109 protein-coding genes (2 of these 109 cut by a window edge) are annotated in these 113955 nt (G+C 68.0%); 38 read left to right on the forward strand and 71 right to left on the reverse strand.

Annotated elements, in window-relative coordinates:
* Together PE061_RS16190 and lipA are read right to left on the reverse strand one after the other, a co-directional pair.
* A protein-coding gene (locus PE061_RS16190) for a type II toxin-antitoxin system RatA family toxin (RefSeq protein ID WP_271256259.1) crosses the window boundary here: on the reverse strand, positions 1 to 307 show its 5' portion. It extends 173 nt beyond the left edge of the window; 307 of the gene's 480 nt are visible here — the first part of the coding sequence; its start codon is at positions 305 to 307; its stop codon lies off the left edge, out of view.
* On the reverse strand, positions 300 to 1229 hold the full coding sequence (gene lipA / locus PE061_RS16195) for a lipoyl synthase (protein WP_271256260.1): 930 nt from the start codon (positions 1227 to 1229) through the stop codon (positions 300 to 302). Before lipA ends, PE061_RS16190 begins: the two co-directional genes overlap by 8 nt.
* 81 nt (positions 1230 to 1310) lie before the next feature.
* Between lipA and PE061_RS16200 the strand changes: the two genes are divergently transcribed.
* Together PE061_RS16200 and gdhA are read left to right on the forward strand one after the other, a co-directional pair.
* Entirely contained in the window at positions 1311 to 1952 is a 642-nt protein-coding gene (locus PE061_RS16200) for a carbonic anhydrase (RefSeq protein WP_271256261.1), read from the forward strand.
* A 144-nt stretch (positions 1953 to 2096) separates the two neighbouring features.
* Positions 2097 to 3446 (forward strand): NADP-specific glutamate dehydrogenase, encoded by a 1350-nt coding sequence (gene gdhA / locus PE061_RS16205; protein WP_271256262.1) that lies wholly within the window; start codon positions 2097 to 2099, stop codon positions 3444 to 3446.
* A gap of 19 nt (positions 3447 to 3465) precedes the next feature.
* Here the strand turns inward: gdhA and lpdA are convergent, their stop codons facing one another.
* The 6 genes from lpdA to eno form a co-directional block, all read right to left on the reverse strand.
* Positions 3466 to 4863 carry a dihydrolipoyl dehydrogenase gene (gene lpdA, locus PE061_RS16210; RefSeq protein ID WP_271256263.1) on the reverse strand — a complete coding sequence of 466 codons (1398 nt, stop codon included), beginning with the start codon at positions 4861 to 4863 and terminating at the stop codon, positions 3466 to 3468.
* A 9-nt stretch (positions 4864 to 4872) separates the two neighbouring features.
* Positions 4873 to 6159, reverse strand: a complete 1287-nt coding sequence (locus PE061_RS16215) for a pyruvate dehydrogenase complex dihydrolipoamide acetyltransferase (protein WP_271256264.1) — start codon at positions 6157 to 6159, stop codon at positions 4873 to 4875.
* A 2-nt stretch (positions 6160 to 6161) separates the two neighbouring features.
* Positions 6162 to 7547, reverse strand: a complete 1386-nt coding sequence (locus PE061_RS16220) for a pyruvate dehydrogenase complex E1 component subunit beta (RefSeq protein ID WP_271256265.1) — start codon at positions 7545 to 7547, stop codon at positions 6162 to 6164.
* The gene (gene pdhA / locus PE061_RS16225) at positions 7547 to 8554 is read right to left on the reverse strand and encodes a pyruvate dehydrogenase (acetyl-transferring) E1 component subunit alpha (RefSeq protein ID WP_271256266.1); all 1008 of its coding nucleotides are present in this window, start codon (positions 8552 to 8554) and stop codon (positions 7547 to 7549) included. The genes PE061_RS16220 and pdhA overlap by 1 nt, the downstream gene beginning before the upstream one ends.
* Positions 8555 to 8750: 196 nt before the next feature.
* Complete coding sequence (locus tag PE061_RS16230; protein WP_271256267.1) at positions 8751 to 9065, reverse strand: FtsB family cell division protein; 315 nt, start codon at positions 9063 to 9065, stop codon at positions 8751 to 8753.
* 39 nt (positions 9066 to 9104) lie between these two features.
* Positions 9105 to 10385, reverse strand: coding sequence for a phosphopyruvate hydratase (gene eno / locus PE061_RS16235; RefSeq protein ID WP_271256268.1), 1281 nt, complete (start codon positions 10383 to 10385; stop codon positions 9105 to 9107).
* Positions 10386 to 10562: 177 nt separating this feature from the next.
* On the opposite strand from eno, the gene PE061_RS16240 reads away from it, so the two are divergent.
* Genes PE061_RS16240 through PE061_RS16250 form a run of 3 tightly spaced genes read left to right on the forward strand, consistent with a single transcriptional unit; the run spans position 10563 to position 12228 of the window.
* A complete protein-coding gene (locus PE061_RS16240; protein ID WP_271256269.1) occupies positions 10563 to 10991 on the forward strand; it encodes a hypothetical protein in 429 nt (142 codons plus the stop codon).
* A gap of 14 nt (positions 10992 to 11005) precedes the next feature.
* Positions 11006 to 11362 carry a phage holin family protein gene (locus PE061_RS16245; RefSeq protein ID WP_271256270.1) on the forward strand — a complete coding sequence of 119 codons (357 nt, stop codon included), beginning with the start codon at positions 11006 to 11008 and terminating at the stop codon, positions 11360 to 11362.
* Complete coding sequence (locus tag PE061_RS16250) at positions 11359 to 12228, forward strand: hypothetical protein (RefSeq protein ID WP_271256271.1); 870 nt, start codon at positions 11359 to 11361, stop codon at positions 12226 to 12228. The genes PE061_RS16245 and PE061_RS16250 overlap by 4 nt, the downstream gene beginning before the upstream one ends.
* 7 nt (positions 12229 to 12235) lie before the next feature.
* On the opposite strand, the gene PE061_RS16255 is transcribed toward PE061_RS16250, so the two are convergent.
* Positions 12236 to 13186, reverse strand: a complete 951-nt coding sequence (locus PE061_RS16255) for a DUF2336 domain-containing protein (protein WP_271256272.1) — start codon at positions 13184 to 13186, stop codon at positions 12236 to 12238.
* A 91-nt stretch (positions 13187 to 13277) separates the two neighbouring features.
* On the opposite strand from PE061_RS16255, the gene PE061_RS16260 reads away from it, so the two are divergent.
* From PE061_RS16260 to PE061_RS16275, 4 genes are read left to right on the forward strand one after another with little or no spacing between them, the layout of a single operon-like run.
* A complete protein-coding gene (locus PE061_RS16260; protein WP_271256273.1) occupies positions 13278 to 13661 on the forward strand; it encodes a c-type cytochrome in 384 nt (127 codons plus the stop codon).
* A 28-nt stretch (positions 13662 to 13689) separates the two neighbouring features.
* Positions 13690 to 14319, forward strand: a complete 630-nt coding sequence (locus PE061_RS16265) for an MlaC/ttg2D family ABC transporter substrate-binding protein (protein WP_271256274.1) — start codon at positions 13690 to 13692, stop codon at positions 14317 to 14319.
* Entirely contained in the window at positions 14316 to 14885 is a 570-nt protein-coding gene (locus PE061_RS16270; RefSeq protein WP_271256275.1) for a gamma carbonic anhydrase family protein, read from the forward strand. Before PE061_RS16265 ends, PE061_RS16270 begins: the two co-directional genes overlap by 4 nt.
* A 9-nt stretch (positions 14886 to 14894) precedes the next feature.
* Positions 14895 to 15134 carry a DUF4170 domain-containing protein gene (locus PE061_RS16275; protein ID WP_271256276.1) on the forward strand — a complete coding sequence of 80 codons (240 nt, stop codon included), beginning with the start codon at positions 14895 to 14897 and terminating at the stop codon, positions 15132 to 15134.
* On the opposite strand, the gene PE061_RS16280 is transcribed toward PE061_RS16275, so the two are convergent.
* The 4 genes from PE061_RS16280 to carA form a co-directional block, all read right to left on the reverse strand.
* Positions 15131 to 15742: a rhomboid family intramembrane serine protease gene (locus PE061_RS16280; protein WP_271256277.1), complete on the reverse strand. Its 612-nt coding sequence runs from the start codon at positions 15740 to 15742 to the stop codon at positions 15131 to 15133. The genes PE061_RS16275 and PE061_RS16280 overlap by 4 nt on opposite strands.
* 29 nt (positions 15743 to 15771) lie before the next feature.
* The gene (gene greA / locus PE061_RS16285; protein WP_271256278.1) at positions 15772 to 16251 is read right to left on the reverse strand and encodes a transcription elongation factor GreA; all 480 of its coding nucleotides are present in this window, start codon (positions 16249 to 16251) and stop codon (positions 15772 to 15774) included.
* An 87-nt stretch (positions 16252 to 16338) separates the two neighbouring features.
* The gene (gene carB, locus PE061_RS16290; RefSeq protein WP_271256279.1) at positions 16339 to 19584 is read right to left on the reverse strand and encodes a carbamoyl-phosphate synthase large subunit; all 3246 of its coding nucleotides are present in this window, start codon (positions 19582 to 19584) and stop codon (positions 16339 to 16341) included.
* Positions 19585 to 19589: 5 nt separating this feature from the next.
* Entirely contained in the window at positions 19590 to 20750 is a 1161-nt protein-coding gene (gene carA / locus PE061_RS16295; protein WP_271256280.1) for a glutamine-hydrolyzing carbamoyl-phosphate synthase small subunit, read from the reverse strand.
* A gap of 138 nt (positions 20751 to 20888) precedes the next feature.
* Here carA and PE061_RS16300 point away from each other — a divergent pair, with 138 nt between their 5' ends.
* From PE061_RS16300 to PE061_RS16360, 13 genes are all read left to right on the forward strand, one after another.
* Positions 20889 to 21344: a GatB/YqeY domain-containing protein gene (locus tag PE061_RS16300; protein ID WP_271256281.1), complete on the forward strand. Its 456-nt coding sequence runs from the start codon at positions 20889 to 20891 to the stop codon at positions 21342 to 21344.
* Between the two features lie 10 nt (positions 21345 to 21354).
* Positions 21355 to 23226, forward strand: a complete 1872-nt coding sequence (dnaG, locus tag PE061_RS16305; RefSeq protein ID WP_271256282.1) for a DNA primase — start codon at positions 21355 to 21357, stop codon at positions 23224 to 23226.
* Positions 23192 to 25222: an RNA polymerase sigma factor RpoD gene (gene rpoD, locus PE061_RS16310; RefSeq protein ID WP_271256283.1), complete on the forward strand. Its 2031-nt coding sequence runs from the start codon at positions 23192 to 23194 to the stop codon at positions 25220 to 25222. The genes dnaG and rpoD overlap by 35 nt, the downstream gene beginning before the upstream one ends.
* A 183-nt stretch (positions 25223 to 25405) precedes the next feature.
* Positions 25406 to 26170 carry a collagen-binding domain-containing protein gene (locus PE061_RS16315; RefSeq protein ID WP_271256284.1) on the forward strand — a complete coding sequence of 255 codons (765 nt, stop codon included), beginning with the start codon at positions 25406 to 25408 and terminating at the stop codon, positions 26168 to 26170.
* Between the two features lie 112 nt (positions 26171 to 26282).
* The gene (istA, locus tag PE061_RS16320; RefSeq protein ID WP_021238707.1) at positions 26283 to 27797 is read left to right on the forward strand and encodes an IS21 family transposase; all 1515 of its coding nucleotides are present in this window, start codon (positions 26283 to 26285) and stop codon (positions 27795 to 27797) included.
* Complete coding sequence (istB, locus tag PE061_RS16325; RefSeq protein ID WP_031304487.1) at positions 27784 to 28512, forward strand: IS21-like element helper ATPase IstB; 729 nt, start codon at positions 27784 to 27786, stop codon at positions 28510 to 28512. The genes istA (PE061_RS16320) and istB (PE061_RS16325) overlap by 14 nt, the downstream gene beginning before the upstream one ends.
* Positions 28513 to 28758: 246 nt before the next feature.
* On the forward strand, positions 28759 to 28878 hold the full coding sequence (locus PE061_RS16330; RefSeq protein ID WP_271256285.1) for a PEP-CTERM sorting domain-containing protein: 120 nt from the start codon (positions 28759 to 28761) through the stop codon (positions 28876 to 28878).
* 79 nt (positions 28879 to 28957) lie between these two features.
* Positions 28958 to 29674, forward strand: coding sequence for a DUF6975 family protein (locus PE061_RS16335; protein WP_271256286.1), 717 nt, complete (start codon positions 28958 to 28960; stop codon positions 29672 to 29674).
* Between the two features lie 108 nt (positions 29675 to 29782).
* A complete protein-coding gene (locus PE061_RS16340) occupies positions 29783 to 30634 on the forward strand; it encodes an AAA family ATPase (RefSeq protein WP_271256287.1) in 852 nt (283 codons plus the stop codon).
* A 10-nt stretch (positions 30635 to 30644) separates the two neighbouring features.
* Positions 30645 to 31331 (forward strand): hypothetical protein, encoded by a 687-nt coding sequence (locus PE061_RS16345; protein ID WP_271256288.1) that lies wholly within the window; start codon positions 30645 to 30647, stop codon positions 31329 to 31331.
* Positions 31332 to 31365: 34 nt separating this feature from the next.
* Positions 31366 to 31674, forward strand: a complete 309-nt coding sequence (locus tag PE061_RS16350; protein WP_271256289.1) for a hypothetical protein — start codon at positions 31366 to 31368, stop codon at positions 31672 to 31674.
* An 87-nt stretch (positions 31675 to 31761) separates the two neighbouring features.
* The gene (locus PE061_RS16355) at positions 31762 to 32943 is read left to right on the forward strand and encodes a vWA domain-containing protein (RefSeq protein ID WP_271256290.1); all 1182 of its coding nucleotides are present in this window, start codon (positions 31762 to 31764) and stop codon (positions 32941 to 32943) included.
* Entirely contained in the window at positions 32940 to 33434 is a 495-nt protein-coding gene (locus PE061_RS16360) for a GNAT family N-acetyltransferase (RefSeq protein WP_271256291.1), read from the forward strand. Before PE061_RS16355 ends, PE061_RS16360 begins: the two co-directional genes overlap by 4 nt.
* On the opposite strand, the gene PE061_RS16365 is transcribed toward PE061_RS16360, so the two are convergent.
* The 3 genes from PE061_RS16365 to glpK form a co-directional block, all read right to left on the reverse strand.
* Positions 33431 to 35533 carry a PQQ-dependent dehydrogenase, methanol/ethanol family gene (locus PE061_RS16365; RefSeq protein WP_271256292.1) on the reverse strand — a complete coding sequence of 701 codons (2103 nt, stop codon included), beginning with the start codon at positions 35531 to 35533 and terminating at the stop codon, positions 33431 to 33433. The genes PE061_RS16360 and PE061_RS16365 overlap by 4 nt on opposite strands.
* Positions 35534 to 35603: 70 nt before the next feature.
* Complete coding sequence (locus PE061_RS16370; RefSeq protein ID WP_271256293.1) at positions 35604 to 35783, reverse strand: hypothetical protein; 180 nt, start codon at positions 35781 to 35783, stop codon at positions 35604 to 35606.
* Complete coding sequence (gene glpK / locus PE061_RS16375) at positions 35780 to 37255, reverse strand: glycerol kinase GlpK (RefSeq protein WP_271256294.1); 1476 nt, start codon at positions 37253 to 37255, stop codon at positions 35780 to 35782. The genes PE061_RS16370 and glpK overlap by 4 nt, the downstream gene beginning before the upstream one ends.
* Before the next feature lie 42 nt (positions 37256 to 37297).
* On the opposite strand from glpK, the gene glpD reads away from it, so the two are divergent.
* Together glpD and PE061_RS16385 are read left to right on the forward strand one after the other, a co-directional pair.
* Entirely contained in the window at positions 37298 to 38770 is a 1473-nt protein-coding gene (glpD, locus tag PE061_RS16380; RefSeq protein ID WP_271256295.1) for a glycerol-3-phosphate dehydrogenase, read from the forward strand.
* A 45-nt stretch (positions 38771 to 38815) separates the two neighbouring features.
* Positions 38816 to 39055, forward strand: a complete 240-nt coding sequence (locus PE061_RS16385) for a hypothetical protein (RefSeq protein WP_271256296.1) — start codon at positions 38816 to 38818, stop codon at positions 39053 to 39055.
* Here the strand turns inward: PE061_RS16385 and PE061_RS16390 are convergent.
* A complete protein-coding gene (locus PE061_RS16390) occupies positions 39052 to 40002 on the reverse strand; it encodes a threonine ammonia-lyase (RefSeq protein WP_271256297.1) in 951 nt (316 codons plus the stop codon). The genes PE061_RS16385 and PE061_RS16390 overlap by 4 nt on opposite strands.
* Positions 40003 to 40163: 161 nt before the next feature.
* Here PE061_RS16390 and PE061_RS16395 point away from each other — a divergent pair, with 161 nt between their 5' ends.
* Positions 40164 to 41345 carry a type III PLP-dependent enzyme gene (locus PE061_RS16395; protein ID WP_271256298.1) on the forward strand — a complete coding sequence of 394 codons (1182 nt, stop codon included), beginning with the start codon at positions 40164 to 40166 and terminating at the stop codon, positions 41343 to 41345.
* Positions 41346 to 41470: 125 nt separating this feature from the next.
* On the forward strand, positions 41471 to 42523 hold the full coding sequence (locus PE061_RS16400) for a 1,9-bis(guanidino)-5-aza-nonane synthase (protein ID WP_271256299.1): 1053 nt from the start codon (positions 41471 to 41473) through the stop codon (positions 42521 to 42523).
* On the opposite strand, the gene PE061_RS16405 is transcribed toward PE061_RS16400, so the two are convergent.
* From PE061_RS16405 to tpiA, 15 genes are all read right to left on the reverse strand, one after another.
* Positions 42520 to 43704, reverse strand: coding sequence for a class I SAM-dependent RNA methyltransferase (locus tag PE061_RS16405; protein ID WP_271256300.1), 1185 nt, complete (start codon positions 43702 to 43704; stop codon positions 42520 to 42522). The two genes, PE061_RS16400 and PE061_RS16405, sit on opposite strands and share 4 nt — an antisense overlap.
* 2 nt (positions 43705 to 43706) lie before the next feature.
* Positions 43707 to 45077 carry an NAD(P)H-hydrate dehydratase gene (locus tag PE061_RS16410; RefSeq protein ID WP_271256301.1) on the reverse strand — a complete coding sequence of 457 codons (1371 nt, stop codon included), beginning with the start codon at positions 45075 to 45077 and terminating at the stop codon, positions 43707 to 43709.
* 314 nt (positions 45078 to 45391) lie between these two features.
* Complete coding sequence (gene ilvD, locus PE061_RS16415; RefSeq protein WP_271256302.1) at positions 45392 to 47110, reverse strand: dihydroxy-acid dehydratase; 1719 nt, start codon at positions 47108 to 47110, stop codon at positions 45392 to 45394.
* Entirely contained in the window at positions 47107 to 47841 is a 735-nt protein-coding gene (locus PE061_RS16420) for an N-formylglutamate amidohydrolase (protein WP_271256303.1), read from the reverse strand. The genes ilvD and PE061_RS16420 overlap by 4 nt, the downstream gene beginning before the upstream one ends.
* Positions 47838 to 48620 (reverse strand): enoyl-CoA hydratase-related protein, encoded by a 783-nt coding sequence (locus tag PE061_RS16425; protein WP_271256304.1) that lies wholly within the window; start codon positions 48618 to 48620, stop codon positions 47838 to 47840. Before PE061_RS16425 ends, PE061_RS16420 begins: the two co-directional genes overlap by 4 nt.
* 150 nt (positions 48621 to 48770) lie before the next feature.
* Positions 48771 to 49064, reverse strand: a complete 294-nt coding sequence (locus PE061_RS16430; protein ID WP_271256305.1) for a hypothetical protein — start codon at positions 49062 to 49064, stop codon at positions 48771 to 48773.
* A 195-nt stretch (positions 49065 to 49259) separates the two neighbouring features.
* Positions 49260 to 52703: a DNA polymerase III subunit alpha gene (gene dnaE / locus PE061_RS16435; protein WP_271256306.1), complete on the reverse strand. Its 3444-nt coding sequence runs from the start codon at positions 52701 to 52703 to the stop codon at positions 49260 to 49262.
* Positions 52704 to 52706: 3 nt separating this feature from the next.
* The gene (locus tag PE061_RS16440) at positions 52707 to 53312 is read right to left on the reverse strand and encodes a GNAT family N-acetyltransferase (RefSeq protein WP_271256307.1); all 606 of its coding nucleotides are present in this window, start codon (positions 53310 to 53312) and stop codon (positions 52707 to 52709) included.
* Entirely contained in the window at positions 53309 to 53989 is a 681-nt protein-coding gene (locus tag PE061_RS16445; protein WP_271256308.1) for an ABC transporter ATP-binding protein, read from the reverse strand. The genes PE061_RS16440 and PE061_RS16445 overlap by 4 nt, the downstream gene beginning before the upstream one ends.
* The gene (locus PE061_RS16450) at positions 53982 to 55229 is read right to left on the reverse strand and encodes a lipoprotein-releasing ABC transporter permease subunit (RefSeq protein ID WP_271256309.1); all 1248 of its coding nucleotides are present in this window, start codon (positions 55227 to 55229) and stop codon (positions 53982 to 53984) included. The genes PE061_RS16445 and PE061_RS16450 overlap by 8 nt, the downstream gene beginning before the upstream one ends.
* The gene (gene proS, locus PE061_RS16455) at positions 55226 to 56515 is read right to left on the reverse strand and encodes a proline--tRNA ligase (RefSeq protein ID WP_271256310.1); all 1290 of its coding nucleotides are present in this window, start codon (positions 56513 to 56515) and stop codon (positions 55226 to 55228) included. Before proS ends, PE061_RS16450 begins: the two co-directional genes overlap by 4 nt.
* A 471-nt stretch (positions 56516 to 56986) precedes the next feature.
* Positions 56987 to 58618, reverse strand: coding sequence for a CTP synthase (locus PE061_RS16460; protein WP_271256311.1), 1632 nt, complete (start codon positions 58616 to 58618; stop codon positions 56987 to 56989).
* A gap of 81 nt (positions 58619 to 58699) precedes the next feature.
* Positions 58700 to 59101, reverse strand: coding sequence for a preprotein translocase subunit SecG (gene secG / locus PE061_RS16465; protein WP_271256312.1), 402 nt, complete (start codon positions 59099 to 59101; stop codon positions 58700 to 58702).
* 86 nt (positions 59102 to 59187) lie between these two features.
* On the reverse strand, positions 59188 to 60243 hold the full coding sequence (locus tag PE061_RS16470; RefSeq protein WP_271256313.1) for a phospholipase A: 1056 nt from the start codon (positions 60241 to 60243) through the stop codon (positions 59188 to 59190).
* Between the two features lie 3 nt (positions 60244 to 60246).
* Positions 60247 to 60990: a triose-phosphate isomerase gene (gene tpiA, locus PE061_RS16475; protein ID WP_271256314.1), complete on the reverse strand. Its 744-nt coding sequence runs from the start codon at positions 60988 to 60990 to the stop codon at positions 60247 to 60249.
* A gap of 144 nt (positions 60991 to 61134) precedes the next feature.
* Between tpiA and PE061_RS16480 the strand changes: the two genes are divergently transcribed.
* The 8 genes from PE061_RS16480 to lexA all read left to right on the forward strand — a co-directional run bounded on the left by PE061_RS16480 (position 61135) and on the right by lexA (position 69411).
* A complete protein-coding gene (locus PE061_RS16480; protein ID WP_271256315.1) occupies positions 61135 to 63063 on the forward strand; it encodes a peptidyl-prolyl cis-trans isomerase in 1929 nt (642 codons plus the stop codon).
* 22 nt (positions 63064 to 63085) lie between these two features.
* On the forward strand, positions 63086 to 64594 hold the full coding sequence (gene trpE, locus PE061_RS16485) for an anthranilate synthase component I (RefSeq protein ID WP_271256316.1): 1509 nt from the start codon (positions 63086 to 63088) through the stop codon (positions 64592 to 64594).
* Positions 64595 to 64633: 39 nt separating this feature from the next.
* The gene (locus PE061_RS16490) at positions 64634 to 65227 is read left to right on the forward strand and encodes an anthranilate synthase component II (protein ID WP_271256317.1); all 594 of its coding nucleotides are present in this window, start codon (positions 64634 to 64636) and stop codon (positions 65225 to 65227) included.
* On the forward strand, positions 65224 to 66213 hold the full coding sequence (gene trpD / locus PE061_RS16495; protein WP_271256318.1) for an anthranilate phosphoribosyltransferase: 990 nt from the start codon (positions 65224 to 65226) through the stop codon (positions 66211 to 66213). Before PE061_RS16490 ends, trpD begins: the two co-directional genes overlap by 4 nt.
* The gene (gene trpC / locus PE061_RS16500; protein WP_271256319.1) at positions 66210 to 67004 is read left to right on the forward strand and encodes an indole-3-glycerol phosphate synthase TrpC; all 795 of its coding nucleotides are present in this window, start codon (positions 66210 to 66212) and stop codon (positions 67002 to 67004) included. Before trpD ends, trpC begins: the two co-directional genes overlap by 4 nt.
* 2 nt (positions 67005 to 67006) lie before the next feature.
* Positions 67007 to 67486, forward strand: coding sequence for a cyclic pyranopterin monophosphate synthase MoaC (moaC, locus tag PE061_RS16505; protein ID WP_271256320.1), 480 nt, complete (start codon positions 67007 to 67009; stop codon positions 67484 to 67486).
* Positions 67473 to 68663: a gephyrin-like molybdotransferase Glp gene (gene glp, locus PE061_RS16510; protein ID WP_271256321.1), complete on the forward strand. Its 1191-nt coding sequence runs from the start codon at positions 67473 to 67475 to the stop codon at positions 68661 to 68663. Before moaC ends, glp begins: the two co-directional genes overlap by 14 nt.
* Before the next feature lie 88 nt (positions 68664 to 68751).
* On the forward strand, positions 68752 to 69411 hold the full coding sequence (gene lexA / locus PE061_RS16515) for a transcriptional repressor LexA (RefSeq protein ID WP_271256322.1): 660 nt from the start codon (positions 68752 to 68754) through the stop codon (positions 69409 to 69411).
* A gap of 695 nt (positions 69412 to 70106) precedes the next feature.
* On the opposite strand, the gene istB (PE061_RS16520) is transcribed toward lexA, so the two are convergent.
* The 5 genes from istB (PE061_RS16520) to PE061_RS16540 form a co-directional block, all read right to left on the reverse strand.
* Positions 70107 to 70835 (reverse strand): IS21-like element helper ATPase IstB, encoded by a 729-nt coding sequence (gene istB, locus PE061_RS16520; RefSeq protein WP_031304487.1) that lies wholly within the window; start codon positions 70833 to 70835, stop codon positions 70107 to 70109.
* Entirely contained in the window at positions 70822 to 72336 is a 1515-nt protein-coding gene (gene istA, locus PE061_RS16525) for an IS21 family transposase (protein WP_021238707.1), read from the reverse strand. The genes istB (PE061_RS16520) and istA (PE061_RS16525) overlap by 14 nt, the downstream gene beginning before the upstream one ends.
* Before the next feature lie 452 nt (positions 72337 to 72788).
* Positions 72789 to 73709 (reverse strand): CDF family Co(II)/Ni(II) efflux transporter DmeF, encoded by a 921-nt coding sequence (gene dmeF, locus PE061_RS16530; RefSeq protein WP_271256323.1) that lies wholly within the window; start codon positions 73707 to 73709, stop codon positions 72789 to 72791.
* 14 nt (positions 73710 to 73723) lie between these two features.
* Positions 73724 to 74005, reverse strand: a complete 282-nt coding sequence (locus PE061_RS16535; RefSeq protein WP_271256324.1) for a metal/formaldehyde-sensitive transcriptional repressor — start codon at positions 74003 to 74005, stop codon at positions 73724 to 73726.
* A gap of 29 nt (positions 74006 to 74034) precedes the next feature.
* Complete coding sequence (locus PE061_RS16540; RefSeq protein ID WP_271256325.1) at positions 74035 to 76269, reverse strand: ComEC/Rec2 family competence protein; 2235 nt, start codon at positions 76267 to 76269, stop codon at positions 74035 to 74037.
* An 84-nt stretch (positions 76270 to 76353) separates the two neighbouring features.
* On the opposite strand from PE061_RS16540, the gene gltX reads away from it, so the two are divergent.
* Together gltX and PE061_RS16550 are read left to right on the forward strand one after the other, a co-directional pair.
* Positions 76354 to 77781, forward strand: coding sequence for a glutamate--tRNA ligase (gltX, locus tag PE061_RS16545; protein ID WP_271256326.1), 1428 nt, complete (start codon positions 76354 to 76356; stop codon positions 77779 to 77781).
* 38 nt (positions 77782 to 77819) lie between these two features.
* On the forward strand, positions 77820 to 79106 hold the full coding sequence (locus tag PE061_RS16550) for a citrate synthase (protein ID WP_271256327.1): 1287 nt from the start codon (positions 77820 to 77822) through the stop codon (positions 79104 to 79106).
* Positions 79107 to 79178: 72 nt separating this feature from the next.
* Here the strand turns inward: PE061_RS16550 and PE061_RS16555 are convergent, their stop codons facing one another.
* The 6 genes from PE061_RS16555 to PE061_RS16580 form a co-directional block, all read right to left on the reverse strand.
* Entirely contained in the window at positions 79179 to 80639 is a 1461-nt protein-coding gene (locus PE061_RS16555) for a sensor histidine kinase (RefSeq protein WP_271256328.1), read from the reverse strand.
* Positions 80640 to 80644: 5 nt separating this feature from the next.
* Complete coding sequence (locus PE061_RS16560; protein ID WP_271256329.1) at positions 80645 to 81787, reverse strand: DUF2336 domain-containing protein; 1143 nt, start codon at positions 81785 to 81787, stop codon at positions 80645 to 80647.
* Between the two features lie 89 nt (positions 81788 to 81876).
* On the reverse strand, positions 81877 to 83340 hold the full coding sequence (locus PE061_RS16565) for a capsule assembly Wzi family protein (protein WP_271256330.1): 1464 nt from the start codon (positions 83338 to 83340) through the stop codon (positions 81877 to 81879).
* A complete protein-coding gene (locus tag PE061_RS16570; RefSeq protein WP_271256331.1) occupies positions 83337 to 84047 on the reverse strand; it encodes an NTP transferase domain-containing protein in 711 nt (236 codons plus the stop codon). The genes PE061_RS16565 and PE061_RS16570 overlap by 4 nt, the downstream gene beginning before the upstream one ends.
* Before the next feature lie 115 nt (positions 84048 to 84162).
* Complete coding sequence (locus PE061_RS16575) at positions 84163 to 85269, reverse strand: inositol-3-phosphate synthase (RefSeq protein WP_271256332.1); 1107 nt, start codon at positions 85267 to 85269, stop codon at positions 84163 to 84165.
* A 42-nt stretch (positions 85270 to 85311) separates the two neighbouring features.
* Positions 85312 to 86670, reverse strand: coding sequence for a CDP-alcohol phosphatidyltransferase family protein (locus PE061_RS16580; RefSeq protein ID WP_271256333.1), 1359 nt, complete (start codon positions 86668 to 86670; stop codon positions 85312 to 85314).
* 89 nt (positions 86671 to 86759) lie between these two features.
* Between PE061_RS16580 and PE061_RS16585 the strand changes: the two genes are divergently transcribed.
* The gene (locus PE061_RS16585) at positions 86760 to 87584 is read left to right on the forward strand and encodes a CDP-alcohol phosphatidyltransferase family protein (RefSeq protein WP_271256334.1); all 825 of its coding nucleotides are present in this window, start codon (positions 86760 to 86762) and stop codon (positions 87582 to 87584) included.
* On the opposite strand, the gene PE061_RS16590 is transcribed toward PE061_RS16585, so the two are convergent.
* The gene (locus PE061_RS16590) at positions 87573 to 87881 is read right to left on the reverse strand and encodes an Hpt domain-containing protein (protein ID WP_271256335.1); all 309 of its coding nucleotides are present in this window, start codon (positions 87879 to 87881) and stop codon (positions 87573 to 87575) included. The genes PE061_RS16585 and PE061_RS16590 overlap by 12 nt on opposite strands.
* 133 nt (positions 87882 to 88014) lie before the next feature.
* Between PE061_RS16590 and PE061_RS16595 the strand changes: the two genes are divergently transcribed.
* The gene (locus PE061_RS16595) at positions 88015 to 90369 is read left to right on the forward strand and encodes a hypothetical protein (protein WP_271256336.1); all 2355 of its coding nucleotides are present in this window, start codon (positions 88015 to 88017) and stop codon (positions 90367 to 90369) included.
* A 4-nt stretch (positions 90370 to 90373) separates the two neighbouring features.
* Here the strand turns inward: PE061_RS16595 and PE061_RS16600 are convergent, their stop codons facing one another.
* The 27 genes from PE061_RS16600 to PE061_RS16730 form a co-directional block, all read right to left on the reverse strand.
* Positions 90374 to 90814: a hypothetical protein gene (locus PE061_RS16600; protein ID WP_271256337.1), complete on the reverse strand. Its 441-nt coding sequence runs from the start codon at positions 90812 to 90814 to the stop codon at positions 90374 to 90376.
* A gap of 71 nt (positions 90815 to 90885) precedes the next feature.
* Positions 90886 to 91134, reverse strand: coding sequence for a DUF1467 family protein (locus tag PE061_RS16605; protein WP_271256338.1), 249 nt, complete (start codon positions 91132 to 91134; stop codon positions 90886 to 90888).
* Positions 91134 to 92783, reverse strand: a complete 1650-nt coding sequence (locus PE061_RS16610) for a ribonuclease J (protein ID WP_271256339.1) — start codon at positions 92781 to 92783, stop codon at positions 91134 to 91136. The genes PE061_RS16605 and PE061_RS16610 overlap by 1 nt, the downstream gene beginning before the upstream one ends.
* Positions 92780 to 93550 (reverse strand): type III pantothenate kinase, encoded by a 771-nt coding sequence (locus PE061_RS16615; RefSeq protein WP_271256340.1) that lies wholly within the window; start codon positions 93548 to 93550, stop codon positions 92780 to 92782. Before PE061_RS16615 ends, PE061_RS16610 begins: the two co-directional genes overlap by 4 nt.
* Positions 93550 to 94260, reverse strand: coding sequence for a biotin--[acetyl-CoA-carboxylase] ligase (locus PE061_RS16620; RefSeq protein WP_271256341.1), 711 nt, complete (start codon positions 94258 to 94260; stop codon positions 93550 to 93552). The genes PE061_RS16615 and PE061_RS16620 overlap by 1 nt, the downstream gene beginning before the upstream one ends.
* A complete protein-coding gene (gene nuoN, locus PE061_RS16625) occupies positions 94257 to 95702 on the reverse strand; it encodes an NADH-quinone oxidoreductase subunit NuoN (RefSeq protein WP_271256342.1) in 1446 nt (481 codons plus the stop codon). The genes PE061_RS16620 and nuoN overlap by 4 nt, the downstream gene beginning before the upstream one ends.
* Positions 95702 to 97255 (reverse strand): NADH-quinone oxidoreductase subunit M, encoded by a 1554-nt coding sequence (locus PE061_RS16630; protein WP_271256343.1) that lies wholly within the window; start codon positions 97253 to 97255, stop codon positions 95702 to 95704. The genes nuoN and PE061_RS16630 overlap by 1 nt, the downstream gene beginning before the upstream one ends.
* The gene (gene nuoL, locus PE061_RS16635; protein WP_271256344.1) at positions 97255 to 99285 is read right to left on the reverse strand and encodes an NADH-quinone oxidoreductase subunit L; all 2031 of its coding nucleotides are present in this window, start codon (positions 99283 to 99285) and stop codon (positions 97255 to 97257) included. The genes PE061_RS16630 and nuoL overlap by 1 nt, the downstream gene beginning before the upstream one ends.
* 10 nt (positions 99286 to 99295) lie before the next feature.
* Positions 99296 to 99601: an NADH-quinone oxidoreductase subunit NuoK gene (nuoK, locus tag PE061_RS16640; RefSeq protein ID WP_271256345.1), complete on the reverse strand. Its 306-nt coding sequence runs from the start codon at positions 99599 to 99601 to the stop codon at positions 99296 to 99298.
* Positions 99598 to 100218: an NADH-quinone oxidoreductase subunit J gene (locus PE061_RS16645; protein ID WP_271256346.1), complete on the reverse strand. Its 621-nt coding sequence runs from the start codon at positions 100216 to 100218 to the stop codon at positions 99598 to 99600. The genes nuoK and PE061_RS16645 overlap by 4 nt, the downstream gene beginning before the upstream one ends.
* A 34-nt stretch (positions 100219 to 100252) precedes the next feature.
* Positions 100253 to 100741 (reverse strand): NADH-quinone oxidoreductase subunit NuoI, encoded by a 489-nt coding sequence (gene nuoI, locus PE061_RS16650; protein ID WP_271256347.1) that lies wholly within the window; start codon positions 100739 to 100741, stop codon positions 100253 to 100255.
* Positions 100738 to 101784: an NADH-quinone oxidoreductase subunit NuoH gene (gene nuoH / locus PE061_RS16655; RefSeq protein WP_271256348.1), complete on the reverse strand. Its 1047-nt coding sequence runs from the start codon at positions 101782 to 101784 to the stop codon at positions 100738 to 100740. The genes nuoI and nuoH overlap by 4 nt, the downstream gene beginning before the upstream one ends.
* Positions 101784 to 103817: an NADH-quinone oxidoreductase subunit NuoG gene (nuoG, locus tag PE061_RS16660; RefSeq protein ID WP_271256349.1), complete on the reverse strand. Its 2034-nt coding sequence runs from the start codon at positions 103815 to 103817 to the stop codon at positions 101784 to 101786. The genes nuoH and nuoG overlap by 1 nt, the downstream gene beginning before the upstream one ends.
* Positions 103818 to 103826: 9 nt before the next feature.
* Complete coding sequence (nuoF, locus tag PE061_RS16665) at positions 103827 to 105134, reverse strand: NADH-quinone oxidoreductase subunit NuoF (RefSeq protein ID WP_271256350.1); 1308 nt, start codon at positions 105132 to 105134, stop codon at positions 103827 to 103829.
* Positions 105131 to 105763 (reverse strand): NADH-quinone oxidoreductase subunit NuoE, encoded by a 633-nt coding sequence (nuoE, locus tag PE061_RS16670; protein ID WP_271256351.1) that lies wholly within the window; start codon positions 105761 to 105763, stop codon positions 105131 to 105133. The genes nuoF and nuoE overlap by 4 nt, the downstream gene beginning before the upstream one ends.
* The gene (locus PE061_RS16675; protein ID WP_271256352.1) at positions 105760 to 106968 is read right to left on the reverse strand and encodes an NADH-quinone oxidoreductase subunit D; all 1209 of its coding nucleotides are present in this window, start codon (positions 106966 to 106968) and stop codon (positions 105760 to 105762) included. The genes nuoE and PE061_RS16675 overlap by 4 nt, the downstream gene beginning before the upstream one ends.
* Positions 106968 to 107609, reverse strand: coding sequence for an NADH-quinone oxidoreductase subunit C (locus PE061_RS16680; protein WP_271256353.1), 642 nt, complete (start codon positions 107607 to 107609; stop codon positions 106968 to 106970). The genes PE061_RS16675 and PE061_RS16680 overlap by 1 nt, the downstream gene beginning before the upstream one ends.
* Positions 107606 to 108151 (reverse strand): NuoB/complex I 20 kDa subunit family protein, encoded by a 546-nt coding sequence (locus PE061_RS16685; protein WP_271256354.1) that lies wholly within the window; start codon positions 108149 to 108151, stop codon positions 107606 to 107608. The genes PE061_RS16680 and PE061_RS16685 overlap by 4 nt, the downstream gene beginning before the upstream one ends.
* A complete protein-coding gene (locus tag PE061_RS16690; RefSeq protein ID WP_271256355.1) occupies positions 108142 to 108519 on the reverse strand; it encodes an NADH-quinone oxidoreductase subunit A in 378 nt (125 codons plus the stop codon). The genes PE061_RS16685 and PE061_RS16690 overlap by 10 nt, the downstream gene beginning before the upstream one ends.
* 77 nt (positions 108520 to 108596) lie before the next feature.
* On the reverse strand, positions 108597 to 109406 hold the full coding sequence (locus PE061_RS16695) for an inositol monophosphatase family protein (RefSeq protein WP_271256356.1): 810 nt from the start codon (positions 109404 to 109406) through the stop codon (positions 108597 to 108599).
* Positions 109407 to 109417: 11 nt separating this feature from the next.
* Entirely contained in the window at positions 109418 to 109981 is a 564-nt protein-coding gene (gene efp, locus PE061_RS16700) for an elongation factor P (protein ID WP_121048563.1), read from the reverse strand.
* 38 nt (positions 109982 to 110019) lie between these two features.
* Positions 110020 to 110715: a thiamine phosphate synthase gene (thiE, locus tag PE061_RS16705; RefSeq protein ID WP_271256357.1), complete on the reverse strand. Its 696-nt coding sequence runs from the start codon at positions 110713 to 110715 to the stop codon at positions 110020 to 110022.
* On the reverse strand, positions 110712 to 111092 hold the full coding sequence (locus PE061_RS16710) for a putative quinol monooxygenase (protein ID WP_420794316.1): 381 nt from the start codon (positions 111090 to 111092) through the stop codon (positions 110712 to 110714). The genes thiE and PE061_RS16710 overlap by 4 nt, the downstream gene beginning before the upstream one ends.
* Positions 111089 to 111757, reverse strand: coding sequence for an O-methyltransferase (locus PE061_RS16715; RefSeq protein ID WP_271256358.1), 669 nt, complete (start codon positions 111755 to 111757; stop codon positions 111089 to 111091). Before PE061_RS16715 ends, PE061_RS16710 begins: the two co-directional genes overlap by 4 nt.
* Before the next feature lie 5 nt (positions 111758 to 111762).
* A complete protein-coding gene (locus PE061_RS16720; RefSeq protein WP_336297002.1) occupies positions 111763 to 112677 on the reverse strand; it encodes a class I fructose-bisphosphate aldolase in 915 nt (304 codons plus the stop codon).
* Between the two features lie 96 nt (positions 112678 to 112773).
* Positions 112774 to 113292 carry a CAP domain-containing protein gene (locus PE061_RS16725; protein ID WP_271256359.1) on the reverse strand — a complete coding sequence of 173 codons (519 nt, stop codon included), beginning with the start codon at positions 113290 to 113292 and terminating at the stop codon, positions 112774 to 112776.
* Between the two features lie 72 nt (positions 113293 to 113364).
* Positions 113365 to 113955, reverse strand: the 3' end of a protein-coding gene (locus tag PE061_RS16730; protein ID WP_271256360.1) for a hypothetical protein. The gene runs 780 nt beyond the window's last position; 591 of the gene's 1371 nt are visible here — the last part of the coding sequence; its start codon lies off the right edge, out of view — the gene reads right to left on this strand; the stop codon is at positions 113365 to 113367.

The raw sequence follows: 113955 nt of genomic DNA on the forward strand, positions 1-113955 counted from the left end.
AGTCCACCTCCGTCCCCGCGCCGACCGCCTTGAAGCGCCAGTCGTTGTAGAGGAACTTCAGCGGCCCCGAGATATAGTCGATATGGATATGGCGCGGCCTGTCCAGCACCACGCGGCTCGTGAAGGTTTCCCGGAACACCTTGAAGCCGACGATCATGTCGGCGACCATCTCGGTATCGCTCCGCGACTTCACCCGCGTCGCGATCACCCACGGCAGGAACTCGCCGTAGCGGCCGACATCGGCGACGAGATCGAAGAGCTGCTCCGGCGTGTACGGAAGAACCCGGACCTCGCGGTGTTCAGGCATCGGCGCGTTGGTGCTTCGCCAGCCGCGCGGCCTTCAGCTTCGCGAAGTCGGCGCCCGCGTGGTACGACGAGCGCGTCAGCGGCGATGCCGCGACGAGCGCGAAGCCCTTGGCGCGGCCGAGCGAGGCATACGACTTGAACGTGTCCGGCGTCACGAATTCGATGACCTTCGCGTGGCGCGGCGTCGGCTGAAGATATTGGCCGATGGTGAGGAAGTCGATGTCGGCGGAGCGCATGTCGTCCATCACCTGATGAATCTCCAGCCGCTCCTCGCCGAGGCCGACCATGAGGCCGGACTTGGTGAAGATCGTCGGATCGAGCGTCTTCACCCGCTCCAGCAGGCGCAGCGAGTGGAAGTAGCGCGCGCCGGGCCGGATCGTGGGATAGAGCCTCGGCACGGTTTCGAGGTTGTGGTTGTAGACGTCGGGCCGCGCATCGACGATGCGCTTCACCGCCTCGTCCGCCTTGTTGCGGAAGTCCGGCGTCAGGATTTCGATCGTCGTCTCCGGCGCGCGGCGGCGCATCGCCTCGATCACGCGCACGAACTGGGTGGCGCCGCCGTCCGGCAGGTCGTCGCGGTCGACGCTGGTGATGACGATGTGTTCGAGGCCAAGCTCGGCGGCGGCGGTCGCCACGTGCTCGGGCTCCAGCGGATCGACCGGGTTCGGCATCCCCGTCTTCACGTTGCAGAAGGCGCAGGCGCGCGTGCACGTGTCGCCGAGGATCATCACGGTCGCGTGCTTCTGCGTCCAGCACTCGCCGATGTTCGGGCACGCCGCCTCTTCGCAGACCGTGTTGAGGCCGAGGTCCCGCATCAGCCGCCGCGTCTGCGAGAAACCGACGCTCGTCGGCGCCTTCACGCGCAGCCAGTCCGGCTTGCGGGTGCGGATCGGGGAAACGGGTGCGGGATCAGCGTCTGCCATGCGCGCCTAGATAGCGGCCGCGACAATATAATCCAACCGTGAGTTCTTGCATGGCAGGCATGAACGGTTTAGCCCGTTTTCATGTCCGGCTTCGATGAGTTGATCGACGGCTACCGCCGGTTTCGCGGCGGCGCCTATATCGCCCAGAAGGCGCGCTATGATGCGCTGAGGTCGAGCCAGAGCCCCAAGACGATGATCATTTCCTGCTCGGACAGCCGCGTCGATCCGACGCTGATCTTCGATGTGGGCCCGGGCGAGATTTTCGCGGTGCGGAACATCGCCAACCTGGTGCCGCCGTTCGAGATCGGCGGCGGGCGCCACGGCGTTTCGGCCGCATTGGAGTTCGCCGTGACGCAGCTCGAGGTCGAGAGCGTCGTGGTGATGGGCCATGGCGGCTGCGGCGGCGTGCAGGCCGCGCTGACCCGCAAGTTCGAGGGCGCGCCGGCGGGCGCGGGCGGCTTCATCGCGAACTGGATCGACCTGCTGGACGAGGCGCGCGACCGCATCCTCCACGAGCATGACGGCCATCTGGGCCGGGAGGTCGAGTATGCGCTGGAGCTGGAGGCGGTGAAGGTTTCCCTGCGAAACCTCCGCACCTTCCCCTGCATCCCCGAGCGCGAGGCCGCGGGCAAGCTGAAGTTGATCGGCGCCTACTTCGCGATCCGGGACGGCGTGCTGCACGTCCTCGACGAGGCGACCGGCATCTTTACCCCGGCGGGATGATTTCCTGAAGAACCCAAAGTTTTCGGGTTCATATTCGATTTTATGGGATTGAATCCGAAAATTTCACGACGTTTCAAAGTTTTCTTGCAAGATTATTGAATCTTCCGTTTCCCCGCGCCGACGTGCTCAGGGGAAGGATCACTCGTGTCGACCATTGATGAAAAGCTGGAACCGATCTACGCGGAGGTTCTGCGGCGCAACCCTGCCGAGGTGGAGTTCCACCAGGCCGTCAGGGAGGTCCTGGACAGTCTCGGCACCGTGGTCGCCAAGCACCCGGACTATGCCGACGGTGCGCTCATCGAGCGGATTTGCGAGCCTGAACGCCAGATCATCTTCCGCGTGCCGTGGGTGGACGACAGGGGGCGGGTCCAGATCAACCGGGGCTTCCGGGTCGAGTTCAACTCGGCGCTCGGCCCCTACAAGGGCGGTCTCCGCTTCCACCCGAGCGTCCTGCTCGGAACCGTCAAGTTCCTCGGCTTCGAGCAGGTCTTCAAGAACGCGCTGACCGGGCTACCGATCGGCGGCGGCAAGGGCGGGTCCGACTTCGACCCCAAGGGCCGCTCCGAGGGCGAGATCATGCGCTTCTGCCAGTCCTTCATGACCGAGCTTTACCGCCACATCGGCGAGCATACCGACGTGCCCGCGGGCGACATCGGCGTCGGCCAGCGCGAGCTCGGCTACATGTTCGGCCAGTACAAGCGCATCACCAACCGCTACGAATCGGGCGTGCTGACCGGCAAGGGGCTGACATGGGGCGGCTCCAAGGTCCGCACCGAGGCGACGGGCTACGGCGCGGTCTATTTCGTCTCGGAGATGCTGAAGGCGCGCGGCCTCGATTTCGACGGCCGCACGGTCGTCGTCTCCGGCTCGGGCAATGTCGCGGTCTACACCATCGAGAAGATCCTCAGCCTCGGCGGCAAGGTCGTCGCCTGCTCCGACTCCGCGGGCTATGTCGTCGACAAGCGCGGTATCGACCTCGACCTCCTGAAGGAGATCAAGGAAACCCGCCGCGCCCGCATTGCCGACTATGCGGAAATCCGGCGCGACGGCGCCCTGTTCGTGCCGAACGGTACGATCTGGGACGTGCCGTGCGACGTCGCCATGCCCTGCGCGACGCAGAACGAGCTCACCGGGTCGGATGCCCGCACGCTGGTGAAGAACGGCGTCGTCGCCGTCGGCGAAGGCGCGAACATGCCCTGCACGCCCGAAGCCGTCCGCGCGTTTCAGGAGGCGGGCGTGCTGTTCGGCCCCGGCAAGGCCACGAACGCGGGCGGCGTCGCCACCAGCGCGCTCGAAATGCAGCAGAACGCCTCGCGCGACAGCTGGTCTTTCGAGGACACGGAGGCCCGCCTCGCGAACATCATGCGCGGCATCCACGAGCGCTGCGCCGAAACCGCCGAGGAGTACGGCGCGCCGGGCAACTACGTCGCGGGCGCGAACATCGCGGGCTTCATCCGCGTGGCGGAGGCGATGCGGGCGCTCGGCGTGATCTGACGGCGGCGCCCGTATCCCATCAGATGTGCAGGGGCCGTCCGTAGGCGGCGAGCACGCTTTCGTGCATCATTTCCGAAAGCGTCGGGTGCGGGAAGGTCGTGCCGATCAGTTCGGCCTCAGTCGTCTCGAGCTCGCGCGCGACGACATAGCCCTGAATGAGTTCCGTGACCTCTGCGCCGACCATGTGCGCGCCGAGGAGCTCGCCGGTCGCCTCGTCGAACACGGTCTTCACGAATCCCTCGGTTTCGCCGAGCGCGATCGCCTTGCCGTTGCCGATGAAGGGGAACTTGCCGACCTTCACCTTGTAGCCCGCCTCCTTCGCCTTCGCCTCGGTGAGGCCCACGGAGGCGACCTGCGGGCGTGAGTAGGTGCAGCCGGGGATGTTCGCCGTGCTGAGCGCGTGAACGTCCTTCACCCCCGCCATCTTCTCCACGCAGACGACGGCCTCGTGCATCGCCTTGTGCGCGAGCCACGGCCCGCTCGTCACGTCGCCGATGGCCCAGATGCCGTCGACATTGGTGCGGCCATAGCCGTCCGTCTCGATATGCCTGTTCGGAAGCTGCTTCACGCCCAGCGTTTCGAGGCCGATGTCCTCGACGTTCGGCACGATACCGATGGCGACGATGGCGTGGCTGAAGTCCTGCGTCTCCACCTTGCCGTCGGCGAACTTGATCTCGGCCTTCACGCCCTTGGCGCCCGCCTCCAGCTTCTGGACGCCGGTTTTCGTGTGGATCGTCATGCCCTGCTTGGTGAGTTGCTTCTCCATGAACGCGCTCACCTCGGCGTCCTCGACGGGCAGGATACGCTCCAGCATCTCGACGACCGTCACCTTGGCGCCGAGGTCCGAATAGAAGCTCGCGAACTCGATGCCGATGGCGCCCGAGCCGATCACCAGCAGCGTTTCCGGCACCGCCTCCGGCACCAGCGCGTGGCGATACGTCCAGATACGCTTGCCGTCCGCCTTCGCGAACGGAAGCTCACGGGCGCGGGCACCGGTCGCGACGATGATGTTCTTCGCCGAAAGCGCGGTCGTCTTGCCGTCCTTGGAAACGGAGAGCTTCCCTTTCCCCGTCAGCGTGCCGACGCCCTCGTGGACGTCGATCTTGTGCTTCTTCATCAAGCCCTTGACGCCGCCGTTCAACTGATCGGCGACCTTGCGGCTGCGCTCGACCACCTTCTTGATGTCGAAGGACGGCTTCTCGGCGCTCAGACCGTAAGCCGAGGCGTGCATCAGGTAGTGGAAGATCTCCGACGAGCGCAGCAGCGCCTTCGTCGGGATGCACCCCCAGTTGAGGCAGATGCCGCCGAGCCGCTCGCGCTCGACGATGGCGGTCTTCATGCCGAGTTGCGCCGCCCGGATCGCCGCGACATAGCCCCCCGGCCCGGAGCCGAGGACGATGAGATCATAGCTGGACATGGGCGATCCTTACGCGACGAGGGTAAGCGGGTTCTCGACGAGGCGCTTGAACGCCTGCATCAGGCGCGCGCCGTCCGCGCCGTCGATGGCGCGGTGGTCGAAGCTGCCGGTCGCCGACATCACCGTGGCGATGGCGAGCGCGTCGTTCACCACGAACGGCCGCTTCTCGCCCGCGCCGATCGCCATGATCATCCCCTGCGGTGGGTTGATGACGGCCTCGAACTGCTTGATGCTGTACATGCCCATGTTGGAGATGGAGGCCGTGCCGCCCTGATATTCATGCGGCTGGAGCTTGCCCTCCTTGGCGCGGGCGGCGAGTTCCTTCATCTCGGTCGCGATGGCGGACAGGCTCTTGCCGTTCGCGCCGACGATGATCGGCGTGATGAGGCCGTTCGGGATCGACACCGCCACCGAGATGTCGGCGCGGCTGTACTTGAAGAGCTGGTCGCCTGAGATCGAGACGTTGCACTCCGGCACCTCGATCAGCGCGGCGGCGAGCGCCTTGATCAGCAGGTCGTTGACGCTGAGCTTCACTCCGCGCGGCTCCAGCGCCGCGTTCAGCTCGCTGCGCAGCTTGAGGAGCGCGTCGAGCTCGATGTCCACGGTGAGGTAGATGTGCGGAATCGTCTGCTTGGCCTCGGTGAGACGGCGCGCGATGGTCTTGCGCATGTTCGAGAGCTTCACCGCCTCGTGCGGAATGTCGGTCTCGAACGTGGCCGGAGCCGTGACCGGCAAAGGCGCGGCAGCGGCCTTTGCCGCAGGCGCGGCGGCAGCCGGTTTGCCGCCGTCGAGGTCCGCCTTGACGACACGCCCGCCGGGGCCGCTGCCCTGAACGCCGCCGAGGTCGATGCCCTTCGCCTCTGCGATGCGGCGCGCGAGCGGGCTCACCTTGACGCGGTCGCCTGCATCCGCCGCCGCCGGAGCAGGAGCCGCAGGCTTCGGCGTTTCCGCCTTCGCCGGTTCCGGCGCGGGCTGCGGCTTCTCTTCGGCCTTGGGGGCAGGCGCTGCCGCTTTCGGTTCGGCTTTCGCGGCCTTCGGCGCGGAGACCGCCTCACCCTCTTCCGCGAGCACGGCGATCAGCTGGCCGACCGGCACGTCCTCCGTTCCCGCCGCGACGACGATCTTCGCGACGACGCCCTCGTCGATGGCTTCAACCTCCATCGTCGCCTTGTCGGTCTCGATCTCGGCGATGACGTCGCCCGGCGACACCTTGTCGCCTTCCTTCACCAGCCACTTCGCGAGCGTCCCCGTCTCCATCGTCGGCGACAGCGCGGGCATCGTAATGTCAATCGGCATGTTCAGTCCTTGTAGGTGACGCGCTTGGCGGCGGCGACAACGTCGGCAGCCTTCACGAGTGCGGCTTTTTCGAGGTTCGCGGCGTAGGGCAGCGGAACGTCGGCATTGGTGACGCGGAGGACGGGCGCATCGAGATCGTCGAAGCCCTCTTCCATCACGATCGCCATGATTTCCGAGGCGATCGCGCACTGCGGCCAGCCTTCCTCGACGACGACCATGCGGTTCGTCTTCCTGAGGCTGGCGAGCACCGTCGCACGGTCGAGCGGGCGCAGCGTGCGCAGATCGACGACCTCGGCCTCGATCCCCTCCTCCGCCAGCGTCTTCGCCGCTTCGAGCGCGACCCCGACGCCGATCGAGTAGGAGACGAGGGTGACGTCGATGCCCTCGCGCGCGATCCGCGCCTTGCCGATCGGAAGCACGTAGTCGTCGATCTCGGGCACGTCGAAGCTCTGGCCGTAGAGCAGCTCGTTTTCGAGGAACACGACCGGATCGGGCGAGCGGATCGCCGCCTTCAGCAGCCCCTTCGCGTCCGCCGCGCTGTACGGCGCGATGACGATGAGGCCGGGCACGCTCGCGTACCACGGGGCGTAGTTCTGGCTGTGCTGCGCCGCGACGCGCGCCGCCGCCCCGTTCGGCCCGCGGAACACCATCGGGCAGCGCATCTGGCCGCCCGACATGTAGTTGGTCTTGGCGGCCGAGTTCACGATGTGGTCGATCGCCTGCATGGCGAAGTTGAAGGTCATGAACTCGACGATCGGCCTCAGGCCGCCCATCGCCGCACCGGTGCCGACGCCCGCGAACCCGTATTCGGTGATCGGCGTGTCGATGACGCGCGTGGGGCCGAACTCCTCGAGCAGGCCCTGCGTCACCTTGTAGGCGCCCTGATATTCGGCGACCTCCTCGCCCATCACGAACACGCGGCCGTCGGCGCGCATCTCCTCGGCCATCGCGTCGCGCAGCGCCTCGCGCACCGTCATGCGGCGCAGGTTGGTGCCCGCCGGGATTTCAGGATCGTTCGCGACTTCCGGCTGCGGAGTCGGGATGGCCCTGGCGCCGGAGGGGGCTTCGACCTTCTGCTCCGGGTGCTTCGCGGGAGACTCTTGCTTCGCTTCGGGCGGTTCGGCCTTGGCGGGGGCAGCCTCGCCCTCGCCGTCGTCGATCACCGCGATCAGCGTGCCGACGGCAACGCCGTCCGAGCCCGCGGGCACGAGGATCTTCGAGAGGACGCCGCCCTCGTCGGTCTCCAGCTCCATCGTCGCCTTGTCGGTCTCGATCTCGGCGATGACGTCGCCGGGCTTCACCGCGTCGCCTTCCTTCACCAGCCACTTGGCCAGCGTCCCCTCCTCCATCGTCGGGGACATGGCGGGCAGCTTGATCTCGATCGCCATCAGTAGCTCCCCACCAGAACGTCGGTATAAAGCTCGGACAGTTCCGGCTCGGGCGTCTGCTCGGCGAAGTCGGCGGAATCGTTGACGATGGCCCGTACCTCCTTCTCGATGTCCTTGAGCTTCGCCTCGTCCACCCCGGCGGCGAGCAGGTGCTTCTTCGCGGCCTCGATCGGGTCGGACTTCTCGCGCATTTCCTGCACTTCTTCGCGCGAGCGGTACTTCGCGGGGTCGGACATGGAGTGGCCGCGATAGCGGTAGGTCTTCAGCTCCAGCAGCAGCGGCCCCTTCCCCGCGCGCACCCAGTCGATCGCCATCTCGGCGGCGCCGCGCACTTCGAGCACGTCCATGCCGTTCACCTGCACGCCCTCGATGCGGAAGCTTTCGCCGCGGCGGTAAAGCTGGTCCTCGGCGCTGGCGCGGTTGACGCTGGTGCCCATTGCGTACTGGTTGTTCTCGACGATGTAGACCACGGGCAGCTTCCACAACTCCGCCATGTTGAAGCTCTCGTAGACCTGCCCCTGGTTGGCGGCGCCGTCGCCGAAGTAGGTGAGGCAGACGTTGCCGTCGCCCTTGTACTTGTGCGCGAACGCAAGGCCGGTGCCGAGCGGCACCTGCGCGGCGACGATGCCGTGGCCGCCGTAGAAGCCGTGCTCGACGCTGAACATGTGCATCGAGCCGCCCTTGCCCTTGGAGATGCCGGCGGCGCGGCCGGTCAGCTCCGCCATCACCGCCCGCGATTCGATGCCGCAGGCGAGCATGTGGCCGTGGTCGCGGTAGCCGGTGATGACGCTGTCCCCGGCTTTCAGCGCGGACTGGAGGCCGACGACGACGGCCTCCTGCCCGATGTAGAGATGGCAGAAGCCGCCGATCAGCCCCATGCCGTAAAGCTGGCCCGCCTTTTCCTCGAAACGGCGGATGAGCAGCATCTGGCGGTAGAAATCGAGGAGTTCGTCGACGCTCGCCTTGTAGGGCGAATAATCGGGCAGCCGGTCCAGCCCCTCGCGCACCTCCGATTTCCGGTGCGTCGCCGTCGCGGTCTTGCTCTTGCATGCGGCAGGTTTGGGCTTGGGCGCGGTTTTCGCCTCTTTGGTTCGCGGAGCGATGATCCCCTCCTCTGTTTCGCAGGGTAAAGTTTTTTACTTCACCGCCGCTATACGTGCGACCGCGTGTAAAGTTCAAGCACGGGCCGCAACCCGCGCCGCTTTATTTGTCGAGACGGATGACGAATTCGTCCTCGCGGACGAGGCCCAGATTTTCGCGCACGAGTTCGTCGGCGAGGTCGGGATCGACCTTGGCGGGATCGAGGAGCGCGACCTTGCGCTCGAGGTCGGCCTTGCGCTTGGCGACGGCCTCGGCCTCACGGGCGAGACGCGTCTGCTCGGCCTTGTAGCCGCCGAGCGCGAGGATGCCCGTGTCGCCCGCCACGGCGTGCCATCCGAAGAACGCGACGAGCCCGATGCACAGCGCCGGGAGCCACGCGGAACGGATGTAGGAGACAAGGCGGACGGGTTCGCTCACGCCCGCCTTTGAATCACGCGAATCCCGATGATTCAAGCGTTATTTTGCACGCAGAATCGATCGGCCCGCATATATGGCCGCATCGCCCAGCTCCTCGGCGATGCGGATGAGCTGGTTGTACTTCGCGAGCCGGTCCGAACGCGCCATGCTACCGGTCTTGATCTGGCCGCAGTTGGTCGCGACGGCGAGGTCGGCGATCGTCGCGTCCTCGGTCTCGCCGGAGCGGTGCGACATCACCGCGGTGTACCGTGCCCGCTGCGCCATGTTCACCGCTTCGAGCGTCTCGGAGAGTGTACCGATCTGGTTAACTTTCACCAGAATGGAGTTCGCGGTGCCCTTCGCGATGCCGTCGGCGAGGCGCGCGGGGTTGGTCACGAACAGGTCGTCGCCGACGAGCTGGACGCGCTCGCCGAGCCGGTCGGTGAGCAGCTTCCAGCCGTCCCAGTCGTCCTCGCCTATGCCGTCCTCGATCGAGAGGATCGGGTAGCGGTCGCAAAGGCCGGCGAGGAAATCGACCATCGCGGCCGACGACAGCGACTTGCCCTCCCCCGTCATCTCGTACTTGCCGTCCTTGTGGAACTCGGTCGCCGCGCAGTCGAGCGCCAGCATCACCTCGTCGCCCGGCCTGAACCCGGCCTTCTCGACCGCGCCCATGATGAAGTCGAGCGCGGCTTCGGCGCTGGCGAGGTTCGGCGCGAAGCCGCCCTCGTCGCCGACCGCGGTCGCAAGGCCCTTGTCGTGCAGCGCCGTCTTCAGCGTGTGGAAGATCTCCGCGCCCCAGCGCAGCCCCTCGCCGAAGCTGTCCGCGCCGACCGGCATGATCATGAATTCCTGGAAGTCGATCGGGTTGTCGGCGTGGGCGCCGCCGTTCAGGATGTTCATCATCGGCACCGGCAGCACGCTCGCCGAGACGCCGCCGACGTAGCGGTAGAGCGGCAGCCCGCGCGAGTCCGCCGCCGCCTTCGCCGCCGCGAGGCTGACGCCGAGGATGGCGTTCGCGCCGAGCCGCGCCTTGTTCGGCGTGCCGTCGAGCGCGATCAGCGTGCTGTCGAGGTCGAGCTGGTCCTCGGCGTCCATGCCGAGCAGCGCGTCCTGAATCTCACCGTCGACGGCGGCCACGGCCTTCTCGACGCCCTTGCCGAGCCAGCGGCTCTTGTCGCCGTCGCGCAGCTCGACCGCCTCGTAGGCGCCCGTCGAGGCGCCCGAGGGCACGGCGGCGCGGCCGAAGGCGCCATCCTCCAGCGTCACCTCGACCTCCACGGTCGGGTTGCCGCGGCTGTCGAGAATCTGTCTGGCATGGATGTCGATGATCGCGGTCATGGCGTCGCTCCGGCTGATGGAAATGTCTTGCGTGCGCGCTCTTAATCAGCCTCGGCGTGCGGGGCAACGCCGCTTGTTCGGCCCTTGCCGCGAAGCCGCCTTGTTTTTGCCCGCGACGGAACCAACATCCGGTCCTATTGTTGTACTACAGCCCCTGTAAGCCCGAAAGGAACTGGCATGTCCGACACTCTTCCCGCGCCTGCTGCCGACGATCCTGCGCCCCCGAAGACGGACCGGCTGGCCACCATCAAGGCCGAAGCCGGCAAGCTGAAAACCGAAGCCTCGACGAAGGCGCGCAGCGCTGCCGAGGAAGGCAAGGCCAAGGCCGCCGAAACGCTGGGCAGCGTCTCGCACGTCACGCGCGAGGCCGCCGACAAGCTGAAGGGCACGCAGGCCGAGCCGCTTGCGAACATCATCAATTCGGCCGCCGATTCAGTGGAATCCTTCGCGCATCGGATGCGCGAGAAGTCGGTCGACGACATCATCGACGACACGCGCGAACTGGTGCGCCGCTCGCCCGTGCTGGTGATCGCCGTGGCCGCCGCGGCGGGCTTCATCGTCTCGCGGTTCCTGAAGGCCAGTCGCGGCAGCGACACAGAGGCCTGAGAGGACCAACAGGGGTGGCCGATCAGAACGTAAAGATCTCCGACCTCTTCGAGCGCCTCGTCGACGAGGGTGGCGACCTGTTGCAGGCGGAGGTCCGCATCGCCGAGGCGAAGATCGCGCGGCGGTTGCAGCTTGCGCGCTTGCCGCTCGGCCTGCTCAGCGCCTCGGTCGCGCTGGCGTTCGTGGCGCTGATGGGGCTGGCGACGGCGCTCGTCGTGCTGCTCGGGCCCCATGTCGGCTTCTTCCTCGCGGTGGTGATCGTCACGCTGATTGCCGCCGGGGCGTCGTGGCTGTTGTTCGTTGAAGGACGCAGACGTCTCGAAATCGTGGTCGAGCCCCCGTCCCTGCTGCGCAACCGGAGCGAAAAGTGAACGACAAGACCGTCGATACGGCACTCTACGAAGCGGACGCCGCCGAGGCGCGGCGACGCATCGCGCTCACCCTCGGCGAGATCCGGCACCGGCTCGATCCCCGCACGATCGCCAACGAGGCGATCGACGCGGCAACCGAACGCGGGGCGGAAATCATCGCGCGCGGCCGTCAGGCGGCGCGCAACAATCTCGGCGCGATCTCCATCGCCGGTGCGCTTGCCGGCATGATGGCCGGCGCGCGGCATTATCGGAAAGACAGAAAGGCACCCGCCATGACCCAGTACGACGACGAACTCGGTAACGAAGCGCCGGGCAAGGACCGGCTGGAGAGCGTGAAGCAGACCGCGCAGCACGTTCGCGAAACCGTGACGCACAAGGCGCAGGCCGCGCGCGAGGTGGCGGGCGAAACGCTCGCCTCGGCGCGGCAACACGCGGGCGACGCGTGGGAAACGGCGCGCGAGCGCGCGGCGGACTATTCGGAGCGTGCGAAGGCGCAAGCCGCGAAGGCGCGCGAGCGCACCGTGGAAAGCGTCGACCAGAACCCGCTCACCGCCGTGCTCGCGGGCGCGGCGCTCGGCGCGATCATCGGCGCGCTGCTGCCGCGCAGCGACCGCGAGAACCGCACCATCGGCCCGGTCCGCGACAAGCTCGCGTCGACGGCGCGCGGCGCGGCCAGGGCGGCGCGCACCGCCGGCGAGGCGAAGCTTGCCGAGCTCGGCATCAAGGAAGCCGCCAAGCTGCGCTTCAGCGAGATCAAGGAAGGCGCGGCCGAGGTCGCAAAGTCGGCGACCTCCGCGGTCCGCGGGAAGAGCAAGGCGGTCAACGGCAGCAAGGCCGAGGACGACAGCCCGGCCGAACTCGCCTGAACTGTAGCTAGGCGGCGGCGGGCACCACCTCGTCGATTTCCGACGGCACGAGGCCGACCTCGCGCAGCATCCGCCGCGCGGAGTCGGGATGTTCGAACGCTTCGACGACGAGGCCGTAGCGTATCCCGGTGAGCCGCGACACCACCGCCTGCATCAGCTCGCGGTCGCCGAGCCGCCCAGCGCGGATGACGAGCGAGGGCTGGAGCTTCCCCGCGGCGTGGAGCTGGTCGACCATGGCGATGAGGTCGAGCACGTCCGTCTCGCCCCCGCCGAGAATGAACGCCGCGCCTTCCGAAACCTGCGAAAGCCCTTCGGCGAACTGCCGGAAGCGGTCCCCCTCGCCCGTCATGCGCGCCCGGAGGCGGCTGGAGACCAGCGCGACGAGCCGCTCCGCGATGGCAAGCGGCAGCGACGGGCGGTCGGCGAGCGGCAGCGCCACCGCCTCCTCGTCGCCGAAGCGCTCGACGGCGCGCGCCATCGCGGGTTCCGCGATGTCCGCGCCGGCGTTGGCGGCAAGCGTCGACACCGCCCGCACCTCGGCGTGTTCGACGATCGCGGCCGAGACCGGCTCGCGCACCACGGGCCGCGCGGCGATCGCCACGCGGTGCTCCTCGCTGCGCGATTTCACGATCTCGACGAGCATGTCGTCGTCGAGAAGGTCGCTCGCCTTCAGGATCGGCTCGGCGACCTCGATGACGTCGTGCGCCATGCGCAGCGCGACGTCCTGCGGGATGTCGTTGCTGGAGGCGATGGTCTGCGCCAGCGCCTTGCGCACCTCCACCTCGACGTCGTGGGCGATCGCGCGCACGATGTCGTCCGCGATGCCGCGCTCGCGGTCGCCCAGCAGGCGCCGTGTGTAGCTGTGCCCAAGCTTGCGCGCGAGCACGCGCCGGGCATCCGCGTCCGGATTCTCCTGCAGCCGCTCGACGTCGGCAAGGGAGGGCAGAAGCGGGTCCATCCCTTTACAATAGCCCGAAAAACATTACCGATTAATCGCCGATTCACGGGGGATCGCGCATTCCATCCGCATGGAAAAGAAAGTTACGCACATGAAGACGCACGCTGTTGGACTGGTTGCCCTTTCAGCTTTTGCCGTGCTGGTTTCCGGCCCGGCTGCCGCTGCTGACGGAGCGCAACTGTTCAAGAGCCGCTGCGGCATCTGCCATTGGGACCCGGCGCAGGCGGACGAAAAACCGCGCCAGGGGCCGACGCTCAAGAAGCTGATCGGCCGCACCGCGGGCACGGAAAAGAGCTTCCCGCGCTATTCGCCGGCCATGAAGAAGGCCGGTTTCGCGTGGACGGCGGACAAGCTCGACTCCTATCTCGAAAACCCGCGCACGACGGTTCCGGGAACCACGATGGCCTTTGTCGGGTTGAAGAAGCCTGACGAGCGCAAGGCGGTCGTCGACTATCTCTTGAAGGCGGCGCGCTGAGCGGCGCCGGGTTTACGGAGTTTCATCTATGGTCATTCGCGCTATCGCGATCCTTCTCGCCTCGGCGGCCGTCGCCACATCCGCGCCGGGCCTTGCGGCAGCGGCGGCGCCGACGGCGCCGGCCGACAACGGCAAGGCCGCCGGTGCCTTCATTTCCGACCTCGCCCAGCGCGCCTACGGCGTGCTTCGCGACAAGTCGAACGACCGCAATGCCGTGCGGAGCCAGTTCCGGGCGCTGCTGAAGGAGAACTTCGCGATCACCGACATCGGCAACCGCCTGATCCGCCGCCACGTGCGGACGATCAGCAAGCAGCAGTACCAGGCCTATCAGGCGGCGTTCCCGGACTATGTGGTCGACACCTACACCGACAACCTGTTCGAGTTCGCCGACAGCGAGCTCAGGATCGTGCGCACCGTGCCGCGCGGCACGCGCGGGACCATCGACGTCTATGCCCGCGTCACCCGCAAGAACGGCGCGCAGCCGATCGATTCGATCTGGACGGTGAAGAAGACCGAAAGCGGCAAGTATCTCGTCGACAACCTCACCGTCGCCGGCGTGAACCTGTCGCTCACGCAGGAGGCCGACTTCACCGCCTATATCCAGAAGAACGGCTTCGACGCGCTCCTCCAGTTCATGAAAGACCGCAAGTCCGCATGACATCCGTCGTCGACCGCGAAGCTGCGGCGTTCATCCACCCGTCGGCGCAGCTTTACGGCCGCATCCGTTTCGAGGAGGGTGCCTCGGTCTGGTGCAACGCGGTCATGCGGTCGGAAGCGGAGCATATCCGCATCGGGCGCTTCACGAACATCCAGGACTTCGTGATGGTCCACGCCGAGCCGGGCCGCGCGGTGGAGATCGGCGATTATTGCTCGATCACGCACCACGCGACGATCCACGGCTGCAAGCTCGGCAACAACGTCCTCGTCGGCGTAAACGCCACGATCTTCAACGATGCCGTGATCGGCGACAACAGCATCGTCGGCCAGCACGCCTTCGTGCGCGACGGCACCGAGGTACCGCCGAACAGCATCGTCGTCGGTTCGCCCGCAAGGGTGATCCGCACCCAGAACAGCTGGATCGCGAACCGCGTGAACGCCCTCATCTACCACCGCAACGCGGTCGCCTACGCGAAGGGCGACCACAGGGCCTGGGACGGCCCGGACTTCGAACGCTGGCTCGGCGCGACGCTGGAACGCTTGCAGCGCGAGTTCGAGGCGCTATAGCGCACTCTCATGGACCAGACCGAAAAACAGAAATTGCACCTCGTGTTCGGCGGACGCGTGAAAGACCCGCGCGGGCTCGACTTCGAAAACCTGTCCGCGCTCGACATCGTCGGCATCTTTCCGGACTTCAAGAGCGCGGAAAACGCGTGGCGCGCCAACGCGCAGCGGACCGTGGACGACGCGGAGATGAAGTACGTCGTCGTGCACCTGCACCGGCTGCTGGAGCCGGACGCGGATCCTTCCGCCTAGCGAAACCGCCGCGCGATCGCGGCACGGGCCAGCGGCAGCGCGACGATCAGGCCCGCCACGAAGCCGCCGACATGCGCGCCGATGGCAATGCCGCCGCCGTCCGTATTGAAAACGAGGCCGGTTGCGATCTGGAGGCCGATCCAGAGCGCGGCAAGCTGCATCGCGCGCGCGAACTCGCCCTTCCCGCCCGAGCGGCCGAAGATCATGGCGTGCGCGGCGAACACGCCCGAGATCGCACCGCTCGCGCCGACGACCGGGATCGGCGAGCCGGGATCGAGCGCGACCTGCACCAGCCCGCCCGCGATCCCCGAGACGAAGAACAGCAGCAGGTAGCGCCAGCGGCCGAGCACCGCCTCGACAAACCGGCCGATCCACGCGAGGAACAGCATGTTGAAGGCGAGGTGCGCCCAGCTCGCGTGCAGGAAGATCGAGGACACGAGCGTCGCCGGGGCGGGAAGCGCGTGGTCATAGACGAGGCTGCCGCTGATCCGCGCCGGGATCAGCCCGCCGCCCATGCTGACCGCCGTCTCGAAACCCGGCCCGCCGAGCGTCACCGCGAGGTGGATCAGCACGCAGGCGATGACGATCGCGCGGGTCGCGAGATCCACGCGTTCAGTCTCCACCGCGATCAGGCCTTTCAGATGAAGCTGAGCTTGGCGATCTCGTAGTACCTGTCGCCGGACGGGGTCGAGACCTCGACCTCTTCGCCGACGCGGCGCCCGATGAGCGCGCGGCCGAGCGGCGACGTGTACGAGATGCGGCCCTGCTTGGCATCGGCCTCGTAAGGGCCGACGATCTGGTAGACGACCTTCTTGTCGTCCTCGTCGAGCAGGTCGACGGTGGCGCCGAACACGACCTTGTCGCCCGAAAGCGTCGTCGGGTCGATCACCTGCGCGCGGGCGAGCTGGTCTTCCAGCTCGATGATCTGCGCCTCGATCTGGCCCTGGCGTTCCTTCGCCGCGTGATACTCGGCGTTCTCGGAAAGGTCGCCGTGCGCGCGCGCCTCCTCGATGGCCTGCACCACCTCGGGACGGTCGACCGTCTTCAGCTTTTGCAGTTCGGCCTGCATCTTCGCATGACCGGACGGCAGGATCGGAAGCTTTTCAAGCGTCGCCATGTTCGTAACCCACTCCTCAGCCCACTCCCCCGGCAAACCGGCCCCTCGGCGGAAAATCCGCCGTCTCTTCGCCAGAACTGTCGGGGATCAGGTATCGAGGTCTGAATAGTAAGATTGCAGCGAGCGGACTGCAAGGGGTTGTTGTCGCATCGCCCGGATGGCCATGACCGCCGCCAGCGATTCCGCCGCCGTCGTATAGTAAGGAACCTTGCCGTACAGCGCCGAGGCGCGGATCGACTGCGAGTCCTTCAGGCTCTGCGCGCCCTCGGTGGTGTTGAAGATGAGGTCGATGTCGCCGTCCTTGATGCGGTCGACGATGTGCGGCCGCCCCTCCAGCACCTTGTTGACCTGCTCGACCTCCAGCCCCTCGTCCGCCAGAAAGCGTGCCGTTCCGGACGTGGCGACGATGCGGAACCCGAGCTCCACGAGCCCGCGCGCGGCCGTCAGCGCCGCGGGCTTGTCGCTGTCCTTCACCGAGACGAACACCGTGCCGCCATCGGGAAGCACCACGCCGGCGGCAAGCTGGCTCTTGGCGAAAGCAGTGGCGAAATCGGCGTCGATGCCCATCACCTCGCCCGTGGACTTCATCTCCGGCCCGAGGATCGGGTCCACGCCGGGGAAGCGCGCGAACGGGAACACGGCCTCCTTCACGGCGATATAGGGGATGTTGCGGTTGATCGGGCCGAACGAGGCCAGCGCCTCGCCCGCCATCACGCGCGCCGCGATCTTGGCGATCGGCCGCCCGATCGCCTTGGCGACGAACGGCACCGTGCGGCTGGCGCGCGGGTTCACCTCGATGAGGTACACGGTGCCGTCCTTGACGGCATATTGCACGTTCATCAGGCCCTTGACGCTGAGCGCCTTGGCGAGCGCGACCGTCTGCCGTTCGATCTCGGCGACGACCTCTTCGGAAAGGCTGTAGGGCGGCAGCGAGCAGGCGCTGTCGCCGGAATGGACGCCGGCTTCCTCGATGTGCTGGAGCACGCCCGCGACGACGACATCCGTGCCGTCCGAAAGCGCATCGACGTCGACCTCGACCGCGTCGCGCAGGTACTGGTCCACGAGAACCGGCGAACTGCCGGACACCTTCACCGCCGTCGCGATGTAGGTTTCGAGCTGCGCCTGGTTCTCCACGACCTCCATCGCGCGGCCGCCGAGCACGTAGGACGGGCGCAGCAGCACCGGGTAGCCGATGCGGTCGGCCTCGCGGATCGCTTCTTCGAGGCTGCGCGCAAGACCGTTCGAGGGCTGCCTGAGGCCGAGGTCGCCGACGAGCTTCGCGAAGCGCTCGCGGTCCTCGGCGAGGTCGATGGCGTCGGGCGAGGTGCCGAGAATCGGGATGCCCGCGTCCTCCAGCCCCTGCGCGAGCTTGAGCGGCGTCTGCCCGCCGAACTGCACGATGACGCCTACAAGCGTGCCGTTCGACATCTCGACGTTCAGGATTTCGAGCACGTCCTCGGTGGTCAGCGGCTCGAAATAGAGGCGGTCCGACGTGTCGTAGTCGGTGGAGACCGTCTCCGGGTTGCAGTTGATCATGATGGTTTCGTAGCCCGCCTCGTCGAGCGCGAAGCAGGCGTGGCAGCAGCAGTAGTCGAACTCGATGCCCTGCCCGATGCGGTTCGGGCCGCCGCCGAGAATCACGACCTTCTTCGCGTCCGTCGGGTGGCTTTCGTCCTCCGGCACGCCGAAGCTCGGCGCCTCGTAGGTCGAATACATGTAGGGCGTCTTCGCCTCGAACTCCGCGGCGCAGGTGTCGATGCGCTTGAACACCGGGCGGACGCCGAGCCCGCGGCGCTGCTCCGCGACCGCAGCCTCGTGCCAGCCGACGAGCGTCGCCAGCCGCGCATCCGAAAAGCCCATCGCCTTCAGCGCGCGGAAACCGTCCGCGTCCTTGGGGAGGCCGTTTTCGCGAACCTTTTCCTCGGCTTCCACGATCTCGCGGATACGCGCGATGAACCACGGGTCGTAGGCGGACAGGCGGTGGATGTCCGCGTCCGAAATGCCGCGCCGGACCGCCTCGGCGACGACGAGCAGCCGGTCCGGCGTCGCGAGCGCAAGCGCCGCTTCCACCTCGTCGTTGCCCGCGCCCGCCAGCGCCTCGACCTCGTCGAAGCCGGTCAGCCCGGTTTCAAGGCCGCGCAGCGCTTTCTGCATACTCTCGTGGATCGAGCGGCCGATCGCCATCACCTCGCCCACCGACTTCATCGCCGTGGTGAGTGTGTTCGGCGTGCCCTTGAACTTCTCGAACGCGAAGCGCGGGATCTTGGTGACGACGTAGTCGATCGTCGGCTCGAAGCTCGCGGGCGTCGCGCCGGTGATGTCGTTCTCGATCTCGTCGAGCGTATAGCCGACCGCGAGCTTCGCCGCGACCTTGGCGATCGGGAAGCCGGTCGCCTTCGAGGCAAGCGCCGAGGAACGCGACACGCGCGGGTTCATCTCGATGACGACGAGGCGGCCATCCTTCGGGTTGACTGCGAACTGGACGTTCGAACCACCTGTTTCCACGCCGATTTCACGCAGGACCGCGATGCTCGCGTTCCGCATGATCTGGTATTCCTTGTCGGTCAGCGTCAGCGCCGGGGCGACGGTGATGCTGTCGCCCGTGTGGACGCCCATCGGGTCAACGTTCTCGATCGAACAGATGATGATGGCGTTGTCGTTCCGGTCGCGGACGACCTCCATCTCATACTCTTTCCAGCCGAGCAGCGATTCCTCGATCAGCACCTCGGTGGTCGGGCTGGCGTCGAGCCCCTTGCGGACGATCTCCTCGAACTCCTCGCGGTTGTAGGCGACGCCGCCGCCGGTGCCGCCGAGCGTGAAGGACGGGCGGATGATCGCGGGCAGGCCCACCTTCTCCAGCCCTTCGAGCGCCTCGTCGAGCGTATGCGCGATGGCGGAGCGCGCGGATTCGAGGCCGATCTTGTCCATCGCCTCGCGGAACTTCAGCCGGTCCTCGGCCTTGTCGATGGCCTCGGCGTCGGCGCCGATCAGCTTCACGCCGTATTTTTCGAGCGTGCCGTCGCGCGCCAGCGCCAGCGCCGTGTTGAGCGCCGTCTGCCCGCCCATCGTCGGCAGCACGGCGTCGGGCCGCTCCTTCTCGATCACCTTGGCGACGATCTCGGGCGTGATCGGCTCCACGTAGGTCGCGTCGGCGAGGTCTGGATCGGTCATGATCGTCGCCGGGTTCGAGTTGACGAGAATGATCCGGTAGCCCTCTTCCTTCAGCGCCTTGCAGGCCTGCGTGCCCGAATAGTCGAACTCGCACGCCTGCCCGATGACGATGGGTCCCGCGCCGATGATGAGGATGGAGGAGATGTCCGTGCGTTTGGGCATGGTTGTTACTTCAGTCCCTTCACGAACTTCTGAAACAGGTAGAAACTGTCCTGCGGACCGGGGCTGGCCTCGGGGTGGTACTGGACGGAAAACGCCGCCTTGTCGGTGAGTTCGAGGCCGCAGTTGGAGCCGTCGAACAGCGAGACGTGCGTCGCGCGCGCGTTCGCGGGGAGCGTGGCGGCGTCCACCGCGAAGCCGTGGTTCATGCTGGTGATCTCGACGAGTCCGTCCGACAGGCGCTTCACCGGGTGGTTCGCGCCGCGGTGGCCCTGGTGCATCTTCGCGGTCTTCGCGCCCACGGCGAGGCCGAGGAGCTGGTGGCCGAGGCAGATGCCGAAGATCGGCACATTCGCGTCGAGCAGCTTCCGGATCACCGGCACGGCATACTCGCCGGTCGCGGCCGGGTCGCCGGGGCCGTTCGAGAGGAACACGCCGTCCGGGCGCAGCGCCATCACCTCCTCGAAGGTCGCCGTCGCCGGCACGACCGTGACGCTCGCGCCCGCCGCCGTGAGGTTCCTGAGGATGTTGTTCTTGGCGCCGTAGTCGATGGCGACGACGTGCGGCCTGCCCTCTCCCGTGCTTTTGCCGTAGCCCTGCCCCAGATGCCACGGCCCGCCGGACCAGTCCTCGCGGCCGCCCCGCGTCACGTCCTTCGCAAGGTCCATGCCTTCGAGGCCCGGCCATGCCTTCGCTTCGGCCAGCAGCGCGTCGAGATCGAACGTGCCGGAGGGGCTGTGCGCGATCACTGCGTTCGGCGCGCCGGCCAAGCGGATGCGGCGCGTCAGCGCGCGCGTGTCGACACCCGACAGGCCGACCCGCCCCTTGCGCTTCATCCACGCATCGAAGCCCTCGACGCTGCGGAAGTTGCTGGGCGCGGTCACGTCCTGCCGCACCACGCAGCCGACGGCGGCGGGCGTGTCGGCCTCGACGTCCTCGGCGTTGGTGCCGACATTGCCGATGTGCGGGAAGGTGAAGGTGACGATCTGCCCGGCGTAGGAGGGATCGGTCATCACCTCCTGATAGCCGGTCATCGCGGTGTTGAAGCAGACCTCGCCGACGGCATGGCCCTCGGCACCGAAACCGCGCCCCCGGATCACCGTGCCGTCCGCGAGAATCAAGACCCCCGTGGCTCCTTTGGGTGCGCGCGCGGGTTTGGCGTCGGACACGTGGTCTGGCCCCTTCGAATCTGGTTTGGTGCTTTATGGCTAAGGCGCCTAGCTATTGGGGCGGTCCCGGAGCGTCAATCTATTCTTTTGCCTTTTTGGCGGCTAGACGGACCCCTTGCTCTTAAAGGGAAGAAAAGCATGATTCGCGACGACATCAAGGCGGCGCAGGTGGCGGCCATGAAGGCAGGCGAGAAGGACCGGCTGGCTGCCGTGCGCCTGATCCTCGCGAAGCTGAAGGACCGCGACATCGAGCTTCGCACCGCGAAATCCGTGCCCGACGATGACGTCATCGTCGTCGACGTGCTCCAGAAGATGGCGAAGCAGCGCCGCGAATCCATCACCATGTTCGAGCAGGGCGGCCGCACCGAGCTTGCCGCGCAGGAAAAGGCCGAGCTTGCCGTCATCGAATCCTTCCTCCCCGCCATGATGGGCCCGGACGAGGTGAAGGCCGCCGTCGCCGCCATCGTCGGCGAGATCGGTGCAGCCGGCCCCAAGGACATGGGCCGCGTCATGGCCGAAGTGAAGGCGCGCCACGCCGGGCAGATCGACATGAGCACGGTCAGCGGAGTCGTCAAAGCCGCGCTGGCGGGATAGCCCCGCCCTCATGTCCATCCCCCCGCAATTCCTCGACGAGATCAGGAGTCGGGTGAGCCTGTCGTCCGTAGTGGGGCGGCGGGTGAAGCTGCTGCGCGCCGGGCGGGAGATGAAGGGGTGCTGCCCCTTCCACAACGAGAAGACGCCGAGCTTCTACGTCAACGACGACAAGGCCTTCTACCATTGCTTCGGCTGCGGCGCGCACGGCGACGTCATCCGCTTCGTGGTCGAGCAGGAGGGGCTGAGCTTCCGGGACGCCGTGGCGGGGCTGGCGGCGGAAGCCGGGCTGGAGATGCCCGAGGAGAACCCGGAGGCGCGCGCGAAGGCGAAGGCCGCCGCCGGACTTCATGACGTCACCGCCGCCGCGAACGACTGGTTCCGCCAGCAGCTCATGGGCCTCGGCGGCGCGGACGCGCGCGCCTATATCGAGAAGCGCGGCCTGAAACCGGCGACCGTCGAGGCGTTCGGCCTCGGCTACGCGCCCGACAGCCGCGGCGCGCTCAAGGCCGCGCTCGGCGACATCGACATCCGAAAGCTGATCGAGGTCGGCCTCGTCATCGAGGCGGAGGGGCGCGAGCCCTACGACCGTTTCCGCGGGCGGCTGATGTTCCCGATCCGCGACCCACGCGGGCGCATCGTCGGCTTCGGCGGGCGCATCATCGGCGCGGGCGAGCCCAAGTACCTGAACTCCCCCGACACGCCGCTCTTCGACAAGGGCCGCCTGCTCTACAACCTCGACAAGGCCGGTCCCGCCGCGCGCAAGTCGGGACGCATCGTGGTCGTCGAAGGCTATATGGACGTGATCGGCCTCGCGCAGGTCGGCTTCGCGGAGGCGGTGGCGCCGATGGGCACCGCGCTCACCGAGGACCAGATGAAGCTGCTCTGGCGCGTCGCGCCGGAGCCGGTGCTGTGCTTCGACGGCGACGCCGCCGGACGCCGCGCGGCGCTCAGGGCCGCGATGCGCGCCCTCCCCCTGCTGGAGCCGGGAAAGTCGCTGCGCTTCGTCACCATGCCGCAGGGGCAGGACCCCGACGATTTCGCGAAGGCGCGCGGGCTTTCTGCATTCATGGACCTCGTGAACGGCGCCGCGAGCCTCATCGACACGCTCTGGAAGGCCGAGACCGAGGGCGTGGATACGAATACGCCCGAACGCCGCGCGGCGGTGCGTCAGCGCCTGTTCGAGCACGCCCGCGCCATCGAGAACCAGACCGTCGCCTCGCTCTACCAGAGCGAGTTCCGCGACCGCTTCGACGCGATCTTCCGGGCGCGGCGGCAGGACCGGTTCATGCCCGCCATGCGCGGCGCGTCGCGGGAAGCGAAGGCGCGCGTCGTGCTCACCCCCGTCGAGCTCGAAACGCGCGCGGTTTTCGTCGGCCTGCTCACCCACCCGCAGCTTGCCGACGTCCACGGCGAGGCCGTTTCCCACCTCCACATCGCCGACCCGGACCTCGCCCGCCTGAGATCGGCGATTTTCTCCGCGATTTCGCGCAATCATGATCTTGACAAAGACGGGCTGGCACACGACCTAGCGACACAAGGGCTCGGTCAGTACGCGGACGACCTGAGGCGTATGAATCGCCTCGATTTCAGCTTCACGCGACCCCGGACGCCCGCCGCGATTGCGGATCAGGACTTGGCATGTGTTGTGGGCCACCTTATGGCGCTGCAACGCATTGACGAGGATTTGGCGGATCTGCGCGCGCGCTACGATTCCCTTGTCCAGTCGGAATTCGAGGAACAACAACGACTTCGCGCCGAAAAGGCGCGTGTCGAGCGGGAACTTATAGATCTGGCCGAGGCGCGTCGGGGCGACGAGACGCCGACGCCCATGGAGGAACGGAACCTGGATGGCGACCAAAGCACCGGCGAAGCCCAAGGGTAAAGACGAGAACGGCGAGGCCGACGGCGCGCCGCTCATCGACATGAACGACGCGTCGATCAAGAAGCTGGTCGCGAAGGCGAAGAAGCGCGGCTGGCTGACCTATGACGAGCTGAACGCGGCGCTGCCGCAGGACCAGATGTCGTCCGAGCAGATCGAGGACGTGATGTCCGCGCTGTCCGAGATGGGCATCAACCTCACCGAGAGCGAGGACGCCGGCGACGACGAGCCGGAGGCCGAGGCCGAAGCGGATGACGACGCCGACGAGCTGGACGGCGACGAGAAGCCGACGCTGCACGTCATCGAGAAGAAGAAGGAAGTGCTGGACCGCACCGACGACCCGGTGCGCATGTACCTGCGCGAGATGGGCGCGGTCGAGCTGCTCTCCCGCGAGGGCGAGATCGCCATCGCCAAGCGCATCGAGGCCGGCCGCAACACGATGATCGAGGGGCTTTGCGAAAGCCCCCTCACCTTCACCTCGATGATCGCGTGGTCCGAGGCGCTGAACGCGGGCGAGATGCAGCTTCGCGAGATCCTCGACCTCGACGCCATGCTGAACAGCGGGCCTTCGGATGAGCAGGTCGAGAACGACAGCGATTCCGACCTGCCGAGCGGCGTCGAGCTGAAGGACGACGACGAGCCGGAATCGGAGCCCGAGAAGAACGCCGACGACGAGGACGAGTACACCGAGAAGCGCGCTGCGCCGCAGCAGGAAGACGACGACGAGGAGAACACGCTCTCCCTCGCGCAGATGGAAGAGCAGCTGAAGCCGCAGGCGCTCGAGCAGTTCGCCGAGATCACCTCGCTCTACAAGCGCTTCCTGAAGCTTCAGGAAGGCCGCCTCGAAGCCCTGAACGCGGGCGAGGAGTTTCCGGCGGCGCAGGAGAAGAAGTATCACGGCCTGCGCGAGGAGCTGACCGTGAAGGTCGCGGGCGTGCACTTCCACAACGCCAAGATCGAGTTCCTCGTCGACCAGCTCTACAGCTACAACCGCCAGCTGATGACGCTGGGCGGCAACATGCTGCGCCTCGCCGAGCGCTACCGCATCAACCGCAAGGCGTTCCTCGACGAGTACATGGGCAGCGAGCTCGACGAGAGCTGGCTCGACCGTGTCGCGGCGCACGACGACAAGTGGGCGAACTTCGCCAAGAGCGAGCGTCAGACGGTGGAGAAGATCCGCTCCGAGATCGCCGACATCGCGCAGCAGACGGGCGTGGAGCTCGGCGAGTTCCGCCGCATCGTCAACATGGTGCAGAAGGGCGAGCGCGAGGCGCGCATCGCCAAGAAGGAAATGGTGGAGGCGAACCTGCGCCTCGTCATCTCCATCGCCAAGAAGTACACGAACCGCGGCCTGCAGTTCCTTGATCTTATTCAGGAAGGCAACATCGGCCTGATGAAGGCGGTGGACAAGTTCGAGTACCGGCGCGGCTACAAGTTCTCCACCTACGCGACGTGGTGGATCCGGCAGGCGATCACCCGCTCGATCGCGGATCAGGCGCGCACGATCCGCATCCCGGTGCACATGATCGAGACGATCAACAAGCTCGTCCGCACCAGCCGCCAGATCCTGCACGAGATCGGCCGCGAGCCGACGCCGGAGGAGCTCGCCGAGCGTCTCTCGATGCCGCTCGACAAGGTCCGCAAGGTCATGAAGATCGCGAAGGAGCCGATCTCCCTCGAAACGCCGATCGGCGACGAGGAAGACAGCCACCTCGGCGACTTCATCGAGGACAAGAACGCCGTGATCCCGGTGGACGCGGCGATCCACGCCAACCTCAAGGAGACGGTGACGCGCGTTCTCGCCTCGCTGACCCCGCGCGAGGAGCGCGTGCTCCGGATGCGTTTCGGCATCGGCATGAACACCGACCATACGCTCGAGGAGGTCGGCCAGCAGTTCTCGGTCACGCGCGAGCGCATCCGCCAGATCGAGGCGAAGGCATTGAGGAAGCTCAAGCACCCGACGCGCAGCCGCAAGATGCGGAGCTTCCTCGACACCTGAGCGATCGGCCCCCGCTCTGTTCGTCGCAAATCGGCCCGGATCGGCGGTCAGCGCGGTTTATGGTTCACATTTGGGTAAGCTTGTTTGGACTAGATGGCGGCACGCAGGCAGCGGGCCGCCATTTTTCCGCTGCGCAGGAACCATAAGGTCGTTGAAATCATGTCCATGTTGCTTCGTGGCGCAATGTCCGCCGTGGTTCTGCTTGCCGCTTCCGCGCCCGCCCTTGCAGGGCCGATCCAGGCGCTGAAGGATTACAATCTCATCGTGTTCAGCGATACGACCCTGCAGTCGCAGGTGGAGGGCGCCGTCTATGTGGACGGCAACTACAATGCCGGTTCCGTGCAGGTCGCGAGCAAGGGCACCAACGCGCAGGGCGCAAGCCTCGTCGTGACGGGCGACGTCACCAACAATCCCAAGGTGAAGACCGGCAACGCCTATGTGGGCGGAACGTCGCAGCGTATTGATTTTCAGGGCGGCGGCGGAACCCAGAAGGCGCTGGCCGATGTGCCCGGCGGGCTTCTGAACCACGCGGATTTCGTCAGACTCTCGTCAGACCTTTCCCTGCTCGACGCCGGCATCTCCTACGACCGCTACAGCCCGGGCGACCATATGAACGGTTTCGTCATCGCGCCGGGGCTTCCGGACGAGAACGGCGTTTCGGTGATCGCCTTGTCTGCGGACTTTTTCCCCAACACGGGCAAGATCCGTTTCGCGGCCGGTGCCGACACGCTCGACACGATCATCATCAACGTCGCCGGCGCCACCATAAATTTCCGCGGCTGGCAGGCCGCGGGCGTGGAGCTTGCCGACAATATCATCTGGAACTTCTTCGAGGCCACCGAGGTCAATTTCCTCGAACAGAGCTGGGGCACCGTCCTTGCGCCCAATGCGCGCGTGCAGACGAATTCGCAGATGAGCGGCAGCATCGTGGCCCTGTCCTCCGCCTGAGGATCAGCGTGCAATAGGCACCCCCTTCGTGGGGTGATCGGCGTGCAAAAAGGACCCCTTCATCCCGGGGATTTAGTCGGCCGACTGGTTTTGATCAGTTGGCGAGAACGGGATGTTGATCGTGGAGACAGTGGTTCGGATTCGGCGTGAGCATGCAGCGGGTAAGGCGATCAAGGCGATCGCTCGTGACCTTCGTTTGTCGCGGAAGGTCGTCCGCAAAGCGATCCGGTCGCCGGAGGCGGCGTTCAACTATCAGCGCAAAGTCCAGCCGCTGCCGCGGATCGGTCCTTATCAGGATCGTCTCGATGCGCTGCTTGAGGAGAACGAAGGTCGCGGCCGCCGCGATCGGCTACGGATGACGCGTATCCATGACCTGCTGGTGCGCGAGGGGTTCGATGGATCCTATGATGCGGTGCGCCGCTATGCGGCGCGCTGGCGTGCTGCGCGGCGGAAGGATGCTGGCGAAGGCGCACCGGCGTTCATCCCGATGACCTTCCAGCCGGGTGAGGCCTACCAGTTCGACTGGAGCCACGAGGATGTGGAGATCGCCGGCAAGCCGATGCGGGTGAAGGTGGCGCATATGCGTCTCTGCGACTCGCGCGCACCCTATGTCCGAGCCTATCCGCGCGAGGGCCAGGAGATGCTGTTCGATGCCCATGCCCGGGCGTTCGCGTTCTTCGGCGGTGTGCCGCGACGCGGTATCTACGATAATATGAAGACGGCGGTGACGGCCGTGTTCACCGGCAAGGAGCGTGTGTTCAACCGCCGCTTCCTGATCATGACCGATCATTACATGGTCGAGCCGACCGCCTGCTCGCCGGCGGCGGGATGGGAGAAGGGCCAGGTCGAGCAGCAGGTCCAGACGATCCGAGGCCGCTTCTTCCAGCCGCGACTCCGGTTCGCCAGCCTGGCCGAGCTCAACGGGTGGCTGGAGGCCGAGTGCCGGCGCTGGGCCGAGCATCATGCCCATCCCGAACGCGGGGATATTACCGTCGCCGAGGCGCTGGATATGGAGCGACCGGCCCTGCAGCCGATCCTGGCACCGTTCGACGGCTTCCATGAGAGCGAGCATGCCGTCACCGGCACCTGCCTCATCAGCTTCGATCGCAACCGCTACTCGGTCATGTCGACGGCCGCACGCCGGACCGTTCAGGTGCGCTCCTATGCCGATCGCATCGTCATACGCTGCGGCGATGCGATCGTCGGGGAGCATGAGCGCCACTTCGGTCGGAACCGCACGATATACGATCCCTGGCATTATCTGCCGGTCCTCGCGCACAAGCCCGGCGCGCTGCGTAACGGCGCACCGTTCCAGGACTGGGATCTGCCGCCCGCCCTGCACCGATTACGGCGAAGGCTCGGCACCGGGGACGAGGCCGATCGCAGGTTCGTGCGGGTCCTCTCGGCGGTGCTCACCGATGGCCTGGAGCCGGTAGAGGCTGCCGTGCGCGAAGCGTTGGCGAACGGAACGGCCAGCGACGAGCTGATCCTCAACATCCTCTCCCGGCGCCGCGAGCCGGCGACACCCCACAGCATCGTCACTTCGGAAGACCGGATGCTGCAGCATCCTCCGCTCGCCGACTGTGCCCGCTATGATCTGCTGCGAGGCTATGATGCAGCGGCATGATATGATCGACACGATGCGCGGCCTCGGACTCAAGGGCATGGCGGCGGCGTTCGACGAGGCGGTCACCACCGGCCTCCAGCGCAAGCGCACCACCATGGAGATACTGACCGACCTGCTCCGTGCTGAGGCGACCCACCGGGATGCAGCCTCCATCCGCTATCGGATGACGGCTGCGAGGCTGCCCGTGGTGAAGGACCTGGAGCGGTTCAGCTTCGAGGGCACACCGATCAATGAGGAGATGATCCGCTCCCTTCACGATGGCTCCTTCCTCCCGCCTCGCCGCAATATCGTGCTGGTCGGCGGCACGGGGACAGGCAAGACCCACCTCGCCATCGCGATCACCGCCAATGTCGTGCGAAGGGGCGCTCGCGCCCGCTACTTCAACACCGTCGATCTGGTGACACGCCTCGAAGAGGAGACCCGGATCGGCAAAGGCGGGACCCTGGCGGCGCAGCTGTCGCGGCTCGACCTGATCGTGCTCGACGAGCTCGGTTATCTGCCGTTCGCCCGCTCGGGAGGGCAGTTGCTGTTCCACCTCATCAGCAAGCTTTATGAGCGGACCAGCGTCATCATCACCACGAACCTCGCCTTCGGCGAATGGCCGACCGTGTTCGGCGATCCCAAGATGACCACGGCGCTGCTCGACCGCGTCACCCACCACTGCGATATCGTCGAGACGGGCAACGACAGCTGGCGCTTCAAAAACCGCAGCTGACAGCCACCTTCGGCGCCTTCAAAAATCTATCTTGCGCTGCGCGCGCCTCCGGTCGGGCTACGCCCGCCCTCCGCCGCACGCAGCGCAAGGCCATCTTCAACAAACCAGCATCATATTATCCGAAAAGGGGGTCCCTCTTCGACGCCGATCGGGGGTCCCTTTTGAACGCCGTTTGACACCTCCGCCATTCGCGGGCAGCTGCGCGCGCCGACCTATGCAGGCAATTTCGCCTTCCCCGAACCGGTCTTGCCTGAGCCCGGACCGGGCACCGACATTCCCGAGCCCGCGACGCTCGGCCTTGTCGCCGCGGGCCTCGTCCTCCTCGCGTGGCGCCGCCGCGCCGTGAAAAACGGCGGCGCGGATTAAGCCTCCCTTTACGTCGATCGCTCTAGGCTGCACGCCAGCGGCGAAAGCCGTGGAGCAGCGGATGCGGAGACGACGGCAAATGGCGCCAGCGGTGGTCCCCACCTTCATGGACCAGCTTCAGAAGAGCCTGCGCGCGGCAGGCGGTGCGGCCGCTTCGCGCAGCTTCGCGGCGGCGGTGATCGGCGCGCTGCGCGACGGCGGGGCCGGCGGCAGCCGCCACCTGCGCGCGCTTTCCGAAGGCTCGGTGGCGCGCCCGTTGCAAGCCGTTGCCGACGCGGCGCATTTCCTCGTCATCCTGCACGGTCAGCTTCCGAGCGTGCTCGAAATCGCGCGGCTCAATGCGGACGAACCTGCGGCCTCGTGGCTGCGCAGCGCCGGCGCGGCGTTCGATCAGGACCGCCGCTGGATGGCGGGCCTTGCCGCGATGACCGGCGGCGCGCTCGATCTCCACGGCATCAGCACGGCCGAGCAGGTGGTGCGCGACCAGCGCGACGCCATGCTGACGCTCGCCAAATCGAATCGCATCGGCTGCGCCATCGGCGCGGCGGTGACGCTGATGCTCGACTGGCAGGCCGTGCGCGCCCGCCTGCCGCGCGCCGCGCAGCACCTCGGCTACGACCGCCACGAGCGGCTTTCGGACCCGTGGCCCGTGGACGGCGCCCTAGGGGCGCTCGCCTGCCATGCGGACGACGTGCGCGTGCGCCGCGCCATCGAGTTCGGCGCGCTCCAGCTCGCCAGCCTCCACGCCCAGCTTTTCGACCTTCTCGAAGCCCGCCACGCCCAGCGCCTCGCCTGACCGGATCGCCTGAGCGGACGGCCTGATCGGGCCTATCGCAAACGGGCGGTTGCCCGTTTCGCTTTCACGCTTTAGGCCCGGACGCGAAGGGTATCAGCGGAGAAGTTCATGCGTTTCGAAGGCACCAGCGGCTATGTCGCGACCGACGACCTCAAGGTTGCCGTGAATGCGGCGGCGACGCTCCGGCGTCCGCTGCTGGTGAAGGGCGAGCCCGGCACCGGCAAGACCGTGCTGGCGGCGGAAGTCGCGGAGGCGATGGGCGCGCCGCTCATCGAGTGGCACGTCAAGTCCACCACCAAGGCGCAGCAGGGCCTCTACGAGTACGACGCCGTCAGCCGCCTGCGCGACAGCCAGCTCGGCGACGCGCGCGTCCACGACATCCGCAACTATATCCGCAAGGGCAAGCTGTGGGAGGCGTTCACCTCGCCGCGGCTGCCCGTGCTGCTGATCGACGAGATCGACAAGGCCGACATCGAGTTCCCGAACGACCTGCTTCAGGAACTCGACCGCATGGAGTTCCATGTCTACGAGACCGGCGAGACGGTGAAGGCCGCCGAGCGCCCCATCGTCATCATCACCTCCAACAACGAGAAGGAACTGCCGGACGCCTTCCTGCGCCGCTGCTTCTTCCACTACATCAAGTTCCCGGACCGCGAGACGATGCAGGCGATCGTCGACGTGCACTTCCCCGGCATCCAGAAGGAGCTGGTGCGCGAGGCGCTCACCGTCTTCTACGACATCCGCGACGTGCCCGGCCTCAAGAAGAAGCCGTCGACCTCCGAGTTGCTCGACTGGCTGAAGCTCCTCATGCACGAGGACCTGCCGCTCGACGTGCTGCGCTCACGCGACCCGAAGAAGCTGATCCCGCCGCTCCACGGCGCCCTCCTCAAGAACGAGCAGGACGTGATGCTGTTCGAACGCCTCGCCTTCATCGCGCGGCGCGACGGCAAGCCGGGATAGGACCGGCCGCGTGAACCGGCTCGCCGACAGACGCACGACCGTGCTGCTGTTCGGGCTCGTGATCCTGATGTTCGCCGTCATGCAGGCGGTATTCCCGAGGACGCTCGCCGCGCCGCTCCCGGACGCGCGCGTGCAGAGCCCGGTGCTGCTGTTCGAGTTCGCGCGAACGCCCGAGCATCTGGACCACGTCTTCGGTGCCCCCGGCGACCCTGAACGCCCGGCCCGCATCGCCGCGATGGACCGCGGCAACCGGCTCGATTTCCTGTTCATGCCGCTCTACGGCTTTTTCGTGTTCAGCGTGTTCGCGGGTATCGCGCGGGAGAGGAAACGCCGCGTCTGGCTCGCCGTCGGCGCGCTCGGGCTCGTCGCGGCGGCAAGCGACGCGGTCGAAAACGTGCTGCTTCTGGAGATCACTGCGGACCTCCCCTCCCCCGGAGACGCGCTTGCGTGCCTGCCTTGGCCGGTCTGGATCAAGTTCGGGCTGCTCGCGCTGACGTGCGGCGCTGCCGCTGTCGCGCTGTTCCGGTCGGGACGGCGAGTGCTCGGGGCGCTTTGTCTCCCGGCGCCGCTCGCGATTCTCCCCGGCATCGCGATGCCCCTCCAGTTCGGCAGCCTCGCGGTCGCGATGATCGGGCTCGGCTGGCTCGCGATGGGCCTCGATGCGGTCACGCGCCTGCGGCGGAAGACAACCGGTTAGCCATCGAAACCGCCCACCGCTGCCGGTGGCGGCAATGGCTGTCCCAGTTTACCTCAATGCCGCATCGGGCATCACGGTTTCGCTCGGCAGCAGCCACGACGCGGCCGTGCTCGCCAACCCGACCAACGGTCCGTTCGCGAACCTGAACATCACCGCGTCGCTCGCAAACGTGATCAATGCGCCCACGGCCACGTCGACGGAATTTCACGTCTCGGCATGGCGCGTCGCCGCCGCTGACCGCGCGGCATTGACTGAAACACGAACGGGAGCGGGTGCTGCGGCGCCCGTTCCTTTTTCGTCGAGGCGGGCGATACTGAAATCGCGCGAGGCCCAGCGAATGTGACAGGCTCGGTGGAACCGGGTAATGCCTCTGCGCGCGGATTGCTTTATGTATTCCGACGACCGTCAGCGCCGAAAGACCCCGTAGCGTATGTTTCTCGACTTCCTCGATGCCCTCCGCGCCGCGAAGATCCCCGCGAGTCTCAAGGAGCACCTGACGCTTCTGGAGGCGCTGAAGGCGGGCGTGATCGAGCGGAACGTCGAGAGCTTCTACTACCTGTCCCGCGCCGCCTACGTGAAGGACGAGGCGCTGCTCGACCGCTTCGATCAGGTGTTCGGCAAGGTCTTCCACGGGCTGGAGACGAGCTTCGAGGCGGAAACCGCCGAAATCCCCGAGGAATGGCTGCGGAAGCTTGCCGAGCTTTACCTCACCGAGGAGGAGAAGGCCGAGATCGAGAAGCTCGGTTCGTGGGAAGAGATCATGGAGACGCTGAAGAAGCGCCTCGAGGAGCAGAAGGAGCGCCACGAGGGCGGCAACAAGTGGATCGGAACGGCGGGCAAGTCGCCGTTCGGCGCCTACGGCTACAACCCGGAGGGCGTCCGCATCGGCCAGAAGGAAGGCCGGCAGGGCCGCGCCGTCAAGGTGTGGGACAAGCGCGAGTTCAGGAACCTCGACAACAGCGTGGAACTCGGCACGCGCAACATCAAGGTCGCGCTCCGCCGCCTGCGCCGCTTCGCGCGCACGGGCGCGGCGGACGAGCTCGACCTCGACGCCACGATCAAGGGCACCGCGCGCAAGGCCTACCTCGACATCGTGATGCGCCCCGAGCGGCACAATGCCGTGAAGGTGCTGCTGTTCCTCGACATCGGCGGCTCGATGGACCCGCACGTCAAGCTCTGCGAGGAGCTGTTCTCCGCCGCGAGCAGCGAGTTCAAGCACCTCGAGTTCTTCTATTTCCACAACTTCGTCTACGAAGGCGTGTGGAAGGACAACCGCCGCCGCTTCACCGAGCGCACGCCGACGCTCGACGTGCTCCACAAGTTCCCGGCGGACTACAAGCTGATCTTCGTCGGCGACGCCTCGATGAGCCCCTACGAGATCAACTATCCGGGCGGCTCGGTCGAGCACTGGAACGAGGAAGCCGGCGAGGTCTGGCTGCGGCGCATGACGGACGTCTACCACAGCGCCGTGTGGCTGAACCCGATCCCGGAGAAGAACTGGCAGTACGGCCAATCCATCCAGATGGTGAAGACGCTGATGGAGGGCCGCATGTTCCCGCTGACGCTGGAGGGGCTCGACGACGCGATGCGCGAGCTCACGCGAACGCATTGATCGTCCGCTACGGAAGCGAGACCGACATAGCGGCGCTGACGGTCGTCGAGCTGTCCGCCGGCACGGTGTTCGAAGGCACGCACATGGCCTGGGCGGTGGGCCAGACGTCCGCGCCGGAGTACTTCCGCGCGGCGCTCGCGCAGAAAGCGCTTTGGGTGGCCGACGACGGCGGGATGCCCGTGGGCTTCCTTCGCGCCGAACGGCTGGCGGGCAGCTTCTACATCGACGAGATGTCCGTCGCCGTCTCGCACCAGCGGCGGGGCATCGGGCGACGGCTGATGGAGGTGGCGCTCGCCGAGGCGGTGCAGCGGGGTTTCGGCGCCGCCAGCCTCATCACCGACCGCACGATCCCGTGGAATGCGCCGCTCTACGCGCAGTTCGGCTTTCAGGTGCTGTCGGCCGAGGAAACGCCGCCCGCGCTCGCAAGGCGGCTGGCCGTGCAGACGAACCCCGCCCGGCGCTGCGTGATGTGGTGCGCGCTCGACGGCTAGTGCTCCTTCGCTTCCGCCGCCGCCAGCAGGTTCGCCTTGCCCGCCACATAGGCGCGGATCGCCTCGGCGTCGTCCGCCGACATCCATTTCGCGAAGCTCACCATGCCGCGATCCTTGAGCGTGCCGCCGATGACGACCGCGTTCCAGCTGTTCTTGTCCGCAAGCACGCCGGAGCGGCGCAGGTCCGGCAGCACGCCGGACGAGATGCCTGCCGGGCCGTGGCAGACGCCGCACGTGCTCTCGTACAGCGCCGCGCCCTGCTTCACGGTCTCGGCGCTCCATGCCGCCTCGACGACCGTCGCCGACGGATTCTCGATGCGCTCGATGCTGTAGGGTGCCTTGCCGCCGAGCTTGAAGACGAGCAGGCGTCCGTTCGGCATGGGACGCGGGTTGTCGACGAACGAGGAGGACAGCGGATAGGCCCCGCCGTAGCCCGCCATCACCGCCACGTACTGCTCGCCGTTCACCGCGTAGCTGACCGGCGCGGCGATGACGCCGGTGCCCGCGTCGAAGCTCCACAGCTCCTTGCCGCTGTCCGCCGCGAACGCCGCGAACGCGCCGTGCGCGTTGCCCTGAAACACGAGATTGCCCGCAGTGGCGAGCACGCCGCCGTTCCACGGCCCGTCGTACTGGACGCGCCAGACCTCCTTCTGCTGCACGGGGTCCCACGCCACGAGCTGGCCCTTCAGCATGGCGCGGAGCGCGCGGAACTGCGCCGGGTCGTCAGGCACGGCGTTGGCGAGGAAGTCGACGGCGACATTCCAGCCGCCGTCCCGTCCCTTGAAGCCCGCGTCGGCGAGATAGGCGAAGGGCACCTCCTGCGCGGGCAGGTAGACGAGGCCGGTCTCGGGGCTGAACGCCATCGGGTGCCAGTTGTGCGCGCCGAGCGCGGAGGGCAGCGCGACGAACGTTCCCCTGGTGAAGCGGGCGTTCTCGGCCTCGATCGGGCGGCCCGTCGCCATGTCGATGCCCGTCGTCCACGTCTGCGGCACGAAGCCCTTCGCCGAGACGAGCGTCCCGTCCTTGCGGTCGATCACGTAGAAATAGCCGTTCTTCGGCGCCTGCATCATCACCTTGCGCGGCGCGCCGTCCAACGAAAGGTCGGCAAGGATGATCGGCTGCGTCTGCGTGAAGTCCCACGTCTCGCCCGGCGTGCCCTGATAGTGCCATTTGTAGGCGCCGGTGTCGGCATCGAGCGCGACGACCGACGAGACGAAGAGGTTGTCGCCCTTCCCCCCCGAGCGGACCTTGTGGTTCCACGGGCTGCCGTTGCCGACGCCGATCAGGACCTGGTTGAAGTCCCGGTCGTAGACGATGGCGTCCCACACCGTGCCGCCGCCGCCGAATTTCGACCAGTCGCCGTTCCACGTGGCGCGCATCGTCTCGATCATCGGGTCCGAAACCGCGCCGTCGGCGGGCGCGCCGGGGCCGGGCGGCACGGTGTAGAAGCGCCACGCCAGCTTGCCGGTCTTCGCATCATAGGCGGAGACGTAGCCGCGCACGCCGTATTCGGCGCCGCCGTTGCCGATCAGCACCCTGCCCTTCACGATGCGCGGCGCGCCGGTGATCGTGTAGGGCTTCGACGGGTCGACCGTGACCTCGCTCCAGACGAGCGCACCCGTCTTCGCGTCGAGCGCGATGAGGCGGCCGTCGAGCGTTCCCGAATAGACCTTGCCGTCGTAGAGCGCGACGCCGCGGTTCACGACGTCGCAGCACGCCTTGAAGCCCGTCTCGCCCGGCACCTCGGGGTCGTGTTCCCAAAGGAGCGCGCCGGTCTTCGCGTCGAACGCGTAGACCTTGGACCACGCCGAGGTCGTGTAGAGCACGCCGTCCGCCACGATCGGCGTCGCTTCCTGCCCCCGGTTGGTGTCGAACGTGTGGCTCCACGCGAGGCCGAGCTTGCCGACGTTCCCGTCGTTGATCGCGTCGAGGCGGCTGTAGCGCTGCTCCTCGTAGGTGCCGCCGTGCGTCAGCCAGCTTACCGGCTCGTCCGCCGCCGCCGCCAGCCGCGCATCGTCCACCGGCGCCGGCACCTTTTTGCCCGCACCGCCACAGGCGGCCGCCAGCAGGCAGGCCGCGATCACTCCCCATCGGCGCACGCGCGTCTCCCGTCGCTGTTGCGGCGGCAATTCTAGCCGGGGCCGCGCGCCTCGCAACTGAAGCAAAATGTCAGGGTACGGGGGCGGCGAGCAGCCAGACGTTGACGAGCGTGACGATGGCGACGCCCACCATCAGCAGGCCCTTCTTGCGCTCGCCGGGGCGCTTCAGCGCGATCCACATGCCGCCGCCGCCGATGACGAAGGCGGCGATCACCGCGAACGACAGGATGATCGCGAGCATGTTGGTCATTGCGGAAGCCCCGCCATCACCTGCCGCACCGCCGTCGCCCAGTTCGTCTTGCGCACGCTGCGCGCCTCCTCGTCCAGTGCCGGCTCGAACCTGCGCTCGGCGTGCCACATCACGCTCGCCGACTCGAGATCGGCGAACAGGCCGCACCCGACCGCCGCCAGCATGGCCGCGCCGAGCGCCGTCGTTTCCACGACCTTCGGGCGCTCGACGGTGATGCCGAGCACGTCGGCAAGGTCCTGGCACAGCCAGTCGTTCGCCACCATGCCGCCGTCGACGCGCACAAGGGAAGGTGACACGCCGTCGCGGCGCATGGCGTCGAGCAGGTCGGACGTTTGCAGGCTCATGGCTTCGAGGCAGGCGCGGACGATGTGGGCGCGCGTCGTGCCGCCGCTGATCCCGGTGATCATGCCGCGCGCCTCCGGCTCCCACCACGGCGCGCCGAGGCCGTTGAAGGCGGGCACGAAGCTGACGCCGCCGCTGTCCGGCACCGAGGCGGCAAGCCCCGCGGTTTCGGACGCGCTGGCGATGATGCCGATCTGGTCGCGCAGCCATTTGACCGCGCTGCCCGCGACGAAGATGCTGCCTTCAAGCGCATAGGCCGCCCGTCCGCCGAGCCGCCACGCCACGGTGGAAAGCAGCCGGTTCGACGACACCGGCGCGGTTCCCCCGGCGTGCGCGAGCAGGAACGCGCCCGTGCCGTAAGTCGATTTGACCGCGCCGGGGTCGAGGCACACCTGCCCGATCGCGGCCGCCTGCTGGTCCCCCGCGCACCCCGAGATCGGGATCGTGCGCCCGCCGATAAGCCGCGTCTCGCCGATGCGCCCGGCGCAGTCGACGATCTCGGGCAGCGCGTCCGGCGGCACGTCGAACAGCGCGGCGAGGCCCGCGTCCCACGCGCAGCGTTCGAGGTCCATCAGCAGCGTGCGCGCCGCATTGGTCGCGTCGGTCACGTGCAGCCCGCCGGTCAGCCGCCAGATCAGCCACGAATCGATCGTGCCGATGGCAAGCCGCTTCGCCTTCGCGGCGTCGCGCACCTCCGGCCAGTTCTCCAGCGCCCAGCGGATCTTGCTCGCCGAGAAATACGGGTCCAGCAGAAGCCCGGTGCGGCCCTGCACGTCGTCCTCCAGCCCCCGCGCCTTCAGCTCCGCGCAGATCGCCGCGCCGCGCCGGTCCTGCCAGACGATGGCGGGCGCCAGCGGATCGCCCGTCTTCCGGTCCCAGAACATGATCGTCTCGCGCTGGTTGGTGATGCCGATCGCCGCGATGGACGCCGCCCCCACGTCCTCGACGACCCGATTCGCGGCGCGCAGCGTCTTCTCCCAGATCTCGGCGGGATCGTGCTCGACCCAGCCGCTCTGCGGGAAATGCTGGACGATCTCCTCGCCGTGCGCGGCGCCGATGCGCCCTTCCGGCGTGAAGGCCACCGCGCGCGTCGAGGTCGTGCCCTCGTCGATGCTGAGGATGTGCGTCATTGCCGCTTTCCTAGCGCGCGCGGCGGCTCTAGGTAAACGCCCGTGAACAGGGGCCATTTCGATCTTCTCGTCATCGGCGCGGGCGTCAACGGCGCGGGGCTCGCGCGCGACGCCTCCGGGCGCGGCCTCAAGGTCGCGCTCGTCGATGCCGCGGACATCGGCGGCGCCACGTCCTCGGCGTCCACGAAGCTGATCCACGGCGGGCTGCGCTACCTCGAGTTCTACGAGTTCCGGCTGGTCCGCAAGGCGCTCGCCGAGCGCGAGGTGCTGCTCGACATCGCCGCGCACCTGACGCGCCCGATGCCCTTCATCCTGCCGCTGGGCCCCGATACGCGCCCCGGCTGGATGATCCGCGCCGGGCTATTCCTCTACGACAACCTCGCGCACCGCGAGCAGGTGCCCGGGTCCTCGAAGGTCGTGCTGCGCGACGACCACGCCGGCCAGCCGCTCGACAAGCGCTTTACGAAGGCGTTCCGCTACTGGGACGGCTGGGTGGACGACGCCCGCCTCGTCATCGCGAACGCGCAGGACGCCGCGGCGCGCGGCGCGCTGGTCCTGCCCCGCACGGCCGTGACAGCGGCGAGCCGGACCGCCGCGGGCTGGGAGGCCACGCTCGGCGACGGCACCAGCCTCTCCGCCGCGCACGTCGTCAACTGCGCCGGGCCGTGGGCGGGCGAGGTCGCCGCCGATGTCCTCGGCCTCCCCGACGCCCCGCGCCTGCGTCTCGTGCAGGGCGCGCACCTGATCACGCGCCGCATCGGCCGCGGGCAGGACAGCTACATCCTCCAGCAGCCGGACGGCCGCATCGTCTTCATCATCCCCTACGAGGCCGACTTCTCGCTGATCGGCACCACCGAGACGGCGATCCCCTCACCGGACACGCCGCGGATCACCGAGGGGGAAACCGACTATCTGCTCGCCGCCGCGAACTGCTACCTGTCGCGGCCGCTGGAGCGCGCCGACATCATCTCCACCTATGCCGGCATCCGCCCGCTGGTGCTGGAGGAAGGCAAGGGCGCGCGCGAGACGACGCGCGACTGGAAGCTCGTCGCGCACGAAGGCGGCGGCGCCGTCACCGTGGTCGGCGGCAAGATCACCACCTACCGCCTGCTCGCCGAGGACGTGCTCGGCCGCCTGTTCCCGGAGAGCGGGCGCTGGACGGCGGAGCAGCCGCTGCCGGGCAGCGATTTCCCGCGTCTTCCGGGCTTCACCGGCCAGCAGGCATGGACGAAGTGGCGCGAGGATCTGCGGCTGAAGCACGGCGACTACGATCCGCAGATCGTCGACCGGCTGGCGCGGCTCTACGGCACGCGCGCCGACACGATGCTGGAGCGGGGCCTCGGCGAGAACCTCGGCGGCGTGTTCACGGCGGAGCTTGAACACATGGTCGCCGAGGAGTGGGCGCAGACCGCGGACGACGCGCTCTGGCGCCGCAGCAAGCTCGGCCTGCATCTCTCCGATGACGCCAAAGCGGCGGTCGCTGAGTGGTTCGCCGCGCGGTTTACCAAGAGTTAGGAAGCCGGGCGTAGCTTCCCTTGCAACGCACAAGGAAAACGCCCGATGGTCGCACACAATCACAACTTCGCCGCCGACTACGCCACCAGCACGTCCGTCAGCCTGCTCGACGCGCTGATCGACGCCATGACGCTGGCGCGTCCCGGCAAGGACGCGAGCGTCTTCGCGACCGACATCAAGCGCCTCGGCGACGGCGCCGCGCGCGCGGCCTACGAGCTGGGGGGCCTTCTCGACGAGCCGGTCCCGGCAAAGACTCCGACCGTTCGCAAGACGGGCGTCGCCTAGGCGCCGAGACAGGCCCGGTAGGTTTCCGCGTCGACGTTGCCGCCCGACAGGGTCAGCGCGACGGTCTTGCCCCTGAGATCGAGCTTTCCGGAGAGCGCCGCCGCGAGCGCGGCCGCGCCGCCGGGTTCCACCACCAGCTTCAGCTCGCGGAACGCGAACGCGACGGCAGCCTTCACCTCGGCCTCCGAAACCGCGACGCCGCGCGCACCCCGCCCCTGCAATATGCCGAACGTCAGCGGCGCGGTGACGAGCGTCTGGAGCGCGTCGCACAGCGTCGGCCCCGGATCGCGCACCGGCTCGATGGCGCCGCCCGCGAGCGACCGCGTGACGTCGTCATAGCCCTCGGGTTCGACGACCACGATCTCGCTCTCGGGCAGCGCCAGCGCGATCCCGCTCGCCAGCCCGCCACCGCCGCAGCACACGAGCATGACGTCGGGCTGGCCGATGTCTTCGGCGATTTCGAGCCCCGCCGTCCCCTGCCCCGCGACGACGTAAGGATCGTCGAACGACGGTACGACCACGCCGCCGCGCTCTTCGGCGATCTTCGCGGCGATCACCTCGCGGCGTTCAGCCAGCCGGTCATAGCTCACGATCTCCGCGCCGTAGCCGCGCGTCGCGTCCGCCTTGATGCGCGGTGCGTCGGACGGCATCACGATCGTGGCGCGGATGCCGAGCAGTCTTGCCGCCAGCGCCACGCCCTGCGCGTGATTCCCCGACGAGAAGGCCACCACCCCCTCGCGGCGCTGCTCCGGGCTGAGCGCCGACAGGCGATTCCACGCGCCGCGGAACTTGAACGAGCCGGTGCGCTGCAGGCATTCGGCCTTCAGCCACACCTTCGCCCCGGTCGCGCTGTCGAGCGTATCCGACCGCAAGAGCGGGGTTCGGACGGTGACACCGGCGATGCGCGCGGCCGCGGCTTTCACCTCTTCGAGCGTGGGCGTGTTCATTTTCAGTTAACTCGCTGATTTCACATGGGGAAACAATAGGAACGCTTCAGCGATTTTTTCTTTACATCGCGCCGCCCCGACCCTACATAGCGCGTCCGCTGCCCCATGGGACTTCCACCGCAAGGCAGTGCATGTCAACTGTCCACTGGAGGTCCCTTGAGTTGCGAGAATTCCATAGCGCGCTGGGGGTAGCGTCGGTCCTTCGACCCGACGCGCCTGTCACCCTCATTCGTCCTCACGCTGCACACCGTGCGGCCCGGTTCTTCGTCGAGAGGTTTCCGGGGCTGTCGATGTATGCCGTGAAGGCCAATCCCTCGCCCGAGATCATCAGGACGCTTTGGGACGGCGGCATCACGCATTTCGATGTGGCCTCGATCAACGAGGTGCGTCTGGTGCGCGGCCTGCTGCCCGACGCCACCTTGTGTTTCATGCACCCGGTGAAGTCGCCCGAGGCGATCACCGAGGCGTATTTCGAGCACGGCGTCCGCACCTTCTCGCTCGACAGCCGCGAGGAGCTGGCGAAGATCGTCGAGGTGACCGGCGGCGCGAGCGACCTGACGCTCTGCGTCCGGCTGCGCGTTTCCTCGGCGCACTCGAAGCTCAGCCTCGCCTCCAAGTTCGGCGCCTCCATCGAGGAGGCTCCGGCGCTGCTGCTCGCCGCGCGGCAGGCGGCGGATGCGCTCGGCGTCTGCTTCCACGTCGGCAGCCAGGCGATGAGCCCGCAGGCCTATGTCGAGGCGATGACGCTGGTCCGCGCCGCGATCGTGCAGGCGGGCGTCACGGTCGACGTCGTCGATGTCGGCGGCGGCTTCCCGTCGATCTATCCGGGCATGGACCCGGCGCCGATGCAGATGTTCTTCGACGCGATCCACCGCGCCTTCGAGGCGATGCCGATCAGCTACTCGGCGGAGCTGTGGTGCGAGCCGGGCCGCGCGCTCTGCGCCGAGTACGCGAGCGTGCTGGTGCGCGTCGAGCAGCGCAAGGGCGACGTCATCTACATCAACGACGGCGCCTACGGCTCGCTGTTCGACGCGGCGCATGTCGCGTGGCGTTTTCCGGTGAAGCTCCTGCGCGGGGGCGTGGGCGCGGAAGAGGCGTTCAGCTTCTACGGCCCGACCTGCGACGACATGGACTACATGGCCGGCCCGTTCATGCTGCCTGCCGACGTCAAGGCGGGCGACTATATCGAGGTCGGGATGCTCGGTGCCTACGGCGCGGCCATGCGCACGGCGTTCAACGGCTTCGTGAACGGCGAGACCGTGATCGTCACCGACGAGCCGATGGCGAGCGCCTACGCTGTCACGGAGTCGACACCGCAGGGCGTTACTGCCATACGCAACTGAGAACGGCCGCCTGCAAGCGGGCGGCCGTCCCCTTCCCGCTCGGCGCCGGCATGATCCGGCCGCGGGCGGCGCTTTCCATGCGCCGAGCCAGTCCACAGCAACCACCCGACTGGAAGGAAACACCAATGACCGATGTTCGCGTAGACGCGCAGCGCAAGGCGGAACTGCTCTCCACAGAAGTGCGTCACATCGACATCAAGAGCTTCGATGCGCGCCCGATCATCGACCAGATGGACGGCATGAGCTTCACCAGCCGCGACCTCGCGCGCGCCACGAAGATCTACAACACCATGCTGGAAGACAAGGACTGCTCGATCTTCCTCGTCATCGCCGGCTCCACCTCGGCGGGCGGCTGCATGAACCTCTATGCGGACCTCGTCGAGAACAACATGGTGGACGGCATCGTCGCCACCGGCGCCTCGATCGTCGACATGGACTTCTTCGAAGGCCTTGGCCACAAGCACTACCAGGCGCTTGAAATCCCTGACGATAACGTGCTGCGCTCGCTCTACATCGACCGCATCTACGACACCTATATCGACGAGGAGCAGCTTCAGGACTGCGACCACACGATCGGCGAGATCGCGAACGGCCTCGATCCGAAGCCCTATTCGAGCCGCGCCTTCATCCGCGAGATGGGCCGCTACCTCTCGAAGCACGGCAAGAAGGAGAACAGCCTCGTTAAGCTCGCCTTCGAGCACGACGTGCCGATCTTCTGCCCGGCGTTCACGGACTCGTCGGCAGGCTTCGGCCTCGTCAAGCACCAGGTCGACGCCATGAAGGCGGGCCGCCCCTACATGACGCTCGACTCGATCGCGGACTTCCGCGAGCTGACCGACATCAAGATCAAGGCGGGCACCACCGGCCTCCTGATGATCGGCGGCGGCGTGCCGAAGAACTTCGTGCAGGACACCGTCGTCTGCGCCGAGATCCTCGGCCACGAGGACGTCGAGATGCACAAGTACGCCGTGCAGATCACGGTCGCCGACGTGCGCGACGGCGCCTGCTCGTCCTCGACGCTCAAGGAAGCCGCGAGCTGGGGCAAGGTCGACACCACGCTCGAGCAGATGGTCTATGCTGAGGCCGGTTCGGTGCTGCCGCTGCTGGCATCGGACGCCTACCACCGCGGCCACTGGCGGAACCGTCCCAAGCACGGCTGGTCGAAACTCTTCGCCTAACGAAGAAAAACGGCAGCCAGTTCCACGTGGACGGACCAGCGGAACTGGCCGACCGGCCACAGCTCGGTGAGCCGGAACCCGGCCTCGTGCAAAATCTTCGCATCCCGCGCGAACGTGTTGGGGTTGCACGAGACATGCACGACCCGCTTCAGCTTCGAGCGCGCGATCGTTTCCACCTGCGTCTTCGCCCCCGCGCGCGGCGGATCGAGGACCACGGCATCGAACTTGTCGAGTTCGGCGGGTTGCAGCGGCTGGCGGAACAGGTCGCGGTGCGCGGTCGTGACCGGACGCCCTGCACGCTTCGCGGCGGCTGACAGCGCCGCGACGGCATCGCGCGCGGCATCCGCCGCAAACACCTTCGCCCGCGCCGAGAGCGGCAGCGCGAACGTGCCCGCCCCGCAGAAAAGATCGGCCACCGTGCCCGCCCCGGCGACGCCCTCCAGCACCGCCGCCTGCAAAGCCGCCTCGCCGTCCGCGGTCGCCTGAAGGAAACCGCCGGGCGGGAGCGCCACGGCGACGCCATCGAACCTGACCGCAGGCTCGGCAAGCTGAAGCGCGATCTCGACGCCCGCGGCCGTCTCGGTCGCGATCCGCGCCAGCCCGGCCTGCGATGCGAGAGCCGCAAGCGCGCCGACGTCGGACGCGGGCAGCGCGAGATTGGTGAGCAGCACGTCGAAACCGGAGACGGTGTCGGTGAGGGTCATGCCGACGGCATGGCCTGTCCGAAGGCGCGGCGCGAGCGCGTCGCGAAGCGTTCGCGCGGCGTCCCAGAGCGCCGGGCGAACCACCGGGCATTCGGCGAGATCGACGACCGCGCTGCTGCCCTCGACGTTGAAGCCGAGGCGCACGCCGCCGCCGTCCCGAACCAGTCGGAAGCTGGCCCGCCGCCGCGCGCCGGGCGGCGACAGGTGCGCGGGATGCACCGTCTTGGGCACAATGCCGACACCGGCAAGCGCGCCGAGGATGCGGCCCGAGACGAAGTCGGCGAGCACGGCGTCGTCCGCGTGCTGCAACTGGCAGCCGCCGCAGACGCCGAAATGCGAGCAGGCCGGAGCAATATGGTACGGCCCCGGCGCGATGACGTCACCGTCCACCGTATCGCCGGGAACCGCCCCGGCGACGTAGCGGCCGCTCTCGGTGACGCCGTCACCGCGCGCTGCAAGGCGAACAATGGTTTCCATGCTCAGCGGATCAGACCGACGAGGTCTTCCGCGATCAGCCCGTCACGCCCCCGCAGCGCGGCATCGCCGTGACGCCACACGGCGGCGCAGGCAGCCTCGAACGGCGCGTCGCCGCGCGCGAGATGCGCCGCGATCATGCCCGAGAGCACGTCGCCGCTTCCGGCGGTGGCGAGGCGCGGCGAGGCGTGATCGTTGATCACCGCGCGGCCGTCCGGCGCGGCGATCACCGTGTCCGGCCCTTTCAGGACGATGACGTTGCCGGACCGCGCGGCGGCGGCGCGGGCGCGATCCGCCTTGCTGCCCGGAAGATCGCCGAACAGGCGCGCGAACTCGCCGTCATGCGGCGTCATCACCGCGCCGAGGCCGAACACCGGCGCCGGATCGTCCGCGAACAGCGAGAAGATGTCGGCGTCGAGCACCATCGTTCTTCCCGCGTCGAGCACCGCCCCGGCCCGCGCGCGCGCCGCTCCGTCGCGGCCGAGGCCCGAGCCGAGCACGACGGCATCCGCGCGGCCGAGGTCGATCGCGGAAAGCGGCTGCACGACGAGCGACGACGGCGGCAGCGCCGTTTCCGACGCCAGCGTCACATAGCCTGCCCCGGCCCGCTGCGCGGCGCGGGCGGCGAGCCACCCCGCGCCCGCCATCGCCCCCGACACGACGAGTACATGCCCGCGCCGGTACTTGTGCGTGTCCGTCGCCAGAGCCGCGGCGGACGGCGCGCCGTTTCGGAACAGCCGCGTCCCGATCTCGCCGAGACCGATGTCGGCCACCACGACCCGCCCGCAGCGCGCTGCGGCGGGATACAGCAGGTGCGACGGCTTCAGCGCGCCGAACGTGACGGTAAGGTCCGCGCGCGCCAGCGGGGACAGCGGCGCGCCGTCGTCGGTCGCCGCGCCGCTCGGCAGATCGAGCGAGACGACGACGGAAGATGCGCGTGCAAGCGCATGAAACTGCGAAAGAAGCGGCTCCTCCAGCCCGCGCGTCAGTCCGGTTCCGAACAGCGCATCGACGAGCACGAAGCGCGGCTCCGCCGCCGCGACGTCGATGACCGGAGCGTTCCAGAGCGCGGCGGCCTGCTGCGCGGCCTCGGTCGCGGGCGGCGCCAGTGCGGCAACCTCGACGGGCCAGCGGCGCGCCCTCAGCGCATGGGCCACGACATAGCCGTCGCCGCCGTTGTTGCCCGGCCCCGCCAGCACCAGAACCGGCGCGGGACCGTAGAACGCCGCGATGCCCGCCGCGGCGGCCTCGCCCGCGCGCCGCATGAGTTCGAAGCCGCTCGTCCCGGCGGCGATCGCTGCGGCTTCCGCGGCCCGCATTTCGGCGGCGGTCACCACGGGCTCGCGCGGCAGAAGCGGCGGATATTCAGCTGGCATGGAAAGACCCGACACCGATCGCGGCGGACTTGTCAACGCGCACCGTTCTTGCGACAGCATACGACGTCATGCGACTTCCCGTACTTGTCATTCTCGCCGTCACGCTCATCGTCGGCGCCTGCGCGCCGTCTCCTTTCTATACTGGCGGCATCAGGACGACGCCCGGCGAGATTCCCCGCGATTCGCGCGGTGAGCCGGTGTGGTCGGCGATCCGCCCGCCGCAGGAGAGCAGGAGCGACCCGGCCATACCGCCGCAGCCGAAGACCATCCCCGCGCTGCCGCTGCCGACATCGCCCGTTTCCTTCTCGTCGCGGTCAGATGTCGGCGTAGACGTGGCGCTCGGCGCGGGCGCCGGGATGCGTGCAGGCGCCCTTGCTGGCCGGACCGACGTTCTGGGCGTAGCGCCACAGCGCGCCGGACTGGTAGGCGTTGACGCGGGGCTGCCAGCGCGCGCGGCGCTCGGCGAGAACATCGTCGCCGACGAGGAGGTCTATGGTGCCCTCCACGGCGTCGATGCGGATACGGTCGCCGTTCTCGATGAGCGCGATGGGTCCGCAGTCGGAAGCCTCGGGGCCGACGTGGCCGATGCAGAAGCCGCGCGTCGCGCCGGAGAAGCGGCCGTCGGTGATGAGCGCAACCTTGTCGCCCATGCCCTGCCCGTAGAGCGCGGCGGTGGTGGCGAGCATTTCGCGCATCCCGGGGCCGCCCTTGGGGCCCTCGTAGCGGATCACGAGAACCTCGCCCTCCTCGAACTGGCGGTTCTCGACGGCGGCGAAGGCATCCTCCTCGCAATCGAAGACGCGGGCCGGGCCTTCGAAGGTGAGCTTGGCGAGCCCGGCGACCTTCACGATCGCGCCGTCGGGGGCGAGCGATCCCTTGAGGCCGACGACGCCGCCCGTTGGCGTGATCGGGTTTGAAATCTCGCGGATGACCTTCTGGTCGGGTTTCCAGGTGATTTCCTCGATGTTCTCGCCCAGCGTCTTGCCAGTCACGGTCATGCAGTTGCCGTGGAGGAAGCCGCCCGCAAGCAGCGCCTTCATCACCATGTAGACGCCGCCCGCCTCGTACATGTCCTTGGCGACATAGTTGCCGCCCGGTTTCAGGTCCGCGATGTAAGGCGTTGATTTGAATATCTCGGCGACGTCGAACAGATCGAACTCGATCCCCGCTTCCGAAGCCATTGCGGGCAGGTGCAAACCGCCGTTCGTGGAGCCGCCCGTCGCCGCGACGACACGCGCCGCGTTCTCGAACGCCTCGCGCGTGCAGATGTCGCGCGGGCGGAGGTTCAGTTCGATCAGCTTCATCACCTGTCGCCCCGCGGCCTCGGCGATGTCGTCGCGCGTCTCGTAGGGTGCGGGCGCCATGTTGCTGTTCGGCAGGCTGAGGCCGATGGCCTCGGCGACGCACGCCATCGTGTTCGCCGTGTACTGCCCGCCGCAGGCCCCGTGGCCCGGGCACGCCGCCTTCTCGATCGCGGTCAGGTGTGAAAGTGGACACTTGCCGGAAGCGTACTGACCGACAACTTCGAATACATCCTGCACCGTGAGGTCCCGCCCCTCGTACCGGCCGGGCAGGATCGAGCCGCCGTAAACGAAGATCGACGGCACGTTCAAACGCAGCATCGCCATCATCATGCCCGGCAGCGACTTGTCGCAGCCCGCGAAGCCGACGATGGCGTCATAGCAATGCCCACGCACCGAAAGCTCCACCGAGTCCGCGATCACCTCGCGGCTGACGAGCGAGGCCTTCATGCCCTGATGGCCCATCGCGATGCCGTCCGTGACGGTGATGGTGTTGAAGCGGCGCGGCAGGCCGCCCGCGGCGTGCACGCCCCGGCGCGCGATGTCCGCCTGGTGGTCGAGCAGCGTGTTGCAGGGCGCGCTGTCGTTGCCCGCGGAAACGACGCCGACGAAGGGCCGCGCGATCTCCTCCTCGGTCAGGCCCATCGCGTAGTAGTACGACCGCTGCGGCGCGCGCTCCGGACCTACGGAGACATAACGACTCGGCAACTTCGATTTGTCGAATGTCGTCATGATATTACCTCCAGAAGCTCGGATTCGACGATGCCAATGACACGGGCGAGGCGCGCCGTCCATGCGGCAATCGCGCGCTCGTCCGCAAGCAGATCCTGCCGGATTTCGAAGGTGAGGTAGGGCAGCCCCCGCGCCTCCGCGTGCCGGTCGGTCGTGTAGCCGTAGACCGCGCCCGAATAGGGCTGGTTGTCGCCCACGGTGAGGCCTTCTTTGGTCAGCGCGCCAATGGCGATGCGGGCGGCGCGGCTATCCCGGTTATGGAGCAGCGCGACCTGCCACGGCCGCGTCTCCCCGGGCCGCGTCGCAAGGCCCGGCGTGAAGCTGTGGATCGAAACCAGCAGGCGCGGCGCCAGCGTATCGAGTGCTGCGGCAATCGCCGCGTGATAGGGTTCGTGCCACGCTTCAAGGCGCGCGCGCCGCGCCTCGGCACTAAGCGACACGTTGCCCGGCACGGGGATGCCGTCGCTTGCGGACGGGATCGCGCCGTCGTCCTCCGGCGCGCGGTTGCAATCCGCGACGAGACGCGAAGCCGTCGCGAGGACCGCAGGCGCGCCGAGCGCACCTGAAAGCCCCCGCGCGAGCGCGGCGGTGCCGATGTCCCACGCGATATGCCTGGCGAGGTCCGCCGCATCGACGCCGAGCGCGATCTCCGCCGGAACGGCGTTGGAGGCGTGATCGGCAATGATGAGCAGGCCGCCCGGCACGCCGGACAGATATTCGGCGGTCGTCATCTGTCGGCGAACACCGGCTTGCGGCGTGCGGCGAAGGCCGCCAGCCCTTCGGCGAAATCGGCCCCGGCGAAGGCGGCATCGAAGATGGCGGCGCTCTCCGCATCGTCGTCGCGGCTGCCGTCGAGAACGCGGCGCATCAGTCCCTTGAGCCGCATCGTGCTCGACGGAGCGTTCGCCACGATCCGCGCGATCAGCAACTCGGCCTCACGGCTCAGCGCTTCGACGGTGGTGCACATCTCGATGAGGTTGATGACCAGCGCTTCATCGGCCGACAGCAGTTCGCCCGTGTAGAGTATGCGCCGCGCCTGCCCCGGCCCCACGAGGTCGACGAGCAGCTTGATGTCGTGCAGCGGATAGACGAGTCCCAGCTTCGCCGGCGTGATGCCGAACCGCGCGCGCGAGGAGGCGATCCGCATGTCGCAGGCGAGCGCGACGCCGCACCCCGCCCCCACGCAGTCGCCGTCGACAATGGCGAGCGTCGGGATCGGCGCGCCCGTGATGGCAAGCTGGGCGCTGCGCAGCGCCTGCCGGTTTCCCGCCTGCCACGCCGGATCGCGCGCCCGCTCGGCGAACTCGCCGATATCGGCGCCTGCCGAGAACATCGCCGGGGTTGCCGATCGAATGACGAGGACGCGGACGGCACGTTCGGCGACGGCGGCTTCGACAAGACGGGGAAACGCCTCCCACATCGCCTGCGAGATGGCGTTGCGCTTGTCCGGGCGGTTGAAGGCGATGCGCGCGACCGGCCCGTCGATCTCGAGTTGCAGCGCGTCGGTCATTCCGCAGTCCTATCCGGCCTTGAACCGGGCTCCAATGTCACGCAGCCCCTTGCCCCGCAACCGCAAATGCCCTGTCCTGCATGCAAAGAAAAAGGGCTGCGGCAGGTTTGCCGCAGCCCTCTGAGGCCGCATCGGGCCTTGGGGGAGTGCTTACTTCGCGAGCTGCGCGTATTCCTCTTCGGCGACGCCGAGGGTCTTGTAGGCGCCTTCGAACTTCTTCCGCGCGGCGCGCTCGTTGCCCGCATCGCAAAGCAGTTCGCCGGTGCGAACCAGCTTCAGCGCCTTCTTCGCCGCCTCGGCGTCGCCCTTTTCGGCGACCGAGCGGATGTTGGCGGGCATCGCGGTGCAGGCCGCGTCAGCGGCATGGGCCGGCGTGACGGACGCGCTGATGAAGAACGCGGACGCGACGAACGCGAGGGGGAGAGTGACGAGAACGCGGTTCATGATCTTGCTCCTGTGCCGTGGGAGGGCGGGTACTGAGTCTTACTTAAAATCACCGGAGGCGTGTTTAAGTGTCGCTCAGTTCTGAGTCAAACGATTTTTTGAGTGCCACGCAAATTGCATCCCGCAGCGCAGCAATGCAATTGCGGAAATGCAACGGGAAACGGCTGCGGCGATGCGCCGCGGCGAAAGAAAGGATCAGTTTACGGCGACGAGTTCGGCCGCGGTGACGCCCGGGATATGTTCGGCGCTGTGGCGCATTTCCGAATCGAGCAGCAGGCCGCGCACAAGCCGGATCGAGGCGAAACCGCCCGGCAACTCGATCTCCGCGTAGATGTCGCCGCGGCCGGTCGGCCGGGCGTCGGCAAGGCGCCGCAGCGCCGCTGCATCGAAGCCGGCCGAGACCTTGAGGTTAAGCCGCCCGCGGCTGTGCTTCGACAGTTCGGCGACCGGAGTCAGCCCCCGGATCGTCACGCGCGGCGCGTCTTCACCGTCGCGCCACAGCAGCTCGGCGTTGATGAGGATGATCTCCTGCCCTGCCGCGGCCGCTTCGAGCCCGGGCATCACCTCCTCGTCGAAGCAACTCGCCACGTACTGGCCGCTCGAATCCGACAGGCCGGCGAGCAGATAGCGTGTGCTGCGCCCGTTCTGCGGCGTGCGCCAACGCACGGATTCGACGAGCCCCGCCATCGTGGCGCTGCCGCGCCCGCCGTCCCACGGCGCGCCGTCCTCGCAAATCCGCGCATAGGACCGCACGCCGTGCGTATCGAGCACGTGCTGCCACGCCGAGAGCGGATGCGCGGCAAAATAGAAGCCGAAGGCGTCGCGCTCCTTCGCCATCGTGTCGCCGAGCGACCATGCCGATACGCTGCCGGGCGCCATCAGCGTGATCGAGGCGCCGCCCGATCCGCCGCCGAACAGCGCACCCTGCTGCGTCTCGCGTGCGTCGGCCGCCGCGTTCGCCGCCGCGAGCACGGCCTCGGCCATCGCATAGGCCTTGGCGCGATTGGCCTCGACGCAATCGAAGGCGCCGCCCGAAACGAGGCTTTCGATCTGCCGCTTGTTGAGCAGCGTCGGGTCGATGCGCTCGGCGAAATCGGTCAGCGACGTGAACGGCCCGCCCGTCCTGCGGACCTCGACGATGCCCTCCATCGCCCGCTCGCCGACGCCCTTCAGCCCCGCGAGCGCATAGCGCACCTTGCCGTCCTCCACCGAGAAGTCGGCCTCGCTGTTGTTGACGCAGGGCGGCAGGCACTCGACGCCCATGCGCTTCATGTCGTCGATGAAGACGCTGAGCTTGTCGGTGAGCGCGATGTCGTAGGCCATCGAGGCGGCATAGAACTCGACCGGATGCTTCGCCTTCATCCACGCCGTCTGGTAGGCGACGAGCGCATAGGCGGCGGCGTGGCTCTTATTGAAGCCGTAGCCCGCGAACTTCGCCACCAGCTCGAAGATGTAATCGGCCTGCGCCTTGTCGACGCCCTGCGCGGTCGCGCCTTCGAGGAAACGCGCCTTCTGGGCGTCCATCTCCTCTTTCTTCTTCTTGCCCATCGCGCGGCGCAGGAGGTCGGCTTCGCCGAGCGAGTAGCCGGCGAGCACCTGCGCGATCTGCATCACCTGCTCCTGGTAGATGATGACGCCGTAGGTCTCCTTCAGGATCGGCTCGAGCTTCGGGTGCAGGCAGTCGACGGCCTCGGTGCCGTGCTTGCGGTTCGCGAAGCTCGGAATGTTGTCCATCGGGCCCGGGCGGTAGAGCGAGACGAGCGCGATGATGTCCTCGAAGCAGTCCGGCTTCACCTGCGCGAGCGTGCGGCGCATCCCTTCGGATTCGAGCTGGAACACGCCGACCGTGTCGCCCTTCGCCAGCAGCGCGTAGACATCGGGGTCGTCCCACGGGATCGTCGACAGGTCAACGCTGACGCCGCGCTTCTCCAGCAGATCGAGCGCGCGTTGGAGCACCGACAGCGTCTTGAGGCCGAGGAAGTCGAACTTCACGAGGCCCGCCTTTTCCACCCATTTCATGTCGAACTGGGTGACGGGCATGTCGGAGCGCGGATCGCGGTAGAGCGGGACAAGCTCGTCGAGCGGACGGTCGCCGATCACCACGCCCGCCGCGTGCGTCGAGGCATGACGCGGCAGGCCTTCCAGCTTCATCGCGAGATTGACGAGGTTCTCAACCGCCGGATCGCGCTTCGTCTCGGTGACGAACTCGGCGACGCCGTTCAGCGTGCGGTCGAGCGTCCACGGATCGGTGGGATGGTTGGGCACCAGCTTCGCCAGCCGATCCACCTGCCCGTAAGGCATCTGCAGCACGCGGCCGACGTCCTTCAGCACGGCGCGCGCCTTCAGCGTTCCGAAGGTGATGATCTGCGCCACCTGATCGCGGCCGTAGCGCTCCTGCACGTAGCGGATCACCTCGCCGCGCCGGGTTTCGCAGAAGTCGATGTCGAAGTCGGGCATCGACACGCGCTCGGGATTGAGGAAGCGCTCGAACAGCAAGCCGAGGCGCATGGGGTCGAGATCGGTGATGGTGAGCGCCCACGCGACGACCGAGCCCGCGCCCGAACCGCGCCCCGGCCCCACCGGAATCCCCTGCGCCTTCGCCCACTGGATGAAGTCCGCAACGATGAGGAAGTAGCCGGCGAAGCCCATCTTGTTGATGATGCCGAGTTCGTACTCCAGCCGCTCGAAGTAGGGCTCGGTATCGGTGCGCCCCTCGAGCCGCCGCGCGAGGCCGGCGCGCGCCTGCTCGATGAGCATGGCCGCCTCGCCCTCGCGGTCGCCCGCGAGGCTGGGCAGGATCGGCTTCCGCGACGGCGCCATCACCGCGCAGCGGCGCGCGACGACGAGCGTGTTGTCGATCGCCTCGGGCACGTCCTCGAACAGCCGGATCATCTCCTCCGGCGGCTTCAGCCAGCACTCCTCCGAAACGCGGCGGCGGCCCTCCGTTTCCACATAGGCGCCGTCCGCGATGCAGAGCAGCACGTCGTGCGCCGCCGCGAAGCTGCGATCCGGGAAGGCAACCGGGTTGGTCGCGACGAGCGGCAGGCCGCGATCGTGGGCGAGCGCGATCAGCGCCTGCTCGGCGCTGTCCTCGATCGGATTGTGGCTGCGCGAAAGCTCGACGTAGAGCCGGTCCGGGAACAGGCGTTGCAGCACATCGGCATAGGCGTTTGCCGCATCCGCCTGCCCCTCGGCGAGCAACCGTGCGAGCGCGCCGTCCGGCCCGGCCGTGAGCGCGATCAGCCCCTCCGTCAGCCCTTCTAGCCCGGCAAGCGGCACGTTCGGCCCGTCGACGGGATCGGAGTCGAGGTGCGCGCGGGAAACGATGCGGATGAGGTTCTTGTAACCGGTCTCGTCCTGCGCGAGCAGCGCCAGCCAATTCTGCGCGGGCTTGCTGCCGGCCTGCGGCGTGCCGGGCCGTGCGACCGCGAGCAACGTGCCGATGATCGGCTGCACACCCGCCTCCGCCAGCTTGTCCGAAAATTCCATCGCCGCGAACAGGTTGTTCCTGTCGGTGACGGCGGCGGCGGGCATCCCGTGCTTGAGGCACGCCTTGGCGATGTCCTTCGCATGAACCGCGCCTTCCAGCATCGAATAGGGCGACTGGATGCGGAGGTGGACGAAACGCGATTCGGGCATGGCCTATTGTGGCGCAGGCTCGCGATGCCGCGAAAGCAGGAAATCGAGATTCCGTTTCACGCCCGCCCATTCGCCGGTGATGATGCTGTAGCAGACGATGTCGCGCAGCCGCCCGTCCGTGGCGATCTGGTGGCTCCGCAGCACCCCGTCCCGCTTCGCGCCGAGCCGTTCGATCGCGCGCTGCGACGCCCGGTTGAACCAGTCCGTGCGGATCTGGACGACGTTGCAGCCCATCACCTCGAACGCGTGGCCGAGCAGCAGCAGCTTGCATTCGGTGTTCACGGCCGAGCGCTGCACCGACTTCGCATAGAAGGTCGCGCCGATTTCGAGCCTGCGGTACGCCGCGTTCATGCGCAGGTAGCGCGTGGCGCCGACGACACACCCGTCCATTTCGACGACATAGGGCATCGCCCGTCCCGCCGCCTTCTCGGCAAGCGCGGTTTCAAGCCATCCCTGCACGTGGTCGGGCGAAGGAACCCGCGTGTAGAACAGCTCCGACAGGCGACCGTCGCGCGAAACCTCTGCGATTCCGTCTACATCCGCCGCGTCCAGCGGACGGAGCGTGACATGGCGTCCTTCAAGCCGGACCTGATCCCGCCACGGGTTCATCGCGTCTCGACCAGCTGCCCTTCGTGCAGCGCGACGATGCGGTCCATCTGCTTCGCCAGCGCGGTGTTGTGCGTGGCGATGAGCGCCGCCGAATTGTGGCTGCGAACGACGCGCAGGAACTCGGCGAGCACGCGCTGGGCCGTCGCCTCGTCGAGGTTGCCGGTGGGCTCGTCGGCGAGCACCAGGACGGGCTCGTTGGCCAGCGCACGCGCGACCGCCACGCGCTGCTGCTCGCCGCCGGAAAGCTGCGAGGGGCGATGGTCGAGGCGCTCGCCGAGGCCGAGGTCGGTGAGCAACGCCTTCGCCTTCGCCTCCGCCGAGGCCATGTCGCGCCCTGCGATCAGCTGCGGCAGCACGACGTTCTCGAGCGCGTTGAAATCAGGGAGCAGGTGGTGGAACTGGTAGACGAAACCGAGCTTGTCGCGGCGTACATCGGTGCGTTCCTGCGCCGAGAGCTTTTCGGCCGGGCGGCCGTCGATGACGATGGAACCCTCGAAACCGCCTTCGAGGAGGCCGATCGCCTGGAGCATGGTGGACTTGCCGGAGCCGGACGGCCCCAGCAGCGCAACGATCTCGCCGGGGCCGACGGTGAGGTCGACGCCGCGCAGCACGTCGATCACCGCCCCGCCCTGCCGGAAGCTGCGCGCGAGGCCCTTCACCGCAAGCACGTCACTCATAACGCAGCACCTGCACGGGATCGGTGCTCGCCGCCTTCCACGCCGGATAGATGGTCGCAAGGAAGCTGAGCACGAGCGCGAGCGTGACGATCGCGGCGACCTCGACCGCGTCGGTCTTGGCGGGAAGCTCGGTCAGGTAGCGGATACGCGGGTCCCAGAGGTCGACGCCGGTGATCTTCGAGACGCCGAGCACGACGTTCTGCCGGTAGTGCAGGAACAGAAAGCCGAGCGCGAGGCCGAGCAATATGCCCGCCGAGCCGATGAGCGTGCCGACGGTCACAAAAATCCGCATCAGGGCGGCGCGGCTCGCGCCCATCGTGCGCAGAATGGCGATGTCGCGCGTCTTGGCGCGCACCAGCATGATGAGGCTGGTGAGGATGTTGAACACCGCGACGAGGATGATGAAGCCGACGACGACGAACATCACCGTGCGCTCCACCGAAAGCGCCTCGAACAGCACGCCGTTCATTTGCCGCCAGTCGATGATGATGCCGCGCCCGGCAAGCTCCGGCACCAGCGGCTGGAGGATGCGGTCGGCGCGGTCGGCGTTCGTGGTGGTGAGCGTGATCATGCCGATGTCGCCCCCCATGCGCAGGAACGTCTGCGCGCGGTCCAGCGGCATCAGCACGAAGGCCTTGTCGTAGTCGAAGATGCCGACCTCGAACACGGCCGCGATCTGGTAGGGGACGATGCGCGGCGTCGTGCCGAACGGCGTCACCTGCCCGTCCGGCGAGATCAGGCTGATCGTGTCCCCCACCCCGGCGCCGAGCGATTCGGAGAGGCGCGCGCCGATCGCGACGAAATTGCCTTCGAGCGCAAGGTCTTCGAGACGGCCCGCCTTGATGTTGTCGGCGACGAGCTTCAGCCCCCTGATGTCGTCCATCAACATGCCGCGCAGCAGCACGCCCTCGGCGCGGCTCTTGTGGGAGCCGATGAGCGGCTGCTCGATGATCGGCTCGGCCTGCACGACGCCGGGCATGGCCCGGGCTTTCGCGAGCAGCGGTTGCCAGTCCGGCAGACGGCCGCCGTAGCCCTGCACCACGGCGTGGCCGTTGAGGCCGAGAATCCGGTCGAAAAGCTCGGCGCGGAAGCCGTTCATCACCGACATGACCGCGATCAACGCGGCGACGCCGAGCGCGACGGCCACGAGGCTGATCGAGGCGACAAGGAAGATGAACCCCTCGCCCCGCCCCGGCAGCAGGTAGCGCCGGGCGATCATGCGCTCGTAGCGCGAGATCATCCCGCGAGCTTCTCCAGCGCGGAGTCGACGGAAAGCTCGTGGCGCTCGCCGGTCCTGCGGTGCTTGAGCTCGACCACGCCGGCGCTGACGCCCTTGGGGCCGACGACGAGCTGCCACGGGATACCGACGAGGTCCATGCCCGCAAACTTGGCGCCGCCGCGCTCGTCACGGTCGTCGTAGAGCGTTTCGATGCCCGCGCGCTGGAGCCTCGCGTAAAGCGCGTCGGCGGCCACGTCGCAGGCGGCGTCGCCGCTCCTGAGGTTGATGAGGCCGACCTTGAACGGCGCGATCGCCTCCGGCCAGATGATGCCGTCCTCGTCGTGGCACGCCTCGATCACCGCGCCGACGAGCCGCGACACGCCGATGCCGTAGCTGCCCATCTGCGGCGTGACGGGCTTGCCGTCCTGCCCCTGCACGCTGAGGCCCATCGAGGCCGAGTATTTGGTGCCGAAGAAGAAGATATGCCCGACCTCGATACCGCGGCGGCTGAGCAGGCGCTCCGCAGGCACCGGGCAGTTCGTCACCTTCTCGTGCTCCTCGGCTTCCATCGCGTAGACGGAGGAGAGCTTCGAAACGGCCTCGGGATCGGTGACGTCGACGTTTTCGAGCGCCGAATCGTAGAAAATCTCGCTCTCGCCGGTTTCGGCGAGGATGTGGAATTCGTGGCTCATGTCGCCGCCGATGGGGCCGGTCGGCGCGCGTACCGGCACCGCTTTCAGGCCCATCGCCGCGAACGTGCGCAGGTACGCCTCGAACATGGCGTTGTACGAAACCTTGCCGCCCGCCTCGTCGAGATCGAAGCTGTAGGCGTCCTTCATCAGGAACTCGCGGCCGCGCATCACGCCGAAGCGGGGGCGCACCTCGTCGCGGAACTTCCACTGGATATGATAGAGCGTGCGCGGCAGGTCGCGGTAGCTGCGCACGGAATCGCGGAACAGCGCCGTGATCATTTCCTCGTTGGTCGGCCCGTAGAGCATCTCGCGCTCGTGCCGGTCCTTGAAGCGCAGCATCTCCGGCCCGTAGGCGTCGTAGCGGCCCGACTGGCGCCAGAGGTCCGCCGACTGGATCGTCGGCATCAGCAGCTCGATGGCGCCCGCACGGTCCTGCTCGCGCCGGACGATGTCGGCGATCTTGTCGAGGACGCGCAGGCCGACCGGCAGCCAGGCGTAAATGCCGGCCGAGGTCTGGCGGACGAGACCGGCCCGCAGCATCAGCTGGTGGCTGACGATCTGCGCGTCGGTGGGGGTTTCCTTGAGGAGCGGAAGAAAATAGCGGGAAAGGCGCATAGTGCGCGCTGTCTAGCACGGGCGATCAGGCGCGCAACCGGACATTCCACCTTTTGCCGTCCGGCATCGTGCCGGAAGCGTTACGACGCGCGCAGCATATTGTTGCAACATGTCCACACCTCCCGAAATTAATGTGCAGCCGACATGACACTATCTTGTCGGGAAGGCCGCCCGCGCCGTAACACACCACTCGTCTGATCCGGTATCGCCTGTGGGAGGGCACCAGGGTTGGGGGAGGACGCGCGACGCGACAAATGACGGCGCGCTTGCAGGGTCAAGGTCTGATGGGGGAACAGCAGACCGCGACTTTGTCGGGAGTTAAATGACTCGTCACGAGAGCGCCCGGGTTCGGAAACGACCCGGGCGTTTTTCGTTTGCGCCCGGTCATTCCGCAGGATGCTGCTGTGCCCTGCGCCGCGAATCGGCTCCGTAACGACTGCACGCGGCCGGCCCGACGAGCCGCGCCCGGGATCAGACGAGACGGCTCTGCTTGACGGCGGCGGCGATGAAGCTGGCGAACAGCGGATGCGGATCGAACGGCTTGGACTTGAGTTCCGGGTGGAACTGCACGCCGATGAACCACGGGTGATCGGGCCGCTCGACGATTTCGGGAAGCTCGCCGTCCGGCGACATGCCGGAGAAGACGAGACCGCCCGCCTCGAGCGCGGCCTTGTAGTGGATGTTCACCTCGTAGCGGTGGCGGTGGCGCTCGGAGATGTCGGTGGCGCCGTAGACGCTGCCGACGACGCTGTTCGCGCCGAGCTTCGCCGGGAAGGCGCCGAGCCGCATCGTGCCGCCGAGGTCGCCGCCCGCCTCGCGCTTCTGGAGGCCTTCCTCGGACATCCATTCGGTGATGAGGCCGACGACCGGCTCGTCGGTGGGGCCGAATTCCGTGGTGGAAGCGCCCGCGATGCCCGCGAGGTTCCGCGCGCCCTCGATGCAGGCCATCTGCATCCCGAGGCAGATGCCGAAGAACGGCACGCCGCGTTCGCGCGCGAAGGCGACGCTGGCAATCTTGCCCTCGCTGCCGCGCTCGCCGAAGCCGCCGGGCACGAGGATGCCGTGCATCGGCTCCAGAAGCTGGGGCTCGGCCCCCTCGCCTTCGAACAGCTCCGCGTCGAGCCACTTGACGTTGACCTTGACGCGGTTGGCGATGCCGCCGTGCACGAGCGCCTCGTGCAGCGACTTGTAGGCGTCCTGAAGCCCGACATACTTGCCGACGACGCCGATGGTAACTTCGCCCTCGGGGTTTTCGAGGCGGTCGACGATGTCCGTCCAGCGCGAGAGGTCAGGCGACTCCTTCGCCTCGATGCCGAAGGCGCGCAGCACTTCCCGATCCAGCCCCTCGGCATGGTACTGGAGCGGCACGGCGTAGATGCTCTTCGCGTCGAGCGCCGGGATCACGGCTTCCTTGCGGACGTTGCAGAACAGCGCGATCTTGGCGCGGTCGCTGTCCGGCACCGGCTTCTCGCAGCGGCAGACGAGCACCTGCGGCTGGATGCCGAGGCTGGTGAGTTCGCGTACGCTGTGCTGCGTCGGTTTCGTCTTCAGCTCGCCCGCCGCCGCGATGAACGGAATGAGAGTGACGTGGACGAAGCAGACGTTCTCGGCGCCGATGTCGTTCCGAAGCTGGCGGATCGCCTCGATGAACGGCAGCGATTCGATGTCGCCGACCGTGCCGCCGATCTCGCAGAGCACGAAATCGAGATCCTCGGTGTCGGCGAGCGCGAACGCCTTGATGGCGTCCGTCACGTGCGGGATCACCTGCACGGTCGCGCCGAGGAAGTCGCCGCGGCGCTCCTTCGCGATGATCTGCTGGTAGATGCGGCCCGAGGTGACGTTGTCGGACTGCCGCGAGGGCACGCCCGTGAACCGCTCGTAGTGGCCGAGGTCGAGGTCGGTCTCCGCACCGTCGTCGGTGACGTAGACCTCGCCGTGCTGATAGGGCGACATGGTTCCGGGATCGACGTTCAGATACGGGTCGAACTTGCGGATGCGCACCGTGTAGCCGCGCGCCTGCAGGAGCGCGGCGAGGCTCGCCGCCATGAGACCTTTTCCGAGCGAGGAAACCACGCCGCCGGTGATGAAAATGTACCGCGCCATGGGAGGAAACCTATAGGCGAGCAAAGGGTTGGACCGCCACCCGATTCGGGGCGGCGGCAGGACTTTTTTCTGTGGATGACTTTATTGCGCGGTCGGAATGTCGTCGCTGGCGGGCGCGGGCGGCAGCGCCATCGGCAGCGCATCGTCTGCCGGCGCGTTGCTGCCGGGCAGCGCCGTCGGCAAGCCATCGGCAGGAGCAGCCGGCGCTTCGGCCTGCACCAGCGAGGTGTCGATCGAGGTCGGCGCCTTGGCGAGGCTCGCCAGCACGGCGAGCAGGATGCTGGTGCCGAGGAACAGCGCGGCGAGGATGCCGGTGGACCTCGTGAGCAGGTTGCCCGCGCCGCGCGCGGTCAGCAGTCCGCCGGGCCCGCCGCCGATGCCGAGCGCCCCGCCCTCGCTGCGCTGAAGCAGGATCACCGCGACGAGCGCGACCGCGATCAGCGAATGGACGACAAGGACGAAGTGCATCAGCGCGGTGGACATGCGGGACCGATCATTTTCCGGTGGAATAGCGAGAGGCCACATAACGACGCAGGCGCGCGAGTTCAAGCATTGGGAGGCAAGCGACCCTACCGCACGATGCCGATACCGAGGCGCAAACGGGTGTTGCGCTCGTCGTAGTCGATGAGCGCTTCGCCGTAGCCCGTGTAGAGCTGGCTGTAGAGATAGAGGTTGAGCCCGGTCCAGCGGCGCAGCGAATAGCTGGCGTCCACCTCGGCGCTGCCGCGTCCGCCTTCGAGGTTGCCTTGCACGAAGGCGCGGATGCCGAAGCCGTCGGTCTGCTTGAGATTGAGCGTCAGGCCCGTGTAGCCGCGATAGCGGGCGATGCGCTCGTTGCCTTCCTTGCTGCCGACATAGGCCCAGAGGCGCGGCGCGGCGGTGAGCGTCCAGCCGCTTCCGAGGCCGAAGCCTACGGACGGCTCGACGTAGAGCGTGTTGTAGCTGCGGGACTCCGCGCCGTCCTTGCCGTTCGACTGGTGGCGGAGCCCCGCCTGGATGCCGAGCATCGGCGCGCCGACGCTCGGGGTGCCGGGCGAAACGGCACGCAGGAACAGCTCCGGGCTGAAGGTGATGTCGTACATCGGGATCGACTCTTCGGAGAGATCCCAGAACATGCGCTGCGTGTACCCGAAATAGAGCCCCGCGCGCCACTGGCGGCTGCCGTCGCCGGTGGTGAATTCGCGCGGCTGATGGCCGAAGACACGGTAGCGGAAGCTGAGCTGGAGCTTGGCGTCCGACGGGCCCGCGCCGATCACCGCGTACATCGGCTCGTAGGTTTCGAAGCGGCCGAGGCCCGCGGACTCCGCTTCCTGCGGCGTTGCGGTGGTGGTTGCGACGGCCACCTGAGGGGCCGCTGCCGCCTGCGTCGTGCCGAGACGGTAGCTGACACGTGCGAAGCCGCCGGGCGCGATCTCCGCGGGTGCGGGACCGTCCAGCGTCGCCTCGCCTTCAGCGACCATGATCGTCGCGGGCGCATCGAGCTTTGCCGCCGCCGCGTCGTCGTTGAGGAAGATCACCTCGAACGTGCCGGTGCGCGGCGCGCTCGCCTCCGGCACAACGATCCGTACCTCCGCCGCCGCAGGCAGGGAGACCAGCAGCGCGGCGGCGAAGGCGGTGGCGCGCACCGATCAGGCCGCCGCGATGATGGGCAGGAAGTCCGCGGCCTTGAGGCTGGCGCCGCCGACGAGCGCGCCGCCCACTTCCGCCACCGCGAACAGCTCGGCCGCGTTCGACGGCTTCACCGAGCCGCCGTACAGAATGAGGATGCGGCGTCCGTCCTCGCCGTAGCGGGCGACGAGGCGCGTGCGGATGGCGCTGTGCATCTCGTCGACATCGCCCGCGAGCGGCGTGCGGCCCGTGCCGATCGCCCAGACGGGCTCGTAGGCGATGACGACGCTCGCCGGGTCTGTATCCGGCAGCGAGCCATCCAGCTGCGCGCCGACGACGTCGAGGTGGCGCCCGGCGTCGCGCTCGGCCTCCGTCTCGCCCACGCAGATGATGGCCCGCAGGCCCGCGCCGATCGCGGCGGTCGCCTTCGCCTTCACGTCCGCGTCGGTCTCGCCGTTGTCGGTGCGGCGCTCGCTGTGGCCGACGATCACGAAGTCGCAGCCGAGATCGGCAAGCATCGGCGCGGCGATGCAGCCGGTGTGCGCGCCCGAGGGGTTCGCGTGGCAATCCTGCCCGCCGATGCGGAGACGCGAGCCCGCCGCCGCGTCCTTCGCGAGCGCGGCGAGCGTGAACGGCGGCGCGACGGCAACCTCAACGCGGGACGGCGCGGCGTCAGCCGCGCGCGCGATCGCTTCCACCTCGGCAAGCGCGGCCTTCAGCCCGTTCATCTTCCAGTTGCCCGCAACCAGCATCGGCTTTTCCATCAAACTCTCCTTGTGCATTTGCCGGAGGCCTTAGCAACGCACGGACAGACAAGCCAAGGGCGCGCTTGCCGCGCCTGCCGCAGCTACCTATAAACCGGGCGCTATTTTGAATGCCGAACGCGCACGAAAGGCCAAAGGCTCCCGATGATCAGCTTTTTCCGCAAGGCCCTCTCCTCCTGGATCGTCCTTGCACTCCTCGGCCTCGTGCTCGTCGCCTTCATCATCACCGGCATCGGCGACCCGTTCGGCGGCGGCCCGGCGGCGACCACGGTCGCCGAGGTCGCGAAAGACGACATTTCCGACGCGCAGCTTTCCAGCCAGTTCGACCGGCAGCTCGCGACGGTCCGGCAGGAGCAGCCCGGCATCACCGCGGCGCAGGCCGTGCGCGGCGGGATGCTGGAAGGAGTGCTCGAACGCCTGATCGGCTCGCAGGCACTGACCGCGATGGGCGGGAAGCTGGGGCTCGGGCCGAGCAAGCGGCAGGTGGACGCCGAGATCGCCTCGATCGCCGCGTTCCGCGGGCCCGACGGGCGCTTCTCGGAAGACGTATACCGGCGGACGATCGGCGCGCAGGGACTGACCGAGGACATGGTGCGCCGCGAGATCGGCGGCGACGTCGTGCGCCGCCAGTTGCTCGGCCTCGTCGATTCGATCCCGATGACGCCGCGCAAGCTCGCCGAGCCGTTCACCGCGCTCCAACTGGAGCAGCGCACGATCGACATCGGTGCGGTTCCCGCCCAGTCGTTCCCCGCGCCCACGCTCAGCGACGCCGACATCGAGGCCTTCTACAAGAAGAACATTGCCAACTACACGGTGCCGGAGCGCCGCCGCCTCACCTACGCGCTGATCGACAGCGCCGAGATCGCCAAGACGGTGCAGGTGACGGACGCTGCGCTCGCCGACTACTACAAGCGCCACGCCGACGAATTCACCGCGAGCGAGACACGCACGCTGCGGCAGGTGGTGGTGCAGGACAAGGCGCAGGCCGACACGATCGCGAAGCGCGTGAACGCCGGCGAGGATTTCGCCGCCGTCGCACAGGAGGTCGCGGGCTACAGCGAAACCGACATGGAGCTCGGCACGCTCTCCAGGGGTACGCTTGCCGGCCAGACGGCCGAAGCCGTGGCCGATGCTGCGTTCAAGGCCGCGTCCGGCAAGGTCGCAGGGCCGGTGCAGAGCGAATTCGGCTGGCATGTCGTCCACGTCGATGCCGTCGTGGCGAAGCCCGCGCGGACCCTCGCGGAGGTGAAGGACGAGATCCGCCCGGCGGTCGAGGCCGAACTCGCCCAGAACGCCGTCGCGGACGTCGTCGAGAAGGCCGACGAGGCGCTTGCCGAAGGCGCCAGCGTCGCCGAGGTCGCGAAGGATCTCGGCCTCACCCTCGTGCGCGTGCCGCCGGTGACGAGCGAGGGCCTGACGCTCGGCGAATCCGGCCTCCAGCTCGACCAGCGCATCCGCCCGCTCATCGAGCGCGCCTTCGCGACCGAGGAGAGCGACGAGCCGACCGTCGAGGACATTTCCGACACGCTGCACGCGCTGATGGATGTCGAGGAGGTCGTGCCGCCGACGCCGGTGCCGCTTGCCGAGATCAAGCCGCAGGTGACTGCGGCGCTCACCTTCGAGCGCCGGATGGAGGCCGCGAAGGCGGTCGCCGACAAGGTTGTCGCGGGCCTGAAGGCCGGCAAGACGCTCGCCGCGCTGCTCGCCGAGAACAAGCTGCCGCCGGCGCAGAGCTTCACGGCGCGCCGCATCGAGATCGCCGCGCGCCGCGAGCCGGTGCCGCCGCCGATCAGCCTCGGCTTCGCGCTGGCGAAGGGCGATGTGCGGGCGCTCGCGCAGCCGCGGAACGCCGCGTGGTTCGTCGTTCATGTCGCCGACGTGAAGCCGGGCAACCTCGCCGAGGCCCCTGCCTTCCTCGACCAGATGCGCGGGCAGATGCAGACGGCCGCGACCAACGAGTACGCGCAGAACTTCGTCGCCGCGATCATGGCGGACGTCGGCGTTAGGCGGAACCCGAAGGCGCTCGAGCGGCTGAAGCAGCGCTATCTGGGCACCGCCGACCAGCCCCAGTGATCATCTCAGTGATCAGGCTGCAATGATCGCCCCCGAGGCCGCGGACTTCGCGCGGGTCTACGAGGCCGGGAAGCCCCAGCTCGTCTGGACGCGGCGCATCGCCGACACGGAAACGCCGGTTTCCGCGATGCTGAAGCTCGGCAAGGCGGGATCGGGCGCGTTCGTGCTCGAATCCGTCGAGGGCGGCACGGTGCGCGGGCGCTATTCGCTGCTCGGCTTCGCGCCCGACCTCGTGTTCCGCGTGCGGGGCAAGCAGGCGGAGGTCAACGACCGCTTCGCCTCTGCGCCCGGCGCGTTCACGCCCGTCGACGCCGCGCCGCTCGATGCGCTCCGCGCCCTCGTCGCCGGGTGCCGCATGGATTTGCCGCCGGACCTGCCGCCCGCCTTCGCCTGCCTCGTCGGCTACATGGGATACGAGACGATCGGGCTCGTCGAGCCGGTGCCGACGCCGGAGAGCGACCCGCTCGGCCTTCCCGACATGCTGTTCGTGCGTCCGTCGTTGCTGCTGGCGTTCGACCGGCTGAAGGACGAACTGTTCATCGCCGCGCCGGTGTTCCCGAACGACCTTCCAGCCGACAAGGCGCTTGCGGCCGCGATCGAGCGGATCGAAACCGCCGAGGCGCGTCTGGCAGGAGCGCTTCCGCAGGGTCCGCGCGAAACCGCGCTTCCCGCCTCCTCCGACGTGACCCACCACACGGACCCGGCGCGCTATGCGGAGATGGTGCGGCGCGCGCAGGACTATATCGTCGCGGGCGACATCTTTCAGGTGGTGCTGGCGCAGCGCTTCTCGATCCCGTTCGCGCTGCCGCCGTTCAGCCTCTATCGCTCGCTGCGGCGCATCAATCCGTCGCCGTTCCTCTACATGCTCGACCTGCCGGGCTTCGCACTGATCGGCTCCAGCCCCGAGATCCTCGTGCGCGTGCGCGGCGGCGAGGTGACGGTGCGCCCGATCGCGGGCACGCGGCCGCGCGGCGCGAACGCCGTCGAGGATGCCGCGAACCGCGACAGCCTGCTCGCCGATCCCAAGGAGCTTGCCGAGCATCTGATGCTGCTCGACCTCGGCCGCAACGACGTCGGCCGCGTCTCCGCCGAGGGCAGCGTTTCGGTGACGGAGCGCAACACGGTGGAGTTCTACAGCCACGTCATGCACATCGTCTCCAACGTGCGCGGCGACCTCGCGAAGGACAAGGACGCCATCGACGCGCTGATGGCGGGCTTCCCGGCGGGCACGGTCTCGGGCGCCCCCAAGGTGCGCGCCATGCAGATCATCGCCGAGCTGGAGGCCGAAAAGCGCGGCGCCTACGCGGGCGGCGTCGGCTACTTCTCGCCCGACGGCTCGATGGACAGCTGCATCGTGCTCCGCACGGCGGTGGTGAAGGACGGCACCATGCACATCCAGGCGGGCGCCGGCATCGTCGCGGACTCGACCCCCGCCTACGAGCAGCGCGAGTGCGAGGCGAAATCGGGCGCCCTCATCGCCGCCGCGCGCGACGCCATCGCCCGCGCCGGAGAGCCGGGCTACGGGCAATAACTTGCCCTCTGCCCGTCCCTTGATTAGGGCGGTCGCGCCATGATCCTCGTCATCGACAACTATGACAGCTTCACCTGGAACCTCGTCCATTACCTGATGGAGCTGGGCGCGGAGGTGGAGGTCGTGCGCAACGATGCGATCTCGGCAGGTCAGGCGCTGTCGAGCGGCGCGCGGGCGTTCCTGATCTCGCCCGGCCCCTGCACCCCCAACGAGGCGGGGATCAGCCTCGACATGGTCGCGGCGTGCGCCGACAGCGGAAAGCCGCTGCTCGGCGTCTGCCTCGGTCATCAGGCGATCGGCCAGCATTTCGGCGGCAGGGTCGTGCGCGGGCACCTGATGCACGGCAAGACCTCGCCCGTCAGCCACGACGGCACGGGCCTGTTCGCGGGGCTACCCTCGCCGTTCATCGCGACGCGCTATCATTCGCTGATCGTCGAGGACATTCCCGACGACCTCGTCGTGAACGCATGGTCCGATGACGAGGCGGTGATGGGCTTCCGCCATGTGAGCTTGCCGATCCACGGCGTGCAGTTCCACCCCGAGAGCATCGCGACCGAGCACGGCCACGACATGCTCGCCAACTTCATGCGGATCGCGGGAATGACCCCGCGTCCGCGCGATCTCGCCGCGTGAAGCATCTGCCGGGCACGGACACGCCGCTCGGCGAGGCGGAGGCGCGTGCGGCGTTCGATGCCATTCTGGACGCGGACGTCGAGGACGCGGAGATCGCGCGCTTCCTGACCGGCCTTGCCGAGCGTGGCGAGACCGTGGACGAGATCGTGGCGGCAGCGCGGGTGCTGCGAGACCGGATGCGCCCGGTCGCGGCGCCCGAAGGCGCCATCGACGTGTGCGGCACCGGCGGCGACGGCGCGCATACGCTCAACATCTCGACCGCGGTGGCCATCGTCGTCGCGTCCTGCGGCGTGCCGGTCGCCAAGCACGGCAACCGCGCCGCGTCTTCGAAATCCGGCGCGGCGGATGTGCTCTCCGCGCTCGGGCTGGATCTCGACCTTGCCTCGGACACGGTGGAGCGCTCGCTCGCCGAGATCGGCATCGGCTTCCTGTTTGCCGCGAAGCATCACCCGGTGATGGCGCGTGTCGCGGGCGTGCGGCGGGCGATCGGGCGACGCACGATCTTCAACATGATCGGCCCGCTCGCGAACCCGGCGGGCGTGAAGCGGCAACTCGTCGGCGTGCCGGGGCGGCAATGGGTGCTCCCCATCGCCGAGGCGCTTGGGCGGCTCGGCGCCGACGCGGCCATGATCGTCCACGGCAGCGACGGGCTCGACGAGTTGACGGTGACGGGGCCGACGACTTGCGCGCGCCTGACCGGGGGACGCATCGAAACCGGCGAGGTTTCGCCCGAAACAGCCGACCTCGTGCGGCACGGACCGAAGGCGATCCGCGGCGGGACGCCGGAGGAAAACGCGGCGGCGCTGCTCGGGCTGCTGAAGGGCACACGCGGCGGATACCGCGACATCGTCTGCCTGAACGCTGCGGGAGCGCTGATCGTCGCGGGCAAGGCGCAGGACTGGACCACGGGCGCGGTGCTGGCGGCGGCGGCACTCGACGACGGGCGGGCGCGGGACCTGCTCGAACGCTGGAAGGCCTTTCGATGAGCGATGTGCTGGCGGAAATCTGCGACCACAAGCGCGGCGTCGTCGCGGCGCGCAAGGCGGAGCGGTCGTTCCATGACATCGAGGCGCTCGCTAGCGTCGCGGGGCCGGTGCGCGGGTTCAAGGCTGCGCTGGACCTCGCGAAGAGCGAGGGGCGCTTCGGGCTGATCGCCGAGATCAAGAAGGCCTCGCCGAGCAAGGGCGTGATCCGCGCGGACTTCGATCCGCCTGCGCTGGCGCAGGCCTATTTCGCGGGCGGCGCCTCATGCCTGTCGGTGCTGACCGAGGAGCACTGGTTCGAGGGCAGCGACGACACGCTGATCGCGGCGCGCGGTGCCGTGCCGCTGCCGGTGCTACGCAAGGACTTCATGGTCGATCCGTACCAGGTGGCGGAAGCGCGGGCGATCGGGGCGGACACCATCCTCATCATCGTGGCGGCGATCGACATCGGGCTGGCGAAGGAGCTGGAGGCGGCGGCGTTCGGGTGGGGGATGGACGTTCTTGTCGAAGTTCACGATGTTATCGAGCGCGACCTTGCGCTCGCGCAGCTCAAGTCCCGGCTTCTGGGCGTGAACAACCGCAATCTCAAGACGTTGCATGTCGATATTGAGACATCCGTCGAGCTTTCGGGCGGCGTGCCCGACGGCTACACGCTGGTCGGCGAAAGCGGGCTTCGCACGCGCGCCGACCTCGACAGGCTGGCCGCGCACGGCATCAGCAGCTTCCTTGTCGGGGAATCGCTGATGGCGCAGGATGACGTCACCGCCGCGACAAAACGGCTGCTGGAAGGCTGAACATGGCGCTCACCCACATCGACGCGGCCGGCAAGGCCCGCATGGTCGACATCTCGGGCAAGGCCGCGACGGCGCGCACCGCGCTTGCCGAGGGCCGCATCAGCATGTCCGCGGACGCGCTCGCCGCCGTCCGCGACGCGAGCGCGGCCAAGGGCGACGTGCTCGCGGTGGCGCGCATCGCGGGCATCACCGCCGCCAAGAAGACCGCCGACCTCATCCCGCTCTGCCACCCGCTGCCGCTCACCGCCGTCGCGGTGGACTTCACGCTGGAGGACGGCGGCGTGCGCGTGGCGGCGACGGCTTCGACGACATGGGGCACGGGCGTGGAAATGGAAGCGATGACAGCCGCTTCCGTCGCGCTGCTCACGATCTACGACATGGTGAAGGCCGTCGACAAGGCGATGGTGATCTCGGGCGTGCGCCTGCTGAAGAAGAGCGGCGGCAAGTCCGGCGACTGGAGCGCGCCACATGCTGAGCTATGAGGACGCCGTGGCGCGGCTGCTGGCGGCCTCGGCGCCGGTGGCCCCCGTCGAGGTAGCGGTCGGCGACGCGGCGGGCCTGACGCTCGCCGGGGACCTCGCCGCGCGCCTGACGCAGCCGCCCTTCCCGGCTTCGGCGATGGACGGCTACGCGATCCGCTGGGCCGACATGCCGGGGCCGTGGCGCATTATCGGGGAAAGCGCCGCGGGGCGCGGCCTTGCCGGGCGCGTGGGCGCGGGCGAAGCCTCGCGGATCTTCACGGGCGCGCCGGTTCCGGAGGGCGCCGACACGGTGATCGTGCAGGAAGAGGTGCGCCGCGAGGGCGACGCGCTGACGATGACGGGCGAAGGCCCGCCGCGCGAAGGCGCGCACATCCGCACGGCGGGCAAGGATTTCCGCGCGGGCGACCGGCTGATCGCGGCGGGCACGCGGCTTTCCCCGCAGCATATCGGACTCGCGGCGGCGGGCGGGTACGGCCGCCTCGCCGTGCGGCGGCCGCGCGTGACGCTCATCGCCACGGGCGACGAACTGGTGCCGCCGGGCACCATGCCGGCAGCCGACCAGATCGTCGGTTCGAACGGCGTGATGCTCGCCGCGCTGCTGCGCGCCGCCGGGGCGGAGGTTTCCGACCTCGGCATCTTTCCGGACGATCCCGCCGCCATCGGCAAGGGGCTGGAGGCGGCGAAGGACGCGGACCTCGTCGTCACCATCGGCGGCGCGTCGGTGGGCGACCACGATCTCGTGCAGGCGGCGCTGAAGGACGCGGGCGCGGCGCTCGATTTCTGGAAGGTCGCCATCAAGCCCGGCAAGCCGCTGATCGCGGGCGCGCTCGGCGAGGCGCGCGTGCTCGGCCTGCCGGGAAACCCGGTCTCGGCGTTCATCTGCGCGGTGCTGTTCGCGCTGCCGGTGCTGAGGCGCATGGCCGGACGCCCGGAGGCCGACGCCATGACCACCGCGCGCCTCCTCACGCCGCTCCCCGCCAACGGCGGCCGCCGCGACCACCAGCGCGGGCGGCTGACGCCGGAGGGCGTCAGCGCGTTCGAATCGCAGGATTCCGCGATGCTCGGCGTGCTCGCGCGCGCGAACGCGCTCATCATCCGTCCCCCCGGCGCACCGGCCGCGCCCGCCGGCGCCGAGGTTCCCGTGCTTGCGCTTGACAGGATTCTCGGCACCCCCTAAATGTTCCCTATTCGTTCACGAAAACCGGAACATCTTGTGCCGGGACATCTGTTGGGCGAGTCGTGAAACACGGGAGGCGGAACCGGACATGCTGACGCGCAAGCAACACGAACTGCTGATGTTCATCAACGAGCGGCTGCAGGCGGGCGGCGTCTCGCCGTCGTTCGAGGAGATGAAGGACGCGCTCGACCTCAAGTCCAAGTCGGGCGTGCACCGGCTGGTGAACGCGCTCGAGGAACGCCAGTTCATCCGGCGGCTTCCGAACCGCGCGCGCGCGCTCGAAGTGCTGCGCTTCCCCGAAACGGGCGCGGCGAAGGCCACGGCGCGGCAGACGCCGGTCGTTCCGGCTGCGAACGATGACGTCATCACGCTTCCGCTCCACGGCAAGATCGCGGCGGGTATGCCGATCGAGGCGCTGGAAAGCGACCGCAGCCTCTCGGTGCCCGCGGCCCTGCTCGGCGGCGGGGCCGGCGAACATTTCGCGCTCGAGGTCTCCGGCGACTCCATGATCGAGGCGGGCATCCTCGACGGCGACTATGCGCTCGTCCAGAAGTGCGACACGGCGCGCGACGGCGAGATCGTCGTGGCGCTGGTCGACGACGACGAGGCGACGCTCAAGTACCTGCGCCGCGACAAGGGCGAAATCCGCCTCGACCCCGCGAACAGCGCCTACACGGCGCAGCGCTATGCGCCGCACCGGGTGCGCGTGCAGGGCAAGCTGGTGGGGCTGCTGCGCCGCTACAACTGAGACGCGGCGGTCACGCGGTTTCCTGTTCCGCCTTTTTCTTCGGGGTGGAGGCGCCGGGGTTCGTGCCCCTGTTCGAACGTGACATCGGGCTGAGCTGCCCCACCCCAAACCCCTCTCCTGAAGAGGCGACTATGGAGTTTGCAAACCCTCTGTTCGATGATCGTTTTCAACCACTTGCGGACATTCAACTGTCTCGTAAGATTGGACAATGATAGGTCGCCGATCAATTTTCGCCATTATCGCTATTCTGATCATCGCCATATGTGTGATCGCAGTGACAATGGTTCGCAAAGAACGAGAGCGAAGATGGCTGGATAGGATGATGCACGGGATCCCCGTGGGAGTGGTTACTTACAGGTGCAGTAGCCAATCTGAAACAGTCGATTTCAATCCGCAAAAGGCAGGCCCAATCGAGCTGAAGCTCATCGCCGAAAGGAATTCAGGGAAATCCATCATATGGAGCGTGCAAATGCCAAGCGCGCAGCCTGTTCGCGCTTCTACGTTTGAGGTAGACAGCTGTCAAACGGCGTTCAAAAGGGACCCCCGATCGGCGTCGAAGAGGGACCCCCTTTTCGGATAATATGATGCTGGTTTGTTGAAGATGGCCTTGCGCTGCGTGCGGCGGAGGGCGGGCGTAGCCCGACCGGAGGCGCGCGCAGCGCAAGATAGATTTTTGAAGGCGCCGAAGGTGGCTGTCAGCTGCGGTTTTTGAAGCGCCAGCTGTCGTTGCCCGTCTCGACGATATCGCAGTGGTGGGTGACGCGGTCGAGCAGCGCCGTGGTCATCTTGGGATCGCCGAACACGGTCGGCCATTCGCCGAAGGCGAGGTTCGTGGTGATGATGACGCTGGTCCGCTCATAAAGCTTGCTGATGAGGTGGAACAGCAACTGCCCTCCCGAGCGGGCGAACGGCAGATAACCGAGCTCGTCGAGCACGATCAGGTCGAGCCGCGACAGCTGCGCCGCCAGGGTCCCGCCTTTGCCGATCCGGGTCTCCTCTTCGAGGCGTGTCACCAGATCGACGGTGTTGAAGTAGCGGGCGCGAGCGCCCCTTCGCACGACATTGGCGGTGATCGCGATGGCGAGGTGGGTCTTGCCTGTCCCCGTGCCGCCGACCAGCACGATATTGCGGCGAGGCGGGAGGAAGGAGCCATCGTGAAGGGAGCGGATCATCTCCTCATTGATCGGTGTGCCCTCGAAGCTGAACCGCTCCAGGTCCTTCACCACGGGCAGCCTCGCAGCCGTCATCCGATAGCGGATGGAGGCTGCATCCCGGTGGGTCGCCTCAGCACGGAGCAGGTCGGTCAGTATCTCCATGGTGGTGCGCTTGCGCTGGAGGCCGGTGGTGACCGCCTCGTCGAACGCCGCCGCCATGCCCTTGAGTCCGAGGCCGCGCATCGTGTCGATCATATCATGCCGCTGCATCATAGCCTCGCAGCAGATCATAGCGGGCACAGTCGGCGAGCGGAGGATGCTGCAGCATCCGGTCTTCCGAAGTGACGATGCTGTGGGGTGTCGCCGGCTCGCGGCGCCGGGAGAGGATGTTGAGGATCAGCTCGTCGCTGGCCGTTCCGTTCGCCAACGCTTCGCGCACGGCAGCCTCTACCGGCTCCAGGCCATCGGTGAGCACCGCCGAGAGGACCCGCACGAACCTGCGATCGGCCTCGTCCCCGGTGCCGAGCCTTCGCCGTAATCGGTGCAGGGCGGGCGGCAGATCCCAGTCCTGGAACGGTGCGCCGTTACGCAGCGCGCCGGGCTTGTGCGCGAGGACCGGCAGATAATGCCAGGGATCGTATATCGTGCGGTTCCGACCGAAGTGGCGCTCATGCTCCCCGACGATCGCATCGCCGCAGCGTATGACGATGCGATCGGCATAGGAGCGCACCTGAACGGTCCGGCGTGCGGCCGTCGACATGACCGAGTAGCGGTTGCGATCGAAGCTGATGAGGCAGGTGCCGGTGACGGCATGCTCGCTCTCATGGAAGCCGTCGAACGGTGCCAGGATCGGCTGCAGGGCCGGTCGCTCCATATCCAGCGCCTCGGCGACGGTAATATCCCCGCGTTCGGGATGGGCATGATGCTCGGCCCAGCGCCGGCACTCGGCCTCCAGCCACCCGTTGAGCTCGGCCAGGCTGGCGAACCGGAGTCGCGGCTGGAAGAAGCGGCCTCGGATCGTCTGGACCTGCTGCTCGACCTGGCCCTTCTCCCATCCCGCCGCCGGCGAGCAGGCGGTCGGCTCGACCATGTAATGATCGGTCATGATCAGGAAGCGGCGGTTGAACACACGCTCCTTGCCGGTGAACACGGCCGTCACCGCCGTCTTCATATTATCGTAGATACCGCGTCGCGGCACACCGCCGAAGAACGCGAACGCCCGGGCATGGGCATCGAACAGCATCTCCTGGCCCTCGCGCGGATAGGCCCGGACATAGGGTGCGCGCGAGTCGCAGAGACGCATATGCGCCACCTTCACCCGCATCGGCTTGCCGGCGATCTCCACATCCTCGTGGCTCCAGTCGAACTGGTAGGCCTCACCCGGCTGGAAGGTCATCGGGATGAACGCCGGTGCGCCTTCGCCAGCATCCTTCCGCCGCGCAGCACGCCAGCGCGCCGCATAGCGGCGCACCGCATCATAGGATCCATCGAACCCCTCGCGCACCAGCAGGTCATGGATACGCGTCATCCGTAGCCGATCGCGGCGGCCGCGACCTTCGTTCTCCTCAAGCAGCGCATCGAGACGATCCTGATAAGGACCGATCCGCGGCAGCGGCTGGACTTTGCGCTGATAGTTGAACGCCGCCTCCGGCGACCGGATCGCTTTGCGGACGACCTTCCGCGACAAACGAAGGTCACGAGCGATCGCCTTGATCGCCTTACCCGCTGCATGCTCACGCCGAATCCGAACCACTGTCTCCACGATCAACATCCCGTTCTCGCCAACTGATCAAAACCAGTCGGCCGACTAAATCCCCGGGATGAAGGGGTCCTTTTTGCACGCCGATCACCCCACGAAGGGGGTGCCTATTGCACGCTGATCCTCATAGACAGCGAAAGTATTGGAGGCTCACAGGGCCTTCAATGGCGGACACCGAGTGGCGTTCGAGCAAAGGCAATTTTATCTTATAGCGATATTGTGGGCGAATTCGGCCCCGAAACTATTTGGGTCGATATATTTCCAACCTTAAGGACAGTCGCCTTAGATCGCGAAATGTCCAGTAAGTCGCTCACTTGCGGTCAAGATCGAGCCAAAGACATCCAACCAGAATAGATGATCGAATGACTGTTTCCCTCCCCAAAGCCGCCGACCGGTGCTTAGGTTTGCAAACTCCATAATCGCCCCTGAAGAGGAGGGGCTTTTTCCGGCTGAAACAGACGGCTCTAGCGCGCCTCGACGGTGAGGTGCGCGAGTTCGTGTACGGGGTGCAGGCGCTCGCGCGCGGTTTCCGCGGGGATGCCGGAGACGGAGACGATCGCGGCGTGAACGCCGGGGCCGACCTGCCAGACGTGGAGGTCGCGGATGCGGGCGTCGCCGGGCGCTTCCACGCAGTCCCGGATTTCATCGACGAGGTGCGGATCGGCGGTATCGAGCAGCACGGCGGCGGTGTCCCGCATCAGCATCCATGACCAGCGCGCGATGACGACCGCGCCGACGATGCCCATGACGGGATCGAGCCAGACCCAGCCGGCGTACCGCCCGGCGAGCAGCGCGGCGATGGCGAGCACGGACGTCAGCGCGTCGGCCAGCACGTGGAGATAGGCGGCGCGCAGGTTGTTGTCGTGATGATGGCCGTGATGATCGTGGTGATGGTCGTGGTCGTGGCTGCCGTGACCGTGATGGTGGCCGCCCGACAGCAGGGCCGCGCTGACGAGGTTCACGGCAAGCCCGATGACGGCGACGACGGTCGCCTCCCCGAACGCGACCTCGACCGGATACGCGAGACGCAGCGCCGATTCGACGGCGATGCCGAGCGCGATGACGCCGAGCACGAGCGCCGAGGCGAAGCCCGCGAGGTCGCCGACCTTGCCGGTGCCGAACGTATAGCGCGGGTTGCCGACGTTGCGGCGCGCATAGGCATAGGCGACGGCGGCGATGCCGAGCGCGCCCGCGTGCGTCGCCATGTGGAACCCGTCCGCGAGCAGCGCCATCGAGCCTGTCGCGTAACCGGCGACGATCTCGCCCACCATCATCAGCGCGGTGAGCAGCACCACCCAGCGCGTGCGCCGCGCGTTCGCATCGTGGCCCGCACCGAGGAAGTCGTGGGAATGGGCGCCGTCGGCGCTGCCGGGAAAGCCGCTCAACTCCGCCTCCCCGCTCAGCGCATGTGCCGCCTGAGCACGGTGGCGAGCTCGTCGGCGCCCGCCGCGCGCTCCGCGTCCGTGAGGCCCGGCGCGGCGACGTGCGCGCGCAGATGGTCCTCGACAAGCTCGTCCATCAGCCCGGCAACGGCGCCGCGCACGGCGGCGACGAGATGCAGCGTCTCGCTGCACGGTGCCTCGCCCGCCACGGCCCGCTCGACCGCGGCGACCTGCCCGGCGATGCGACGCACGCGGGCGACGAGCCGGTCCTTGTTCTGCGATGTCGTCAGATGCGCCATAGCATAGGGGGGTATCCTATACTGATGGGTTACGCAATGCGCCTTCGGTAAAGCCCCTCCCTCTTCAGGGGGGGGGGTTTGGGATGGGGCGGTGCCGTCTGCCCGGCGCCGGGCTTGTGGATGTGCCCCACCCCCGGCCCCTCCCCTGAAGAGGGAGGGGAGAAATGGGCGTCCCGAAAGACCTGATGCCGCGCCCACGGGTGCGCGCCGTCCTGCCCTGCCATCGTGCGGATGCGGGGGCGGTCCAGCCGGATCGAGACGGCGCCGGTTTCCGCGAGCCTCCGGCGGTCCAGCTTCAGCCAGCGCGGGGCGCACCAGTACGGCAGGCGGCGGTCGCTGACGATGATGTCGGCGGCGGCGCAGGCGGGCTCGAAGGCGGCGCGGTCGATGAGGAGGCCGGAGCGCGTCGCAAGCAGTGTCCATGCGCGGCCGCCCGCCACGATCCGGGCGGTGCAGGCGTCGGGCGTGCAGCGCGCCTCCGGCAGGGCGTCGAGGTCGCCGCTTGCGGCTTCGCCCGCCGCGACCGCCCACATCGAGCGCACATAGTCCCCCGCGCGCGGGCGCAGCAGCGCGACCGTTCCGTTCCGCACCACGGCGAGGTGCTTCCCCGCCCCGTCGACGATGAGATCGGGCGGCCGCGCCGCGATCATGCCCGCGGCACCGATCACGAGGGGGACGAGCGCGAGCCAGCGGCGGCGGGTCTGCCACAGGCAGAACCAGACGCCGCCGAGCATCAGCACGGCGAACGCCCAGTCCGGCGCGGCGGGGAGCCGCGAGACGGCGCCCGGCATCGCCGCCGTGACCTCCGCGATGCGGATGAGCAGGTGAAGCGCATGGCCGAGCAGCCAATCGACGGGCGCGGCGAGGCCGAACGCGCCGAGCAGCACCGACAGGCCGAGCAGCGGCAGGATCACGAAGCTGGTGAGCGGGATCGCGACGAGGTTCGCGGCGACGCCATAAAGCCCCATCCGGTTGAAATGGAAGAAGGCGATCGGCGCGAGCGCGAGCTCGGCGGCGATGCCGGTGGCGAGGAGCGCGAGGACGCCGTACCACAGGCGGGTCGCCCGGCCCGCCTCCTTCCCCGCGCTGAACCGCCGTCCGAGCGGCGACTCGTAGAGCGCGACGATCGCGGCGACGGCCGCGAAGCTGAGCTGGAAGCTCGGGCCGAGCAGGTATTCGGGGCGCACGACGAGGATGAAGAACGCGCCCGCCGCGACGAGGCGCAGCGAGATCGCCTCCCGCCCGAGCGCAAGGCCGACGAGCACGATGAGCACGGCGATGCACGAGCGCACGGTCGGCACCTCGGCGCCCGCGACGAGCGTGTAGCCGATGCCCGCGGCGGCGGCGGCGAGCGCGGCGATCAGCTTGATGTCGGCATCGAGCGCGAGGCGTTCGCTGAGCGCCAGCAGGCGGCGCGTGCCCCACAGCACGCCGCCGACCACGACCGCGATGTGCAGGCCGGAGATCGAGATCAGGTGGGCAAGGCCGCTGTCGCGCATGGCCTCGGTGACGTCATTTGGGATGCCGCCGCGGTCGCCGGTGACGAGCGCCGCGGCGAGGCCGCCTTCCCTGCCGCCGACGCCGTCCTGCAGGCGCTTCGTGAGCGCGCTGCGGAACGCCTCGAAGCGGCGGACAAGGCCGGGCCGCTCCGGTGCGGGCGCGACGACGGTAACGTCCGACAGCGCGTAGCCGACCGCGCCGATGCCGTCGAACCACGCGCGGCGCGCGAAATGGTAGCCGCCGGGGATGTTGGGTCCGGGCGGCGGCGACAGCGAGGCGCGCAGGGCGACGCGCGCACCGGGGACGACGCCTTCCGGCGCCACGCCGCGGATGCCGACGCGGGCGGCGAGGCCGGGCGGCAGGCCGGACATTTCGGTGAGGCGCAGGCGCGTGCGCCCCTCCGCCGGGCGCGCCTCGACGGCATCGACCGTGGCCTCGAGCGTGAGCACGCGCCACGCGCGTTCGACGACCGGCGCGCGCACGGCTTCCGCGCGCAGCCATGCCGCGCCGACGCCGAGCGCGAAGAGCAGGCCGAACGCGGCAAGCGCGATGCGCGGGAGGCCGCTCGCCAGCACTCCGGCGGCGGCGAGCGCGCCGCCGAGCAGCATCGCCGCTATCCAGTCACGCGGCGTCGGCAGCACGAACCATGCCGCGATGCCGAGCCCGAGCGCGACGGGAGCGAACAGCACGAGCTGGTGACGCTCCTCGGCGAGCCAGATTTCGGCCGCTTCGTGCAGGCGGGACAAGCGCGCGCGCGGCGACACTCCGGCCTCGACCGGCCCGGTTTGAACGGCTGGCAGCGTTATGTTAGAGCCCCCCGACTTTCTTCAGTTTCGGACAGGATCTTCATGGGCGCAAGCGCCAAAACCCCGGTCGTCACCCGCTTCGCGCCGAGCCCGACCGGCTTCCTCCACATCGGCGGCGCGCGCACGGCGCTGTTCAACCTGCTGTACGCGAAAGCGACCGGCGGCACGTTCAAGCTGCGGATCGAGGACACCGACAAGGCGCGCTCCACGAAGGAGGCCATCGACGCGATCATCGACGGGCTGTCGTGGCTGGACTTCGGGTGGGACGGCGAGATCGTCTACCAGTCGGAGCGGGAGGCGCGGCACGCGGAGGTCGCGCGCGGGCTGCTGGAAAGCGGCGGCGCCTACAAGTGCTTCGCGACGCCCGAGGAACTGGAGCAGATGCGCGAGACGGCGCGCGCCGAGAAGCGCCCGATGCGCTACGACGGGCGCTGGCGCGACCGCGACCCCGCCGAGGCGCCCGAGGGCGCGCCCTACGTGATCCGCCTGAAGGCGCCGCAGGAGGGCGAAGTCACCATAAACGACGCCGTGCAGGGCGCGGTGACGGTGAAGAACGCCGAGCTCGACGACTTCGTGCTGCTGCGCTCGGACGGCACGCCGACCTACATGCTCGCCGTCGTCGTCGACGACCACGACATGGGCATCACGCACGTGATCCGCGGCGACGACCACCTCAACAACGCCTTCCGCCAGCTCGCGCTGATCCGCGCGCTCGGTTGGCCGGAGCCGACCTACGCGCACGTGCCGCTGATCCACGGCTCGGACGGCGCGAAGCTCTCGAAGCGGCACGGCGCGCTCGGCGTCGACGCGTACCGCGACATGGGATTCCTGCCCGAAGCGCTGGAAAACTACCTGCTGCGGCTCGGCTGGGGGCACGGCGACCAGGAGTTCTTCACGCGGGAGGAAGCGGCAGCCGTCTTCACGCTGGAAGGCATCGGCCGCAACCCGGCGCGACTCGACTTCAAGAAGCTGGAGAACGTCAACGGCCACTACCTGAGGATCGCGGACGACGCCCGTCTCGCGGGGCTGATCGAGCGCCGGATCGCGGCCATGCTGGCCCGCGACCTGACCCGCGACGAGGAGGCGTTGCTGCTCCGCACAATGCCGCATCTGAAGGTAAGAGCGAAAGATTTGAATGAGTTGGCTGCATCCAGCGCATTTCTGTTTCGGCAGCGCCCAATAACACTCGACGAAAAGGCGGAAGGGTTGCTAGACAGCGCCGGCAGGGGGCGCCTCGCGGCGCTGCGGGAGGTCGTCGCCGGGGTCGGCGAATGGTCGGCCGCAGCCATCGAAGACGCCGTGCGGGTTTTCGCCGAGCGTGAGCAGACCGGGCTCGGCAAGTTCGCGCAGCCCCTGCGCGCGGCGCTGACGGGAACGACGACATCGCCGGGCATATTCGAGGTTCTGGAAGTGCTGGGGCGCGAGGAAAGCCTCGGCAGGATAGACGATCAGGTTGGCAAGACGGCCTAGGAAGACCGCCAACGAATAAAGAGAAGGGTGAGCGAGCCATGAGCAACACGACTGCGAAGCTGGATCTGGGCGGCAAGGCCAGCGACTACCCGGTGCTTTCGGGTTCGGTCGGGCCGGATGTCGTCGACATCCGCAAGCTCTACGGCAACACCGGCGCGTTCACCTACGACCCCGGCTTCACCTCCACCGCCTCGTGCGAATCGAAGATCACCTACATCGACGGCGACCAGGGCATCCTGCTGCACCGCGGCTACCCGATCGACCAGCTCGCCGAGAAATCGAGCTTCATGGAGGTCGCCTACCTGCTGCTGCGCGGCGAGCTGCCGAACCCGGACGAATACGACGAGTTCGTGCGCACGATCACGCGCCATACGATGGTGCACGAGCAGCTCGCGACCTTCTACCGCGGCTTCCGCCGCGATGCGCACCCGATGGCGATCATGTGCGGCGTCGTCGGCGCCCTCTCCGCCTTCTACCACGACTCGACGGACATCAACGATCCCATGCAGCGGCGCATCGCCAGCCACCGCATGATCGCCAAGATGCCGACCATCGCGGCGATGGCGTACAAGTATTCGGTCGGCCAGCCGTTCCTCTACCCGGACAACAGCCTCTCCTACACGGGCAACTTCCTGCGCATGACCTTCGGCGTGCCGGCGGAGACCTATGAGGTCGATCCCGTGATCGAGGCGGCGATGGACAAGATCTTCATCCTGCACGCCGACCACGAGCAGAACGCCTCGACCTCGACGGTGCGCCTCGCGGGCTCGTCGGGCGCCAATCCGTTCGCCTGCATCGCGGCGGGCATCGCCTGCCTGTGGGGCCCGGCGCACGGCGGCGCCAACGAGGCCGCGCTCGAGATGCTGCGCGAGATCGGCACGCCCGACAAGATCCCGGAATACATTAGGCGCGCCAAGGACAAGGACGATCCGTTCCGCCTGATGGGCTTCGGCCACCGCGTCTACAAGAACTACGATCCGCGCGCGAAGGTGATGCAGAGGACGGCGAACGAGGTGCTCGACAAGCTCGGCGTCGACGACCCGATCTTCGACGTGGCGCGCGAGTTGGAGCAGATCGCGCTCAGCGACCCGTACTTCATCGAGAAGAAGCTCTACCCGAACGTCGACTTCTACTCGGGCGTCATCCTCTCGGCGATCGGCTTCCCGACCTCGATGTTCACCGTGCTGTTCGCGCTCGCCCGCACCGTGGGCTGGATCGCGCAGTGGAACGAGATGATCGAGGACCCGGCGCAGAAGATCGGCCGCCCGCGCCAGCTCTACACCGGCGCGACGCAGCGCGACTACGTGGAGATCACGAACCGCTGAGAACGCGGCTCCTGTACCGAAACGAACGGGCGCCCTCGGGCGCCCGTTTCCGTTTCAACATCATGCCTTTGGTCAGTCCGCGGCGGGCAGCGTGAGCGTGAAGCGGGCGCCCATGTCCTTGCGGCTTTCGAGGGTGAGGCCGCCGTCCATGAGCTCGGCGAGGCGGCGGGAGATGTGGAGGCCGAGGCCGGTGCCCTCTCCGCTCGCCACGTGGGGCGGCTTCGGGAGTTGCTCGAACTTCTCGAACACGCGGGCGTGGTCTTCGGGCGCGATGCCGGGGCCGGAGTCCCACACCGTGACGGCGACGTGGCCGGGAAGCGCCGTGGCCGGCTCCGCGCCGACGAAGCCGCCCTCGGGCGTGAACTTCACCGCGTTGGTGAGCAGGTTGACGAGAATCTGGAGCGTGCGGCGGCGGTCCCCGCGCGCGCGGAGCGGCGCATCGAGCGCGACCGCCTTGATGTCGATGCTGCGCGCCGACGCCTTCATCGCGACCATCGCGCGGGCCTGCTCGACGAGCGCGGCGAGGTCGAAATCCTCGGTTTCGAGGTCGATCTCGCCCGAATCGAGGCTGGAGATGTCGAGCAGGTCCTGAATGAGGCCGAGCAGGTGACGCCCGGCGTTGGCGATGTCGCCCGCATATTCGACGTACTGCGCCTTCAGCGGGCCGTGCACCTCGTGGTTCATCGCCTCGGCGAAGCCGATGATGGCGTTGAGCGGCGTGCGCAGCTCGTGGCTCATCGAGGAGAGGAAATTGGCCTTGGCGGTGCGGCCGAGCTCCGAGCGCATCCGCTCGATGAGCCGCGCGCTGTCCGGCACCACGGCCGCGACGCCGCGATAGCCGCAGCCGCCGTCCTTGGTGGGCACCGCGACACCCGCCAGCCGATAAAGCCGCGTCGCGCCGCCCTGCGTCGTCACCGACATCAGCTGGTCGCGGAAGCTGGAGCCGCGCGCCCGCGCCGTCTCATAGGGCACTTCGCCGTTCTCGCCGCGCAGCAGCGTGCCGATGGCGGTGAGCGGACGGCCGAGCAAGGCGCCCGCCGGCTGCCCGACGAGAAGCTCCAGCGCGCGCGAGATCGAGGTCAGCGAACCGCGGCTGTCCGTCTCCCAATACCAGTCGGAATTGACGCGAACGAGCTCGTCGCCCTGCCAGCCGGCAAGGGGATCGCGCTCGCGCTGCTCGACGGTGGTAGACGATTCCCGCATGATTCCCACGAATTTCAACTCGTTGCGGGCCTGTGTCGACACGGGCACGAAACGAACGTGAAAATGACGCGGATCGCCCAAAAGCTCAAGAGTGAAGCTTGCGGAAACCGATTCCCCCGCCGGGGCCAGCGCGGCGACGAGCCGGGCCGCGAGCTCGCCGGGCGCAAGCGCGGCGGCGCGCTCCAGCTCGGCATAGGCGGTATTGGCCTCGACGAGCGCGCCCGCGGACGAGCATTCGAACACGATCGCACCGGCGAGCGCCGGATCGGCGGCCGCGAGCGCATCGAGCGTGCTGCCACGATCGGGGCGGATGTCGCGCGGCTCGAACATGGCCGCTACGCGGCGCCCTCGTTCAGATCGTCGATCGCCTGCCGAAGCCCGGCGTCGAGCTGCCAGTACTGGAGCACGCGGCGGGCGGCGGCGACATCGAGATCGTCGTGAAGCCTGAGGATTTCCGCGAGCGCCGAGGGCGGACGCGCGCGGGCGGCGTTATTGAGCTCGCCGAGCACGAGCACGAGCGACGCCGTGGCGTCGCGGCTGACGTCAACCGCCTTCGCGAGCACGATGAAGCTCTCGCCCGCCGGATCGGTGACGATCCTCCACACCGTGTTGAAGGCGATCTTTGCGCGCGCGGCAAGCGCCGCGGTGAACAGGCTGAGCCGCCCCTGACGCAGCGTGCGGAGCAGGAAGCCGTCCGTCAGCTCGCCGAGCTCGCCGAGGCGGCGCGCGAGCTGGAGCGCGCGCGACTGCACGGACTGCGTGTCGTCGTGCTCCACCATCGCGCGCTTCGCCGCGCGCTCGATCATCGGATCGAGCACGGCCTGGTCGATGACGAAGCCCTTGAGGACATGGCGGCGGAGCGCGGCCGCCACCCACCAGCAGATCTCGTGCGCGAGATCGGCGGGGAGGTCGTTCTGCGTCAGCAGCGGCTGCTGGAACTGGCCGTTGCGCTTGCTCTCGGCGACCAGAAGCTCCATCGCGCGGCGCGACAGCACGGCATCCTCGGTGCGGATCAGGCCTTCGAGCACGTCGTCCTCGCTGCCCTTGAGGCCGCGCTCGGCGAGCGCCTCGGTCAGCGGCGGCGAGACGATCTCGCGCAGCGCGATCGCCATACGGTGCTCCTCGGCGCACTGGATGACGATGTCCATCAGCGCGGGATTGCGGACCACGCCGCTGCGTTCGAGCACGGGCCGCGCCACCTCGATGCTGTCGCTCGCGAGCCGGGCTTCGAGATCGGGCTGCGACGCGGGCGAGCGGGCGAGCGCTTCGACGAGGTGCCGGCGCACCTCCATCTCGACCGTGCCAAGCAGGCGCCCGAGCACATCCGTCATCAGCGCGCGCTGCTGATCGGTGAGGCGCTGCGCGGCGGGCAGGAACAGGTCGGTGATCGCGTCCGCAAGCTGCGCCCGCGCCGCGCCGGAACGGCCGGCGGCGAGACCCAGCAGCGCCTGAACGTCGATTGGCCGATCCAGCGGCAAGGCAACCCCTCTTTGGTGCGAACCCGTGTCTTTTCTCGGAACCGAACCTAGAAGGATGCGCCTAAAATTGGATTAACCCTGACTGGTTCCTAGAAGCGGGTGCGCCAGCCGATCTCGATCGCGGTCTTCGCATCGCGGACGCCCGGCGTGTTCGGCGCGTCGGTGTCGTAGCGGGCCTCGAGGCTGATGTCGCCGAACGCGGTGGGCAGCTCGGTGCCGATCTCGAAGGCGTTGTAGGTCTCCCGGCTCAGCGAGACGTTGTTGTTGCGGAAGTTGCCGGTCTTGTTGATGTCGACGCGGCGGTAGGTGCCGTAGAAGCGGCGGTTCTTCGCGTCGGTGATCGAGAGGCCCGCGGTCCAGAGTTCGCTGTCGCCGTCGAGGCTGTGGCCGAAAGCGCGGTCGCGATAGGTGAAGCCGTCGAAGTATATGAAATTGCTGTACATCGTGCCCGGATAGCGGGCCGAACCCATGAACTTCACGGCCAGCGTGTCGGACCATTCGCCAAGCACGGTCCAGCTTGCGCCGTTGCTGCCGATCGGACCCGAAAGCGTGAGGCCCGCCATGCGCGAGAACTTGTCGATGAGGACGTTGTCCTCGTCCTCGGCTTCCCATTCCGTGTAGGCCTGAACCGCCACGTTGCCGATCATGCGCGTGTAGCTGATGTCGAACCCGGCGATCTGGTTGCCGGGCTCGTTCACGGTGCCGGTGTTGTCGGCGTCGCCGATGCCGACGACGGCGTCGAAGATGGTGCCGAGCCCGCAGGGACGGTTCTTGCCGCAGAGTTGAAGCCCGCGGTTGAGGCCGATCTCCAGCCCCGGCGCAGGCTCGAAGGACAGGCGCATCCCGGCGATGGCCGGGTTGTCATAGTCCTCGCGCTTTTCGGTGGCGATGCCCGCGAAGATGTCGAGCCGCCACGGGCCGAACCAGCGCAGCACGGGGAAGTCGATCGGTTCGGGCACCAGCCGCTTGATGCCGACGCGCGGGATCGGGCGCGCGTTCGTGGAGAAAAGGAGCGCGCTGTCGTGGCCCGGCCCCCACCACGTGTCGACATAGCCGCCGTAAAGCGCCCAGTTGCCGACGGGGAGCGCCAGCGTCGCGGGCTCGAAATGGACGTCGCGGCCCTGCTGGCCGTCGCGCCAGCCGACGCCGTAGGAGACGTAGAGCTTGCCGACCTCGTGCTCGGCGCGGACGGTGACGTCGCCGTCCTCGCGGGCGGTGTCGCCGAAGTCGCGCACCACCGATGCCCGGTTGGTGGCGCGGGCGCGGACCTCGTAGCGGCTCTTCTGGTTGTCGCGCCCGGAAAGGATCGCGAGGCGGCGGACGGCGGCGCCGAGATGCGGCGGCAGCGCCTGCCCCTGCGCGCGCTCCAGCCCCTCGGCGACCTGCGCCCACGGCAGCGGCCACGCGTTGACGGGGCCGCGGATGAGCCCCGCGGCCTTCAGGAGCTCGACATCGCTGCGGACCTGACGGTCGCCGGCTTCGAGCCACGGCCCGGCGGCGGCGGGAGCCGCCGACAGCAAGACCGCAGCAACGGCAGCGCCAAGAGACCTCATGCAGCACCCTTCCCTTCCGCGCCGAGCCAGCGCTCGGCAATGCCGAGCGCCCGCGCGTCATCGACGTCGAGCCAAGCGCAATCTCCGGTTTCGACGGCGCGCGCAAGCCCCGAGGCGGCGAGCGCGGCGACGCCTTGCGACAGGCTGGGCGCGGAAAGCCCGGCGAGCGCGTCGAACAGCGGCCTTCCCACGGAAAAGACGCCGGTGTCGTAGCCGTTGAACGGGGCGAGGCCCTTGCCGATGGCGACGATGGCGTCGCCTTCGGTCCGCACGCGGGTGACGTCCTCCTCGTCGATCCAGTCGTGGCCGATGCGGCGGTCGACGCCGAGCAGCAGCGCGCCGTCATCGGCGGGAGCCTGTGCGACAGTGCGGTAGAGCACGGGATCGACGAGGTGGTCCGCCATCACCAGCAAGGCGCGCGCCTCGATGAAGGGCGCGGCCGCCAATGCCGAGACGCCGTTCGGGAGCGCGGGGTCTGCGACCGTCACGGTGCGGACGGCAAGCGGCAGGGTCCATCCGGCCAGCGCTGCGGCGACTTCTTCCGCGCGGTGCCCCAGCACGACCGTGACGTCATCGACGCCCGCCTCGGCGAGACGCAGCAGCGTGTGCAGCAGCAGCGGCCGCCCGGCGACGAGCGCGAGCGGCTTCGACGGCGCATGGCTGCTGAGCCGGCTGCCGAAACCGGCGGCAAGCACGATGGCCTGCACGGGCGCCGTGTCCTAGAGCGGGCTGCGTGATTCCGGAATCACGCAGCCCGCTCCACCTCTTCGTGGTCGCATCGTTCTTCGCGGAAAGCCGGTTCCCACTTTTCCGCACGATGCTCTAGTGCAGCTTGCCGCCGCCGGCGATGAACGCCTCCAGCGCGGCGAAGGCAAGGTCGTCGCTGGTCTGGCGCGGCGGGTGCTTGCAGAAATAGCTGGCGGCCGCGTCGATCGGCCCGGCGAGGCCGCGCTCCATCGCGAGCTTGGCGCAGCGGATCATGTCGATGGCGACGCCCGCCGAGTTGGGGCTGTCCTCGACCGACAGGCGCAGTTCGAGGTTCATCGGCACGCCGCCGAACAGTTGGCCTTCCATGCGCAGGAAACAGACCTTGTTGTCGTTCTGCCACGCCACGTAGTCGGACGGGCCGACGTGGATGTTCTCGTCGTCCATGCGGCGCTCGGCGACCGACTGCACGGCCTCCGTCTTCGACTCCTTCTTGGAGGCGAGGCGCGAGCGGTTCAGCATGTTGAGGAAGTCGGTGTTGCCGCCGGTGTTGAGCTGGTAGGTCCGGTCGAGCTTCACGCCGCGCTTCCTGAACAGGTCCGTGAGCACGCGGTGGACGATGGTGGCGCCGAACTGCGCCTTGATGTCGTCGCCGATGATCGGCAGGCCCGCATCCTTGAAGCGCTTCGCCCACACGGGATCGCTGGCGATGAACACCGGGATGTTGTTGACGAACGCGACCCCGGCTTCGAGCGCGCATTCGGCGTAGAACTCGGTGGCTTTCTGGCTGCCGACGGGCAGGTAGTTCATCAGCACGTCAGCGCGCGTCTCGCGCAGCACGCGGACGACCTCGTCCTTGTCGGTCTCCGCCGCGTCCGCCACGAGGAAGGTGCGATCCTCGGGGTAGTCGGCCATGTGCTCGCCGACGCCGTCGAGAACGCGGCCCATGCGGACGGTCGCGCCGGTTTCCGGCACGTGATCGCAGAACACCGTGGTGCAGTTCGGCTTCGCGAAGATCGCCTCGGCCATGTCGAGGCCGACCTTGCGGCTGTCAACATCCCATCCGGCGACGAAACGGATGTCCTTGGGGCGATAGCCGCCCAGATCCCAGTGAAGCAGGCCGATCTGCTCGTTCGCGCCGCCGTTCTGATAGTGGGCGACGCCCTGAACAAGCGAACTCGCACAATTGCCGACACCAACGACAGCCACTCTTACTTCATACATCGGAAAGATCCTGAGACGCGTCTACTGCGCGGTTGAAGACGATCACTTAGCGCTGCCAGCAGAATCGGGCAAGAATGTGTAGGCTGTCCTTGCGAAGTTTGCGGCGATCCGATCGCTGTTTGCGCTGCCATATTCCTGTAACCGAACGAAGAAGCGCGCCTGCATGACGAAGAAGGTGATCGTGCTGTACGCCGCGATCATCGCAAAGCCTGCATACCACGCGCCGAACGCCGCAAACGGCAAAAGGCTCCAGAAAAACGTGTTGCGGCGGCCCGCGACGAGACGGAACCGGCGCTCGAACGCGCCGGCATCGTCGATCTGCCTGCCGGTGAAGCGGCGGAAGAACTCGCCCTGCACGGCTTCCGCGAGCGCGAAACCCACGGTGATCGCGGCGAGCGGCCACGCGCCCCCGTGTCCGACCGAATTGAACCAGTATGCGAGCGCGGCGAACCAGCCGTACTCGACGACCTTGTCCGCGACATGTTCGAGATCGCCCCATTTCGAGAACTCGACGCGCGCGCGGGCGAGCTTGCCGTCGACGCCGTCGAGCGGCCCGATGACGAGCGCGAGGACGAGCCCCACCCAGAGATGGCCGAGCGCGAACGCCGCCATCGCGGCGAGCCCGAGCAGGAACACGCCCACCGAGATCATGTTCGGCGTCAGCGGCGTCGGCAGCAGCAGGCGGGTGAGCAGGTTCTCGACCGGCGGATGGATGAAGCGCGCCGGCCAGTCGAGGATGCCCTTCTGCGCCGCGGCCAGCGCCTCGGACGTCGCGGCGTCGGCGGATGCCGCATCGGCGGCGCGGCGCCATTGCAGCGGCACCTCGCGCCGCCGCGACGGGCAATAGGCCGGGATGCGCGCGACCTCGACGGGCGTGTGCGGCCCCTCCCCCAGCGCCGAGCGCACCAGCGTCGCCTGCATGTCCCAGTCGCCGAGGCGGCCCGCGACGCTGCGGACGAGGCGCCCCGGAAAGCGCGCGAGGCCCGCGAAGAACCGGTCGGAGGCGATCCGCTCCGCCGCGATCGGGCGCTCGTCCGCCTCAAGCCAGACGCCGAGCACCACGTCTCCGGATGCGCCCGCGACGGCGGCAATGGCGCGCTCGTCCGCAACCAGCCCCTCGTCGAGCGAGAGCACGTTGTCGTCGTCGCGGATCGCGCCGCGCACGCCGTCCCCGCCGTGCACGACCTCGATGCCGGGCGAGGCGCGGCGCGCGCGGTCGAGCGCGGCGGCGAGGCGCGGCGTCACGCGCTCCACCATGACGACGACGCGCTCGGCGCCCGCGCGGCGGCACTGGCGAATCTGCCGGTCCACCGAGGCGATTCCCGTGATGCCGAGCGCGGCCACGGGCTCTTCGGCCCCGGCGCTGAAGTGATGGGCATAGAGTAGCGCCACAAGCGCCATCGACGTCTCCGGATCTGACTGGATGGCGGACAATAGGGGCAAGCAAGCGGACTTGCCAACTCTCCCCGGAGAAGCGCACATCGCAGGCGATGCATTCCACGGTCGACACGGCGGGCGGCGGACGCCCGCGCGGCATAGAGGAGCCGCTGAACCTCGCGCTTGTTCACCCGGCGTCGCGGGCGCTGCTGCCGGTCGCCGTGCGGCTCCGCGTTCCGCCGAACGCCATTTCGATCGCCGGGATCGGCTTCGGCCTTGTCGCCGCGTGGGCCTATTTCCACTACGAACGCCCGGCGATGGCGCTCGCCGGATTCGCGGCGATGCTGGCGTGGCACGTCCTCGACGGGCTCGACGGCATGACGGCGCGCGCGACCGGGCGGACCAGCGATTTCGGGCGCTTCCTCGACGGCTTCTGCGACTACAGCGTGTTCATTCTCGTCTACGTGAGCCTCGCCGTCGCGGCGGGCCACGAAGCGGGGCTCGGCGTCAGCCTCGCGGCGGCGGCGCTCGCGGGCGCGGCGCACGTCGTGCAGGCCGCGTGGTACGAGCTTCAGCGCGAGGTGTTCATCCGGCGCAGCGCGGGCAAGCCCGGCTTCGCCGCCCGCGACGCCGTGGGCGGCTTCCTGGAGGTCGGCTACAACGCGCTTCAGGCGCGGCTGATGCCCGGCGCGCAGGCGCTCGACGCCGCGCTCGGCGCGGACCCGGCGCTGCGCGTCCGCTATGCCGAAACGCTGCGCCCGGTGCTGTCGGCCGCCGCGATCCTCGGCGCGACCGGGCGGACGCTCGCCATCTTCATCGCCTGCCTCGCAGGCAATCCGCTCTGGTACTGGCTGTGGGAGATCGTCGGGCTCAGCCTTGCGGCGCTCCTGATCGAGCGCGCCCGGCGGGTGCGCGAAGCGGCGCTCCTAGAAGGCTGAAAACCGCGCGATCTCGGCGTCGAGACGCGCGAGCAGCGCGCTGTCGCCCGGCGCCGAAAGCTCGGCGAGCAGCGCGATCGCGGCAATGGCTTCCGCACCGATGGCCTGCGCCGCGCCCTTCAGGCGGTGCGCCGCCGCCTTCCATCCGGCACGATCCCGCGCGGCGCGCAGATCGGCCGCATAGGCGGGGAGATTCGCGCGGAACTCCGACATCAGGTCGTCGAACAGCGCCGTGTCGCCGCCGGTGATCTCCAGCAGGCGGTGCGGCAGGAAAGCGGGGGCGGATTCGGGGTTCATGCGGCCATGTTCGGCGATCAATGTTAACAAACTGTCGACGAATCCCGATTGTCGGGCTGTCCTGTGCCCGAAGGCGATGATAGACAGAGGCGCGAGGGGTTATCACACACAGGTTTCGCGGGGGTCGTGCACCATGAATCCAGTCGGTCGGCGGTCGTTTCCGGAAAAGCTTCCGCCGGACCACGCATGGCAGCAGGCGTCCGCCGCACCCGACGCGGAGCCGGATACCGCGACGCCGATGAAGCGCCTGCGCCAGATGGACGACGAGGCCGCGGACGACCCCGTGCCGACCTTTTCGAGCCGCGTGCTGCTGGTCGCCTCGCTTGCCTCGCTCGCGTGGCTGGCGCTTGCCGCCGCGGTCGTCTGGCTGATCGCCGGTTCGGCGGGCATCGGCGCGCTGACGCTCACCGAATGGGCGGGCGTCGCGGGCGGCGTCGCCGCGCCGCTTTCGGCGATCTGGCTGATCGCGCTGGTCGCCGCGCGCGTGTGGCCGGGGCAGCAGCGGGAAATGCTGGCGCAGATCGAGGCCGCCGAGGAACGCTTCGCGCTCACCGCGCGCGAAACCCGCACGCAGCTTGAAAGCATCGACGCAGTGCTGGCGGCCGTGACCGCGCGCGTCGAGGGGCTGCGCAAGGTGTTCGCCGACGAGGTCGAGGGCTTCGTCACCGCCACCGACGCCGCCGTCCACCGCACGCGCACGCTCGCCGGAACGCTCGCCGAGGACCGCGCCGCGATCGACGCCAGCGCCGCCGCGCTCGCGGAAAGCGGCGACAAGGCCCGCGCCAGCTTCGATTCGCTCGCAAGCGCCCTCCCCGAAGCCGAGGCGCAGGTGAACCGCATCGCGGGCCTGCTCGCGACGAGCGCCACGGACGCGCGCACGCAGCTCCAGGAGACCGAGGACCTGCTCGCCGCGGTGTGGACGCGGAGCGAGGAAGCCGGGGCGCAGGCGAAGGCCGCGACCGAAAGCCTCACCGGCGTCATTTCCGCCATCGCCGCTTCCGCCGCGGACGCGGAGGGCCGTCTCGGCGCCTATGCGGCCGCGCTCGAGGCGAGCGGCGACGCCGCGCTCGCGAAGACCGGCGAGGCGCTGGAAGCGACGCGCGTCGGCGTCGAGGCGCAGACGGCGGCGCTCGCCGCCGCGATCTCGCGCACCTCGCTCGACCTCGAAGACATCGGCGGCCGCGCCATCGAGACCATCGCGGGGCGGATCACCGCCATCGCCGAGCATGTCTCCGAGCTGAGCAGGCGCATCGCCGAGCAGGACGCGGGCAGCCGCGGCTTCCTCGACACGGTGGAGCGCGGCTTCAGCGTGCTCGACGCCAAGCTCGGCAACGCCGCCAATTCGAGCGAGAGCGTGCTCGCCAGCCTCTCCGCGCGGATCGCGCAGGTGCGCGGCGAGATCGATTCGCTCGCCGCACCGCTCGGCACGACGCGCAGCGCGGCGAAGGAGATCGGCGACGCGCTCGGCGCGGTGCGCGCGGCGACCGAAGAGGCGCTCGCGTCGCTCGCCGAGGGCGTGCCGTCGGGGGCCGAAAAGGGCCTCGGCGCCATCGACGCGCTGCGCGGCTCGGTGGCGAACCTGTCGCAGGACATCGACCGCGTGTCCGAGCGCGCCGCCGCCATCAACACGCCGATCGCAGCGGGCCGCCGCGCCATCGACGAGCTGCTCGACGGGCTGGAGGACCAGCGCGAGAGCCTCGAGGCCGTGGTCGGCAAGGTGCGCGGCGAGATCGAGACGGCGCGGGGCATCCTCGCCGGCGTCGAGCAGTCGGCGGAAAGCACGGCGCTCAGCGCGACGACGCAACTGATCGACGCGCTCGGGCGCGTGCGCGAGGTCGCAGCGCAGACGGCGGGCACGGTGAAGAGCGCGCTCGAAGCGGTCGTCGACGAGGCGCGCGAGGCGCTGTCGAAAGCGTCGCGCGACGCCGTGCGCCAGAGCGCCATCGAGCCGGTGGAAACGCAGATCAAGGCGCTGGAAGCGGCGGGCGCGCGCAGCGCCGACGCCGCGCAGGCCGCCGCCGAGCGGCTGTCGCGCCAACTCGTGTCGGTCGCCGAGACGGCGGCCGCGATCGAGACGCGCGTCAACGAGGCGGACGCGCACCTCGACGCCGCGCTCAGGAAGGACATCGGCCGCCAGTCCGAGCTGCTCGTGGAAGCGCTCAACAGCGCCTCCATCGACATCGCCAAGGGGCTGTCGGCGGAAGTGACGGAAACGGCGTGGAAGCAGTACCTCGCCGGCGAGCGCGGCGTGTTCTCGCGCCGCGCCGTGCAGATCCTCGCGAACCGCGACGCCAAGGAGGTCGCGCGCCGCTACAGCGAGGACGCCGAGTTCCGCGACGGCGTGCGCCGCTACATCCACGACTTCGAGGCGATGCTCCGCCGCTTCAACGCCGACCGCGACGGCAACGCGCTCTCCATGACGTTGCTGTCGTCGGACCTCGGCAAGCTCTACGTGGCGCTGGCGCAGGCGACCGAACGCCTGCGCTGAGCCCTCAGCTGAGGCCCGGTTGCCAGGCCTTGAGCTGGTTGGTCGCGGTATGGACCTGCCAACCCTTGTAGAAAATCCAGCCGCCGAGCGCGATGAAGATCACGCCGATGAATATGGAAAGCAGCGGGATGCCGAGAAGAATCACGATGGCCGATAATATCAGCGGCATCGTGGTCGGCAGGTAATAATCCGCCCCGGTGGTGAGGTTCCTGAGCCCCACGGCTTCCAGCGTGCCGTTTTTCTCCGTACCCACGGCCGCGATGCGGTCGCCGTCGCTGATCGAAGGCAATTGCCGGGTCTTGAACGAAACGGGCTTCCCATCGAGGCGCAGGGTGAAGATCTGATTCTTGATCGCCTGCGGACCCGTCCGGCTATTGCCCCCGGTATAGGTGTAGTCCGAGCCCTGAGTGATATTGCTTGCCGTGCCCTGAATCAGTGTCGCCATATCTCACCTCCTGCCTGTCCGGAGGCTTATGGTTGCATCATTACGGACTTCAAACAACCGGTCCCGCGCGGCTATTCCGGCATGAAGTCGAGGTAGCCCGCCCGGGCGAGGAACCAGAAGCCGACCATCAGCACCGCCGAGATCAGCGTCGTCCAGAGCAGCTTCTTCGCCAGCATCGGACGCGCCGGGGCGCTGTCGGCCTGTCCCTTCACCTTGTCCTCGCCCGCCTCTTCGGCGGTGCGCACGCCGAAGGGGAGCACGGCGAACAGCGTGACCGTCCAGATCAGGAGGTAGACGGCGAGTATCGAGCCCCAGCCCATCAGCCCTTGATCCTCGTGACCGTGACCTCGGTGATCGGCTTCTTGCCCGTCCAGTCGCGCGCCTTGCGGCGGACGGCGACGCGGATCGCCTCGGCGAGCGCGTCTTCATTGCTTCCGCGCGCCTTTGCCGCTGCCTCGCTCGCGGCAGTGACGCAGTCGTCGATGAACTCGTCGCGGTCGTCCTCGACCGGAACGCCGTGCGACTGCACCTGCGGCGGCGCGAGCAGCCGGCCCTTGCCGTCGAGGACGACGAACACGGCGATGAGGCCGTTGTGCATCATGCGGCGGCGGGCGAGCATGGTGGCGCCGTCCGCGGGGAGGATGACGTCGCCGTCGAGGACGAGACGGCCGACGGGCTCGTGGCTGATGATCTGCGGCTTCCCCGGCGCGAGGCGGATGGCGCTGCCGTTCACGGGCACGACCGCCTCCGGCACGCCGACGCGGCGGGCGAGGCGCGCGTGCTCCTCCATGTGGCGGCGCTCGCCGTGGACGGGGATGGAGATTTGCGGGCAGATCCAGCCGTACATCGCTTCCAGCTCCGGGATGCCGGGGTGGCCGGAGACGTGGACGTGCGCCTGACGATCCGTGATGATCTCGACGCCCGCGGCAGCAAGCGCGTTCTGCACGCGGCCGATGGCGATCTCGTTGCCGGGAATCTGCTTCGAGGAATAGACGACGAGGTCGCCGCGTTCGAGCTTGATGTGAGAATGCTCGCCCTCGGCGATGCGGGAAAGCGCGGCGCGCGCCTCGCCCTGCGCGCCGGTGGAGACGATGAGCAGCTTGTCGCGCGGGAGGTTCATCGCCTCCTCCTGCGACACGGTGGGCGGGAAATCGGTGAGGTAGCCGACGCTTTTCGAGACTTCGAGGATGCGGTCGAGCGAACGGCCGACCACGCAGATGCGGCGGCCCGTGTCCTTCGCGACCTCGCCGAGCGTGTGCAGGCGCGCGGCGTTCGAGGCGAAGGTGGTGACGAGCACCCTGCCCTTGTGCCCGGCGATCACCTTGTCCAGCCCCTCGCGCACGCCCGTCTCGCTGCCGGACGCCTCCGGGTTGAAGACGTTGGTGGAATCGCCGACGAGCGCGAGGATGCCCTCGTCGCCGAGCGCGGTCAGCTCCTCGGCGGTGGACGGCACGCCGAGCACGGGCGCCTCGTCCAGCTTCCAGTCGCCGGTGTGGAAAATCTTGCCGTAGGGCGTTTCGATGAGGAGCGCGTTGCCTTCGGGGATCGAGTGCGCGAGCGGCACGTAGCGGCACTTGAACGGGCCGAGGTTCACCTCACCTTCCAGCGGCACGACGTTCAGCTCGACGTCGCGCTCGATGCCCTCCTCGATCAGCTTCTTGCGGATGAGGCCGGCGGTGAACGGCGTGGCGTAGAGCGGCACGTCGAAGTCGCCGACGAGATAGGGAATCGCGCCGATGTGGTCCTCGTGCCCGTGCGTGAGCACGATGCCGAGCAGGTCCTTCTGCCGGTCCTCGATGAACGACAGGTCGGGGAGCACCAGCTCGATGCCCGGCAGGTTGGGGTCGGCGAAGGTCATGCCGAGATCGACCATGATCCACTTGCCGTTGCAGCCGTAGAGATTGACGTTCATGCCGATCTCGCCGGAGCCGCCGAGCGGCAGGAAGATCAGTTCTTTTCCAGGCTTCAAAGCCTGTTCCTTTCATCAATAATCGTAAGGCCGCGCACCGTGAGATCGACGTCCACGACATCGATCACGCTAGTGTAGGGCTCGAACAGAACGGCGAGCCCGCCGGTCGCCAGAACCTTCATCGGCCCCGTGGCCTCCGCCTTGAGGCGGGCGACCAGTCCCTCGATCATCGCGAGATAACCGAAGAAGATGCCCGATTGCATCGCGGACACCGTATCGTAGCCTTTCGCCTTGCCGCCCTTCGGCGGCGCGACGGCAACGCGCGGCAATTGCGCGGCGGCGACATAGAGCGCCTCCGCCGACAGGTTGATGCCGGGCGCGATGATGCCGCCCGTATAGGCATTGCCGACGAAGATGTCGAATGTCGTCGCGGTGCCGAAGTCGATGATGATGAAATCGCCTTCGTGGCGGGCGCCCACCGCCACGCAATTGACGAGACGGTCCACGCCGACCTGCTCCGGATGCGCGACCTCGATGCCGACGCCGAGGTCGAGATCCTTGGTGACGACCAGCGGATCGATGCCGAACCCCCGCCGCGCCATGCGTTCGAGATTGAACAGCGTGGTGGGAACCACGGTGGACATCACCACGCGGTGGACCTTGCGGCGGTCGACGCCGTCGATCTCCATGAGCTGGGTGAGCCAGACCATGTATTCGTCCGAGGTCCGCGACGCCTGCGTGGAAATCCGCCAGCGGTGCACGATCTCGCCGTGGTCCACCACTGCGAACATCGTATTGGTGTTGCCGACATCAATCGCGAGCAGCATCAGGCCCGATCCCCCAATGTGAACACTTCGCCCGCGTGAATGGGGCGTAAAGCCCCGTCCGGCAAGCGCAGAAGCAGCGCGCCGTCCGCCGCCAGTCCTTCGAACGTCCCGCCGAGATCGGCGTTCCCGAGGCGCGCGACGATGGGCTTGCCGATCCCGGCGGCAGCGCCGAGCCAGTCCGCGCGCGTCGCGGCGAAGCCCTCCTCGCGCCAGCGGCGGCGGTGCGCGGCGAAAGCCTCGGCGAGCGTTTCGCACGCCTCGCGCGCGGACGGCGGCACGATGCCCGCCGCCGCAAGGCTCGTCGCCGGGCGCTCGGTGCCTTCCGGGAAATGCGCGAGGTTGAGACCGACGCCGACGATGACGCCCTCGGCGTGGCCTTCGAGCAGGATGCCCGCGAGCTTCACGCCGTCCAGCAGCAGGTCGTTCGGCCATTTGAGCGACAGGCGGTCCCGCGGCACCCAGCGGGCGACGGTGTCGAGCAGCGCGTTGGCGGCCACGAACGAGAGCTGCTGCGCCGCGCCCTCCCCCGGCTGCGGCACCGCGAAGGTGCTGGCGAAGAGGTTGCCGATCTCCGACGTCCACGCCCGCGCGCGGCGGCCTCGCCCCGCCGTCTGGCGATCGGCGCGGACCCACAGCCCGTCCTCCGGGTGCTCGGCGATCCAGTCGTTGGTGCTGCCGGTCTCGGCGAGATCGACGATGCGAACGCTCATCCGGTGACGATGATGCGCGCCGCCGCCGTCGCCCGCGCCACCAGCGGCGCGATGGCGAGCATCCCGACGGGCGAGCAGAACACCGCCGCCGCCGTCAGCACGATGCCGTTGACGCGGCTGTCACCGGGCGCGAGCGTGCCGACCGGCTCGTCGAAGTAGGCGAGCTTGACGATACGCAGGTAGTAATAGGCGCCGACCACGGACGTGACGACGCCGATCACCGCGAGCACGTACATCCCGGCGTCGATGGCGGCGTTGAACACGCTGAACTTCGGCCAGAAGCCGAGCATCGGCGGGATGCCGGCGAGGCTGAACATGAACACCGCGAGCGCGGCGGCAAGGCCGGGGCGTGTCTTCGAAAGACCGGCGAAGCGCGCGAGGTCGTCGACGGGCTTGTCGTCCTTGTCGCGGAGCGCCAGCACGACGAGGAACGAGCCGACCGTCATCGCCGCATAGATGCCCATGTAGAAGAGGACGCCCGCGACGCCCGCCTCGGTGCCCGCGGCAAGGCCGATGAGCGCGAAGCCGACGTTGTTGATCGACGAATAGGCGAGCAGGCGCTTGATGCTGGTCTGCCCGATGGCGCCGACCGCGCCGAGAATCATCGAGGCGACCGCCGCGAACGCGACGATCTGGCGCCACTCGTCGGCGAGGCCGCCGAAGCCCTCGATGGCGACGCGGACGAGGAGGCCCATCGCGGCCACTTTCGGGGCGGAGGCGAAGAAGGCGGCGACGGGCGTCGGCGCGCCCTCGTAGACGTCCGGCGTCCACATGTGGAACGGCACGGCGCTGATCTTGAAGGCGAGGCCTGCGAAGATGAAGACGAGGCCGAAGACGACGCCGATCGACGCCTGCCCTTCAAGCTGCGTGCCAAGCGCGACGAAGTTCGTGCTGCCGACGAAGCCGTAGATGAGGCTGATGCCGTAGAGCAGGATGCCGCTCGCCAGCGCGCCGAGCACGAAATACTTGAGGCCGGCCTCCGAGGACTTCGCCTCGTTGCGGTGGAAGGCGGCGAGCACGTAGGCGGCGAGGCTCTGGAGCTCGAGGCCGACGTAGAGCGACAGCAGGTCGTTCGCCGACACCATCATGCCCATGCCGAGCGCGCCGAGCATCAGCAGCACGGGGTATTCGAACTTGTCCGAATGGGCGCGGCGCAGATACGGGATCGCGATCACCGTGCAGACGGCGGCCGCGCCGTAGACGACCGTCTTCAGATAGTCCGAGAACAGGTCGGCGACGTAGAGCCCGTCGAAGGCGAAGGCGCGCGGCGCATCGTCGATCATGAACAGGCCGGCGACGGCGTAGATGGCGACGGCGAGCCACGACAAGAGGCCGAGGCTGCGGTCGCCCCGGAACGTGCCGATCATCAGCAGCGCCATCGCGCCGAGGGCGAGGACGATTTCCGGTGCGGCGATGCCGAGCGATTGCGCGAGCGGCTGCATCAGTGGGTCTCCGCCGTATGCGTTTCAGACTGGGGTGCGGCCCTGGCCGTCTTCACGGCCGCGACCGTCTGCTGGTGCGGCGCGGTCGGCTCCAGCCGGGCGACGATCGCCGCCACCGGCGCGCGCACGGGGTCGATGAACACGTTCGGCGCGACGCCCATCCACAGCACGAACACAGCGATGGGGACGAGGCAGAGCACCTCGCGGAAGGACAGGTCCGGCATCGCGCGCACCTCGTCCTTCGTCGCCGCGCCGAACATCACCTTGCGGTAGAGGTAGAGCATGTAGGCGGCGCCGAGGATGATGCCCGTGCAGATCACGGCGGTGGCGAAGGTGGACGTGCGGAACGCGCCGAGCATGACGAGGAACTCGCCGATGAAGCCGCTGGTGCCGGGAAGGCCGACCGAGGCCATCGTGAACAGCATGAACAGGATCGCGTAGCGCGGCATGACGGTGGCGACGCCGCCGTAGGCGTCGATGTCGCGCGTGTGCAGCCGGTCGTAGACGACGCCGACGCAAAGGAACAGCGCGCCCGAGACGAGGCCGTGGCTGAGCATCACGACGATCGAGCCCTCGAGCGCCTGCTGGTTGAAGCCGAACAGGCCCACGGTGACGAACGCCATGTGCGCGACCGACGAATAGGCGATCAGCTTCTTCATGTCGGCTTGCGCCAGCGCGACGAGCGAGGTGTAGACCACCGCGACCATCGAGAGCGCAAAGACGAGCCACATCAGCTCCGCCGAGGCCGCCGGGAACATCGGCAGCGAGAAGCGGATGAAGCCGTAGCCGCCCATCTTGAGGAGCACGCCGGCGAGGATCACCGAGCCCGCCGTCGGCGCCTGCACGTGCGCGTCCGGCAGCCACGTGTGCACCGGCCACATCGGCATCTTCACCGCGAAGCTCGCGAAGAAGGCGAGCCACAGCCATGTCTGCACTTGCGGATCAAAATCGTGGGTAAGCAGCGCGGGGATGTAGGTCGTGCCCGCGACGCGCGCCATGTAGAGCATGGCGAGCAGCATCAGCACCGAGCCGAGCAGCGTGTAGAGGAAGAACTTGTAGCTCGCGTAGATGCGGTCCTTGCCGCCCCAGATGCCGATGATCAGGTACATCGGGATGAGGCCGCCTTCGAAGAAGACGTAGAACAGGAACAGGTCGGTCGCCGCGAAGACGCCGATCATCAGCGATTCCATGAGCAGGAACGCCGCCATGTATTCCGGCACGCGCTTCCCGATCGAGGTCCACGAGGCGAGGATGCAGATCGGCATCAGGAACACGCTGAGCGCGATGAGCACGAGGCTGATGCCGTCGATGCCGAGCGACCACGAGAAGTACGGCTCGAACAGCGGCAGGCTCTCCGCGTACTGGAAGCTCGCCGAGCCGACATCGAAGCGTGCCCAGAGGACGATGCCGAGCACCAGCTCGGCGAGCGTGACGGCGAGCGCGCCCCAGCGCGCCGCGCGCGCCCGCGCATCCTCGTCGCCGGGGACGAACAGCAGCAGCGTCGCCGCCGCGAGCGGCAGCAGGATCATCAGGGAAAGGATCGGGAAGTCCATTATTCGCCGCCCAGCATCTTCGGGAGGAACCACGCTGCCGCGGCGGCGAGGCCGATCAGCATCACGAACGCATAGGTGTAGAGGTAGCCGGTCTGGAGCCGCCGGGCGACGCCGGAGCCGCTGACCACCAGGGCCGCGAGGCCGTTGGGGCCGAAGCGGTCGATGGTGCCCTCGTCGCCCTTCTTCCAGAGCATACGGCCGAGCCACTTCGCCGGGCGCACGAAGACCGCGTCGTACAGTTCGTCGAAGTACCACTTGTTGAACAGGAAGGCGTGGAGACCGCGGAACATCGCGACGAAGCGCGCAGGCGCGGCCGGATCGCGGATGTAGTTGTTCCACGCGACGGCGAGGCCGAGCAGCATCACCGCGGCGGGCGACAGCTTCACCCACAGCGGCACCTCGTGCGAGGCGTGCGCGAGGTGGGCGTCGAACGCCAGCGCGCCCTTCCAGAACGCCGCGCCGCCTTCCGCGTCGATGAACGCGTGGTGGAAGAGGAAGCCCGCGAACACCGCGCCGAGCGACAGGACGCCGAGCGGGATCAACATGCTCGCCGGGCTCTCGTGCGGATGATAGCCGAGCGTGCCGTCGTCGTGGGCGTGGTGATCGTCATGCGCATGGTCATGGCCGTGGTCGCCGTGCGCGGCGTGCCGGATATGCTCGCTCTCAGACCAGCGGGCCTTTCCGAAGAAGGTGAGGAACACCAGCCGCCACGAATAGAAGCTGGTGAGCAGCGCCGCGAAGACGCCGACCGCGAAGGCGACATAGCCGGACTGCGTTCCGGCAGCAAAGGCGCTCTCGATGATCGCGTCCTTCGAATAGAAGCCCGCGAAGCCGAACACGCCGATGATGCCGACGCCGGTGATGGCGAGCGTGCCGATGGTCATCGCCCAGAAGGTGAGCGGGATGTGCTTACGCAAGGCACCGTAGTAGCGCATGTCCTGCTCGTGGTGCATCGCGTGGATCACCGAACCGGCGCCGAGGAACAGCAGCGCTTTGAAGAAGGCGTGCGTGAACAGGTGGAACATCGCCGCGCCGTAGGCGCCGACTCCGGCAGCGAAGAACATGTAGCCGAGCTGCGAGCAGGTAGAATAGGCGATGACGCGCTTGATGTCGTGCTGCGTGGTGCCCACGGTCGCCGCGAACAGCGCCGTCGCCGCGCCCACGTAGGTGACGACGTTGAGCGCGATCTCGCTCGTCTCGAACAGCGGCGACAGGCGGCAGACCATGAACACACCCGCCGTCACCATCGTCGCGGCGTGGATGAGCGCGGAGACCGGCGTCGGGCCTTCCATCGCGTCCGGAAGCCACGTGTGGAGGCCGAGCTGCGCCGACTTGCCCATCGCGCCGATGAACAGCAGCAGGCAAAGCGCCGTCAGCGTATCGACCTGCGCGCCGAGGAATTCGAAGGTGGAGCCCTGATAGTCCGGCGCGGCCGCAAGGATCGCCGCGATGTCCGTGGTGCCGAACACCATGAACACGCCGAAGATGCCGAGCGAGAAGCCGAAGTCGCCCACGCGGTTCACGACGAACGCCTTGACGGCGGCCGCGTTCGCGGAGGGCTTGTGATACCAGAAGCCGATGAGCAGGTAGGACGCGAGGCCAACGCCTTCCCAGCCGAAGAACATCTGCACGAGGTTGTCCGCCGTCACCAGCATCAGCATCGCGAAGGTGAACAGCGACAGGTACGAGAAGAAGCGCGGCTGATCGGGGTCTTCCGCCATGTACCCCCACGAATAGAGGTGCACGAGCGCCGACACGGTGGTGACGACGACGAGCATGACGGCGGTGAGCGTGTCGAGCCGGAGCGACCATTCGACGACGAGGCCGCCCGAGCGGAACCATTCCATCACCGGCTGGCCCTCGACGGGCTGGCCCGACAGGACCGGGATGAAGATCGCCCACGACAACGCGCAGGCGACGAACAGGCCGCCCGTGGTGATCGCCTTGGCGGCGGTGTTGCCGATGGCGCGGTTGCCGAGGCCTGCGACGATCGCGGCCAGAAGCGGCAGGAAAACAATAGTGTGAAGCACGGCCCGCCCCTCAGCCCTTCATCATGTTGATGTCGTCGACGGCGATGGTGCCGCGGCCACGGAAATAGACGACGAGGATCGCAAGCCCGATCGCGGCCTCGCCCGCCGCGACGGTGAGCACGAACATCGCGAACACCTGCCCGACGAGATCGCCGAGGAACGCCGAGAACGCCACGAGGTTGATGTTCACCGCGAGCAGGATCAGCTCGATCGACATCAGGATGATGATGACGTTCTTGCGATTGAGGAAGATGCCGAGCACGCCGAGGACGAACAGGATCGCCGCGACGGTGAGATAGTGGGTGATGCCGATCATTTGAGTTTCACCCCCTCGCCCACCGGGACACTGACGACATCGACCGCCTCATCCGGACGGACGGCGTTCTGGCGCGCGATGCTCTGCTTCCTGACGCCGGTGCGCTGGCGGTGCGTCAGCACGATCGCGCCGATCATGGCGGTGAGCAGCACCATGCCCGCCGCCTGGAAGATGTAGACGTATTTCGTGTAGATGAGCGCGCCGAGCGCCTCGGTGTTGGTCACGTCGCCCGCAGCCGAAACCGGCGCCGCCGCAACCGCCTGCGCGCCCGCGCCGAGCTGCCACGCCGTGCCCGCGATCACCAGCTCGGCAAGCAGCACGCCCGCGAGCATCAGCCCGAACGGCATGTAGCGCGCGAAGCCGGAACGCAGCTCCGAGAAGTCGATGTCGAGCATCATCACGACGAACAGGAACAGCACCGCGACCGCGCCCACGTAGACGATGACGAGGATCATCGCGATGAACTCGGCGCCGAGCAGCAGGAACAGGCCCGCCGCGTTGAAGAACGCGAGGATCAGCCAGAGCACGCTGTGCACCGGGTTGCGGGCGAAGATCACCGCCGTTGCCGACAGGACGATAATGCCTGCGAGCATGTAGAAGATGATGGCCTCGATCACGGTTTCGCCTTGCCCCTCTTTTGCCTGCGGCCGGTTATCGCCACTGCGCGTCCGCCGCAAGGTTGGCGGCGATCGCCGCTTCCCACTGCTCGCCGTTCGCCAGCAGCTTGGCCTTGTCGTAGATCAGCTCCTCGCGCGTTTCGGTCGCGAACTCGAAGTTCGGCCCCTCGACGATGGCGTCCACCGGGCAGGCTTCCTGACAGAAGCCGCAGTAGATGCACTTCGTCATGTCGATGTCGTAGCGCGTGGTGCGGCGCGAGCCGTCCTTGCGAGGCTCGGCCTCGATGGTGATCGCCTGCGCCGGGCACACCGCCTCGCACAGTTTGCACGCGATGCAGCGTTCCTCGCCGTTCGGATAGCGGCGCAGAGCGTGCTCGCCGCGGAAGCGCGGGCTGATCGGCCCCTTCTCGAACGGGTAGTTCAGCGTCGCCTTGGGCTTGAACATGTACTTGAGCGTCAGCGCCATGCCCTGGAGCAGCTCCAGCAGCAGCAGCGACTTGGCGGCTCTGAATAGCGAGGTCATGACGCGAACCTGTCTGTGAAGAACATCAGCCAACCGGAAACGAGGGCCACCCAGAACAGCGACAGCGGCAGGAAGACCTTCCAGCCGAGGCGCATGAGCTGGTCATAGCGGTAGCGCGGCACGGTCGCCTTCACCCATGCGAAGAGGAAGAACACGAACGCCATCTTCGCGAAAAACCAGATGAAGCCGGGGATGAGGTAAAGCGGCGCCCAGTCGACCGGCGGCAGCCAGCCGCCGAGGAACAGGATCGACGTCATCGCGCACATCAGCAGGATGTTCGCGTACTCGCCGAGCCAGAACAGCGCGAAGCTCATCGACGAATATTCGGTCTGGTATCCCGCGACCAGCTCGGCTTCCGCCTCGGGAAGGTCGAACGGCGGGCGGTTCGTCTCGGCGAGCGCCGAGATGAAGAACACCACACCCATCGGCAGCAGCAGCGGATTGAAGATGTTGCCGTTCAGGAACAGGATGTTGCCCTGCTGGCTCATCACGATCTCGCTGAGGTTGAACGACGAGGCGTAGAGCACGACGCTGATGATGACGAGGCCGAGCGAAACCTCATAGGAGACCATCTGCGCCGCCGAGCGCAGGCCGCCGAGGAACGGGTATTTCGAGTTCGACGCCCAGCCCGACATGATGATGCCGTAGACGCCGAGCGAGGACACCGCGAACAGGTAGAGGATGCCGACGTTGATGTCGGCGAGCACCGCGCCCGCATCGAACGGGATCACCGCCCAGCCGATCAGCGCCAGCGTGAAGGTGATCATCGGCGCGAGCAGGAACACGCCCTTGTTGGCGCCGGACGGGATGATGGTTTCCTTGAGGAACACCTTGGCGCCGTCCGCGAAGCTCTGGAGCAGGCCCCACGGCCCCACCACGTTCGGGCCGCGCCGAAGCTGCATCGCCGCCCAGATCTTGCGGTCCGCATAGACCGCGAAGGCGACCGCGACCATCACCGGCAGGGCGATGAGCAGGATGAGGATGAGCGTCGCGACCAGATAGCCGAGGTTCGGCCCGATCAGATCCTGAAAGAACGCCGTCATTATTCCGCCGCCTCCAGAACGGGCTCGCCGTGCAGCAGCAGCGCCGAACACTCCTGCATCACGGTGGACGCGCGCGCCACGGCGTTCGTCAGGTAGAAATCGCGCGTGACGCGGCCGATCGGCGCGGCGTCGAACTCGCCAGCCCCGGAACCCACGCTGCCGAAGTCGATCTCGCCCGAAGCCGGTGCGATGCCTTCTTCCGCCAGATGCGGCCATTCGGCGGCGATGCGGGCGCGCAGCGCCGCGAAGCTGTCGTAGGGCAGCCTGCTGCCGAGCACGTCCGAAAGCGCGCGCAGGATCGCCCAGTCCTCGCGGGCGTCGCCTGGCGCGAACACGGCGCGGTAGCTGCGCTGCACGCGGCCTTCCATGTTGACGTAGGTGCCGTCCTTCTCGGCGAAGCTCGCGGACGGCAGGATCACGTCCGCCCCGTGCGCGCCGCGGTCGCCGTGGTGGCCGATGTAGACCTTGAACACGCCGCCGAGATCGGTGTCGATCTCGTCCGCGCCGTGCACGAACAATGCCTTGAGGCCGCCGCCGAGCACCTCGCCGATGCCGCCCGCGTGCGTGAAGCCGATGTCGAGGCCGCCGACGCGCGAGGCGGCGCCGTGCAGCACGTTGAAGCCCTCGGCGCCGATCTTCGCGGCCTTCGCGATCTTGCCGAGCGCGGCGAGGATCGCGGGCGCGTCGCCGCGCGTCAGCGCCGCGGCGCCGACGACGATCGCGGGTTTCGTCGCGCTCTTCAGCGCGTCCGCCGCAGCCTTCGGCAGCTTCGCGAGGACGGAGGCGCCGTCGCCGAGCTGCGTCACCGGGTAGGTGAGGTCGATCTCCGGCCCCACGTTGAAGACCTTCGCGCCCTTCTTCACCACGGCCTTGCGGATGCGCGTGTTGACGAGCGGGGCGTCCCAGCGCGGATCGGCGCCGACGAGCAGCACCACGTCCGCATCCTCGATACCCGCGATGCCGGTGTTGAAGCGGTAGGCGCCCGAACCGCCGCCCGGCAGCGCCATGCCGTCCGTGCGGCACTCGAAACGGTCCGAGCCGAGCGACTTCATGAGGTCCTTGAGCGCGACCATCGACTCGACGTCGAGAAGCTCGCCCGCCACCGCGCCGATCTGGTTGCCACCGAGATCCGACAGGCCCGTCTTGATCGCGCCAAACGCTTCCGCCCACGTCGCGGGCTCCAGCTTGCCGCCGCGGCGCACATAGGGCTTGTCGAGACGGCGCTTCGCAAGCCCGAGCGGCGCGTAGCGCGTCTTGTCCGACGCCCACTCCTCGTTCACGTCGTCGTTGACGCGCGGCAGCACGCGCAGCACGGCGGGGCCGCGCGCGTCGATGCGGATGTTGGTGCCAACCGCATCCATCACGCAGATGCCGTTCGTCTTCGTCAGCTCCCACGGCCGCGCCTCGAACGCATAGGGCTTCGAGGTGAGCGCGCCGACCGGGCAGAGGTCGATGACGTTGCCGGAAAGCTCCGACTTCACGGCCTGCTCGAGATAGGACGTGATCTGCATGTTCTCGCCGCGATAGACGGCGCCGATCTCGTCGGTGCCCGCCACCTCCTCGGCGAAGCGGATGCAGCGCGTGCAGTGGATGCAGCGGGTCATGATCGTCTTGATGATCGGACCCATGTACTTCTCGGTGACGGCGCGCTTGTTCTCCGTGAAGCGCGAGCCGCCGCGCCCGTAGGCGATGGACTGGTCCTGAAGATCGCACTCGCCGCCCTGATCGCAGATCGGGCAATCGAGCGGGTGGTTGATGAGCAGGAACTCCATCACCCCCTCGCGCGCCTTCTTCACCATGGCGCTGTCGGTGCGGACCTCCTGCCCGTCCATCGCGGGCAGCGCGCACGACGCCTGCGGCTTCGGCGGCCCCGGCTTCACCTCGACGAGGCACATGCGGCAGTTGCCGGCGATCGACAGCCGCTCATGATAGCAGAAGCGCGGCACTTCCTTGCCCACGGCCTCGCAGGCCTGAAGCACGGTGGCCCCGGCGGGAACCTCGACCTCGATGCCGTCGACGGTGAGTTTGGGCATCAGACTTTCCTACTCTGCCGCCACGGCGAGGGCCGCGCCCTTGCGTTCGTTGATGCGGCGCTCAAGCTCGGGGCGGAAGTGGCGGATGAGGCCCTGAATCGGCCACGCCGCCGCGTCGCCGAGCGCGCAGATGGTGTGCCCCTCGACCTCGGTGGTGACGTCGAGCAGCGTGTCGATCTCCGAGATGTCCGCGTCGCCGGTGCGAAGGCGCTCCATCACGCGCCACATCCAGCCGGTGCCCTCGCGGCACGGCGTGCACTGGCCGCAGCTCTCGTGCTTGTAGAAGTAGGAGATGCGGCTGATCGCGCGGACGATGTCGGTGGACTTGTCCATCACGATTACCGCCGCCGTGCCGAGGCCGGATTTCAGCTCGCGCAGGCCGTCGAAGTCCATCGGCGCGTCCATGATCTCGGCGGCGGGCACCAGCGGCACCGACGAGCCGCCGGGGATCACCGCGAGCAGGTTGTCCCAGCCGCCGCGAACGCCGCCGCCATGCTTCTCGATGAGGTCGCGGAAGCTGATGCCCATCGACTCCTCGACGACGCACGGCGTGTTCACGTGGCCGGAGATCTGGAACAGCTTGGTGCCGAGGTTGTTCGGGCGGCCGAAGCCCGCGAACCACTCCGCGCCGCGCCTGAGGATCGTCGGCGTCACGGCGATGGATTCGACGTTGTTCACCGTCGTCGGGCAGCCGTAGAGGCCCGCGCCCGCCGGGAACGGCGGCTTCAGGCGCGGCTGGCCCTTCTTGCCTTCGAGGCTTTCGAGAAGCGCGGTTTCCTCGCCGCAGATGTACGCGCCCGCGCCGCGGTGGACGTAGACGTCGAAGTCGTAGCCGGAGCCGCAGGCGTTCTTGCCGATGAAGCCCTTGTCGTAGGCCTGCTCCACGGCGGCGAACAGCGTCTCCGCCTCGCGGATGAACTCGCCGCGGATGTAGATGTAGGCGGCGCTCGCGCGCATCGCGAAGCCGGCGATCAGCGCGCCCTCGATCAGCTTGTGCGGATCGTGGCGGATGATCTCGCGGTCCTTGCACGAGCCGGGCTCGGACTCGTCGGCGTTGATGACGAGATAGGACGGGCGGTCCTCGCGCGGCTCCTTGGGCATGAACGACCACTTGAGGCCGGTGGGGAAGCCCGCGCCGCCGCGCCCGCGAAGACCGGACGCCTTCACCTGCTCGATGATCCAGTCCTGCCCCCTGGCGAGGAGGTCCTTCGTGCCGTCCCAGTCGCCGCGCTTCAGCGCGCCTTTGACGCCCCAGTCCTGCCAGCCGTAGAGGTTGGTGAAGATGCGGTCCTTGTCCTCAAGCGGCGCGATGGTCATGCCATGTAATCCTTGAGGCAGGTCTGCCCGCCGACGGGCGCGCTGTTCTGGCGGTCGATCTGCGGACCGGGCTTCGGCGTCCCGCCCGCGGCAAGCTCGTCGAGGATGCGCGTCATGCTGTCGTAGTCGAGGTCTTCGTAGTTGTCGTCGTTGATCTGCACCATCGGCGCGTTGGCGCAGGTGCCCATGCACTCGACCTCGGTGAGCGTGAAGAGGCCGTCCTCCGTGGTGTGGCCCTTCGCGAGGCCCTTGTCCTTGCAGGCGCGCATCACCTCGTCGGAGCCGCGCAACATGCAGGGCGTCGTGCCGCAGACCTGAACGTGATGGCGGCCGACGGGGGCGAGGTTGTACATGGTGTAGAAGGTCGCGACCTCGAGCACGCGGATGTAGGGCATCCCCAGCATCCTCGCGACGAACTCCATCACCGGGATCGGCAGCCAGCCTTGAGTCTTCGTCTGCGCGCCGACCTGACGCTGCGCGAGATCGAGCAGCGGCATCACGGCGGACTGCCTGCGCGCCTCCGGATAGCGCGCGAGGATCACCTTCACGCGCCGCGCGTTCTCCGGCGTCCAGTCGAAGCCGTCGAACGCGTGGTGCTGTTCGGGCGTTGCGGAATGCGCGTGACTCACCGGTCGACCTCACCGAAAACGATGTCGAGACTGCCGAGCACGGCGGGCGCGTCGGCCAGCATGTGGCCCTTCAGGAGGAACTCCATCGCCTGGAGGTGCGAGAAGCCCGTGGGGCGGATCTTGCAGCGGTACGGCTTGTTGGTGCCGTCCGCCACCAGATAGACGCCGAGCTCGCCCTTGGGGCTTTCGGTCGCGACGTAGACCTCGCCCGCCGGAACGTGGAAGCCTTCCGTGTAGAGCTTGAAGTGGTGGATGAGCGCCTCCATCGAGCGCTTCATCTCGCCGCGCTTCGGCGGAACCACCTTGCGGTCGAGGCTGGCGATCGGGCCTTCCGGCATCTCGCGCAGGCACTGCTTGATGATCCGCAGCGACTGCTTCATTTCCTCGATGCGGACCATGAAACGGTCGTAGCAGTCCCCGGCCTTGCCGACCGGCACGTCGAACTCCATGCGGTCGTAGACGTCATAGGGCTGCGACTTGCGGAGGTCCCACGGCAGGCCCGAACCGCGGATGCAGGGGCCCGAAAAGCCCCACGCCACCGCGTCCTGCTCGCTGATCACGCCGATGTCGACGTTGCGCTGCTTGAAAATGCGGTTGTCGCAGATCAGCACCTCGAAGTCGGCGAGCGCCTTCGGGAAGGCGTCGGCCCAGTCGGCGATGTCGGCGATCAGCTTCGGCGGCAGGTCCTGATGGACGCCGCCGGGCCGGAAGTAGGCCGCGTGGAAGCGCGCGCCGGAGGCCCGCTCGTAGAAGCCGAGCAGTTCCTCGCGTTCCTCGAACATCCACAGGATCGGCGTCAGCGCGCCGACGTCCATCGCGTGCGCCGTGGTGTTGAGAAGATGGTTGGCAATGCGCGTCAACTCCGCGAACAGCACGCGGATGTACTGGGCGCGAAGCGGCACCTCGATATCGAGCAGCTTTTCGATCGCGAGCACGTAGCTGTGCTCCATCGACATCGGCGACACGTAATCGAGCCGGTCCATGTAGGGCAGCGCCTGGAGATACGTCTTGTACTCCATCAGCTTCTCTGTGCCGCGGTGCAGCAGGCCCACATGGGGATCGCAGCGCTCGACGATCTCGCCGTCCAGCTCCATCACCAGACGAAGCACGCCGTGCGCCGCCGGGTGCTGCGGCCCGAAGTTGATCGTGTAGTTCTGGATCTCGACATCGCCGGTGACGGGCGACGCGGTTGCGACTTCGGCCATCAGGCGGGTTTCCCTTCCGGCTTGGTTTCGGCCTTCTCATCGCCCGGCAGCACGTAGTCGGCGCCTTCCCACGGGCTCATGAAGTCGAAGCTGCGGAAATCCTGCGCCAGCTTCACGGGCTCGTAGACGACGCGCTTGTGCTCTTCGGAGTAGCGCAGCTCGACATAGCCGGTGAGCGGGAAGTCCTTGCGGAACGGGTGCCCGGTGAAGCCGTAGTCGGTGAGGATGCGGCGGTGGTCCGGGTTGCCGTCGAAGCGGACGCCGTACATGTCCCACACCTCGCGCTCCAGCCAGCCCGCCACCGGCCAGAGATCGACGACGGAGGGAACCGGGTGCTTCTCGTCGGTGAGCGTCTTCACGCGGATGCGGCGGTTCTTCGTCAGCGACAGCAGGCAGTAGTTGACCTCGAAGCGCTCAGGGCGCTCCGGATAGTCGACGCCCGTGATCTCCATGAGCTGCTGGTATTCGAGGCCCGGCGTGTCGCGCAGCGTCTCCAGCGCCTTGTAGAGATCGCGGCGGTGGACGGTGAGCGTCACCTCGAAGGCGTGCTCGGCCGCATCGACGACGAGGTCGCCGAGCGCGGCGCGCGCGGCGTCGATGACGCCTTCATCGGAGGACGTGCGGGGCGCGGGGCTTTTCATCGCTCGAACGTCCCCACGCGGCGGATCTTCCGCTGCAATTGCAGGATGCCGTAGAGCAGCGCCTCGGCGGTCGGCGGGCAGCCGGGCACGTAGATGTCCACGGGGACGATACGGTCGCAGCCGCGCACTACCGAATAGCTGTAGTGGTAATAGCCGCCGCCGTTGGCGCAGCTTCCCATCGAGATGACGTAGCGCGGCTCCGACATCTGGTCGTAGACGCGGCGCAGCGCCGGGGCCATCTTGTTGCAAAGCGTGCCCGCGACGATCATCACGTCCGACTGCCGCGGGCTGGCGCGCGGCGCGGCGCCGAAGCGCTCGAGATCGTAGCGCGGCATACTGGAGTGCATCATCTCGACCGCGCAGCAGGCAAGGCCGAAGGTCATCCACCACAGCGAGCCGGTGCGCGCCCAGTGGAACAGCTCCTCGGTCGAGGTGACGAGGAAGCCCTTGTTGGACACCTCGCTGTTGATGTCGTCGACGAAGCCCTGATCCGGCATGACGATACCGGAGCCGGCAGGCGCCATTCGGGTCTCTACTCCCATTCCAGCGCGCCCTTCTTCCATTCGTAGATGAAGCCGATGGTGAGGATGCCGAGGAACACCATCATCGACGCCCAGCCGAACACGCCCGTCACGCCGAGGCTGACCGCCCACGGGAACAGGAACGCGACCTCCAGATCGAAGATGATGAACAGGATCGACACCAGGTAGAAGCGCACGTCGAACTGGCGGCGCGCGTCCTCGAACGCAGGGAAGCCGCATTCGTACTCGGCGAGCTTGTTCGGGTCCGGCTTGTTCACGCCGGTGAGGTTCGAGACGAGCACGGGCAGGCCCACGAAAGCGCCCGACAGCAGCACCGCGACGCCCAGAAACAAGAGGATCGGCAGATACTCCGCCGCGACCGATTGCATACGCGATTCCCTGATGTTCGCGGCGCTTTTAGGCGCGTGTCAGCGGGCTTGCAAGGCTGTAAGCCTGCCTTTTGAGCTCAGTTTGCTGCGCCGCGAAGCGCCCCGCCGATGAGTTTATGCAAACGACTCTGAATAGCACCATTGGACGCGATAACTTCGCGCCTTTCGATGGGTCTGTCGCCGCCGCGATAGTCGCTGACGAAACCCCCGGCTTCACGCACGAGAAGGATGCCGGCGCCCACGTCCCATGCGTTGAGGCCCGCCTCCCAGTAGCCGTCGTAACGGCCCGCGGCGACCCATGCGAGGTCGAGCGCCGCCGACCCGAAACGCCTTATGCCTGCGACATTTGGCGCCACCGCCTGAAGGATCGAATCGAACTGCCCGAAATCGCCGTGCCCGCGGAACGGAACGCCGGTCGCGATCAGGCAGTCGCCGAGGTCCTTGCGCGCCGAGACGCGCAGGCGCTGGTTCTGAAGCCACGCGCCCCTGCCCGCTTCCGCCCAGAAGCTCTCGTCGGTGAGCGGCTGATAGACGAGGCCCGAGACGATCTGCCCGTCCTGCTCCACCGCGATCGTGATCGCGAAGTGCGGGATGCCGTGCAGGAAGTTGGACGTGCCGTCCAAGGGATCGACGATCCAGCGCGGGCGCGAGGGATCGCCCTCGATCTCGCCGCCTTCCTCCAGCACCAGCCCCCAGTCGGGGCGGGCCTGACGGAGCACCTCGACGATGGTCTTCTCGGCGGCGCGGTCGGCGTTCGACACGAAGTCCGACGGGCCCTTGCGGGAAACCTGGAGCTGCGACACCTCATTGAAATCACGGCGCAGCCGCGGCGCGGCCTTGCGCGCGGCCTTGTCCATGATGGTGATGAGGGCGGAATGGGCGGGCATGAGGAAGCCGATCAGTCGGCGCGGCGGACGTAGGTCTGCTCGTAGACGTCGACGACGATGCGCGTGCCCGACGCGATGTGCGGCGGCACCATGATGCGCACGCCGTTGTCGAGCACGGCGGGCTTGTAGCTGGACGAGGCGGTCTGGCCCTTCACCACGGCGTCGGCCTCCACGATGGTCGCCTCGACCTGATCGGGGAGCTGCACCGAAAGCGGCCTTTCCTCATAGAGTTCCATGACGACGTCCATGCCGTCCTGCAGGAACGCGGCGGCGTCGCCGAGCAGGTCCTGCGGCAGCGAGACCTGCTCGTAGGTCTCCTTGTCCATGAAGGTCAGCATGTCGCCTTCGGCGTAGAGGAACTGGAAGTCCTTGGTGTCGAGGCGGACGCGCTCCACCGTCTCCGACGAGCGGAAGCGGACGTTCGTCTTGCGGCCGTCGACGAGGTTCTTCAGCTCGACCTGCATGTAGGCGCCGCCCTTGCCGGGCTGCGTGTGCTGGATCTTCACGGCGCGCCACAGCCCGCCTTCATATTCGATGATGTTGCCGGGACGGATGTCCACGCCGCTGATCTTCATGGGTTCAATCCTGAGAAAGAAAGGTCGCGCGGCTTCTATCAGCGCGCGGGCGCGGGCTCAAGGACGCTCTGAAACGCTTTCACGCCTGCCGCCGGCCCTTCGCGATGCGCCCAGACGGCGCTGGAAACAGCGAGAAAATCTGCGCCCGCCTCCACGAGCGGCCGCGCGTTCTCAGCCGTGATGCCGCCGATGGCGACGCAGGGGATTTCGCTGATCGTCGTCCACCACGACAGGATCGACAGGTCGGGGCGGTGCGTCGTCGCCTTGGTGGCGGTGGGATGGAAGGCGCCGAACGCCACGTAGTCCGCACCCGCCTCGCCCGCTTCCATCGCGAGGTGGCGGCTGTCGTGGCAGGTGACGCCGATCTGTGCGTCGTGGCCGAGCAGGCCGCGCGCGGCGGCGACGCTGCCGTCCGTCTGGCCGAGGTGCACGCCGTCCGCGCCGAGGTCCTTCGCGAGATCGGCGCGGTCGTTCAGGATGAAGGCGACGTCATAGGCCGCGAGGATCGGCTTCAACGCCGCGCCGGCGCGCAGGATTTCCATGTCCGGCACGTCCTTCAGCCGAAGCTGGAACGCCGCCACCGGCCCGGCGTCGAGCGCCGCCTTCAGCTTTTCCGGAAAACCCGGATCGTAACGCTCCGGCGAGATCAGGTAGAGCTGGCACGGCGGCCGTGCCTCGCGCTCGAAGCGGTCGGCAAAGCCGGGGTCGAGCACCAGATCGTCTTCACTGGTCACAGGCCATGTCCTCCCACGGGCCGCGTCATCCGGCCATTGTCCATACCCGCGATCAACGGGCGCGCCTTCCGGATCGCATCCTTCACGGCCGGAAGACCGAGCGAGGCGGTATGGCTCTCGGCGCTGTCCCAGACTTCCGTGATCCAGATCGCATCGGCGTCTTCCGGGTCTTCCGCCACGATGTAGCTGAGGCAGCCGGGCATGGCATCCACGCCTTCGAGCAGGATCGCGATGAGCGCATCTCTCTGGCCCGGCACCGCGGTCATGCGGCCGATGAGGCCGTGCATGGCGCCGCGCTCGGCCGCGCCCGACGAGCCTGCACCGAGCAGCGCCGTCATCGAGCCGGCGACAAAGGTCCGCCGCCCAACCCTGCTCATTCGCCGTCCACCACTGCGATCAGGAACCCGTCCCAGCCCTTGCTGCCGACGGTCTGGATCGCCGTTGCCGTCAGGCGGGGCTCGGCGGCGACGGCATCGAACAGCGCGCGCGTGCCGAGAACGGCGGCATCGCCGCTCGCCGCGTCCGCCACGCGGCCTTCCCGCACCACGTTGTCGACGATGACGAGGCCGCCGGGCCGCGTCAGTGCGAGCGCGGCTTTCAGGTAAGCGACATTGTTCGGCTTGTCGGCGTCGATGAACACGAGGTCGAACGGTCCCTCGCTCTCCGCTTCCATGCGCGAAAGCGTCTCCACGGCCGGGCCGACGCGGATCTCGACCTTGTCGCCGATGCCCGCCGCATCGAGGTTGGCGCGCGCGACTTCGGCATGGTGCGGGTCGATTTCCAGCGTCACGAGGACGCCGTGGCCGGGAAGCGCGCGGGCGAGCCAGATCGTCGAATAGCCGCCAAGCGTGCCGACCTCCAGAAGCCGCCACGCGCCGATCCCGCGCGCGAGGACGTGGAGCAGCTTGCCCTGCGCCGCCGACACGTCGATGGCGGGCAGTCCTTCGGCGGCGTTGCGGGCAAGGGCCGCGTCGAGCGCCGGGTCGCCGCCGATCAGACGGTCGGCGATAAAGGCGTCAACGTCGGCCCAACCCGCCGACACGGGGCCTATTCCTTGCCCTTGTAGATCGCCACCAGCTTCGCGAGCATGGCGAGCGCCTCGTCGCGCGGGCGCTGGAAGGTGTTGCGGCCGATGATCGAGCCGTTGCCGCCGCCGTCGCGGATGTCGCGCGCGTCCTGATAGACGGCGTCCGAGCCCTTCGCGGCGCCGCCCGAGAAGACGACGATGCGGCGGCCGTTGAAGCACGACTTCACGACATGCGCCACGCGCTTCGCCTGCGTGGAGGCATCCAGCTTCTCGTAGGCCTTCTGCGCGTCCTTCTGCTCGATGTGCGCGGTCGGCAGCTTCACCTTGATGATGTGCGCGCCGAGCAGCGCCGCCATGTGCGCCGCATAGGCGCCGACGTCGAGCGCAAGCTCGCCGTCCTTCGAGAGCTTGCCGCCGCGCGGATAGGACCAGATCACCGTGGCGAGGCCCACCGACTTCGCCTCGGCGGACATCTCGCGGATCTCCTCCATCATGTCGAACACGTCGTCCGCGCCCGGATAAATGGTGAAGCCGATCGCCGAGCAGCCGAGGCGCAGCGCGTCGTCCACCGTGCCGGTGACGGCCTGGTTGATCGAGGTCGCCCACGAGTTGGACGAGTTCACCTTGAGGATCGTTGGGATCTGGCCCGCGAACGTGTCGGCGCCCGCCTCGATCATGCCGAGCGGCGCGGCATAGGCGGAAAGCCCGGCGTCGATGGCGATCTGGTAATGGTAGTGCGGGTCGTAGGCTGGTTCGTTGACGGCGAAGCTGCGCGCCGGGCCGTGCTCGAAGCCCTGATCGACGGGGAGGATGATGAGCTTGCCGGTGCCGCCGAGCTGGCCCTGCATCAGGATGCGGGCGAGGTTCGCCTTGGTGCCGGGGTTGTCGCTTTCATAGTTCGAAAGGATGGCCTTCACGGCCTTCGTCATCTTCATGCGTCGTCCTCGTCGCTGGTTTGATCGGTTGCGGCGGGTGATACAGAAGAGGGCCGCGCATCGCAACGACCTCGCGCCCGATATGGGGATGTTCGGCTAGTTGAGTGCGGCGAGCGTGAACCCGGCCTCGCTGCGGCCGAGCACCATCGTCCAGAAGCGGCCCTTGGTGGGCGAGCAGGCATAGCCGATGCCGACATCGGTGACGTCGTCCAGCATCATGTTGTCGTGGTGGCCGGGGCTCTTGTCCCACGCGACGACCACCGCGTGCGAGGTCGGCAGGTTCCACGCGACGTTCTCGGCGCGCGGCACGCCGTCGAAGCGCGCGCGCTCGGCACGGTCGACGAAGCTGCTGCCGTCCGAGCCGCTGTGCGAAAGCTTGCCCCACCCGGCGAGATCGTCGGAATGGCGCTGCGCGGCGCGGGTGAGCGCCATGTTGACGCGCACCGGCGACAGGCCCTGCGCGCGGCGCAGGTCGTTGAGCGCGTCGACGGCCTCCGCAGGCTTCACGTCACCCGCCGCGCACCAGCTCTGCTTCGCGACCGCAACGGTCGAGAAGCCCGCGGCCACGGCAGGCGTGGCGATCAGGAACGCGACAGTGGCGAGACGCATAAGCATGGCACCGACCTTCGCCGGAAAGGCTTAAGGTCGGGTTTTAAGAAATGGTTAACGGGGCAGGTGCGCGGAACGTCAGAGAACAGGTGCGGCCTCCGACGGTTCGGCTTGCGTTTCAGGGGACGGCGCCTCCGCCGGTTGCCCGGAAACTGCCTCTTCCGCTTCCGCATCGGCCGGTGCCGCAGCTTCAGCCGGTGCCGCAGGCGTCGGATCGGGCAGTCTTTCGACGCCCGCCAGATCCCAGCGGGTCATCATCTGCCCGGCGCAGGCATAGGTGGCGCCGTTCCGCAGGACGGCGAGCTTCATCGCCTCCGCAAGCACGGGCTGGCTCGTCGCCAGGGTCCGGCGGGCATCGTCCGGGAAACTCGCGTGGTTGAGGCCGTCATACCTCGCGCCGCTCGAAAGCCGGGCATTGATGTAGGGAACGAAGTCCCCGACGTAGACGACCTCGCCTTTCCCGACATGGAAGGTCGGCGCGCCGAAGCAGTTGGTGGAAAACGGCAATCCCGGCTGGCCGGGCGGCGTCATGGCGTTGATCACGTAGTCGCCGGCGGTGATGCGGTGCACCTGCACCTCGTACCCGGCCTTCTTGTCGGCGCTTTTGACGTCGAGAATGTAGGTCGTGGTGTCGCCGGTCTTTTTCGCGTCGCGGGGCCGGTAGACGAT

This window comes from Sphingosinicella microcystinivorans (assembly GCF_027941835.1).
Classification (GTDB): Bacteria; Pseudomonadota; Alphaproteobacteria; order Sphingomonadales; family Sphingomonadaceae; genus Sphingosinicella.

Bases quoted from the DNA above. Each gene is read 5' to 3' on its own strand.
- PE061_RS16675 (WP_271256352.1), bottom strand. From the start codon at position 106,968: ATGGCCGAAGTCGCAACCGCGTCGCCCGTCACCGGCGATGTCGAGATC.
- PE061_RS16685 (WP_271256354.1), bottom strand. From the start codon at position 108,151: ATGGGAGTAGAGACCCGAATGGCGCCTGCCGGCTCCGGTATCGTCATG.
- lipA (WP_271256260.1), bottom strand. From the start codon at position 1,229: ATGGCAGACGCTGATCCCGCACCCGTTTCCCCGATCCGCACCCGCAAG.
- PE061_RS16630 (WP_271256343.1), bottom strand. From the start codon at position 97,255: ATGGACTTCCCGATCCTTTCCCTGATGATCCTGCTGCCGCTCGCGGCG.
- PE061_RS16695 (WP_271256356.1), bottom strand. From the start codon at position 109,406: ATGCCCGCCCATTCCGCCCTCATCACCATCATGGACAAGGCCGCGCGC.
- PE061_RS16720 (WP_336297002.1), bottom strand. From the start codon at position 112,677: ATGAAGATGACGAAGGCCGTGAAGGCCATCCTTTCGAACTATGAAAGC.
- istA (WP_021238707.1), top strand. From the start codon at position 26,283: ATGTTGATCGTGGAGACAGTGGTTCGGATTCGGCGTGAGCATGCAGCG.
- nuoI (WP_271256347.1), bottom strand. From the start codon at position 100,741: ATGACCTCGCTATTCAGAGCCGCCAAGTCGCTGCTGCTGCTGGAGCTG.
- PE061_RS16410 (WP_271256301.1), bottom strand. From the start codon at position 45,077: ATGCCAGCTGAATATCCGCCGCTTCTGCCGCGCGAGCCCGTGGTGACC.
- PE061_RS16240 (WP_271256269.1), top strand. From the start codon at position 10,563: ATGTCCGACACTCTTCCCGCGCCTGCTGCCGACGATCCTGCGCCCCCG.
- lpdA (WP_271256263.1), bottom strand. From the start codon at position 4,863: ATGTCCAGCTATGATCTCATCGTCCTCGGCTCCGGGCCGGGGGGCTAT.
- PE061_RS16220 (WP_271256265.1), bottom strand. From the start codon at position 7,547: ATGGCGATCGAGATCAAGCTGCCCGCCATGTCCCCGACGATGGAGGAG.
- PE061_RS16605 (WP_271256338.1), bottom strand. From the start codon at position 91,134: ATGGGCTGGGGCTCGATACTCGCCGTCTACCTCCTGATCTGGACGGTC.
- secG (WP_271256312.1), bottom strand. From the start codon at position 59,101: ATGTCCACCGCGCTGATGCACTTCGTCCTTGTCGTCCATTCGCTGATC.
- PE061_RS16460 (WP_271256311.1), bottom strand. From the start codon at position 58,618: ATGGCGCGGTACATTTTCATCACCGGCGGCGTGGTTTCCTCGCTCGGA.
- PE061_RS16385 (WP_271256296.1), top strand. From the start codon at position 38,816: ATGGTCGCACACAATCACAACTTCGCCGCCGACTACGCCACCAGCACG.
- PE061_RS16400 (WP_271256299.1), top strand. From the start codon at position 41,471: ATGACCGATGTTCGCGTAGACGCGCAGCGCAAGGCGGAACTGCTCTCC.
- PE061_RS16480 (WP_271256315.1), top strand. From the start codon at position 61,135: ATGATCAGCTTTTTCCGCAAGGCCCTCTCCTCCTGGATCGTCCTTGCA.
- PE061_RS16275 (WP_271256276.1), top strand. From the start codon at position 14,895: ATGGACCAGACCGAAAAACAGAAATTGCACCTCGTGTTCGGCGGACGC.
- PE061_RS16390 (WP_271256297.1), bottom strand. From the start codon at position 40,002: ATGAACACGCCCACGCTCGAAGAGGTGAAAGCCGCGGCCGCGCGCATC.
- PE061_RS16580 (WP_271256333.1), bottom strand. From the start codon at position 86,670: ATGGCGCTTGTGGCGCTACTCTATGCCCATCACTTCAGCGCCGGGGCC.
- PE061_RS16450 (WP_271256309.1), bottom strand. From the start codon at position 55,229: ATGATCTCGCGCTACGAGCGCATGATCGCCCGGCGCTACCTGCTGCCG.
- glpK (WP_271256294.1), bottom strand. From the start codon at position 37,255: ATGACGCACATCCTCAGCATCGACGAGGGCACGACCTCGACGCGCGCG.
- PE061_RS16595 (WP_271256336.1), top strand. From the start codon at position 88,015: ATGAATCCAGTCGGTCGGCGGTCGTTTCCGGAAAAGCTTCCGCCGGAC.
- PE061_RS16585 (WP_271256334.1), top strand. From the start codon at position 86,760: ATGCATTCCACGGTCGACACGGCGGGCGGCGGACGCCCGCGCGGCATA.
- PE061_RS16300 (WP_271256281.1), top strand. From the start codon at position 20,889: ATGATTCGCGACGACATCAAGGCGGCGCAGGTGGCGGCCATGAAGGCA.
- lexA (WP_271256322.1), top strand. From the start codon at position 68,752: ATGCTGACGCGCAAGCAACACGAACTGCTGATGTTCATCAACGAGCGG.
- carB (WP_271256279.1), bottom strand. From the start codon at position 19,584: ATGCCCAAACGCACGGACATCTCCTCCATCCTCATCATCGGCGCGGGA.
- tpiA (WP_271256314.1), bottom strand. From the start codon at position 60,990: ATGGAAAAGCCGATGCTGGTTGCGGGCAACTGGAAGATGAACGGGCTG.
- PE061_RS16490 (WP_271256317.1), top strand. From the start codon at position 64,634: ATGATCCTCGTCATCGACAACTATGACAGCTTCACCTGGAACCTCGTC.
- PE061_RS16405 (WP_271256300.1), bottom strand. From the start codon at position 43,704: ATGGAAACCATTGTTCGCCTTGCAGCGCGCGGTGACGGCGTCACCGAG.
- PE061_RS16370 (WP_271256293.1), bottom strand. From the start codon at position 35,783: ATGACCAACATGCTCGCGATCATCCTGTCGTTCGCGGTGATCGCCGCC.
- PE061_RS16680 (WP_271256353.1), bottom strand. From the start codon at position 107,609: ATGAAAAGCCCCGCGCCCCGCACGTCCTCCGATGAAGGCGTCATCGAC.
- PE061_RS16200 (WP_271256261.1), top strand. From the start codon at position 1,311: ATGTCCGGCTTCGATGAGTTGATCGACGGCTACCGCCGGTTTCGCGGC.
- PE061_RS16575 (WP_271256332.1), bottom strand. From the start codon at position 85,269: ATGTATGAAGTAAGAGTGGCTGTCGTTGGTGTCGGCAATTGTGCGAGT.
- PE061_RS16550 (WP_271256327.1), top strand. From the start codon at position 77,820: ATGAGCAACACGACTGCGAAGCTGGATCTGGGCGGCAAGGCCAGCGAC.
- nuoG (WP_271256349.1), bottom strand. From the start codon at position 103,817: ATGCCCAAACTCACCGTCGACGGCATCGAGGTCGAGGTTCCCGCCGGG.
- PE061_RS16620 (WP_271256341.1), bottom strand. From the start codon at position 94,260: ATGAGCGTTCGCATCGTCGATCTCGCCGAGACCGGCAGCACCAACGAC.
- dnaE (WP_271256306.1), bottom strand. From the start codon at position 52,703: ATGCCCGAATCGCGTTTCGTCCACCTCCGCATCCAGTCGCCCTATTCG.
- dnaG (WP_271256282.1), top strand. From the start codon at position 21,355: ATGTCCATCCCCCCGCAATTCCTCGACGAGATCAGGAGTCGGGTGAGC.
- PE061_RS16350 (WP_271256289.1), top strand. From the start codon at position 31,366: ATGGCTGTCCCAGTTTACCTCAATGCCGCATCGGGCATCACGGTTTCG.
- PE061_RS16600 (WP_271256337.1), bottom strand. From the start codon at position 90,814: ATGGCGACACTGATTCAGGGCACGGCAAGCAATATCACTCAGGGCTCG.
- PE061_RS16615 (WP_271256340.1), bottom strand. From the start codon at position 93,550: ATGCTGCTCGCGATTGATGTCGGCAACACCAATACGATGTTCGCAGTG.
- eno (WP_271256268.1), bottom strand. From the start codon at position 10,385: ATGACCGCGATCATCGACATCCATGCCAGACAGATTCTCGACAGCCGC.
- ilvD (WP_271256302.1), bottom strand. From the start codon at position 47,110: ATGACGACATTCGACAAATCGAAGTTGCCGAGTCGTTATGTCTCCGTA.
- moaC (WP_271256320.1), top strand. From the start codon at position 67,007: ATGGCGCTCACCCACATCGACGCGGCCGGCAAGGCCCGCATGGTCGAC.
- nuoK (WP_271256345.1), bottom strand. From the start codon at position 99,601: ATGATCGGCATCACCCACTATCTCACCGTCGCGGCGATCCTGTTCGTC.
- PE061_RS16690 (WP_271256355.1), bottom strand. From the start codon at position 108,519: ATGCAATCGGTCGCGGCGGAGTATCTGCCGATCCTCTTGTTTCTGGGC.
- rpoD (WP_271256283.1), top strand. From the start codon at position 23,192: ATGGCGACCAAAGCACCGGCGAAGCCCAAGGGTAAAGACGAGAACGGC.
- nuoN (WP_271256342.1), bottom strand. From the start codon at position 95,702: ATGCAGCCGCTCGCGCAATCGCTCGGCATCGCCGCACCGGAAATCGTC.
- trpC (WP_271256319.1), top strand. From the start codon at position 66,210: ATGAGCGATGTGCTGGCGGAAATCTGCGACCACAAGCGCGGCGTCGTC.
- PE061_RS16725 (WP_271256359.1), bottom strand. From the start codon at position 113,292: ATGCTTATGCGTCTCGCCACTGTCGCGTTCCTGATCGCCACGCCTGCC.
- istB (WP_031304487.1), bottom strand. From the start codon at position 70,835: ATGCAGCGGCATGATATGATCGACACGATGCGCGGCCTCGGACTCAAG.
- PE061_RS16260 (WP_271256273.1), top strand. From the start codon at position 13,278: ATGAAGACGCACGCTGTTGGACTGGTTGCCCTTTCAGCTTTTGCCGTG.
- PE061_RS16535 (WP_271256324.1), bottom strand. From the start codon at position 74,005: ATGGCGCATCTGACGACATCGCAGAACAAGGACCGGCTCGTCGCCCGC.
- PE061_RS16445 (WP_271256308.1), bottom strand. From the start codon at position 53,989: ATGAGTGACGTGCTTGCGGTGAAGGGCCTCGCGCGCAGCTTCCGGCAG.
- PE061_RS16710 (WP_420794316.1), bottom strand. From the start codon at position 111,092: ATGAGCAGGGTTGGGCGGCGGACCTTTGTCGCCGGCTCGATGACGGCG.
- glp (WP_271256321.1), top strand. From the start codon at position 67,473: ATGCTGAGCTATGAGGACGCCGTGGCGCGGCTGCTGGCGGCCTCGGCG.
- PE061_RS16355 (WP_271256290.1), top strand. From the start codon at position 31,762: ATGTTTCTCGACTTCCTCGATGCCCTCCGCGCCGCGAAGATCCCCGCG.
- PE061_RS16425 (WP_271256304.1), bottom strand. From the start codon at position 48,620: ATGACCGACGCGCTGCAACTCGAGATCGACGGGCCGGTCGCGCGCATC.
- efp (WP_121048563.1), bottom strand. From the start codon at position 109,981: ATGAAGATCAGCGGCGTGGACATCCGTCCCGGCAACATCATCGAATAT.
- PE061_RS16565 (WP_271256330.1), bottom strand. From the start codon at position 83,340: ATGAGGTCTCTTGGCGCTGCCGTTGCTGCGGTCTTGCTGTCGGCGGCT.
- proS (WP_271256310.1), bottom strand. From the start codon at position 56,515: ATGCGCCTTTCCCGCTATTTTCTTCCGCTCCTCAAGGAAACCCCCACC.
- gltX (WP_271256326.1), top strand. From the start codon at position 76,354: ATGGGCGCAAGCGCCAAAACCCCGGTCGTCACCCGCTTCGCGCCGAGC.
- PE061_RS16420 (WP_271256303.1), bottom strand. From the start codon at position 47,841: ATGACGACCGCCGAATATCTGTCCGGCGTGCCGGGCGGCCTGCTCATC.
- istB (WP_031304487.1), top strand. From the start codon at position 27,784: ATGCAGCGGCATGATATGATCGACACGATGCGCGGCCTCGGACTCAAG.
- PE061_RS16315 (WP_271256284.1), top strand. From the start codon at position 25,406: ATGTCCGCCGTGGTTCTGCTTGCCGCTTCCGCGCCCGCCCTTGCAGGG.
- nuoF (WP_271256350.1), bottom strand. From the start codon at position 105,134: ATGACCATCGCGCCGCTTGAGGACAAGGACCGCATCTTCACCAACCTC.
- PE061_RS16270 (WP_271256275.1), top strand. From the start codon at position 14,316: ATGACATCCGTCGTCGACCGCGAAGCTGCGGCGTTCATCCACCCGTCG.
- PE061_RS16430 (WP_271256305.1), bottom strand. From the start codon at position 49,064: ATGAACCGCGTTCTCGTCACTCTCCCCCTCGCGTTCGTCGCGTCCGCG.
- PE061_RS16340 (WP_271256287.1), top strand. From the start codon at position 29,783: ATGCGTTTCGAAGGCACCAGCGGCTATGTCGCGACCGACGACCTCAAG.
- PE061_RS16440 (WP_271256307.1), bottom strand. From the start codon at position 53,312: ATGAACCCGTGGCGGGATCAGGTCCGGCTTGAAGGACGCCATGTCACG.
- greA (WP_271256278.1), bottom strand. From the start codon at position 16,251: ATGGCGACGCTTGAAAAGCTTCCGATCCTGCCGTCCGGTCATGCGAAG.
- istA (WP_021238707.1), bottom strand. From the start codon at position 72,336: ATGTTGATCGTGGAGACAGTGGTTCGGATTCGGCGTGAGCATGCAGCG.
- PE061_RS16265 (WP_271256274.1), top strand. From the start codon at position 13,690: ATGGTCATTCGCGCTATCGCGATCCTTCTCGCCTCGGCGGCCGTCGCC.
- trpE (WP_271256316.1), top strand. From the start codon at position 63,086: ATGATCGCCCCCGAGGCCGCGGACTTCGCGCGGGTCTACGAGGCCGGG.
- PE061_RS16255 (WP_271256272.1), bottom strand. From the start codon at position 13,186: ATGGACCCGCTTCTGCCCTCCCTTGCCGACGTCGAGCGGCTGCAGGAG.
- PE061_RS16590 (WP_271256335.1), bottom strand. From the start codon at position 87,881: ATGAACCCCGAATCCGCCCCCGCTTTCCTGCCGCACCGCCTGCTGGAG.
- PE061_RS16335 (WP_271256286.1), top strand. From the start codon at position 28,958: ATGGCGCCAGCGGTGGTCCCCACCTTCATGGACCAGCTTCAGAAGAGC.
- nuoH (WP_271256348.1), bottom strand. From the start codon at position 101,784: ATGACGGCGTTCTTTCAGGATCTGATCGGGCCGAACCTCGGCTATCTG.
- PE061_RS16215 (WP_271256264.1), bottom strand. From the start codon at position 6,159: ATGCCGATTGACATTACGATGCCCGCGCTGTCGCCGACGATGGAGACG.
- PE061_RS16555 (WP_271256328.1), bottom strand. From the start codon at position 80,639: ATGTTCGAGCCGCGCGACATCCGCCCCGATCGTGGCAGCACGCTCGAT.